Annotated in this window: 103 protein-coding genes, 8 tRNA genes and 4 pseudogenes (1 of these 115 only partly in view); 24 read left to right on the top strand and 91 right to left on the bottom strand. The window is 44.3% G+C overall.

Features of this window, described 5'->3' with window-relative positions; translation table 11 throughout:
* The 5 genes from MRBLPE1_RS15195 to MRBLPE1_RS15175 all read right to left on the bottom strand — a co-directional run.
* Positions 1-213: the start of an ABC transporter substrate-binding protein gene (locus tag MRBLPE1_RS15195; protein ID WP_364146572.1), read on the bottom strand. Its footprint begins 1107 nt before the window's first position; only the first 213 of its 1320 coding nucleotides appear in the window; its start codon is at positions 211-213; its stop codon lies off the left edge, out of view.
* A 454-nt stretch (positions 214-667) separates the two neighbouring features.
* Entirely contained in the window at positions 668-1690 is a 1023-nt protein-coding gene (locus MRBLPE1_RS15190; protein ID WP_364146570.1) for a LacI family DNA-binding transcriptional regulator, read from the bottom strand.
* A 60-nt stretch (positions 1691-1750) separates the two neighbouring features.
* On the bottom strand, positions 1751-2059 hold the full coding sequence (locus MRBLPE1_RS15185) for an SMEK domain-containing protein (protein ID WP_364146569.1): 309 nt from the start codon (positions 2057-2059) through the stop codon (positions 1751-1753).
* Between the two features lie 572 nt (positions 2060-2631).
* A complete protein-coding gene (locus MRBLPE1_RS15180) occupies positions 2632-3141 on the bottom strand; it encodes a tyrosine-type recombinase/integrase (protein WP_364146568.1) in 510 nt (169 codons plus the stop codon).
* Positions 3142-3725: 584 nt separating this feature from the next.
* The gene (locus MRBLPE1_RS15175) at positions 3726-4073 is read right to left on the bottom strand and encodes a helix-turn-helix domain-containing protein (protein ID WP_364146566.1); all 348 of its coding nucleotides are present in this window, start codon (positions 4071-4073) and stop codon (positions 3726-3728) included.
* Between the two features lie 136 nt (positions 4074-4209).
* Here MRBLPE1_RS15175 and MRBLPE1_RS15170 point away from each other — a divergent pair, with 136 nt between their 5' ends.
* On the top strand, positions 4210-4548 hold the full coding sequence (locus MRBLPE1_RS15170) for a hypothetical protein (RefSeq protein WP_364146565.1): 339 nt from the start codon (positions 4210-4212) through the stop codon (positions 4546-4548).
* 133 nt (positions 4549-4681) lie between these two features.
* On the opposite strand, the gene MRBLPE1_RS15165 is transcribed toward MRBLPE1_RS15170, so the two are convergent.
* A complete protein-coding gene (locus tag MRBLPE1_RS15165; RefSeq protein ID WP_364146563.1) occupies positions 4682-4867 on the bottom strand; it encodes a helix-turn-helix domain-containing protein in 186 nt (61 codons plus the stop codon).
* Positions 4868-4942: 75 nt separating this feature from the next.
* The gene (locus MRBLPE1_RS15160) at positions 4943-5728 is read right to left on the bottom strand and encodes a hypothetical protein (protein ID WP_364146561.1); all 786 of its coding nucleotides are present in this window, start codon (positions 5726-5728) and stop codon (positions 4943-4945) included.
* 661 nt (positions 5729-6389) lie between these two features.
* Here MRBLPE1_RS15160 and MRBLPE1_RS15155 point away from each other — a divergent pair.
* The 3 genes from MRBLPE1_RS15155 (at position 6390) to MRBLPE1_RS15145 (ending at position 9627) form a co-directional block, all read left to right on the top strand.
* Positions 6390-7472: a tyrosine-type recombinase/integrase gene (locus MRBLPE1_RS15155; protein ID WP_364146559.1), complete on the top strand. Its 1083-nt coding sequence runs from the start codon at positions 6390-6392 to the stop codon at positions 7470-7472.
* 134 nt (positions 7473-7606) lie between these two features.
* Positions 7607-8707 (top strand): tyrosine-type recombinase/integrase, encoded by a 1101-nt coding sequence (locus MRBLPE1_RS15150; RefSeq protein WP_364146557.1) that lies wholly within the window; start codon positions 7607-7609, stop codon positions 8705-8707.
* Positions 8708-8709: 2 nt separating this feature from the next.
* The gene (locus tag MRBLPE1_RS15145) at positions 8710-9627 is read left to right on the top strand and encodes a tyrosine-type recombinase/integrase (protein WP_364146555.1); all 918 of its coding nucleotides are present in this window, start codon (positions 8710-8712) and stop codon (positions 9625-9627) included.
* A gap of 922 nt (positions 9628-10549) precedes the next feature.
* Here the strand turns inward: MRBLPE1_RS15145 and MRBLPE1_RS15140 are convergent.
* Together MRBLPE1_RS15140 and MRBLPE1_RS33160 are read right to left on the bottom strand one after the other, a co-directional pair.
* A complete protein-coding gene (locus MRBLPE1_RS15140; protein ID WP_364146553.1) occupies positions 10550-10849 on the bottom strand; it encodes a hypothetical protein in 300 nt (99 codons plus the stop codon).
* Positions 10850-10957: 108 nt separating this feature from the next.
* Positions 10958-11095, bottom strand: a pseudogene (locus MRBLPE1_RS33160) (alpha-glucosidase/alpha-galactosidase); the annotation flags it as partial.
* A 4-nt stretch (positions 11096-11099) separates the two neighbouring features.
* On the opposite strand from MRBLPE1_RS33160, the pseudogene MRBLPE1_RS15135 reads away from it, so the two are divergent.
* Positions 11100-11318 (top strand): annotated as a pseudogene (locus MRBLPE1_RS15135) (alpha-glucosidase/alpha-galactosidase); the annotation flags it as partial.
* Positions 11319-11542: 224 nt separating this feature from the next.
* On the opposite strand, the gene MRBLPE1_RS15130 reads toward MRBLPE1_RS15135, so the two are convergent.
* From MRBLPE1_RS15130 to MRBLPE1_RS15060, 15 genes are all read right to left on the bottom strand, one after another.
* A complete protein-coding gene (locus MRBLPE1_RS15130) occupies positions 11543-11710 on the bottom strand; it encodes a hypothetical protein (protein ID WP_364146551.1) in 168 nt (55 codons plus the stop codon).
* Between the two features lie 652 nt (positions 11711-12362).
* A complete protein-coding gene (locus MRBLPE1_RS15125) occupies positions 12363-13400 on the bottom strand; it encodes a hypothetical protein (RefSeq protein WP_364146549.1) in 1038 nt (345 codons plus the stop codon).
* A 21-nt stretch (positions 13401-13421) separates the two neighbouring features.
* The gene (locus MRBLPE1_RS15120; protein WP_364146547.1) at positions 13422-14540 is read right to left on the bottom strand and encodes a zinc-dependent alcohol dehydrogenase; all 1119 of its coding nucleotides are present in this window, start codon (positions 14538-14540) and stop codon (positions 13422-13424) included.
* A gap of 29 nt (positions 14541-14569) precedes the next feature.
* Complete coding sequence (locus MRBLPE1_RS15115; RefSeq protein WP_364146545.1) at positions 14570-15514, bottom strand: hypothetical protein; 945 nt, start codon at positions 15512-15514, stop codon at positions 14570-14572.
* 13 nt (positions 15515-15527) lie between these two features.
* Complete coding sequence (locus tag MRBLPE1_RS15110; protein WP_364146543.1) at positions 15528-16865, bottom strand: long-chain fatty acid--CoA ligase; 1338 nt, start codon at positions 16863-16865, stop codon at positions 15528-15530.
* 14 nt (positions 16866-16879) lie between these two features.
* Positions 16880-17146, bottom strand: a complete 267-nt coding sequence (locus MRBLPE1_RS15105; protein WP_364146542.1) for an acyl carrier protein — start codon at positions 17144-17146, stop codon at positions 16880-16882.
* Complete coding sequence (locus MRBLPE1_RS15100) at positions 17143-18216, bottom strand: hypothetical protein (protein ID WP_364146540.1); 1074 nt, start codon at positions 18214-18216, stop codon at positions 17143-17145. Before MRBLPE1_RS15100 ends, MRBLPE1_RS15105 begins: the two co-directional genes overlap by 4 nt.
* Before the next feature lie 21 nt (positions 18217-18237).
* Positions 18238-20022 (bottom strand): ABC transporter ATP-binding protein, encoded by a 1785-nt coding sequence (locus MRBLPE1_RS15095; RefSeq protein ID WP_364146538.1) that lies wholly within the window; start codon positions 20020-20022, stop codon positions 18238-18240.
* Positions 20009-21370, bottom strand: a complete 1362-nt coding sequence (locus tag MRBLPE1_RS15090; RefSeq protein WP_364146536.1) for a glycosyltransferase family 4 protein — start codon at positions 21368-21370, stop codon at positions 20009-20011. Before MRBLPE1_RS15090 ends, MRBLPE1_RS15095 begins: the two co-directional genes overlap by 14 nt.
* Entirely contained in the window at positions 21351-22298 is a 948-nt protein-coding gene (locus MRBLPE1_RS15085; RefSeq protein WP_364146534.1) for a DUF6005 family protein, read from the bottom strand. The genes MRBLPE1_RS15090 and MRBLPE1_RS15085 overlap by 20 nt, the downstream gene beginning before the upstream one ends.
* The gene (locus MRBLPE1_RS15080; RefSeq protein WP_364146533.1) at positions 22288-22554 is read right to left on the bottom strand and encodes an acyl carrier protein; all 267 of its coding nucleotides are present in this window, start codon (positions 22552-22554) and stop codon (positions 22288-22290) included. Before MRBLPE1_RS15080 ends, MRBLPE1_RS15085 begins: the two co-directional genes overlap by 11 nt.
* A 20-nt stretch (positions 22555-22574) precedes the next feature.
* Positions 22575-23696: a DegT/DnrJ/EryC1/StrS family aminotransferase gene (locus MRBLPE1_RS15075; protein WP_364146531.1), complete on the bottom strand. Its 1122-nt coding sequence runs from the start codon at positions 23694-23696 to the stop codon at positions 22575-22577.
* Positions 23665-24696: a Gfo/Idh/MocA family protein gene (locus tag MRBLPE1_RS15070; RefSeq protein WP_364146529.1), complete on the bottom strand. Its 1032-nt coding sequence runs from the start codon at positions 24694-24696 to the stop codon at positions 23665-23667. The genes MRBLPE1_RS15075 and MRBLPE1_RS15070 overlap by 32 nt, the downstream gene beginning before the upstream one ends.
* 1 nt (position 24697) lies before the next feature.
* Positions 24698-24958: a phosphopantetheine-binding protein gene (locus tag MRBLPE1_RS15065; protein WP_364146527.1), complete on the bottom strand. Its 261-nt coding sequence runs from the start codon at positions 24956-24958 to the stop codon at positions 24698-24700.
* A complete protein-coding gene (locus MRBLPE1_RS15060; protein WP_364146526.1) occupies positions 24955-26208 on the bottom strand; it encodes an AMP-binding enzyme in 1254 nt (417 codons plus the stop codon). The genes MRBLPE1_RS15065 and MRBLPE1_RS15060 overlap by 4 nt, the downstream gene beginning before the upstream one ends.
* A 706-nt stretch (positions 26209-26914) precedes the next feature.
* Between MRBLPE1_RS15060 and MRBLPE1_RS15055 the strand changes: the two genes are divergently transcribed.
* A protein-coding gene (locus tag MRBLPE1_RS15055; protein ID WP_364146524.1) for an IS3 family transposase occupies positions 26915-28275 on the top strand; the annotation gives its coding sequence in 2 pieces (ribosomal slippage) (positions 26915-27371 and positions 27371-28275; 1362 coding nt in all).
* Positions 28276-28735: 460 nt separating this feature from the next.
* Here MRBLPE1_RS15055 and MRBLPE1_RS15050 read toward each other — a convergent pair.
* Positions 28736-30019, bottom strand: coding sequence for an IS110 family transposase (locus tag MRBLPE1_RS15050; RefSeq protein ID WP_364146522.1), 1284 nt, complete (start codon positions 30017-30019; stop codon positions 28736-28738).
* A 108-nt stretch (positions 30020-30127) separates the two neighbouring features.
* Positions 30128-30600, bottom strand: a pseudogene (locus MRBLPE1_RS33235) (IS110 family transposase); the annotation flags it as partial.
* Positions 30601-30705: 105 nt separating this feature from the next.
* Here MRBLPE1_RS33235 and MRBLPE1_RS15040 point away from each other — a divergent pair.
* Positions 30706-30906, top strand: a complete 201-nt coding sequence (locus MRBLPE1_RS15040; protein ID WP_364146520.1) for a hypothetical protein — start codon at positions 30706-30708, stop codon at positions 30904-30906.
* On the opposite strand, the gene MRBLPE1_RS15035 is transcribed toward MRBLPE1_RS15040, so the two are convergent.
* The 12 genes from MRBLPE1_RS15035 to MRBLPE1_RS14980 form a co-directional block, all read right to left on the bottom strand.
* Positions 30893-31084: a hypothetical protein gene (locus MRBLPE1_RS15035; protein ID WP_364146519.1), complete on the bottom strand. Its 192-nt coding sequence runs from the start codon at positions 31082-31084 to the stop codon at positions 30893-30895. The genes MRBLPE1_RS15040 and MRBLPE1_RS15035 overlap by 14 nt on opposite strands.
* 115 nt (positions 31085-31199) lie before the next feature.
* Positions 31200-31430, bottom strand: a complete 231-nt coding sequence (locus MRBLPE1_RS15030) for a hypothetical protein (RefSeq protein WP_364146517.1) — start codon at positions 31428-31430, stop codon at positions 31200-31202.
* Between the two features lie 186 nt (positions 31431-31616).
* Positions 31617-31701, bottom strand: a tRNA-Leu gene (locus tag MRBLPE1_RS15025).
* 49 nt (positions 31702-31750) lie between these two features.
* Positions 31751-31826 (bottom strand) — tRNA-Lys (locus MRBLPE1_RS15020).
* Between the two features lie 51 nt (positions 31827-31877).
* A tRNA-Glu gene (locus MRBLPE1_RS15015) sits at positions 31878-31952 on the bottom strand.
* Positions 31953-32060: 108 nt separating this feature from the next.
* Positions 32061-32378, bottom strand: a complete 318-nt coding sequence (locus tag MRBLPE1_RS15010) for a hypothetical protein (protein WP_364146515.1) — start codon at positions 32376-32378, stop codon at positions 32061-32063.
* Between the two features lie 181 nt (positions 32379-32559).
* Positions 32560-32644: transfer RNA gene (locus MRBLPE1_RS15005), tRNA-Leu, on the bottom strand.
* Positions 32645-32695: 51 nt separating this feature from the next.
* Positions 32696-32771: transfer RNA gene (locus MRBLPE1_RS15000), tRNA-Lys, on the bottom strand.
* A 49-nt stretch (positions 32772-32820) separates the two neighbouring features.
* Positions 32821-32895: transfer RNA gene (locus tag MRBLPE1_RS14995), tRNA-Glu, on the bottom strand.
* Between the two features lie 106 nt (positions 32896-33001).
* Positions 33002-33092: transfer RNA gene (locus tag MRBLPE1_RS14990), tRNA-Ser, on the bottom strand.
* A 5-nt stretch (positions 33093-33097) separates the two neighbouring features.
* A tRNA-Asn gene (locus MRBLPE1_RS14985) sits at positions 33098-33173 on the bottom strand.
* A gap of 27 nt (positions 33174-33200) precedes the next feature.
* Positions 33201-33680 carry a SprT family protein gene (locus MRBLPE1_RS14980; RefSeq protein ID WP_364146514.1) on the bottom strand — a complete coding sequence of 160 codons (480 nt, stop codon included), beginning with the start codon at positions 33678-33680 and terminating at the stop codon, positions 33201-33203.
* A gap of 130 nt (positions 33681-33810) precedes the next feature.
* Here MRBLPE1_RS14980 and MRBLPE1_RS14975 point away from each other — a divergent pair, with 130 nt between their 5' ends.
* Positions 33811-34173 carry a hydrolase/acyltransferase gene (locus tag MRBLPE1_RS14975; protein ID WP_364146512.1) on the top strand — a complete coding sequence of 121 codons (363 nt, stop codon included), beginning with the start codon at positions 33811-33813 and terminating at the stop codon, positions 34171-34173.
* 79 nt (positions 34174-34252) lie between these two features.
* Complete coding sequence (cmpA, locus tag MRBLPE1_RS14970; RefSeq protein WP_308994264.1) at positions 34253-34396, top strand: cortex morphogenetic protein CmpA; 144 nt, start codon at positions 34253-34255, stop codon at positions 34394-34396.
* 184 nt (positions 34397-34580) lie between these two features.
* On the opposite strand, the gene MRBLPE1_RS14965 is transcribed toward cmpA, so the two are convergent.
* The 6 genes from MRBLPE1_RS14965 to MRBLPE1_RS14940 form a co-directional block, all read right to left on the bottom strand.
* On the bottom strand, positions 34581-35255 hold the full coding sequence (locus MRBLPE1_RS14965) for a nitroreductase family protein (protein WP_364146510.1): 675 nt from the start codon (positions 35253-35255) through the stop codon (positions 34581-34583).
* A 172-nt stretch (positions 35256-35427) separates the two neighbouring features.
* Positions 35428-35877, bottom strand: coding sequence for an RrF2 family transcriptional regulator (locus MRBLPE1_RS14960; RefSeq protein WP_364146508.1), 450 nt, complete (start codon positions 35875-35877; stop codon positions 35428-35430).
* 100 nt (positions 35878-35977) lie between these two features.
* Positions 35978-38236 (bottom strand): Tex family protein, encoded by a 2259-nt coding sequence (locus MRBLPE1_RS14955; protein ID WP_364146507.1) that lies wholly within the window; start codon positions 38234-38236, stop codon positions 35978-35980.
* A 23-nt stretch (positions 38237-38259) separates the two neighbouring features.
* Positions 38260-38919 (bottom strand): MBL fold metallo-hydrolase, encoded by a 660-nt coding sequence (locus MRBLPE1_RS14950; RefSeq protein WP_414698887.1) that lies wholly within the window; start codon positions 38917-38919, stop codon positions 38260-38262.
* A gap of 13 nt (positions 38920-38932) precedes the next feature.
* On the bottom strand, positions 38933-39499 hold the full coding sequence (locus MRBLPE1_RS14945; protein ID WP_364146503.1) for a thioredoxin family protein: 567 nt from the start codon (positions 39497-39499) through the stop codon (positions 38933-38935).
* Between the two features lie 66 nt (positions 39500-39565).
* Positions 39566-40174: a DedA family protein gene (locus MRBLPE1_RS14940; RefSeq protein ID WP_364147323.1), complete on the bottom strand. Its 609-nt coding sequence runs from the start codon at positions 40172-40174 to the stop codon at positions 39566-39568.
* 168 nt (positions 40175-40342) lie between these two features.
* On the opposite strand from MRBLPE1_RS14940, the gene MRBLPE1_RS14935 reads away from it, so the two are divergent.
* Together MRBLPE1_RS14935 and MRBLPE1_RS14930 are read left to right on the top strand one after the other, a co-directional pair.
* Complete coding sequence (locus MRBLPE1_RS14935) at positions 40343-40792, top strand: cupredoxin domain-containing protein (protein ID WP_364146501.1); 450 nt, start codon at positions 40343-40345, stop codon at positions 40790-40792.
* An 80-nt stretch (positions 40793-40872) separates the two neighbouring features.
* On the top strand, positions 40873-41184 hold the full coding sequence (locus tag MRBLPE1_RS14930) for a dehydrogenase (RefSeq protein ID WP_364146499.1): 312 nt from the start codon (positions 40873-40875) through the stop codon (positions 41182-41184).
* Between the two features lie 59 nt (positions 41185-41243).
* On the opposite strand, the gene MRBLPE1_RS14925 is transcribed toward MRBLPE1_RS14930, so the two are convergent.
* From MRBLPE1_RS14925 to MRBLPE1_RS14830, 20 genes are all read right to left on the bottom strand, one after another.
* The gene (locus MRBLPE1_RS14925) at positions 41244-43562 is read right to left on the bottom strand and encodes a YcdB/YcdC domain-containing protein (RefSeq protein WP_364146498.1); all 2319 of its coding nucleotides are present in this window, start codon (positions 43560-43562) and stop codon (positions 41244-41246) included.
* A 162-nt stretch (positions 43563-43724) separates the two neighbouring features.
* Positions 43725-43910, bottom strand: coding sequence for an H-type small acid-soluble spore protein (locus tag MRBLPE1_RS14920; protein ID WP_364146497.1), 186 nt, complete (start codon positions 43908-43910; stop codon positions 43725-43727).
* Positions 43911-43949: 39 nt separating this feature from the next.
* Positions 43950-44132: a hypothetical protein gene (locus MRBLPE1_RS14915; protein ID WP_364146495.1), complete on the bottom strand. Its 183-nt coding sequence runs from the start codon at positions 44130-44132 to the stop codon at positions 43950-43952.
* 118 nt (positions 44133-44250) lie between these two features.
* Positions 44251-45675 carry a cardiolipin synthase gene (gene cls, locus MRBLPE1_RS14910; RefSeq protein WP_364146494.1) on the bottom strand — a complete coding sequence of 475 codons (1425 nt, stop codon included), beginning with the start codon at positions 45673-45675 and terminating at the stop codon, positions 44251-44253.
* A 152-nt stretch (positions 45676-45827) separates the two neighbouring features.
* Complete coding sequence (locus tag MRBLPE1_RS14905) at positions 45828-46799, bottom strand: glycosyltransferase family 2 protein (protein WP_364146492.1); 972 nt, start codon at positions 46797-46799, stop codon at positions 45828-45830.
* Positions 46789-48195, bottom strand: a complete 1407-nt coding sequence (locus MRBLPE1_RS14900; RefSeq protein WP_364146491.1) for an undecaprenyl-phosphate glucose phosphotransferase — start codon at positions 48193-48195, stop codon at positions 46789-46791. Before MRBLPE1_RS14900 ends, MRBLPE1_RS14905 begins: the two co-directional genes overlap by 11 nt.
* A 97-nt stretch (positions 48196-48292) precedes the next feature.
* Positions 48293-49237, bottom strand: coding sequence for a glycosyltransferase family 2 protein (locus MRBLPE1_RS14895; RefSeq protein ID WP_364146490.1), 945 nt, complete (start codon positions 49235-49237; stop codon positions 48293-48295).
* Positions 49238-49245: 8 nt separating this feature from the next.
* Positions 49246-50094, bottom strand: coding sequence for a dTDP-4-dehydrorhamnose reductase (rfbD, locus tag MRBLPE1_RS14890; protein ID WP_414698875.1), 849 nt, complete (start codon positions 50092-50094; stop codon positions 49246-49248).
* A gap of 1 nt (position 50095) precedes the next feature.
* On the bottom strand, positions 50096-51118 hold the full coding sequence (gene rfbB, locus MRBLPE1_RS14885; RefSeq protein WP_364146488.1) for a dTDP-glucose 4,6-dehydratase: 1023 nt from the start codon (positions 51116-51118) through the stop codon (positions 50096-50098).
* Positions 51119-51127: 9 nt separating this feature from the next.
* Entirely contained in the window at positions 51128-51685 is a 558-nt protein-coding gene (rfbC, locus tag MRBLPE1_RS14880; RefSeq protein WP_364146487.1) for a dTDP-4-dehydrorhamnose 3,5-epimerase, read from the bottom strand.
* 15 nt (positions 51686-51700) lie between these two features.
* Entirely contained in the window at positions 51701-52444 is a 744-nt protein-coding gene (locus MRBLPE1_RS14875; RefSeq protein WP_364146485.1) for a sugar phosphate nucleotidyltransferase, read from the bottom strand.
* A gap of 12 nt (positions 52445-52456) precedes the next feature.
* The gene (locus MRBLPE1_RS14870; protein WP_364146483.1) at positions 52457-52975 is read right to left on the bottom strand and encodes a hypothetical protein; all 519 of its coding nucleotides are present in this window, start codon (positions 52973-52975) and stop codon (positions 52457-52459) included.
* Positions 52965-54167, bottom strand: coding sequence for an ArnT family glycosyltransferase (locus MRBLPE1_RS14865; RefSeq protein ID WP_364146481.1), 1203 nt, complete (start codon positions 54165-54167; stop codon positions 52965-52967). Before MRBLPE1_RS14865 ends, MRBLPE1_RS14870 begins: the two co-directional genes overlap by 11 nt.
* A gap of 30 nt (positions 54168-54197) precedes the next feature.
* Positions 54198-55652, bottom strand: a complete 1455-nt coding sequence (locus MRBLPE1_RS14860) for an alginate O-acetyltransferase AlgX-related protein (protein ID WP_364146479.1) — start codon at positions 55650-55652, stop codon at positions 54198-54200.
* 16 nt (positions 55653-55668) lie between these two features.
* The gene (locus MRBLPE1_RS14855; RefSeq protein ID WP_364146477.1) at positions 55669-57054 is read right to left on the bottom strand and encodes an MBOAT family O-acyltransferase; all 1386 of its coding nucleotides are present in this window, start codon (positions 57052-57054) and stop codon (positions 55669-55671) included.
* Between the two features lie 49 nt (positions 57055-57103).
* The gene (locus tag MRBLPE1_RS14850; RefSeq protein WP_364146475.1) at positions 57104-58192 is read right to left on the bottom strand and encodes an acyltransferase family protein; all 1089 of its coding nucleotides are present in this window, start codon (positions 58190-58192) and stop codon (positions 57104-57106) included.
* 54 nt (positions 58193-58246) lie between these two features.
* Positions 58247-59326 carry a glycosyltransferase gene (locus MRBLPE1_RS14845; protein ID WP_364146474.1) on the bottom strand — a complete coding sequence of 360 codons (1080 nt, stop codon included), beginning with the start codon at positions 59324-59326 and terminating at the stop codon, positions 58247-58249.
* Positions 59327-62926, bottom strand: a complete 3600-nt coding sequence (locus MRBLPE1_RS14840; protein WP_364146473.1) for a methyltransferase domain-containing protein — start codon at positions 62924-62926, stop codon at positions 59327-59329.
* 4 nt (positions 62927-62930) lie between these two features.
* Complete coding sequence (locus MRBLPE1_RS14835; protein ID WP_364146471.1) at positions 62931-64244, bottom strand: ABC transporter ATP-binding protein; 1314 nt, start codon at positions 64242-64244, stop codon at positions 62931-62933.
* Entirely contained in the window at positions 64234-65022 is a 789-nt protein-coding gene (locus tag MRBLPE1_RS14830; RefSeq protein ID WP_364146469.1) for an ABC transporter permease, read from the bottom strand. The genes MRBLPE1_RS14835 and MRBLPE1_RS14830 overlap by 11 nt, the downstream gene beginning before the upstream one ends.
* A 339-nt stretch (positions 65023-65361) precedes the next feature.
* Here MRBLPE1_RS14830 and MRBLPE1_RS14825 point away from each other — a divergent pair, with 339 nt between their 5' ends.
* From MRBLPE1_RS14825 to MRBLPE1_RS14815, 3 genes are all read left to right on the top strand, one after another.
* The gene (locus MRBLPE1_RS14825; protein ID WP_364146467.1) at positions 65362-67623 is read left to right on the top strand and encodes an O-antigen ligase family protein; all 2262 of its coding nucleotides are present in this window, start codon (positions 65362-65364) and stop codon (positions 67621-67623) included.
* 177 nt (positions 67624-67800) lie between these two features.
* A complete protein-coding gene (locus tag MRBLPE1_RS14820; protein ID WP_364146466.1) occupies positions 67801-68814 on the top strand; it encodes a peptidoglycan DD-metalloendopeptidase family protein in 1014 nt (337 codons plus the stop codon).
* A 5-nt stretch (positions 68815-68819) separates the two neighbouring features.
* Positions 68820-69269: a bactofilin family protein gene (locus tag MRBLPE1_RS14815; RefSeq protein ID WP_364146464.1), complete on the top strand. Its 450-nt coding sequence runs from the start codon at positions 68820-68822 to the stop codon at positions 69267-69269.
* A gap of 78 nt (positions 69270-69347) precedes the next feature.
* On the opposite strand, the gene MRBLPE1_RS14810 is transcribed toward MRBLPE1_RS14815, so the two are convergent.
* The 5 genes from MRBLPE1_RS14810 to MRBLPE1_RS14790 all read right to left on the bottom strand — a co-directional run bounded on the left by MRBLPE1_RS14810 (position 69348) and on the right by MRBLPE1_RS14790 (position 73854).
* Positions 69348-70142, bottom strand: a complete 795-nt coding sequence (locus MRBLPE1_RS14810; RefSeq protein WP_364146462.1) for an ABC transporter permease — start codon at positions 70140-70142, stop codon at positions 69348-69350.
* Positions 70135-71055 (bottom strand): ABC transporter ATP-binding protein, encoded by a 921-nt coding sequence (locus tag MRBLPE1_RS14805; RefSeq protein WP_364146460.1) that lies wholly within the window; start codon positions 71053-71055, stop codon positions 70135-70137. Before MRBLPE1_RS14805 ends, MRBLPE1_RS14810 begins: the two co-directional genes overlap by 8 nt.
* Before the next feature lie 454 nt (positions 71056-71509).
* Positions 71510-71971: a hypothetical protein gene (locus tag MRBLPE1_RS14800; protein ID WP_364146459.1), complete on the bottom strand. Its 462-nt coding sequence runs from the start codon at positions 71969-71971 to the stop codon at positions 71510-71512.
* Between the two features lie 11 nt (positions 71972-71982).
* Positions 71983-73365, bottom strand: a complete 1383-nt coding sequence (locus MRBLPE1_RS14795) for a sugar phosphate nucleotidyltransferase (RefSeq protein WP_364146457.1) — start codon at positions 73363-73365, stop codon at positions 71983-71985.
* Between the two features lie 48 nt (positions 73366-73413).
* Positions 73414-73854, bottom strand: coding sequence for a PilZ domain-containing protein (locus tag MRBLPE1_RS14790; protein ID WP_364146455.1), 441 nt, complete (start codon positions 73852-73854; stop codon positions 73414-73416).
* 129 nt (positions 73855-73983) lie between these two features.
* On the opposite strand from MRBLPE1_RS14790, the gene MRBLPE1_RS14785 reads away from it, so the two are divergent.
* Positions 73984-74349 carry a helix-turn-helix domain-containing protein gene (locus tag MRBLPE1_RS14785; protein ID WP_364146453.1) on the top strand — a complete coding sequence of 122 codons (366 nt, stop codon included), beginning with the start codon at positions 73984-73986 and terminating at the stop codon, positions 74347-74349.
* Here MRBLPE1_RS14785 and MRBLPE1_RS14780 read toward each other — a convergent pair.
* Both MRBLPE1_RS14780 and gltB read right to left on the bottom strand, forming a co-directional pair.
* Positions 74315-74482, bottom strand: coding sequence for a hypothetical protein (locus MRBLPE1_RS14780; RefSeq protein ID WP_364146451.1), 168 nt, complete (start codon positions 74480-74482; stop codon positions 74315-74317). The two genes, MRBLPE1_RS14785 and MRBLPE1_RS14780, sit on opposite strands and share 35 nt — an antisense overlap.
* A gap of 211 nt (positions 74483-74693) precedes the next feature.
* A complete protein-coding gene (gltB, locus tag MRBLPE1_RS14775; protein ID WP_364146450.1) occupies positions 74694-79298 on the bottom strand; it encodes a glutamate synthase large subunit in 4605 nt (1534 codons plus the stop codon).
* Between the two features lie 422 nt (positions 79299-79720).
* Here gltB and MRBLPE1_RS14770 point away from each other — a divergent pair, with 422 nt between their 5' ends.
* Entirely contained in the window at positions 79721-81055 is a 1335-nt protein-coding gene (locus tag MRBLPE1_RS14770) for a stalk domain-containing protein (protein WP_364146448.1), read from the top strand.
* 9 nt (positions 81056-81064) lie between these two features.
* On the opposite strand, the gene kapB is transcribed toward MRBLPE1_RS14770, so the two are convergent.
* The gene (kapB, locus tag MRBLPE1_RS14765) at positions 81065-81460 is read right to left on the bottom strand and encodes a sporulation phosphorelay system protein KapB (RefSeq protein ID WP_364146446.1); all 396 of its coding nucleotides are present in this window, start codon (positions 81458-81460) and stop codon (positions 81065-81067) included.
* A 203-nt stretch (positions 81461-81663) separates the two neighbouring features.
* Here kapB and MRBLPE1_RS14760 point away from each other — a divergent pair, with 203 nt between their 5' ends.
* From MRBLPE1_RS14760 to MRBLPE1_RS14745, 4 genes are all read left to right on the top strand, one after another.
* Positions 81664-82779: an MGDG synthase family glycosyltransferase gene (locus MRBLPE1_RS14760; protein WP_364146444.1), complete on the top strand. Its 1116-nt coding sequence runs from the start codon at positions 81664-81666 to the stop codon at positions 82777-82779.
* Positions 82780-82866: 87 nt separating this feature from the next.
* Positions 82867-84282: an NAD-dependent malic enzyme gene (locus tag MRBLPE1_RS14755; protein WP_414698874.1), complete on the top strand. Its 1416-nt coding sequence runs from the start codon at positions 82867-82869 to the stop codon at positions 84280-84282.
* A gap of 290 nt (positions 84283-84572) precedes the next feature.
* On the top strand, positions 84573-84779 hold the full coding sequence (locus tag MRBLPE1_RS14750; RefSeq protein WP_364146442.1) for a hypothetical protein: 207 nt from the start codon (positions 84573-84575) through the stop codon (positions 84777-84779).
* The gene (locus MRBLPE1_RS14745) at positions 84779-85423 is read left to right on the top strand and encodes a YqaA family protein (RefSeq protein ID WP_364146441.1); all 645 of its coding nucleotides are present in this window, start codon (positions 84779-84781) and stop codon (positions 85421-85423) included. Before MRBLPE1_RS14750 ends, MRBLPE1_RS14745 begins: the two co-directional genes overlap by 1 nt.
* Positions 85424-85492: 69 nt before the next feature.
* Here MRBLPE1_RS14745 and MRBLPE1_RS14740 read toward each other — a convergent pair whose 3' ends face one another.
* From MRBLPE1_RS14740 to MRBLPE1_RS14730, 3 genes are all read right to left on the bottom strand, one after another.
* Positions 85493-86518, bottom strand: a complete 1026-nt coding sequence (locus MRBLPE1_RS14740; protein ID WP_364146439.1) for an SH3 domain-containing protein — start codon at positions 86516-86518, stop codon at positions 85493-85495.
* A 338-nt stretch (positions 86519-86856) separates the two neighbouring features.
* Complete coding sequence (locus MRBLPE1_RS14735; protein ID WP_364147315.1) at positions 86857-87783, bottom strand: cation diffusion facilitator family transporter; 927 nt, start codon at positions 87781-87783, stop codon at positions 86857-86859.
* A 338-nt stretch (positions 87784-88121) separates the two neighbouring features.
* On the bottom strand, positions 88122-89120 hold the full coding sequence (locus MRBLPE1_RS14730; RefSeq protein ID WP_364146438.1) for an ABC transporter substrate-binding protein: 999 nt from the start codon (positions 89118-89120) through the stop codon (positions 88122-88124).
* Positions 89121-89360: 240 nt separating this feature from the next.
* On the opposite strand from MRBLPE1_RS14730, the gene MRBLPE1_RS14725 reads away from it, so the two are divergent.
* The 3 genes from MRBLPE1_RS14725 to MRBLPE1_RS14715 are packed head-to-tail and all read left to right on the top strand — an operon-like array spanning position 89361 to position 92290.
* Positions 89361-90368, top strand: a complete 1008-nt coding sequence (locus MRBLPE1_RS14725) for a FecCD family ABC transporter permease (protein WP_364146436.1) — start codon at positions 89361-89363, stop codon at positions 90366-90368.
* A 1-nt stretch (position 90369) separates the two neighbouring features.
* Positions 90370-91416, top strand: a complete 1047-nt coding sequence (locus tag MRBLPE1_RS14720; protein ID WP_364146434.1) for a FecCD family ABC transporter permease — start codon at positions 90370-90372, stop codon at positions 91414-91416.
* Positions 91417-91471: 55 nt separating this feature from the next.
* Entirely contained in the window at positions 91472-92290 is an 819-nt protein-coding gene (locus MRBLPE1_RS14715; RefSeq protein ID WP_364146433.1) for an ABC transporter ATP-binding protein, read from the top strand.
* Positions 92291-92385: 95 nt separating this feature from the next.
* On the opposite strand, the gene MRBLPE1_RS14710 is transcribed toward MRBLPE1_RS14715, so the two are convergent.
* The 8 genes from MRBLPE1_RS14710 to MRBLPE1_RS14675 form a co-directional block, all read right to left on the bottom strand.
* The gene (locus MRBLPE1_RS14710) at positions 92386-94047 is read right to left on the bottom strand and encodes a glycoside hydrolase family 13 protein (protein ID WP_364146431.1); all 1662 of its coding nucleotides are present in this window, start codon (positions 94045-94047) and stop codon (positions 92386-92388) included.
* A 109-nt stretch (positions 94048-94156) separates the two neighbouring features.
* Positions 94157-95248: a carbohydrate ABC transporter permease gene (locus tag MRBLPE1_RS14705; RefSeq protein WP_364146429.1), complete on the bottom strand. Its 1092-nt coding sequence runs from the start codon at positions 95246-95248 to the stop codon at positions 94157-94159.
* Position 95249: 1 nt separating this feature from the next.
* Complete coding sequence (locus MRBLPE1_RS14700; RefSeq protein WP_364146427.1) at positions 95250-96332, bottom strand: carbohydrate ABC transporter permease; 1083 nt, start codon at positions 96330-96332, stop codon at positions 95250-95252.
* A 365-nt stretch (positions 96333-96697) separates the two neighbouring features.
* The gene (locus MRBLPE1_RS14695) at positions 96698-98107 is read right to left on the bottom strand and encodes an ABC transporter substrate-binding protein (protein ID WP_414698873.1); all 1410 of its coding nucleotides are present in this window, start codon (positions 98105-98107) and stop codon (positions 96698-96700) included.
* Positions 98108-98400: 293 nt separating this feature from the next.
* Entirely contained in the window at positions 98401-99405 is a 1005-nt protein-coding gene (locus MRBLPE1_RS14690) for a LacI family DNA-binding transcriptional regulator (RefSeq protein WP_364146426.1), read from the bottom strand.
* Positions 99406-99675: 270 nt separating this feature from the next.
* Entirely contained in the window at positions 99676-101295 is a 1620-nt protein-coding gene (locus tag MRBLPE1_RS14685; RefSeq protein WP_308994216.1) for an ABC-F family ATP-binding cassette domain-containing protein, read from the bottom strand.
* Positions 101296-101530: 235 nt separating this feature from the next.
* The gene (locus tag MRBLPE1_RS14680; protein WP_364146424.1) at positions 101531-102598 is read right to left on the bottom strand and encodes a Gfo/Idh/MocA family protein; all 1068 of its coding nucleotides are present in this window, start codon (positions 102596-102598) and stop codon (positions 101531-101533) included.
* A gap of 215 nt (positions 102599-102813) precedes the next feature.
* On the bottom strand, positions 102814-103917 hold the full coding sequence (locus MRBLPE1_RS14675; protein ID WP_364146422.1) for an MBL fold metallo-hydrolase: 1104 nt from the start codon (positions 103915-103917) through the stop codon (positions 102814-102816).
* Positions 103918-104184: 267 nt separating this feature from the next.
* Between MRBLPE1_RS14675 and MRBLPE1_RS14670 the strand changes: the two genes are divergently transcribed.
* Positions 104185-105339 carry a virulence factor gene (locus MRBLPE1_RS14670; protein ID WP_364146420.1) on the top strand — a complete coding sequence of 385 codons (1155 nt, stop codon included), beginning with the start codon at positions 104185-104187 and terminating at the stop codon, positions 105337-105339.
* Between the two features lie 176 nt (positions 105340-105515).
* Here MRBLPE1_RS14670 and MRBLPE1_RS14665 read toward each other — a convergent pair.
* From MRBLPE1_RS14665 to MRBLPE1_RS14630, 8 genes and pseudogenes are all read right to left on the bottom strand, one after another.
* A pseudogene (locus MRBLPE1_RS14665) lies at positions 105516-106535 on the bottom strand (transposase); the annotation flags it as partial.
* Positions 106536-106900: 365 nt separating this feature from the next.
* A complete protein-coding gene (locus tag MRBLPE1_RS14660; RefSeq protein ID WP_364146418.1) occupies positions 106901-108040 on the bottom strand; it encodes a GerAB/ArcD/ProY family transporter in 1140 nt (379 codons plus the stop codon).
* Positions 108041-108073: 33 nt separating this feature from the next.
* On the bottom strand, positions 108074-108316 hold the full coding sequence (locus MRBLPE1_RS14655) for a hypothetical protein (protein ID WP_364146416.1): 243 nt from the start codon (positions 108314-108316) through the stop codon (positions 108074-108076).
* Between the two features lie 4 nt (positions 108317-108320).
* Positions 108321-109496 (bottom strand): Ger(x)C family spore germination protein, encoded by a 1176-nt coding sequence (locus MRBLPE1_RS14650; RefSeq protein ID WP_364146414.1) that lies wholly within the window; start codon positions 109494-109496, stop codon positions 108321-108323.
* A 37-nt stretch (positions 109497-109533) separates the two neighbouring features.
* Complete coding sequence (locus MRBLPE1_RS14645) at positions 109534-111084, bottom strand: spore germination protein (protein WP_364146412.1); 1551 nt, start codon at positions 111082-111084, stop codon at positions 109534-109536.
* Positions 111085-111291: 207 nt separating this feature from the next.
* Positions 111292-112476 carry a transglutaminase domain-containing protein gene (locus MRBLPE1_RS14640; protein ID WP_364146410.1) on the bottom strand — a complete coding sequence of 395 codons (1185 nt, stop codon included), beginning with the start codon at positions 112474-112476 and terminating at the stop codon, positions 111292-111294.
* 571 nt (positions 112477-113047) lie between these two features.
* Positions 113048-113926, bottom strand: coding sequence for a LysR family transcriptional regulator (locus tag MRBLPE1_RS14635; protein ID WP_364146408.1), 879 nt, complete (start codon positions 113924-113926; stop codon positions 113048-113050).
* A gap of 682 nt (positions 113927-114608) precedes the next feature.
* On the bottom strand, positions 114609-114737 hold the full coding sequence (locus MRBLPE1_RS14630) for a hypothetical protein (RefSeq protein WP_364146406.1): 129 nt from the start codon (positions 114735-114737) through the stop codon (positions 114609-114611).
* Positions 114738-115343 lie beyond the last annotated feature (606 nt).

The raw sequence follows: 115343 nt of genomic DNA, 5'->3' as shown, positions 1-115343 counted from the left end.
GTTAAACTGTTCAACCAATTTTAGTGCCGTTTCTTGGTAAGTAGCGGGGCCCCAAACCATATCCCAGAAATTGATATTTACAACTTCGGAATTCTCATCCCCTGCTTTTACAGGTGTAACTTCATCTTTGGGAGCATTTCCATTCGAAGCGCAAGCGACAAGCGATACACTTAGCGAAGCAAGCAAAATGACGGTCAAAATTTTTTTTACCATTCGATTCACCCCTTAGTAATTTTGAAGCGCAGACGAAAACGAAACTTGCCCAAACTAATCTACTTGCTATTCCGAATTACCGTGTATATTTTCCCTACTCACCCCCTTTAATACTGACTCAGTAAAGAAATGAATGTAAACGTTTAGATTAAGTTACGCCTAAAATTCCTTGATAGGAACAAGATCATCTACCTTCTGCGAACGCTTACAAAAACTCTACTCAATAAGTAAATTTTTACTCAGGCAACCGTCTCCTGCATATTTCGGCAAAACTCGACGAAAGATCAGTCAACAAGAAGCACAACCTTGTTAAGACTCCACAATATCCTATCCATAATATAAACGTTTACATTTATCATTTTAAAAATAAACCTTATCAGAACACTTCATATGGTACAGAAAATGTAAACGTTTATATTTCATGTTTAAAGAGTAGCGCGTTATGATTACCCTGTCAAGTTTTTTTTTGTGAGCCACAGCTTTCACGAACAATTAACTTCATTGGAAGGGTGATTTTCTTTTGTGTGAAGCTTTTATCCGGATTATCAATTTGCTCCAACAATAATTCTAAAGCTGCATCAACAATTTCTTCAAGAGGCTGTTTTACAGTAGTTAAGGCTGGACGATACAAACGAGCCATACTGATATCATCAAAGCCAACTACTGCCTTGTCCTTTGGTACATCAATTCCATGTTCCTCGAATGCTTTGATGGTACCGATGGCTATTAAATCATTCGAGCAAAAAATAGCAGAAAAGTCGTTTTCTTCTGAAATCAGCTGTCTTGCGCATTCATAGCCATATTCACTGAAGTAATGAACAAAATTATTTCTGCCGCTAACAATAATCTTTTCATCGACAGCAATATTGTTAAGCATTAGTGCGTTTCTATAGCCCAGTTCTCGTTCCAGTCCGGTTGATGCCGACCCGATATAAGCAATTTTTGTATGCCCCAATTGGATCAAATGTTCTACTGCGTCCATTGAACTTCTTAAATTATCCCCACAGACAGTTGGGATATTGGGAATAAGCGGATAAAGTGATATAAGAGGTATTCCTTGGTCCTTAAACACCCCAAGATAATTTTCTGCATCACTTTTATAAATCGCACCAATGATTAAACCATCCACTCTACGCTCAAGAAAAGTGTTCAGAGCTAAGAATTCGCTCCCCTGCTCACTGTTGCTTGTGCCTATAATCAAAGTATAACCCTTTTCCAAAAGCACACTTTGGACTATTTCTGCCATTGTACCCCAGTACTCGTTAGAGAGCTGGGGAACGATCATTCCAATTGTTTTGGTTTTCTTATGGATCATTGTTCTAGCTGCCTGGTCAGGCATAAAGTTCAATTTTTCAATGGCTCTTAGGATCTTCTCCCTCGTTTCTTTCTTTACCTTATCTTTATCATTGATTACACGTGATACCGTAGCAATAGATACATTGGCTTCCTTGGCTACATCTTTGATTGTATAAGTCATCTTTGCACCACCCTAAAGTCGAAACGTTTACATTAATATTTCCACAAAGAATGATCTATGTCAACAAGATTTTTTCTTTGAATAGATTTTCTTTTTTAATGAGCCTTCAATCTTCTGCTTTGTACACGTGGAAGAAACCTGTGCAATAATTTTTCCATTGATATCTACTAAATCTATACCTTCGACATTTTGCTTAAGCACATTTAGATTCACTAAGTTAAAATTAAAAAGCAGATTAAGTAAATCAGCAAAAAAGGTTTCGGAATAAATATTTAAATCCAAAATATTAAGTCGTCCTCTTTTTTCAATTCGAAATGCCAAGACTTGCAATTTTTCTTCTATGTAATTGAAATATTCACTTCGATTCATAAAGTATGCCTCTTCTCATCTAAAAATAAGAATATTCATCAATCGGGGATTTAGGCACTTCTAAATCCGAAACAATCCTAAAATTCTAGGATTCTACAGACAATTTGAAATTTCGACAACACATGGTAATATCCTTTTCTCTTGTCATATCGAGATCGTTCTTTTTCTTTGACCCTATCAGTAGCTAGTAAGATCATTATAGCTTTATTATCGAAGTTTTGGGGTGATATACGTATATAAAATTCCTCAAATCCCTATGTATGTACAAACACGTACAAATTAGTCCCACACAACCGTCAGAGAACTCATTCCTCCAACGATTATGTACCGCTATTCCTGGTCGGAGAAGAGATGTAAGTACTAGGTTAATTGGTGTCACGGAGGCTTTCTACGTGTCTACTTTTTCAGGGCAAGGTCAGACTTTCGTTGAACAGAATGTACTGACATTCATTTGGGATACCTCCATTTATTGAACGCAAAAAAACCGCAGACTCTGCCCTTTAAAGGCAATGTCTGCGGACACTTAAGAATCATCCGCCTTTAAACATCCAATTGACTCATGTTTAACATTTCTATCTTTGATCCGTTCTTATACATAAATAGTAATTTGTACCTAGTACAGGTTGGCTAAACGGCTTCAAAAGGGGGATCTCTTTGGACATTCGCTCAAACATAAGCTCTTTCTTAAATAAACCTCTTAGAATGAGATGAGGAAGACCCACACTTACCGATAAACGATTTATGGCATTCCTCAACCATGAAGCACTCAGTTGAGAACCGGATCGAGTTTGCAAGACAAAACCCACTTCATCATTGGCAATGTTTTTGAGGTTTATTAATTCCTGTCTTACCTCAATCGGAAGCGCTATACACTTAGTAGAGCGTGGAGAGCGAACCCAAATAGTCGCATTTTCAAAGTTCACATCACACCATCGTATTGCAATGATTTCGGACGAACGCATCCCAATCAGTCTCAATAATATTGCTAAGAATAATTTTTCGTCAGTTTTTTTGGCCTGTAACAGCGCAACTCTTATTTCTCTAGATGTAATGAACTCTTTTTTTTCATTAAGTCTATTCATAATAGAGACACCTCCAAATATTATATAATACAAGTTTTCCACTTGACTAAAGAAATATACAGAATCTATAGAAATTGCAATCAAGACTTACTTTAAGTCTCATGACTTATTTATTGTTATTAAGCACTCGTCAAGTTGGTTGCTGCTCCTCCTGCAACCACTTTTCAAGAGTTTCTTACTGAAACAATATCCTACTCCTGATTCTGATAAGTGGTATTTTCGACTCGCGTACAAATACATAAACTGAATTCGTTGACACTCTTAGCAGATGGGATACTTCTTTAACTAAAAAACAATCCTCACTTTAATTCCCCCATCATTAATAAATTCAATATGGAGATTCATCTGATAATCCTTTTATCAGAAGAGTCTCCTTTTATTCAGTTCAAAATAACCCATTCACATTAATTGTTTACAATTTGCTCCTTTCTTTTCGCCTAGGAAAACCTTTTCATTTAATAGTTCATTTTTGATACTTCAGCATTTCCTGCAAATAGACTTATACAGAAGTATTATTTCTGAATGTCGCGATGACAAAACTAAAATAAAAAAACTCTGCCAGTTTAATGCTGCTGCAGAGTTTCTTATTTTTGTTCTAAAATTTCTGTGATAAATAGATGAACCTTCTTTAATTCACTTGTTTTCAACTTATTAATTAATATTTGAACATTTCGGAGCAACTCATCGCTATTCTTTATGGAATAACGTTTATAATCACGCTCAGTCATTACTAGCTCATGCACTGGCACTTCGAGTGCATCAGCAATGATTTGAAGATTAGTAAGGGTGATATTCTTTTCAGCTCTCTCAACCCCACCAATATATGAAAAATGAAAACCAGCCCTTTCCCCTAGTTCCTCTTGCGAAAAATTCCTGAGTTTTCTGTTTTGCCTCACTCTCTGTCCGACCACTTCCAACAACCATTTCTCCATCAGCAACACCTCTAGGTTAGTGTAACCAATGCCATAAGGTTGTTACATGGACAAATGAATATCATATTAAGGGTATTTGATACTTATAAGTATTATTATGAAGAAAATGATGCATACTGTATTTGAGGTGATACTTATGCAACTTAAGGAAAATTTTCAATTGTGTTTTGCTACAGTTACTGGTCAAGGATTACTTTTTAAAAATAAAATTTTCACAAATAAAACAATGGTGAAATATGGATGGTTTGAAAAGGCTGGTAAGAACGGCAGCTGGGAAATCCCTGTGCTATATTGCCCTATCGATAGCGTTCATATCTATCTCTTTGACATCGAAACCTGCGAAGTAGCTACTGCCATCACACCAATTGTGACATATCCGGCACCGTTAATACACGCATATCACGATGCCATAAGTAACTTAAAAATACATTTAAAGCACAATAAATCTACAAACAAAAGACATCCTACATATTAGGATGTCTTTTGTTTGTAGTAAATAATTTTCATTTGATGGGATATATGGGGTATCAAATCAAATCAACGATCACTATCTCTAAATTGTAAAACATTTGCGTCCTAATCACCTCTATACTTTCTGTATTTTGATATTAATACTTATCAGGAAATACCGCGCTACTTTCCCTCAGCCATTTATCAATTGTTTCGCTGTGAAATAGGATTCTTTTTCTTAATTTAATATGTGGTATTTGATGTTCTCTAACCATTGCATAAATGGAATCTTTTGATATGCCCAATAATTGAGATAATTCTTTCACCGTGTAAACTACGCGCATTTCACACCCTCTTCCTTAAGCAGAAAAGCCTTCTAACATTATTGTTAGAAGGCTTTCCGCTTTTATTATAATAAATTACTTTCCTCCGAACATGGAGGATAAATCGAACAATCTTACTTTTCCTATAACTTGTGAGTCTGTAAACTTAGTAGTGGTTTCTTTATCTATTCCACCTACAAATACCATAAAGTGTTCATTGTGGTATACTGAGGGGTATTCAAAATAGCCCCAATATCCAGGTTGTTTACTCAATTCTAATGCAACTGCATCAAAAGACCATTTTTGATGTTTTAAAATGTCCACAATTGTAAAGTTCAATTTGCGCTCAATTCTAAGATGAATATCATTAACACCGAATTGTCGAATCACACAGCCCTTTACACACCAATGACTTTCCATCGCTTGTAATGCCTCGTTGAGTGACCCCTTGACGATATAATCAATTCCCAAATCATCAAACATATCAAACAAATTAAGATTATACTCATATGAGGCCGCAGGGCTTTTTGCAGTGGAAAACGTAATTCGATTAATTAATGCATACCGTGCCAGTATTTCTAATCCAACCTTATGCGTACCATTCGCAATTAAAGCTGATGCTGTTGAATCACCACATGGAATTAGAGTCATTAGATCAGCTTGTGTTATGTTCTGTGATGCACTTATAGCCTTACGCCTATTCTTAGGAGAAAGTCTCCCTAAGTATTGTATAAAAAGCATGTGATTTTTAATGCGAAGTTCTCGAGCTTCTGTCCAGGGTGGATTCCCAGTACGATTCTTAATATATTCTTCTTCTGTTAGCTTACCATTAGCAAAATCTATTGCAAAACTAAGTAAACCAGGCTCATTAAACAAACTCACTGTACATCACCAAAATTAGAGTACAGTTTATTAATTTTAATGTCCCTAAACCTCCATACTTGGAGGTTTTTTATTTTTCATGTGGTACATCCACCGAAATTTCTCTAACCTGTTGCCGGCAATCCTCCATCAATGGAGCCTTGATATAATACTTCAATGAAGCGAGCAGACTTACATTTGTAACAGTAAGATCAATGCATCTGAACATGGCCCCACCTCCTTCTGATGGTGAAACTTAAATTGGTGCCAACAAACAATGAACAATTTGTGAAAGTAAAGGTGAAACAAATTGCATGCAAGGCCGCTTTCACTCAATAATTTTCACATAAAAGTATATTTCAATTCAAGGAGGTCAATAAATGTTGATGAAGCAATCACCGAACATATTTCCGACTAACCTAAACAAAATTACCAAAGGAGAGCTCCTTGAAATGATCTCAAACCTTTATGATCTTACTGATGTCGATCAAATTGAAGTCGAATCTCTTTATGATGATCAACCATCAATTAACGAATGGATTTATCAAAATCAAGTCTGCAGATCTTTTAAGTCCATTACTATCCAAAATTACTTCTTAGAAAAGGTCACTAAGGTAATACCTACAGTGTATTTTCTCAGCTATAAAGCTGCAATGAATGTACTTCAAGTGATCTCCAAGATTTGCAAAAAAAATTGCATAATCTTACAGATGAAATCTTAAATAACAAAGACCTCCTCATACAAGCTGCCAACTCCGGTCTTTTATTCAGTAGATCTCTCAAAATATTACGTATACTCTATTTATCATTTTTCCCAACTGACAAAATCACTTGGGATCTCAATCTCAAAAAAAATCAAAACACACCTGAGTTCGAGCATGTCACAATAGATAACTACCTAGCGCAAAATAAGCACTTAAAAAAAAGTTCAATTCGAATGCATCGTTCGGCTTATTATAAGTTTCTCACGTGGACAATTGCCACTTACGAGGAATTTAAAAATGAAGATATCAGTTCAATTCTGTTAAGCAGTATTACTGAAGAACACATTAACGGATATTACAAACACTTAAGCCGTCTGGTAAAGAATGATGTACTTAAAGAAAGCTCCGTCAACTATATTCAATGTTATATAAATTCACTATTCCAACGACTGTACCAGCAAGAGCACCTTCTCGAAGATATAACGTTGGGCATCAAGAAAATTTATTATGAACGATACAACAATAGAGATATTCCAACTAATCAGGAAATATCAGCCTTTTTGAAAATCGTTGACACCTATTCACCACAAAAAAAAATTCATGGATTGGCATTTGAAATGATGCTCTACTTGGGTCTTAGAAAAACGGAGACATCCAAAATTCGCTGGCGCGACATAAATTTTAGTACAGGAACAATTTTAGTCACTGGAAAGAATGATAAGGAGGCGAGACTAATAGTTCCTGAAAAAATTATAAATCGGCTTAAAGAATTAAAGGAAAAATCCACAGGGGGTTATTTATTCGGTGATAGTAGAGAAGCATTTGCAGACTCACTCTATGTGTATTACAAAATTTTCTCCTTAATGGCAGGATGGCAGTATCCAGGTGGTTTACATCTGCTTCGTCATGTATTCATCACAAGACTCTCTGAAAAAGATTGTCCTATACAGCTTTTGAAAGAGCTTGGAAGACATGAGAAAACAGAGACAACTTCAAAATACATCCATCGGAGCAATAAACATCTAGAGGAGTCAATTAATAAACTCAACTATTTAATGTGAGTTTATTCAAAAAGCTAAAAGCAATTCACAATTTAAGACTCTCTAAGCCGCCTGGCGAGAGCCGAGTTTTTTTATATTCTATAATCCTACTGTACTTGATTGCAAGTATTAATTCAATAGAAGGAGATATTAAAATGGCCATATCCAAAGAGAGCTCCGCTAAAAGTAAATTAAGAAATAACGTTAAGCAATTGCTGGAGCACAATACTCTAACTGATCTTCAAATCATTTTATCTGAGATGAAAATCACATTACCGCCAGAGAAAACCACAGAACCAAAGAGAGTCACAATGGAGCAAGTAAGTGATTTCTACTTCACTTGTGTCGATTTTCTTGCGTACTCCCCAGATACTCAGAAAGGCTACCGGTCAGAATTTAATTTATTTATAAACTTCGTCAAGAAGCAGTTGAAAATCGAACCCACGCTTCTTGATTTAACCGATCCGATAATAATAAAAGAATATCTATTGAAATATCCCAATAAATACACGAATGACAGAAAGCGTGGTTTTCTCCGTTCATTTTTGCGAATTACACTTTGGAAGTTTTACAAAAATACAATTGAAGATTTTAAGCGAATATTAGAAATAAAGACAGAAGAAGGCATTGAACTTCCAAGAGCATTGGAGAGGCATCAAATCATGGAATTACTTGAAATCGCTGCAAATCAAAAAGCAGGATTCCGTAACTTTACGATTTTGACGATTTTCCTTTCTAGTGGAATCCGGTTAAATGAATTGGTTAACTTGCGGATTAAAGATATTGAATCGGACGGTCATACGTTCAAAGTCTTAGCAAAAGGTTCTGGAGGGCAACGTCTAACAAGATATATCAATGCATTAGGATATAGCCTGCTTAATGATTACATCGATTTTTGCTATCAGCGACAAAAACGTAAGCTTACTGATGAACAATACGGAGAACTGTATGTGTTTTCATCTACAAGTGGAGAAACTAATTTAAATCGAAGGACCATCCAAGATTTTTTTTATGAAATTGTAATGGCTTCGGAGTCTATTCCTTCGGGCGAGAATACGCCGAAATGTACAATCCATACACTTCGTCATTGTTTTGCTGTGTATGGACTTGAATCTGGAATGGATATTTATACCATTTCTAAGTTCTTGGGCCACAAAGATATAAAAACAACCGCTGTTTATCTTAAACTTGTCCACCGTCAGCTTGAGATAGCAATTGAAAAGCATCCCTTTGCTAATGGGATTAAGGAGAAATGATAATGTTCATACTTATGAACTCTGCGTATATTGAGGCTTGGGAAAAGTATTCCGATATCGCTAAGCGTACAAAAGATAATTACCGATCGGTATACAAAAAACTTGATAATTATTTATGCCATTGCAACTACACTGGAGATTTGAATTTTGATCGGTTCTTCCACATCAAAGAGGATGACAGTTGGGAACCAATTGACAAAAATTTCATTGATGATTTTCTCGATCATTTAGCAGCTGAAGGTGCAACAAAGGCAACTATGAGTCACAGTATCTCGGCTCTGACTCACTTGTTCAATTTTCTAAGAAATATGAAGATGATCAACAAAAATCCAATTACGTATTATAGTAATCCTTATAGTAATAACATCATCCTTGACCGCGCTCTCTCACCTGATGAAGTTGACCGCCTTCTGAGAACTTCATTAAAGATCGACCAATTTCTACGAAAGTCGTATTTATTGATTCTGCTGCTTGTCAACACTGGCCTTCGAAACCAAGAACTGCGGGAGTTAACCATCGCTCAAATTGATTTCGAACGCAAACTGATTTATGTGGACAGAGGTCAAAAAACTTCCAAAAACACAGTTCATCTCACAAACCACTTGATTGACGAATTAAAGAGATACATGCAGCATCCATTTAACGAGAAACGCTTTAGGGAGAGCAACACACATCTCTTTGTAAGAAAAAACGGTCAGAAGTTAAAAAAAGCTGAACATGTAAATGACTGGTTAAATGAAATAGCCATTGCATCGGAAGTGCGACATATTACTGCTCACTGCCTTCGGCACACGATGGCACAATCACTTCAAGCGGCTGGTGTAGATCTGCGATATATTCAACTTCAGTTAAGACATAAATCTATTGAAACAACTGTTCGATACTTAGGAACCTTTAACATGGCGTCCTTAATAGATTAAGACACCAAGCAATAGGCTCGAACCTGTTCCAGGCAAATGTAGTACATTCTCTGGTCAAAGTTGCTGCTGTCTTCGAATTCAGGCTGGCAAACCTCGTTACGAGCAAACAGATCACGCTGTGGCCGAAATGCGTAGGTTACTCCTTCACCTATTTCAATATGTCATATCTGAAGCGATCGAGAGAGTGCCTGCATAGTTACTTTTTGTGTGCTTCTACGCAGAGTCGAACAAAAGCACGCTTTGAAACTGTTCCGTCAGACTTCCATGCTGGGAGCTGACGTCTGAGTACCTCTCTCACATCACCTCCAACTCCTTACTGTAGCAGAAATTAAAGCCATAATGCACCTTATACTGTAGGAACTTCGCCACATACAAGTTTTAGTTTATTCGGGTGCGACACCACTAGCAACTTTCGAAAACAAAACTCGTATGGACTCCACGGATCCAATGAATTAAGAGTGCGAGCCGCCATGCACTATAAAAACTGCAGCCACCATCCGAAAGCTATGTGTTTCCAGAGTTGCTGTGCGAGAAGCATGTCCTACAAATAATTTACATAGACGCTTCTCACTGCTGGCGTAAAAACATCAGTTTTAACAAAGTCCCTTTGCCCCTTGAAGTCAACATAGTATACGGTTGCTCTCTCACTATAATGTTCAAAAGCGATTTCATAATGATGAGCTTCATGTCCAAAACCCCTCGTTTTTGCATCTGTATCTAAATGCTTCAGTTGGGCACCTATTTGTCAGTAAATAAGTATTTAAAAAACAATCCCCACTTCACATCTTTATGAAACGAGAATGATGTTATCAGATATAGATTTTCAGCGAAACCTTCAATATAGCATTTTTAAATCAATTTACTTTTCTTGAAATCCTTTTATTAAAAAAGTTAAAAACACATATATGCTTGTGTTGGTCATTCACTTCCTATTAAATGATTTAACAAACTCCCTAACACTAACCTGCCCGCGTAAATGTCCAACATATATATGGTCTGGGTCATTTGGGTCAAATTTCCGTGTTACTGCTTTGTAGACCTCATCAATTTCGCATGCAAATTCTCTAGGTTGAAGTCGAAACCCCCATAACCGCCTTGCATTTTTATAGAAGCGGACGAGAACCTTTTTAGCCATCTCACTCTCATACCCCATAGTATTTAATTCTTGAAGTACTTTACGTATATAAGGCTTTTCAAACATGTGAACGAAATTCTCTTTCATGTTTCCTCATCCTTTTATTAGGTTATAATCATGCTATAAACCAACCTATATAGACTTCACTATCTTCAACTTATACTTCCATCATTATACCCATCATCGAATTTACAGATGGTTTCCTGCATTATGCTCGGACGTTTCGGTAATATAGTCGCCATACTTGAGCATGAGCTCGAAGCGAATCATATTTTGATGCTACTCCTTCTGTTTCTCTGCGGCACGGCGTTTAATTCCCGGATACAGATCGACGCTCTTCATTAAGAAAAGCTGTCCAGAACTTATCGAGCAGTTCAACATTCCGTTGGATGAATATCTTTGCAGCTGCGTTGCCCATATCAAAGGCAGGAAGTCGATGCGTGAATCACATGTCAATGACAGGAAGTTGAAGCACTGCCGCAGCTATGAATACGCTTCGTATATCTTCGAAGCCATTGAGACGAACAATCCATTCATGATCGGTGCGAACGTCATGAAAAACTGCCGTAGGCAGCTTGAGTAGAAGTTCCTTGCCTTTGGAAGTATGATGCTAAGGTCGTTGCTTTCCCCATTCACTTTCAATGGTCCAACCAAATGGTGCTCCGAAACAGCTTTAGTCTGCGTTTTATATTCTACGTTCTGGAATATCGTTAGTAGATGTGGTCTCATGTCCTCTCTATGTGTTTATTAAGCTATAGTGCCCGATAGTTGAACGGTAAGTCACTTCTTTTTTCTTAAAAGGTTATAAATAATTACGCCAGCCATAATCAGAAAACCAACAATAAAATAACTATCATTATATTGAAAGTCTTCGCTTAAAGAATAAATAGTCATCCTCCTTGTAGTTCCGCTAACCTGCCCGTTAGCAGGACGAGGCTGCCATTTCATGCCGGCAGCCTCGTCCTATGTTTGTTAAGCTATAGTTACCGTTAGTTGAATATCGCTTCTTCTTCATAAGATCAAGTTGGGTGCCATGATCCAGTGCACTGAAAGATTCTCTTTACACAGATATTCCAAAATCATTTAGAAAACAGAGCCTATAAACCGTGAATCTCTCTTTTCGTTGTTCCAAAATTCGTTAGAATTCGATCCCCACCCTGCCCGAAATGACGGATTTTTTCCTATTAATTAGAAAATTACCAACCATAAAACACACCTATCGAAAAAAAATGTAAGCCTAACAATGAAACTAGAAAAAAAGTGGACACTTCTTTAATAAACTTTTCATGACAAAGAGTTAAGGCCGTTAGGGAAGCCACGAGCGGTTAGGTAGTACAAGATTATCTTCCTTGCTAACCACTCGAAATGCCTGGGGTAGACCTAGGAGCCGTCATGTCCGAAGCTCCTTTCGACCATTTCCATCTCTTTATCAAATATCGCTATATTTTATGACTTAAGATGAATTTAATAAATCTATTACAGATTTTTGTTTTTATATTATGAGGATATAGCAGGTGCAACCTTAATTATGCAATATTTAAATTAACAAAAAAAAGGAGTAGTAGCCTTTGGCAAACTTCCCCTTGCTTATTCTACTACATCATCGGCTGCGTTTAATCATATCCAACACTTCAGTTAATAATTCGGTTTCCAGCTCTAATGTTTTTTTCAGATTGACCTTTATTTTGTCTAATAGATTGATACCCTTTGTGATCTGATATTTCATCAACAGAGCTCTTGAAATCCGGACAAGACTTTCGACTTCAGTGTATCTCACAGTCACACCCTGCTCCGGATTCAATAAGTCCGCAGCCTCCATCGCTTCAATCCTCATTTTCATGAGCTTTTTATGTTCCCAAAGAAGATGAAGAGGCCTTACATCATAATGAGTTTTTCGGTTAATTAGACAATCCACATAGGCTGTGACGCACTCATATATTCGGATACCATATACGCTCGTGTCTTGCCCTTGCCGGGATTCATCATTAGCCGAACGTCGTCCGGCAAGGTAATTTTCTATCGTGTTGCATATCTTTGTGATGTCCATGACCGGCTTAATTGGTTCATCGGGAATTCGGATGAGAAAACAGAAAAACCAAGGCGCATTCTGAAAGGCTTCCAACAATTCATGAAACGAGATTTCGGCGTCGATTGTGAATTGTTCCTGAATGAAGGTGGCGATATTGAATGTTTTTTTGTTCAAATCGTATCCATGAACAAGAATTTGATGTCCCATGGTGAACTTTTTATAAAATGAGGTGCCGGGGATAAAAAATTCATCTACTGTAAATTCCACATACTTATTCATGTTTAGCTGATCAATCAGGAAATCAACCATGCCATCCTTGTAGTGCTGCACCAGTTCCTTTCCAGCGAAAAAGTCAATCCACAGAAGCCCGTCGAAAGCATCGATCTGTAGCAGGTTGTCCGGATTATGAGAATCATGGTAGAAATCCAATTGTCTATGTCTATTCGTGGACAGATCCGTATGACATTTTAACTGGATAAAGTAATTCAGCAGCCAAGTGTCAAATCCTTCGATCACGGAAGCTATGGACAGCTTGTGCGCATGGTGCAAATAACCAATGATCGGTGGATTCCGCAATGCCAGTTTTTTCGATTCGTCGGTTGAATTCATGCTTCCCCCTCCTTTGATGGTTCAGTATGAGCTTACGTTCACTATAACCTTGCAATTCTCTTGTTCGATTCGTTCGGAGTGCATCAGCATGTCGCTGGCCTCCTTCAAGCCGTGAACGCTTTGCGTAACGACATCCAGTAAATTAATCCGATTTGATTGGTGAAGACGCATTACTTTTTCAAACGCGCCCCCTAAATGCCCTCTCGAACCTTTAATCGTAATCTCGTTCGTGATCATATGATCCACATCCTGGATATTAAAGGGATACCCTTTTCTGCCCAATAAAATAACACGTCCATTCGCATTGATACGGCGGATGACTCTAGTCACGTTCTGTAAAATGGCTGAAGCTTCAAACACGACATCAATCCCATCGATTGATCGATAAAAAAACGACTCAACATCATGCACATGATCCGCCCAAGGTCTTGCAAAATTTCTGCGAAATTCGTTCGGTTCGATCATATGAATTTCCGAGGATCCAAAAACCTGCCTGCACAGCATCGCAACGAAGAGTCCAATAGGACCGGCTCCGAATATCGCAACCTTCTCACCTGGTACTAGTTGAGCATTCTCGCAGCCTACATAGGCCACAGCAGCTGGTTCTATGTTCGCGGCGGCCATCAAATCTGACTCCGATCGAATAAACAAGGTCAAATCATGGGCAAGTGAGCCGGGAACATCAACAATGGTGCCCAAAATTCCGTCTTGTTCTAGACCGAGAAGCTTTGCGTTCAGGCATTGGTTAAATTTCCCCCGCCTGCAGGCAGTGCATCGATGACAGATGATAATTGATTCAAGCGCCACGTAGCTCCCCAAGGCAAGATGGGACATATTATTGCCAACCGCGATGACTTTCCCAACCCCCTCATGTCCGATTACCCTTCCTTCCTCCGGTATGGAAAGCGGAGCGGAACATGAAATATAGCCCGTCTCTGGATGATTGGTAGTCAGGTGAACATCCGTACCGCAGATACCTACATAGGCGATCTGTACGCGAATATCGTCGGGACCCAGCATTCCCAGTTCTCTTTCCTTCAGTGAGACTCGAACATTTTTGTAAATTTGATTCGGTGTGGGATTATCAATCCCCTTTATAGGCTCTTCATCTGCATGGATTACGACAACGTTAGCTTGCATGGAAAGTCCTCCTCTCGACACCTTTAATTTTATCCGGCGGTCTGTCCCAAGGCATACAGCAGCTCGATAAAGCTTTTCTCGGCAAGGAATACATGCTCAAGTTTTGAATCAATGGTATGCGCGTGCTTCGCTCCCGACTGTTGCTGATGCTTGTATTTGAGCAGAAAGAAATTGATCGAGGTCCATTCTCCAATGATTCTATGAAAACTTTCGTTAAGGAGGGGGTAGTTGCATTCAGGCAGCACATTCAATTCCACATAACAATTCCACACCATCTGCCTGGCTTTAATAATTGTCGCGATGGTCAGATTGTTCTGTTCAAGCCATTGATTTCGTTTTCTTTCATCCCACATGGCCAGTGAACGCACGTCAAGACGCATCGCTTTCACCGATTCAGCGTTTATTCCCATCCGGTTGATGTTAATCATAGTCGCCCTGCTGAAAATCTCGCAGACCGGTATAACCTTGGGATTTTGGGGGAATTCAAGCTCCAGGAATCGAAAGCCTGTTTCTTCCGTGCTGGCCCGCAAAAGATCGGCCGACTTTATTTTTCCGCTGTAATTTGCAATCGGATCCAGCACATGGAACGCATCCAAGTGATGATCGTAGTCGACCACGACAAGTTGGTGCTTGAATCCTTCCGATTCGAACGTTATTTGGTAATCGGGAAAAAAATCCAACTTCGAGCTGAGCGTGGATACGATGGAGATTTTTAGGTTACCGACTGCTTCTATCAAGCGAGCAATTCCACCATTCACTTCCAGTGTCTGTATACCGTAGACTGCATCCAGATCGTATCGAGTGATATTCTTACCAGCCAAAATCAGGCTGGATTCATAGAGCAGACTCCAGCATTCAAGCATGAAATAACGGTAATCAAGGCCCCTGTAGTTTAAGGATGTAAGAATGCAGGATTCCGCACACATCATCGCGGAAAGGTTAACAAGGATGGGCTGCTGTGTATCTGAAATCATCCGCTCCAACCTCTCATTTCCTGATTTTCTTGAAACGTTTCGAATGCAGTTCATTATCCTGGATGATGACATAAACAGGAATTTTGAACCTCTCGATTTTCCCCTTACAGAATTCGGTAATCCTTTTTTTTATTTCAGATTCACTCATGCTTTGGCTGGTATTCACTACGGCAGAAACCACGCTTCCGAGAAGCGCATTCGGCATACCTTTGACGAGCACATCCTCGATCTCCGGCATTTGCAGTAGCAGATTCTCTACCTCTGCCGGATAGACTTTCTGACCTCCAACATTGATCATTTCTGATTTCCGCCCCAGGAAGCGAATGTATTCCCCATCGGTCATCACTTGATCCTGGGTATTGAACCATCCCTCGTCATCGAATGGCGAAGGCGCATTCAGATAGCCCTTCATTGCCGTTTGGGACCGGATGAACAAAATATTATTTTCTATTTTTGTTTCGATCCCTTCTCCACCGATCTTGAGCCATAGTGAATCGGAGGCTTGGGACTTGGAACTCATGATCCCTAACTCGGATAACCCATACGTCTGCTTGAACTGGACCTCAGGAAGTTTCTGGCACAAATGAATAAGCGTCTTCTCATGCATCATTTCAGTCCCATACGTGATGACTTTTAGTGACGAGAGATCGCCGTTGAGGCCGGCATCCTGCAAGAGAAGCAGATTCAGGAAGCTTGGCGTTGTTGGAATCAGCTCGACACGATGCTTCTCGATCGCGGACACAATGTCATGGACCGTACGTCCGCGGGGACAAATGACCGTTCCACCGTTCGCAAGGGTGTGAAACAGCGTATTGATTCCACCAATGTGATCAAATAGAAGAAAAGCCAGCGTCCGGAGTGTGTTACGTTTCTTTTTGTACTTCTCCAGCAGCTTGTTGAAATTGTGGACAATCCCTTTCGGAAATCCTGTGCTTCCAGAGCTGAACAACACTAGCCCGGGTTCTTGCCGGTTTGACAGGTCCACTAGAATCGGATGACTAACCTCCCTGGCATGCCTCTGAACGTGATAACGATCACCGTCGCATGTGAAAGAAACTTGCACTTCTGCAATATCCAGAAGCTTAGGAATATCCGAATCCACCATTGAAGAAAGGGGAACGGTAATATTTCCGTTAGCGATAAGTGCCAGAATGGCCGCGCAGACGAGGGGAGAATAGTCCCCTTGCAGAGCAACGATCTCACCCGGTTGGATCTCAATGTCCTTCAGAATAGCGACCCACTGCCGAAAATGATCGAGAAGGGTTTTATACGTAATGCTTTGATCGTCCAGAATCAAGGCATCTTTTACGGAATGAGCCTCCATCTCTTGCAATAACCAACTTATACTCACAACTTCCCTCCCGTTTATTGATAAATTTTTTGGGCGAGTTTCCCGGAGACATGCCTCTTTAAGGCAGAGAATTGATTCATAACCGGCTCGCGGAATTCTTCAACCCTGATTTCAATCTTTAGCTCGCTTTCAATGTCTACGAATATATTAACGATTGACATTGAATCTAGCCCAAACTCGTTGATCAGGTCGGAATCGTCATGAATTTCGAGATGATACACTTCGATTAAGGAATGGCGAATGATAATTTCCTTGAGAATATTGTCCAGATCCACACTCATTCCGCGCTCTCCTTTAACGATTCTCCAATAGCAGCCATCCTGCGGAGAATTTGAAGCTCCTCGTTTCGAATGTGATCGGCTGTTTGTGTTATCGCGTCAATCTGGCCTGGGAATCCGTCTGTTATGGTCTTGTATTTGATTAGTTTAAAATGCAGGGATTTCCAGCCTTTCACGATTTGATCCATACTGGCTTCTCCGGACCGCACTACCTCTTCCGACAATATCTGTGATTGGCAGAATTGTTTCCAAACCTGTTGGCGAATTTGGATAATTGCGGTTATCGTTAACAGATTCCGATCAATCCAGCCTTTTCTGGACTTGCTTGTCCAGGAAAGCGACTGCCGAGCATCCTCCGCGAATCGGACCAGCGCCTCGGCACCGCCCTGACGATTGCTGAACCACTCCATCCATTCCGCTTCTTTGCTTGCTGCGGATGCTTGGTTCGTCTCCGAGAGGCCAGGCTTGGCGTTAATCGTTTGTTCATAATACTTCAAGTTGCGCTCCGCGCAATTCGATACGATTTCATTGATTGTAGAGCGCTGAAAGGCTTGTGCCAATTTAGTCAACTTGAAGTACAGCAGTTCAGTTCCATTACCCCGACTCCCTGCCGAGACCAGATCCTGCATGGAGACACTGCCAATATAATCGAGCATGGGATCCACGACCTTATCCCCTTCGGTCTCTCCCTGCTCTCTGCCGCATATCAGAATACTGTGTTGAAAACCGGAATCCTCCAGTCCTAACATGGAAGAGGGGAAGTAAGACAGCTGGGACGCTTTGCATAGGAATATTACGCTATTTCCTTTAGCCAGCTCGACTTCAAGAGTTTCTTTGTTCCCTCTGACAAGTGTCATGTCGATATCAAAAAAGCGGCCTACCTTCAACTGTCGCGCATCTTTGCTTGAAATCAAAGTTTTAAATTTGTAGTGAAGATTCCAATAATCCAGGAGCATGACGGAAGGATCCTCACCGGACATTTTGATATAAGTCATGAGACAGGAGGTAAAGCATTCCATAGGTGCAAGCTTCACGATATTTTCCTTTTGAAGAAGTTCCAGGGACAGTCTCATGCGTCACATCCTTCCTAATCATCATTTTTGAAGCGCCGCCATGGCCTGATCGGAATTCTTGCCTGCCACAAGCAGCGCATAATGCTCGCAGCGCAACATCAGTTCATGATGTGTTCCCGAATCGATGATTTTCCCGTTGTCGAATACGAGAATGTTATCGGCAGACTTGATGGTTTCAATTCTGTGTGTGGAGATCAGCGTAGTCTTGCCTTCCATTACCGTGCGAAGTGTAGCCAGCACATCATCCTCCGTCGCTCTGTCCAATGCTGAGGTTGGCTCATCCAGAATTAGGACTTCCGGTTTCTTCACAATTAATCTGGCGATAGCCAGCCGCTGCCTCTGTCCGCCGGATAATTGAAAGCCTTGGTTATCGATCCTGGTATGCAATCCATCCGGGAGGCTATCAACAAACGATTGCAATCCGGCTCCGCATGCCGCTTGGTATACCTGTTCCTCGTTAGCCGCCAAATCACCCAACGCAATATTCTCATACAGTGTCCCTGCAAATATAAATGACTCTTGGAACATCATACCGATATGGCGGGATAGTTCCTCTCGGGGCCAATTCTTCAGGGACCGGTCGGCCAAAACCAATTCCCCGCTAGTCACGGGCATAAAGCCCAAAAGTGTTTTAAAGAACGTCGTTTTCCCCGAACCGCTTCTGCCGACAAATGCATGGACTTGACCACGCCTGATCGTAAGATCAATGCCTTTCAGAATTTTGATCCCATCATAGGAGACATGAAGGTTACGGCTGTCTATCTCGATGCGGTCTCCGATCGCCGGAACAGTTAACCATTCCGTTATGGTCCGTTCCTGTGCAGGCGTTATAAGATGTGCCGCCTCCACCGGGGTATCTAGAAATTCCTCGATTCGTTCAACAGCAACTTCCGCGTGCTTGATATCCCCAAAAAAGTTGTTCACAATCTGCATCGGCCGCAAGGCATTGTTGAAGTACTGCACCATCGCCACCAGCATCCCGATCGTCATAGCACCGTTCAAAATCTGTTTGCTGCCGAAGCCGTATAACAGCACAATGATTAAACTGATTGCAAGCGTGCCAGCTTGCCCTGTCGTGGTTCTATAGAGCGTTTCCTTCATGCTGATAGAGATGAGTCCTTTGTAAAGCCGATCGTTCTTCTCTGTTTCCCATCCCTCTAAACCATAGGCGCGGATTTCTCTTGATCCTTGCACGTTCTCATAGAGATGGGCTCCGATCGTTTCGTTGTGAGTTCGAATTCTACGTGAAACGTATGTCAGCTTTTTTTGAAAAATCCTGGGAAGGAATAATAGGATGGGAATACTAAGAACCGCAAGAAAACCCATGTTTAAATTCATGTAAAAAATCATGCCAACTGCACAGCCTACGCTTACAAATTGTATGACCATCTCTACTAGAATGCGGTGGAGAAAGGAAGATGTTACGGTTGTATCTCCTCCCAACAATGGCATGTATTTGCCAGGCCCATGTTTTTCGATCTCGGTCTGGGGTATTTTTCGAAAGTGGGACAAGATCCGATTTCGCAAATCCAGGGTCGTCCGAATATCGAGATATCGAAAAATACTATCCCTCGCGATTTCGAGCACGACACTTGCACTAGCGCAGGCTACCGACAGTAGCAGTAAAGGAACTAACTTGTCGGATTCGCCCTTAACTAACACCCCGTCGATGATTAGAGAAAACAGGAGGGGTTGCAGCATGTTAAGGCCCATGCTCAAAACCGTACAAAAGTAAGCAAAAATAGTAAGCTTCCATCGAAGCTGAATCAGGGCGGATACTCTCTTGAATAATTTATAGCTCTGCATATTGGCCCCTGCCTGCGAAATGATGGATAACAGGCTTAGCCAACGGCATCCAAGCTTCTAAAGATTGTCCGCATTCATCTCCCGCGATCGTAAGAAGCTTCTTGTGAGCAAGGTTGGCATGGACTAGGTTATCCAACTGATAATATTCTTTTAATTCTGAAATTTCAGAATTCAGCATGGCGACAAGATCATCGAAAACCGGAAGCTGATAGGCAAGCGATTGGTTCGTTGCATCGACAATTTGCGGAAACAGGGTTCGATAATCAAATTTTCGGACCGATTCGAAAGCGCGATCTGAGAAAGCTTGCAGCTTCTTTCTGTCATCCAAAAGGCGAAGACATTGCTCGATTATTTGCTCTCGATCGATTTGGGGCACGTCACCGTCCCAACTGCAATCGATAAACAATCCGTCCTGACCATCATTCACAATTTCCTGAAATCCGTCCCACCGGGTACAAATAATCGCCATTCCCCATGCTTGTGCTTCAATGAGGATATAACCGAAGGTTTCACCCGGATCTGTGGAAAGATTGATCAAAATGTCGCAATCCCGGAATAGTTGATTCTTAGCTTCCCCGCTTACAGGCCCCGTGAATTCAACGCTGTCGTGCAATCCCCACTTGTCAAGCTGTCCATTCAGCAATTCCTGATAGCTATTGATCTGCTCTTCGGAACTGCCGGTGTATTCGCCTGCGATCTTCAAACGGACATTTGGCCGTTGTTCTTTCAACATAGCAAACACTTCAAGCAGCAGGTGAATATTTTTGACGTCCTCAAGTCTTCCAATCGACAGCAAGTTAATGCCAGCCGATCTAGAAATGACTCGTTCGTACCGTTCAGGCAATTCAATTGACAAGGGAATGTGTTTGGCTATCTCGTATCGATTGGAGATCTGTTTCAAGGCCTCCTTACTGGAATGGGTACTGACAAGCAACACATCCCGTTTCGTGATTAACGGGGCGATGGCTACCCATTGCTTCAACCAAAATTCCGACCCGACAGAATGTGCGAGAAACAACAGTCCAAGATCCAAGCTGGCATCATTCCTTGCCATCAATAGATACGGAATGACAGTTGGCATATTGACATACAAAGTCTTTATACGATGTTTTTCGCACAGTTTCCCCAGCGCAATCGAGGTTTCATGTAAGGAATCCGGAAATCGGCTAAACCATTGTTTCATTGTTCCGCCGAACAGTTTGTAGATCTCAATCGGTTGAATTTTGACTAATTCCGCATACTCACCAAGATATTGAACCCATTGACCGTCGACCACACGCTCGTTAATCCGTTTAGGCGTTCCGTCGATATAACCAAACCGAGGAAGCTCATTCAATGAAGCATTCATTCTTAGCCCTCCATTCTTCAAAAGCATCGAGAAGCTTCTTCTTTATGGTTAATTCATGCTGCTTGATCGATGTCAGTTTGCTTTTTAATGCCGCAATATCACCATTTTTCCCTAATAGGCCAATCCGGAACACGGCAACCAGAAACTGATCCCACATCATGACCAGCTTGTCCACTGCCCGTAATTCATCCATGTTTTGGCCTTGCTCAAGGGAGAAAAAAGTAAATAACTGGCTGTAGCCGCGAAGCCTCTTCGATATAATAGCCAGATTCTCAAGCTTGTAGTGCAGATGCTTCCAAGCAGATTCCGCTTGGGTATTCTCAAGCCGGTCAATAAAGCGGTGTACCTCCGAAACCATTTTGCTGCGATTGGGATTAAAGCTTCGTATAAATTGGGCTGATACACTCTCAACCGATGGCTGTGATAATACATTTGCATCAATTGTAATCCCCATCAACAGGTTTGCGCATCCGAACGACTTTTCCAGATGTTCCTCGGCTACTTCCCCTTCCCAGCCAAAATAGGGATCGATAAGATACCATCCATCCTCCGTCCGGCGTTGAACGATGACCAAATGCGGCAAATGCTTCTTCTGATACTGAAGCGAATTCGGCAAGTTGTACAAATCAACCATGATGATGAGATATTCCGATTCTCCTATGATTTGTTGTTTAAACAACAGCCAATTATCTTCTCTTGATTGATCATAGTCAATCCAGTTCTCAAGATGGCTGCCATACATCGTCGTGAAATAGGCTGCCAATTGATTGATTCGGATGCCGGTTCCGTAATACAGAATGCCTTCGTCCGTTATCCCGAAAGGGGAGTCCCACACACCGATATAGACTGGTCTGCTGTCCAGGTAAGGGTCAGCGTCAACAATATAGGACAAGCAGTCAAAAAAGCAATGAATTTGACTAGCTTTCATGTAAGCATCCTCTTTTGTGCTGGATTTTCCTTACGATTTTATCGATCGTTTCCAGATTGTCCAGCATCAATTCTTCATCGTCGAAAGTAAGGTCAAACTCATTTTCAATAGTGACGATAAGCGTGATTGTCTTCAAAGAATCCATGCCTAACAAGCGTAAATCCAAATCCATACCAACAGCGTCTTTTATTTCCAGCAGCTCGCCAATTTTAGCCTTTACAAAGTCGGATACGGAAGGATCATGGTCATGCAGCATCGACGTAAGCACCTCGCATTCTAAATTTGTCTCGCGCCCATGTAATTGCGGATCGTATGGATGACCGCCGATACAGACTCTTCGTTCATGGCGATATGAATAGGCAAGGATAGTATTTCTTTAGCATACTGCTCAGCCGTTGGGAACGACCCAACTTCATAGCCCAAGTAGGAGAATGCAGGCGTCAAATGAACAGGAACGGGATATTGAACTGCCGTCAGAATTCCTTTCTTTTGTAGTTCTTTGCGCAGTTCATCTCTGAATTCCTCCGTAACTCTTATGACGTATAGATGATACACATGACTCTCATCCCCGCGATTGGATGGAATATGAATTGATCCAAATTGCGACAGCTCAGAATCGTACATTCGCGCTATTTCTCGCCGGTATGCGGACCACTCATCTAGATAAGCCAGCTTCAGCTCGAGAGCGATTGCTTGAATCGGATCCAGCCGGCTGTTGAAGCCCGGGATATCATGCTGATAACGAATTTCTCCCCCATGGTTGCGAAGCTTGCGCAGGATCGTGGCATATTCATCGGATCGCACCGTGATCCCTCCTGCATCGCCGAGCGCACCAAGGTTTTTCTCCGGATAGAAGCTGAAGCATCCCATTATCCCCACACTTCCGGCCCGTCTACCTCTTAAAATAGCACCTGCTGCTTGGGCGCTGTCTTCAATGACGTGAATCCCTTTCTCGCCTGCCCAAGCAGCCAAATGCTCAAGATCAACCATTTGACCATACAGATGAACAGCAATGATGGCTTTCGTGTTGGGGTTCACGCTTTGTTTGACCTGCTCCTCATTCAGAAGAAAGGTTGTCGGATCGCAATCCACCAATACAGGAGTGGCTCCGGTATGGTGAATAGCTTCAACAGTGGCGATGAATGTATTGGCTGCCGTAATGACTTCATCCCCGGGTCCGATGCCTAATGCCTTAAGAGCCAGGAAAATTGCATCTGTACCATTTGCTACGCCTACCGTATGTGCTACACCGGTATATTTGGCAAACAGGTCTTCAAACCGATTAACAGCCGGGCTGCCGACGAATACGCCCCGTTTAGCCAAGTCTTGAACGGCCTGCAGCCATTTCTCTTTAATAATTTCAAATTCAACTTGAGGAGCTGAAAAGTGTATTCCCATGAACGGTCTCCTTTTGTTTTGACGATATGCGGATCGCATCTAGTATTTTCATGGTATCAATCACTTCTTCGGGTTTAATCTCGTTCTCTTCACCTCTTAGCAGGCATGAAGCAAAGGAAGAATAAATTCGTTCTGCGCCGTCTTTCAAGCCATCAATAGAGATCGGTAAATGCTCGGCCGGCTTCCCCTTCTGCAGTAAAACGGCTTCCTTCGCCGAATTGATCTGCAACGTGGCCCTGTCTCCACCGACCACCCACATCGGCAAAGAAGCATTTGAGCCAAAATTAACCTCCAACAACATGGTGATGCCATTCTGGAGACTTAGGTTGGCTTGAACGCAATCTTCGACTTCCGACTGGTTCCAGCGAAGCGTTGTCATTCTTCCGTCTACTTGCTGTACTTTTCCCAGATTCAGTTGAAGAAGCTGATCCACGAGATGAACGCCCCAGTCGAGCAGTGCACCACCACCGTATCTTGCTTCTTTTCGCCAATCGGGATAAAACGATTTAACACCGAAAGATGCGCCAGAACCAAACATATGGTGGCGTCTTTCGACAAACAGGATCTCTCCGAGCATGTCAGTAGCTAGGTAGTTTTTTAAGAACAGAAAATCCGGATCATAACGGCGATTCTGGAAGACCGATAAGATCAATCCTCTTTCTTTCGCAAGACTTGCTAAATGCTCCGCCTCGCTTAACGATTCGGTAACCGGCTTTTCGACCAGCACATGCTTGCCTTTTCGCAGGGCGTTTGAAGCAATCTGGTAATGACTGTTGGGTGGGGTCGCAATCAGCAACGCATCCAAGTCGCTATCAATCATAGCATCCAGATCGCTATATACCTGAAACCCTCGATTCATCGCTAATTCCCTTCTTTGAGGCGTAATATCATACACACCGACAACTTCGATTTCTGCCGTTTTTTTCAATAAGGGAAGGTGGATTAATTCTACAATCCTGCCAAAGCCGACAATTCCCAATTTGATTTTATTCGTTATCATCCTAAGCCGCCTGCAATTGCTCGATGAATGTCGCGAGCTTGCCAACCGTCTCGTATACCGTAGGATCGATCTCTTCTTCCGGAACGGAAACATTGAAGACCTCTTCAATGTACACAACTAGCTGCAGCGACATGATGGAATCAATATTTAAATCCTCATACAAACGATCAGATTCATTGAGGTCTTCAGCAAGCTCAATTTCCAGGTTGTTAACTATGACAGATTTAAGCTGATTAATAATTTCTTCTCGATTCAAACTCATTTGGAACCCTCCAAGTCTTGTAATAGTTTTCGGCTTACTTTACCTGATGGCATTTTTGGGATTTCGTTCACGAAATGAAATACACTTGGAACTTTATAGGTCGGCAAATGTTTTAAACACCATGTCTTTAGCTGCTGTTCGTTTACCGTAGACGATGGGACGATCTGCGCTTTGATTGCTTCCCCCCAAATCTTATGGCTGATTCGATGAACGACAACCTCTCTCACTTCTGGCATACGGCCAATCACACTTTCAACCTCAGAGGGAATTACCTTCAATCCGGATACGTTAATGAGATCATCGCATCTGCCCAATACGTGCAAGCTCCCTGATTGGGACAGGTGGCCAATATCCTTCGTCAGGACATCTTTGACCCCATTGCTGACTACGATTTCTTCATATGCGCTATCGCTAGTATGGACGGCATTGAAAGACAACGTAAGATGGCCTAACGGCTTGCCTACGTCTTGCGAGGAAGACGGATTTTCTCCAAGTGAGATACAACCTGTTTCTGAACTGCCGTATTGATGCCATATTCCCTTCGTCGTGCTGATTAGTTTGTCGAATAAAGCTTCCGACATAGGTGCTCCGGAACTAAGCAGCTTATGATATCTGATTTCACCTTTGCTGAGTGTATCGTATAAGTGAAATAAATAGGGTACTCCATAGACTAGGGAAGACGGGTGGGAATGAATCATGCCCATTGCAAACTTCGGGTTTTTATTACGAATAATCTTCGGGATTGTATTTCTTGCGATCGCGGACAAAACACCCGCAATTAATCCAAAGGAGTGGGAAACCGGAACCAGGATTAAAGGACATTCCTCTGACGAACTACCTAATGCCCAATTATAGTTTTCCACTTCAATATCAATATCTTCCCAAGACCGAAACACCAGTTTGGGCTCCCCGGTAGTGCCAGAACTAAACTGCAGCAACCCAGGCAAATGATTTTCATGCGTACCGGCAAGAGGAATGACTTGGTTACCGTTATCCATAATAAGATAATCGGAACCTACCCGATTTGCATTCTCAAGTGCCGTTTGAATCGGCGTATCTGGGGGAAGAAGCAGTAATGCTTCTCCCAATTCGCGCGCAAATAATACAAGACCTATGATATCAAACGGATTTTTCAGACAAGCAGTATACAAATTCCGTCCTTTTCTATTCTTACTTGCATTCAATTTCCAAGATCCGACTTTGTTTGATATTTCGATGGTGCTGAATAGGGTACCATCAACATAAATCAAAACTTCATCCCCTCCTGATCTTACAAATCTCGGACTATTCCGACACCTCTCGTTAGTTGGCCTTCTAATTTATAACAACTTTAGTATAGGAGAAAGAAGTGCGATACGTCATTGTAGTATATTGTTATAAATTACTGTAAATTATTGATCTGATTACAATGTCGATGATTAACTACACGAAGGGTGCAAAGACGAGCATTAGATCTTGGATTGCGGTGCGGATCCGCTGCCGAGACACTTTTTTCATCTTGATCGGCGCATCGGATTCCGTAAAGGCAATTTGTCTAATGATGCGGAGCAAACTGTAAGTGAATAATCCAACATGCAAGATAAGATCATTAGTCGCAAATTTGCAAGATGTGCAACGTTACGCCGCTAGAATAATTGGTAGGGCATTTAATATTTGGGGGAACAAAAAAGTTTACTAAAGGTGAAATATAATGTTGATTATCCGATTAAAGTTGTCCTTGATCCTGCTAAATTAATAATAAGAAAAGTCTGATTCCGAAAATATGATGGCGAGAATAGAATCTGTCTAGTGAAAATAAAGTCTTAGACTGGAGTGCTTGATTTAACGGGGATTATGAGATTTGAATTCGCCAGCCTTATAAAATAAGTATTAGACTGAATAAAAAAGAAACAGCGGCGGACCAGGTGAACTGCACCCCAATTGTTAGACACGACTAACATTGGAGGCGCAGTTTTTTTGCCTTATTTAAGTTTAGATGTGAAATTGAAGGCCATTCATAGGTATCAGAATGGTGCAGAAGGAGTGAAAAGCATTGCAAAATCATTAGGGATAAATCATGAAGCTTTACGTATGTGGATTAGGCAATACGAATATAACGGTGTAAAAGCTTTTGAAAAGAGCTATACAGCTTACTCAATGACATATAAACTAGACGTACTCAACTACATGAACGAGAATGGGACGTCTCCAAATGAAGCAGCTGTCATTTTCAATATTTCCTCTCCTGGAATCATTAGAAAATGGCGTAGTCAATTCAATGAACATGGAATGGACGCCCTGAAATCAAAGAAAAAGGGGCGTCTACGAATGACAGATAAGAATAAAAACATTACGAAAAGACAAGAACCTGCCGTGGGATCAGTCGAAGCGTTACAAGCTGAAGTAGAGCGTTTGCGTATGGAAAACGCCTATCTAAAAAAGTTGAATGCCTTAGTTCAAAACAAGGAAAAATCACCAAACAAGACAAAGCGCAATTAGTCTATGAATTAAGGCTTGAATTCCCGGTGGTTGCATTGCTAAAGCTGGCTGGAGTCAAACGTAGCACCTTTTATTATTTGGTGAAGCAGTTTGGCAAGCCAGACCCAGACGAAGATCTGAAAGTCCTTATTCAATCCATTTACGAAGAACATCAGGGACATTATGGCTATCGTCGTATCGGTGATGAACTATTTAATCGGGAACACCGAGTTAATCATAAAAAAGTGCAGCGTATCATGAAAGAATTAGGCTTGAAATCAGTGGTGCGTAGGAAGAGATACCGTTCCCACAAAGGAACAGTTGGTAAAATTGCACCTAACGTACTCGATCGTAATTTTCAAGCGGAAAAACCAAATGAGAAATGGGTTACCGATATAACGGAATTTAAGTTATGTGGAGAAAAGCTGTATTTATCACCTGTTTTGGACTTGTTTAACGGTGAAATTATCACTTACACAATAGGGTCTCGCCCTACCTATTCCCTAGTCTCCGAGATGCTGAATAAGGCCTTTAAACGCTTATCCAGAGAGGATGAACTCCTCCTGCATTCGGATCAAGGCTGGCACTATCAGATGAAACAGTATCAGCACGCTTTAAAGAAACAAGGAATTACCCAAAGCATGTCGCGCAAAGGAAAGTGTTACGATAACGCGGTAATGGAAAACTTCTTTGGCATTATGAAGTCGGAGTTTCTTTATCTTAATGAGTTTGAAAGTGTAGATCACTTTAAGCAAGAACTAGAACGATACATTGATTACTACAATCACAAACGCATCAAGTCAAAATTAGTGGGCATGAGCCCCGTACAGTACCGAGCTCATGCCCAACAGGTTGCATAAAAATATTTGTCTAACTTTAAGGGGTCACTTCATCGTCTGGCCGGATGCCGTCATGTCTGTATTCAACTATCGTACCCGTCCCTCGGTTTTAAGGGTTTATCTCACATATACTCACTCATTCGCAGGATTTCGTCGCCATAGAATACAGCTGTTGTTCAGAAAGCAAGCTCATTAGACACCGTTGCTCTGGTCTTGGGCATGCAGAAACAGAAGAAGCGTGTGGGACATTTCTCCAAGTACAATTCTTCTGCACGCATACTCCACAATTTCCTTGGGGTTTACCATCCCATAGCTCTACGGGTCTATGCCCTTACATTCCTTCGTTACACCTAACCAAGGCGTGGAGACCGATAGCGTTTAGCTGACGGGTCTGAGCCCTTATCGGGTACGAACTCGGTCCTCCGTGCTTTCTTTGTGAAATCCTGCGAATGAGTCAATATACGTGATCGTTTAATCTGTCTTAAGCAGCTTGAATATATGTCGGGGCAGTTTTTTCAGGAGAGAAAGTCTCTCCACGCTGAGCAATGCCGATGATGATTCGTGCCAATTTCCCAATCAGTTTAAATACCGATTGGTGCTTCTTCATTTGCTTGACTTGAACATTGTTCTTATGCAGCTGTCGGAAAACAGGGTTATTTCCAACGAGTTGGAGCGTAGCCAGATACAGATATTTTCGCAGCGTAGCATCACCTCTTTTAGAAAGCACAATCTGTCCCTTGCGCTTCCCCGAGGTGCTTTCGGCTAGGTTTAAGCCTGCCTTACGCAATAATTGACGTCCATGGCCATACTGTCTAAGGTCGCCAGCACCTGATAGAATTGCTGCAATACAGATCGTGCCTAGGCCGATAGATCGAAGCTGATTGGCCATAGGAATTTCGCTGAGTAACACATGTATATCCTTTTCTATTCTTTCTAGTATCTCAACAATCCGTTCGAACTCTTGAAATAGCCGCCCCAAATCCTGCTTTGCTTCATCGAGGGCAGACGTTTCGCCTATACTACTCTTAGCGTGAGCGATGAGCTGCGCAGCTTTCTGTATGCCAGTGGAGCCACCGGCTCGCTTCATATGCTCTCTCCATCCTGTAATCACCTCTGATACGGACAGAGACGCTAGATCCTGCGGAGAAGGGAACTCTTTAAGCGTAGCCAAGGACCGTTTGCAGGTCCAGTCTTTAAATACCGAGAAATACTCAGGGAAGCGAATGTCTAACCAGCGGATGATCCGGTTCTGCAGCCGTACACTATTCGTCACCCAAAATTCCCGGACACTCATCATTGTTTTCAACCTTTGAAAAACGATAGCCTGTTGCGAGTATTCATAGTAAAAGCCTCGGCTGACCACATCAGCGATGACAAGTGCATCCTTCGGATCACTCTTGGAGGGAGAATTGTCGCGGTTCTCCTTGTTTCGTTTGGTAGTCGCCGGATTCACCATGACAACACTCTTGCCCTTGTTGGCAAGCCAATTGGCCAGGTTATACCCGTAGTGTCCGGTCGGTTCCATGCCGACTATGAGTCCCTTTAAGCGATGTTTCTGTTGTAATCCATCGATCCATCGTTCTAATTTTTCGAATCCTTCAATTGTATTTGAGAATGATAGATGTCGCTTACTAAGTATGATGCCGCGAAAATTAGTTGCTTGTGCTACATGAGTTTCCTTCGCGATATCTATACCCACAACAAGGTGAGATGTGGAAATTCGTTCAATGCGTTGATTTTGTCTGTCATTTTGCTTAAACTTCATAGTAAGAGCGCCTCCTTGATGTGTTGTAGACAAACCCATCATACCGAGGCGCTCCTTTTTTGACAAAGGCCAAATCTTAGGCCTTACAGGAATGTTTAGTTTAGCAGACACTGCGTGTTTCGCCTGGGCAATGAGCTGTGAAGCCTTCAACATGCCATTAGAGCGTTCAGCGCGCTGCATAAAGACTCGCCAAGCCTTGATTACATCCAACACGGACAGGGGATTGTTTTAAGCGTTTCTAATTATCGATTACAAGTCCAATCACAAAATACAGATAGATATTCAGGAAACCGGATATGAGCCTACGTACGATGCGGTTCTGTTATCGAACACTGTTCACGACCTAGAATTCTCGATCACTCATTATGGTCCGTAAGCGTTGAAACACAAGCGATTGTCACGTGTACTCATAGTAAAGGTCCCGAATCTTTGGGATCGTTCTTTGATGGACTGTTATCTCGATTTTCTTTATCATGCTTCGTCGTAGCAGGGTGAACCATGACCACGTGTAATCCCTTTTCTGATAGGCAATTAGCCAGGTTAAACCAGTAATGACCAGTTGGCTCCATGCCGATGATGAGCAAGTTCATTTCTTAAGCTCTACAGGAATGTTTAGCTTAATGAAACTAAATAAAACGAATTCATAACTGATTTCAATGATATACCGAGGAATTAATAAACGGGTTATGATGCCAATCAGCAAGGCTCTAGGAACGGATGATACATGGGATCAGAATACGCTGACAGTTGGAGTAAAGAGCAACGGTTTCACGCCTGTGGATGTTTGGAAAGAAAATGAAGTGCCGGTAAAAGCATTCCATTATAATAAACCGCTTGCAAATTCACTGTTCGCTGAGCGGCTTTTCTTTGGACTTATTCGCTTTTAAATCGCTTGGGTAAGATTGGATTAATCTTTACTATCTCTTCCTTAGGAATCACCCAAACCTCTGAACTGTTCGAAATTTTCACGTGATTACCCTCAGCATCATTAAGGTAATCCTCATGAGTTGTCATTGTATCTAGCTCCAATACAACGACAAGCTCTAAATAATCATCAAACCGCATTGAATCACTCTCCTAAATTTAAAAAGCAATTCGACAAGATTAAGGATTATCCTTCATTAAAGTCACCTTTGTGTAAATCATTCAGCATATGAGTCAGAACGATTTTCTTTGGAAATCACATTAGAATCATGCCGCTGTTTATCCCCTCGGACTCATCAAAGCAACTGATCTTCAAGCGCAGATCCTCACGCTCAAGATGAATGTTTAGCTTTTGTCGACCAAAACTGGCGCCTTCAATGTCCCAGATGATTGTAATAAAGCCCTGTGTGTCCGCGCTTCTTTTGGTCTGCTGCATGTTGCGTGTCGGATTCAACGTGCTTGAGCATAATTGTATTGTTGCCTTCATGCAAAATCATGTCCTCGTTAACTAACGACTTCGGAAACTCCATCGATTTAGAGTAACCATTCCTCATGCAATTTCCGTCAACAATTCGTCAACAACATCCCTTAAGACCTCAAACACGTAATTCGAGGAAAAAATGAAAACATCAAAAAAACCCTTTCGCCGCAAGGGTTTTGTAATTGTTTTATATGGTGCGGTAGACAGGATTTGAACCTGCACGTCCATTGGACACTACCCCCTCAAGATAGCGTGTCTGCCGTTCCACCACTACCGCACATTTGAAGGATCTTGATGCTCCCACTCGAATTGACATGCTGAGCAAATGGTGAGCCATGAAGGACTCGAACCTTCGACACCCTGATTAAAAGTCAGGTGCTCTACCAACTGAGCTAATGGCTCTCGGTGTGACTGCTAGCGAGCTCATTAGAGCTGGTACACTTTGAGAATAAATGGTGACCCGTAGGGGACTCGAACCCCTGTTACCTCCGTGAAAGGGAGGTGTCTTAACCACTTGACCAACGGGCCGTTCTAACATAAACGCGATGTTGTCTAACACAACAAAAATGATTATATCAGCTTATCCGCCAAAGTACAAGCATTTTTTTTACAAGCTTTTGTGCCGGAAAAAATCGATTAAGCTTCAATCGTCTCGGCTTTAAAAACGTTATCCAACTTGTCCTCAGGCGTGAGTCTTTTCTTCAAAGGAACCTTTACGTCTCTTCCCAGTTCTTTAAAGAACGTTTCTACATCGCATTCGATTTTGTCTACGTATACCGACAATGTACCTTTTTCGATAATGGCTTCATTTCCTTCGGCAGGTACCGTTACTTCGATCGAATATTTCTTCATCAATGTGTTGCTGTACCGTGCAAAAATCTCAAGCAATTCCTCGTTATTGAATTTCCCAATCGCCGCTTGTCCCTTGTTCGTAAAGTTTAAGTTTATTTTCATGTTTACAGCTCCTCATCTCTAATGATGCATCTGTTTGGACGGTTCGAGTAACTTATAACGAAAAAACCACTCTCTAGTCAGATTTTATGATCTGAATATAAAGTGGCATCATCTATCAGAAAAGTGCACTAAAAATGACACCTTCTAAGTTCACCTATATACATCGGCAAGAAGTAAGTTATGGTGCGGTAGACAGGATTTGAACCTGCACGTCCATGGGACACTACCCCCTCAAGATAGCGTGTCTGCCGTTCCACCACTACCGCACATTTATAAGTTGACATCCTTCACTCCCATTGCTTAGTCCTGCTAAGAAATGGTGAGCCATGAAGGACTCGAACCTTCGACACCCTGATTAAAAGTCAGGTGCTCTACCAACTGAGCTAATGGCTCTCGCTGTCAAAACAATCGAGCTCCGTGGAGCTATTACACTTTGAGAAAATGGTGACCCGTAGGGGACTCGAACCCCTGTTACCTCCGTGAAAGGGAGGTGTCTTAACCACTTGACCAACGGGCCTTATTAATCACTTCAATAAAGATTTCCCACCATTTGCAACCTCATTGGCAAATAAAAAAGACCGGATGAACGGTCTTGCCGTTGCAAACTCTTGTGAAAAAAATTGTGGCGGAGAGAGAGGGATTCGAACCCTCGCACCACTTACGCAGTCTAACCCCTTAGCAGAGGGTCCCCTTGAGCCACTTGGGTATCTCTCCAAATCTGGCTCCCCGAACAGGACTCGAACCTGTGACAACTCGATTAACAGTCGAGTGCTCTACCAACTGAGCTATCAGGGAAAAGTAAAAGTGACAAGTAATAATATATCACGTAGCTGTTTTATTGTCAATCAAATTCATCAGTAATTTTCCGCGGCATTTCCCGCACGCATATTTGGCCGGGTCAACTTTGCGCTTCCGCAAATATTCCATCCCGCATTTGGTGCAAATGAGCTTATATCGAAAGGGCTGCTGCTTGCGTTGCGCGCGTTCAGGAAGCGACTGGCAATAGCGCGAACCGCCGACATGGGCAAGCAGTTGTTTGAAATCGGCGTCCCGATGCTGATATCCCCGCTTCATAATGTGCAGATGGTAATGACAAAGCTCATGCTTAATAATTTTCTCGGTTTCCTCGCGTCCAAAGGCCGCAAGCTGGTGCGGACTGATCTCAATATTGTGCGAGCGTGTAAAGTAACGTCCTCCCGTTGCCTTAAGGCGTGAGTTAAACGTTGCAACATGTAAAAACGGACGGCCGAAAAAGGTCATTGAAAGCTGCTCGACCCATTGCTGCAAAGCCTCATTATTCATTGATTATTCTCCCCCAACTACTTGAATTTTAAAGCCACGATAGGCTACACTGTCAAGTAGGAATTATTAAATACGCAGAAAATCCGCAAAAGAAACACGGCAGCATACCGAGGGGAGACCAATATTAATTATGGCAACAATGCGCTATGTCCTATTGAAACAAAATGACGGCATTCTTTTTGTCGAAATGCCCGAATCGCACGCTTATCAGCTGAGCGCGCTCAATCTTCGACTTCACAAAGAAATCGATAAATTGACGGCTGAACATGTACCGAGCCTGCCTTACGCGGTTGCGGAGTGCAATGACGTCGAGCTGCATGATTCGTCCATCCGCATCGTATCCGGACTCGATTACATTAACAGCCTTGAGAAGGATTTTGCGGGCGTGCAGGAGAAATCCTATCCGCTGATTTCCCTTTTGACGGAAATACGCGCTTTGCAGGCTCAGCTCGAGCAGTGGTATGAGGAGTACGAAGAAGAACAGAGCAATTAGTTTGGACCTGCACGGACACATGCCCTTCCCCATATTGTAATATTACAACAAGTTAGGCCCCGGGAGGAGGACGATACGTATGCCGCAGTGGCTGTGCAACCAACTGATGCGCGCTTTTCAGAAAAAAGACCGCCGACAAATCAAGCTGCTTAATGACTGCTGGTATTTCTACCGTAATAAACAAAGTCCGAAGGAAGAAAGCAACGATACCGTATTTCAATAATTGCACTCTTCGGATCACATAATCGCGATCGGCAGTCGGACTTCTGGGATGACCCGTTCCGCGGTGAAATATAAGCAGGGTTATAAAAAGAGCGCTCATAACTACTTATATTGAATACAATAAAACCGGCCTCCCGTCAAAGGAAGGCCGGTTTATTTATGTTTTCTTATGCTTTGCCTTTAAATTAAAATTTATTGAAAGAAGCAATATCATCAAGCGACAAACGCGTTGTTGGATGGCCTTCTGTGGCTGCTTTGCCAATCGGAAGCATCAAAGTCGGCAAAAAGCGGTCCGAGATATTAAACAATTCTTTTACTTGATCGCGGTTATAGCCGCCCATTGGCACGGTATCGTAACCTTTTGCACGGGCAGTCAGCATAATTTGCATCGCCACAAGGCCCGTATCGAACACAACGATTTCTTTCAGACGCTCGGCAGGAAGACCTGAATACATCTTAGTGGAGTTGGCGATGAAGTTATCCGCAACTTCCTGGGTCATATATCCGACTTCAACTGAAGCGCCATAGATTTTGTCGGACAAGCTGTACATTTCCAAATCGCCAAGCACGATTACAATTGCGGATGCTTCGGCCACTTGTTGTTGATTAAATGCGATGGGCTGCAATTTCTGCTTCAGCTCAGGGTCCGTCACGATAAGGAAACGCCATGGCTGCATGTTTGAAGAAGAAGGAGCTTTTGTAGCAATTTCCAAAATCTCAAGGATTTCAGCTTCTGAAATCACAGCACTGCTGTCATATTTCCGTACCGAACGGCGGCTGTTTAGCACTTCGAAAAAACCTGCGGCGGACTGCTCGTTTGTTTGAAAAGCTACTTGCGAATCGATTTGCGTTGATGACATTATGATTCCCTCCAAAAGATTATTTTTATCTGTGCAAAATTCAACTCAGTTAAAACTAAAGTTTTACTGTGCGTAGATCCGCACAGTTAATGTCTGAATAACTGTATCATTTATATACACAGTATAGTTCGTGCATTTGTTTTTGTCAATCGACTAAGTTTAATCAAATGACTCACGAATTGGAACAGGATATCGTTCTTTCCGCAAGCTGTGCAATCGTATACTGCTTCAGCGTTTCAATCGTATTTTGCTCAATTTCATTCGCAATATCCACAAAGGCCGATTCCATGCTTAGCTCCGAATCTTGAATGCCTATCGTTTCCAGCATCCCGCTGCAAAGAGGTTCCCCAACCTTTAGGGCGATATAAACCTCGGCAAGCGTAATCGTCTCGGGCGGCCGTTTAAGCCTATAACCTCCGTCACGGCCTTCCCTCGTTTCGATAATCTGCCCACCGGATAGTTTGGCAAGCACTCTCCGAAGCTGCGTGGCTTCTGTATTCAAACAATCAGCAATGGCTGCGCTTGGATAGATGTCTGACTTTCGCGATAAAACCACGAGCGCCTGCAGGGCGAGCCCGAACCATTTTGGATGAGCGGAACCGATGGTTTTGTCTGCTTTCACAGCCATCTCACTCCTTTTGTAGGGTAGTTTTCGATGCCCATGCTCTATTATGAGTATAAAGGGTCTGCCTGATAACAGGCAAACCCTTTGGTTGATTGTATTAATTAGGCTTGCGCATCGTCAAGCTTACGCGTCCCTTTTTTTGATCTACGCTAAGTACCCAGACCGTAACCGTATCGCCTACGGAAACAACATCCATCGGACGTTTGACGAATTTATCGCTCAATTGCGAGATATGAACGAGTCCGTCATTTTTGATGCCGATATCAACAAATGCACCAAAGTCGATTACGTTGCGTACCGTTCCATGAAGCTCCATTCCCGGGGACAAATCCTCGATGTTCAACACATCCGTATGGAAAATCGGAGGTGGCAGCTCTTCCCTCGGATCACGTCCCGGTCTAAGCAAGCTGTCCATAATGTCCCGAAGCGTAGGCACGCCAACGCCGAGCGTTGGGGCTACGCGTTCGGCGTCAAGCTCCGCCAGCTTCGCCTTAAGCTCGTCAGAGCCTAGCTGCTTCAGCGAAAGACCAAGCTCGATGAACAGCTTGTCTACCACCTCGTAGGACTCCGGATGAATAGGCGTGCTGTCGAGCGGATTGACCGGCTCGGCAATTCTCAAAAATCCGATGCATTGCTCATAGGACTTCGCGCCAAGCCTAGGCACCTTCTGCAGCTGGGCCCGCTTGATAAACCGGCCATTCTCGTCACGGTATTTTACAATGTTTTTCGCGATCGTTGCATTTATACCCGCCACATAGGAGAGCAGCGAAGCCGATGCCGTATTAACATCCACGCCGACATGGTTAACCGCGGATTCCACGACCCCGCCCAGCGTTTCATCCAGTCGCTTCTGACTGACGTCATGCTGATATTGCCCGACCCCAATCGCCTTCGGCTCGATTTTCACGAGCTCAGCAAGCGGGTCCTGCAGCCTGCGGGCAATGGACACCGCGCTGCGTTCCGCCACGTCAAGGGACGGAAACTCCTCTTGAGCAAGCTTAGAGGCCGAATAGACGCTTGCGCCGGCTTCATTGACTATAATGTACTTCAGTTCCGGTCCGCCCGCTCCTGCCGCTTTGCGCTTTCCTATTAAGTCAGCGATAAACTGCTCTGTCTCACGCGAAGCGGTGCCGTTGCCGATAACGATCAATTCCACTTTATACTTGTCGATTAAACCGTTAATCAGCTTCTCGGCTTCAGCTACCTTGTTGTTCGGAGGCGTGGGATAAGAAACCGCGACCTCCAGCAGTTTTCCGATATCATCAATGACGGCAAGCTTGCAGCCCGTGCGGAAAGCAGGGTCCACGCCAAGCACGATATTTCCCCTTACAGGCGGCTGCAGGAGCAGATTGCGCAAATTTTCGGAGAAAATCGAAATCGCATGCTCCTCTGCTTTCTCCGTAAGCTCTCCGCGCACCTCACGCTCTATTGACGGGGAAATCAGACGCTTGTACGAATCCTCGATCACGGCTGTCAGCACATCGCGTACAGGCTGAGCTGTACCGTTTCGGAGTACCTTCCGCTGGATATGCTCATGAATTCTCTCCGAAGGCACGTCGAAGGTGACGCGCAGCACATCCTCGCGCTCAGCTCGGTTAATCGCCAGCACGCGATGTGGGGGAAGCTTCCGGACCGGCTCTTGGTAGCTGTAGTACATTTCATAAACCGATTCTTCCGCCGCGTTTTTTGCTTCTGTTTTCATAAGCGCATGATCGAAAGTGAACTTTCGTACCCAAGCGCGAATAGAAGCATCGTCCGCCAAGTTCTCGGCGATGATATCCATTGCGCCGTTTAAGGCATCTTGGGCAGTGGGCACGCTTTTCTCATCGTTCACATAGCGGGCTGCTTCGGCAAGCGGATCTCCGCTGCGAGGCTGCGACCACAACCACACGGATAAAGGCTCCAGGCCCCTCTCCTTTGCTACGCTGGCTCTTGTTTTGCGTTTTTGCCGATAAGGACGGTAAAGATCCTCGATTTCCTGCAGCTTTACCGACTTGTTGATATCCGCGCGCAGCGTATCGGTAAGCTTGCCCTGCTCATCAATAAGACGGATAACCTCACGCTTTCGCTCTTCCAGGTTTCGCATGTATTGCAGCTTTTCTTCAATCGATCTCAAATCATTTTCATCGAGCTCACCGGTCATTTCCTTACGGTACCGGGCGATAAACGGGATCGTATTGCCTTCGTCAAGCAAGCTTACTGCCGATTTCACCTTTGTTACAGGGATCGATAGCTGCGCGGCTATGCCGGCTATAATCCGCTGGCTTTCGACCGCCTTCTGTTCCGCCGTCAGCTTCGATTTCCCTGCGCTCTCTTCTGAATCATCTATGAAATGCTGAACCTTTGTATCCGCCAAACGTCATGCCCCTTTCTTATGCATCATGCTCCCGTATAGGGATTATTCGCCATTTCAAAGCCAATCGTCGTACGTCCGCCATGGCCGGGATACACAATGACATCCGGGCTTAGCTTGTACAGCTTCAAACGGATGGAGTCATACAAATCCCTTTCTCGTCCGCCAGGCAGGTCCGTCCGGCCAACCGACATTTTGAACAATACATCGCCTGAGAAAAGATGGTTGCCGCACAATAAGCTGACGCTGCCGGGCGAATGTCCCGGCGTATGCATGACACGGAAGGATAAACCTAGCAGCTTCAGCGTTTGGCCTTCTGCCAGCGCGTATTCAGCAGGATCCGTTGAGAGCGGAGGCGTCACATCCTGCCATCTCATTGAACCGTTTTTGCGAGGATCGGTTAGCCAATCCGCCTCTAGATCATGTATGTAGACCGGGCAGCCAGCGGCTTTGCGCAGCTCATCAACGCCGCCCATGTGGTCAAAATGGGCATGTGTCAGCAAAATAGCCTCCACCTTAACGCCCTCCAGCCGCTCCAGCAGCTTCTTTGGATTCATGCCCGGATCGATAACGATAGCCCGCTCCAAAGGCTTAACGCCTTCGTTAGCTGCCGGTTCAGTCACCGAAATGAGATAAGCATTGGTTTGTATAGGGCCTAGTGTAAATGTCTCGATTCGCATATTTATACTCATAGCCTTCTTAAAACGACTCCAACAAAGTGCGGAGCTCTTTCACGATTACGGATTGGTAGGCAGTTCCCTCGCCATAGCGGCGCCCGATTTCTTGCCTTGTTACGGCAAGCTTCTCTTGATAATCCGCTGCCTCGCGGTCAGGGTTTTCCTGTTTGAAAGCAATCATCGCTTCCTGCACATGAATAGGACGCGGACCCCATTGCCCAAGAACAGCTCCGCCTGTATCCGCAAAAATAACGACAGGGACGGAACGGCCGCCCATGGTCAAGAACTGATCCATCGTATCCAGATGCTCTTCCATAATAAGCACCTCTGTCGGAACTCCGCTATTTTCAAGCGCTTTAAAAACGACAGGGATGTTGCGGACGACATCGCCGCACCAATCAGCCATCAAGATCAACACGCGAAGATCGTCGCGGTTGTTCAATGACTCGAAATACTCCTTGTCGCTCTCATCGGTCCATGCGAATTTTTCGGACCAATCCAGAAATTGCTCTTTGTTTTTGGTCATGCCGTCAATAAATTGCTGCGGGCTAATGCCTTTGCCGAGCTTGTCTGCTACGCTTTTGCTCATCGAAATCCCTCTTTCATCTTTTTATTTAAAGGCTGCTCAAAATAATAAGGATGCTTTCTTCGATCATTATACCGATTTGCGGCGCGAGCGTACAAATTTAAAGAGGACGTATACGATCATTAGCGCAATCGCGATTAAAATGGCAGGCTGAACATAAGGAGCCGCTTTTTCGTCGATTTTATCCCAATTCTCGCCAAGCGTGCTTCCTAAATACACGAACAAAATGGACCACGGCAGGGATGCCAGCGCCGTAAGAAGCGTAAATAAAGCAAAGTTCATGCGCGCCATGCCGGCAGGGATAGAAATAACCTGTCTCATGACGGGAACGAAGCGTGCCGTGAACACGATTCCCGCTCCGTACTTGATAAACCATTTTTCTGAAATATCGACATGTTTCTGTTTGATTTTGATATACTTCCCGTATTTCTCCACGATCGGTCTTCCGCCATAACGGCCAATCCAATATAAAATCCAGTTTTGTCCGATCGCTCCAAGCGTACCGAACAGAACGGCTCCCCAGAAGCTTATTTTACCTTGCGATACGAGGTAACCTCCAAAGCCCAATACGATTTCACTCGGAATAACCTCAATTAATAGTCCGATTAAAATACCGAAATACCCTAAGCTCTCCACCCATTGCAGCACGCCATCCAATAACTCATGAATAAAATCCATTCCCGTTCTCAATCCGCCTTCCTTAATAAAATATGGCTTTCTCTTGCAAACTCCTGCGCTGAAGCTATTCTAACATACGATAAGGACAGCCTTCCACTTTTGTCATGTGCTGACAAGCCCCGGCATAGACTAGCCTTAAATGATACGAATGGATGAGGTGAGCGTTTCATGGCCAAGGTTTTTATTGTGAGCAAAAGGCAGATTCAGTTGTTTATCGTTGTGGCCGTCTTAATCATTTTGACCGGTGTTTACTTAAGCTGGGACCGATCGCGGGAGGTTAATGCGCAGGCAGCAGAGCCGCGGATCTTCCAGCTTGTGACCGGAGAATACAGCACGAAAACCGACGACGGCAAGGAACTGGAGGTTTACCGCTGGGATCCCGGCACGATTGTCGTAAACAAAGGAGAGCCCGTCGAGCTTCACATTACCGGAGTGAACGGAAACAGCCATCCCTTCGTCGTTGAAGAGCTTGGCATCCGCGGCGAAGTGACCAAAGGAAAAACAACCATTGTCCGGTTCACCGCAGACAAAGCCGGGACTTATCCCATTGTATGCTTGACCCATACCGATATGCGTCACGGCGGTCCAATGGTCGGGTACATCATCGTCAACGATTAAGCGAACCAGCATCCCTTGAAATTGTGACCTACTCCTGCCTATCCGCATACATATGGGATAGAGAGAGGAGTCGGTTTAAAATGAAAGCAAACACTCCAAAGCATACTGCCGGCTATCCGACCGCCCGCAAAATTCGCAGAGCCTGCAGCAATGAATTATACCGCACCATCAAGCGGATGAAGATTTGGGTATCGAAGGACAAAATAGATCAGGCTGAGGCCGTTTATTTCAAAAAAGTGATTCTCAACCTGAAATGGATCGTCGAAAACGAGAGCAACCGCAAGGTGCAATCCGATTGGTGGGACGAAAACGTCAGCGCCGAAATTGCGGAGCTATGGGAAGTTGACCGGGACCAGCTGTGCGCTTCATTCCGGGAAGCATATGGAGGCTAAGCTGCTCGTAAAAAACCTGGCTGCCGGATGGGAAGCCAGGTTTTTTTGTGTTCGCGAGGCTAGATAAATTCGACATCTAGTTTGTCCTGCATATTAGCCAAACGAATCAGAATGATGCTGGCCTGTGCTTTTGTGACTGGGGCTTTGGGATTAAATTTACCGCCTGTTGGCGTAAGCAAACCCAATTTTATAGCGAGGGCAACCGCCCCTTTATTTTGAATCGAGGCCGCATCCTTGAGGGATGAAACGCTTTGATCCTTGACCATAAAGGATGAAAGCTTATCATATTCGAGCATTTGCATAAGCAGAAGCGCGAGCTGATCCCTCGTTAATATTTTTTCAACATCAATCTCCGTAATCGTTGATTCATCGGCCCAGCCTATCTCGTGAAATATCTCCAATGCCGAAAGGTACGGCGAATCCTCGTCTCCAAATTCCGATTCGTATGGATACTCATCGCCATACTCGTAATTAAGCCCTATACTGTCTATAACCATTGTCATCCATTCGCCGATGGTCAGTTCCGCATCGGGATGAAGAAGACCGCTTTCGTCCGCCTCCAGTATCCCAAATTCAACCATAACGTTCAGCTGTTTGCTCGCCCAATGCTTGTCAATATCGATCGGCGTTTTCTTGGTAATCTTGTCATCGGCTGCTTCCTCCGGAAAAGTCCGTTCCAGCTTCCCTGTTGTAGCATCGACGATATAATCTTCCAAAGAATTTTTTATTAACGGGTAATAAACGAGCGTTGCTTCGTTTGCCCGGCTTTCATCTTCTTCGTTGTTAATCGCGTTTAAATGGACATACATCAAATCTATGCCAAGCGCTCCGTTATAAGCCGACAATGCCTTCTCGTACGGAACGTTCAGCTTTATTCCGGCCAGCTTTTTCTCCAGTTCCTGAGAGTCAGCCATTGAACCGCTATAGTTCCATATGTCACCATTTCCATTAAATACCACTGAAATGTAGTTATCGAGCACGGGAGTATCTTTATAAAAATAGATAAATCTATAAGAATAGTAGGTCTGCCCATTTGATGTGAAAGTAGATTCTTTATTTTCGATTCGTAAGTACTTAGATGCGTCAGGATAATTCGCAAGCACCAGATCAATCGCTTTTTGCCTTGCTGCCTTCTCTGTGAGCAAAACCTCTTCAGGCTGGCTTGTTTCTGATTCATTGTAGGAAGGCATACCCCTGACTAGCTCAATAAGCTCGCCTGTATCGGCGTCAACGGCCGCACTAATACTATGCGGATATGAAGATTCGTCCACAAAAGTGGTCCAATTAAATTCCCATACCGCTCTCTCGGTACCTTTCCAGGCTTCATTCAGCTTACTTTGACCTCGTATCGTTTTTTCGGGAATGGAGAAATAACCGGTGACGACCGCGAGGGCTTCCTGCTCGTCCAAAGTCTCACCTGAATGCTGGTTAATCGTCGTGGCAGGAAGCAACGAAAAACCCTGATTAGAAGAATCTTTCGAAAAACTCCAATAGTCGACCGATTCACCTGTCTTCGCATCTATAAGCGGAAGTTCGTTAACCAATCTATACGCTAATCGGTAACGGTTTAATGCGATGTTATCAAAATCGTAGTCCTCGTCATATATGGGCATATAATAGAGCTCGAGTTCCGCTTCTTCTTTAAAATGCATGAAAGCCTGCTCTTCCGTTACCTTCTTATCTGGAGCAGGATAGTTAACCAGGCCTAGTTCGGCTTCATACGAAATGACTTCCCCGTTTCCGTTTACCGTAACCGCAACATATTCGCTATCGGTTAAATAACCGTTAACCTTAACTTCATACTCAAAGGAATAAAGAACAGGATAAAACAAGGAAGACTCAAAGCCATCGCCTTCGATTGAATACTCAATCAGCGCATTTTCTTTAATAGTCGGCACAGCTTTCATAATAAACTGCTTAGCGAGCTTACTTGCTTGTCCTTCCGTTACCTTTGTGGGGTAGCTGGCCTTCGCAAGGGCAGCGGCGGAATTATAATAACTCTCAATGTTTCCGTTACGCCCATTTACAGCCACACTAATTTCGGATTTTTTCGCTTGCGATTCAAACTGCCAAGTCATTCCCCATAAAGGATCTCCCGGCACTAAAATATCATTCTCAAGCATTGCATATGATAATTTTCCTTTTTTCAACTCCGGGAATTTTTCTAAAGCTATGCTGATCGCCTGCTCTTCTGAAAGTTCCGCCATATCCGCTGCCGCATGTTCTGCTTCTACCGGAGCCGCATTCTGTTCCGATGCCGCCGCATTTGCTGCCTGCCCCGGCATCAAGCCGTTCAGCAGCGCCAGCGAAAGCACTAACCCCATCACTCCTTTAAACCATCTGAACTCCCTAAAAACCAGTTCTCCCCCAAAACCCATGAAACCCATCGCCCTCTCTGAAATCCAGTACTTTCTTCCTACAAGCGCAACGATTGCCGCCATTCTTCATTTTAGGTTAAAATTTCATATTTTTCCATATAAAAAAGCCGAATAGACCATGCAGTGTGCATGGTCCATTCGGCTTTTCTACCTATTCCTGCCCTACTTATCGATTTCCTTCAAACGGTCTACGGACACGGTTTTCGTATTGACAGGGTTGTTGTTAACCATAACCGTCGCCATTCCATTCGCTTCATCAATATTTTCAATCCATACGGAATCCTCGTCCAGCATGACCGCAAAGGTCTGCTCCGATTCATAAATCTGCCTTGCGCGGGCTGTATCCAATAATAAGCACCTCCTTTGCATTTGTGAAACAGTGATTAGTTATTTTGATTCCTGTTCCATCGTGTCGGTCGTTGATTCGTCAATAAGGCCATTTTGGAGCGTGACATTGCCGCCGCCCAATCCTTCGTTTACCATTCTGTCGATATCCATAAAATAATCATCTCGGCCCTCATGCTTAGGTTCCGCCGCCGCTTGTTTCGGATCATTATTTGCTTCGTTCATCTTCATTTCCCTCCCCGGATTTTTGCAACTGCTTAACCAATCACTCGAAAGCCTTGACGGCTCCTTGTTTAAGCCATCTCAAAAAATATGCCCGAAAACGCGGATTAACATGCATCCGTTAGAGCAGCGGGGATAACATACGGAGCAAAGCCTCGGCCATCTTTTGACGATACGGCCGACGGATGAATTCCCTCGGGTCCAGCTCTCTGCTGTGCTTTAAATCCTCTATGAAATCGGCCTCCAGCCGTTTAATCGTTCCTTTGTCAAAAAGCACCGCATTCAGCTCAAAATTGCTGATCAAGCTTCGCATATCCACGTTTGCCGTCCCGACCGTTGCTAGCATTTGGTCAACGATCATCACTTTAGCGTGGATAAACCCTTTTTGATAACGATATACCTTCACGCCCGCATCCAGCATTTCCTGAATATATGACAAGGTTGCCAAGAGCACCAGCTTGGAATCGCCAATTCCAGGGATGATTAACCTCACATCGACGCCGCCGAGCGCAGCCGTCCTTAGCCCCATCATTAAGCTGGGATCAGGAATAAAATACGGCGTGGCAATATAAATTCTGGAGGATGCCGCATTGATCGCCGCAAACATCACCTCAACGATTTGATGATTATGCTGGCCCGGCTTGCTTGAAACAATCAGAACATGCTCATTCCCCTTGGCTGTATGCTTAGGCATATAGACCTGGCCAGACAGCTCCTCACTCGCCGCAAATGCCCAATCATTCATGAAAATTTCCTGTAAGTAGTATACGGAATCGCCCATGAGCTGCAGATGCGTATCCCGCCAAAATCCTAGCTTCTGGTTCTTTCCTAAATATTCGTCTCCAATATTAATGCCCCCGACGAAACCAACCTTACCGTCAACGACAACGATCTTGCGATGGTTGCGGTAATTTAGTTTTCTGTCGAATAAAGCAATCCGCGGCGGCAAAAAACAGCTTGTCTGCACGCCTGCGCGGCGCAGATCTTCAACATAGGCATCACTTAAATGCATGCTGCCTATTCCGTCGTAAACGACACGCACCTCAATGCCTTCCCTCGCTTTCCGCGTGAGCACCTCCAAAAATCGTTTGCCGACGTCATCATCCCTAATCGTATAATAGTCCATATGTATATGATGCTCAGCAAGCTCGAGCTGGCCAAGTATCGCTTCAAAGGTCTCATCGCCGTTCGTCAAGATCCGTGTTTCATTGTTGCGGGTGATCGGAAAGGGAACAAGGCCGGTAAGCATCGTATACAGCTTTTCTTGACTTATAAACTGTTCGCTTCCGAGCTGCTCCGCCGATATAGACTTCTCCGAAATTTCATTCGCGTAACGTACTGTCTCTTCCTTGAATCGTTCTATCCGTTTTCTTTTTACGTAATCTTTGCCGAGTATGAGATAAGCGATAAAACCGATGAACGGGCATGCAAAAGCGATTAAAAGCCATGCAGTCAGCTGTGCCGGACGCCGATGCTCCATAATAAAAACAGCGGCTATTTGCACAATATAAACGACAAGCGCCGAAGTGAGCAAAATGGACCACATCGTTCATTACACCTCGTTTCCTCCTAGCCAGACGTCCTGACAAGTGTCTCTAGTTTGAACGGGCGCATTGAAACGTATACTTCGTTAAATAAAAAAAGCCCCACTGAATTCATAAGAATCAGAAGGGCTTATAAGATGTGTTATGCGGATGCTTATTGCTTCATTGCAACTCCCGGGGATTGCTGCTCAATATGAGTCAGGATTAACCGATGCATACTTAGCCTTCTCGTAATAAATGCGGGAAGCAGTCGGTAATGCATGCCCAGCTTGTAACCAAGCAGCTTCGCGGCAGATTCCGCAGCAAGCTTCGGTATAAGCTTCCATTGACGGGTGAAGTGCAGTTCTTTCAGCTGCAGCTTAACAAGATTCGAACCTGCCTTGCCGACTGCGCTGTAAGGCGTAATCCAGGTATTGCAGCGCATGGAGATTCCGTTATCGAAATACCGTTTAAATTGCTCCGCAACGGAATAGTCATGGGAATGAAAAACAGCTGCCTCGGCGCAATAAGCTACCTGGTAGCCGCTCAAAATACATTTTGCTGACATAAATAAATCCTCGTTAAAAATAACCGGCTCCTGAAAACAGCCCATCGCTTCAAAAACCTCGCGCCGTATGGCCGAACAAACATTGGAGCAAAAAAACGTTTTTAGTCCAAGTCGATCCAGATCCTCATATGACTTTAATTGGGACTCAGCCGGATAGTTGTGCTGCCTAGCGAGACGCTCCAATTCATTCGCGTCTGCTCTCGGAAGCTGTCTGGCATACGCATAAACGGCCTTATCCTCAGTAAGGAGAGGCCTCGTCAGCTCCTCAATAAGCTTACCGTCATACGGCAGCGCATCTTGCGTCATAAACATCAAAATATCGCCCTTGGCTTGCTGCGCAGCCCTGTTGCGGGTACCGCCGTGATCAAACTCGCTTCGCGGAACATGGAGCACTCGTACGCCAGCCATACGCGCCAGCTCAGCCGTTCCGTCATCCGAGCAGGAATCTATAACGATTATTTCGTAAGGCTGGAGAGACTGCTGCTGCAGCCTCTTAATTAATTCATTTAGATCGGGTCCTGCATTTAATGTAGGAATAATAACGGAAACTCGGCAAGCTGCGTGGCTGTTAATAAGCATTTTTGTTAATCAGGCCCTTCAGAACCGTTTTGAAAATAATTTTGATATCAAAGAAAAACGTCCAGTTCTCGATATAGAAAATATCAAAAAGAATACGGTCTTTGATTGACGTATCGCCTCTTAGTCCGTTCGTTTGCGCCCAGCCGGTTATCCCAGGCCTGATCTGATGCTTGATCATGTACTTCGGAATTTCTTCTTTGAATTGATGCACGAAGTAGGGACGCTCTGGACGCGGTCCTACAACGCTCATATGTCCAAGCAGCACATTGAAAAACTGCGGAAGCTCATCTAGGCTCGTACGACGAAGGAAGCTGCCGAATTTGGTACGGCGCGGATCATTCTGAACCGTCCACTGCGTATCCGATACCGTATCCGTCGATACATGCATGGAGCGGAATTTAAACATATAAAAGCTCTTTCGGTCCAGTCCCATACGCTCCTGCTTGAATAAAATCGGACCGGGAGAAGTCAGCTTAAGACCTATAACGGCAAACAACATAATCGGCGAGGTAACGATGATCGCCGCTATTGAAAAAGCGATATCGAACCAACGTTTCAGTATGCGGTTGCTTAGTTCATCCAGCGGAATATCCCTCACGTTAATAAGCGGGATACCTGCAAAGTTATCAAAGAAAGGCCGCGCTGGCAGCAGATCAAAGAAATCCGGAATGATAAGCGTCTTTACGCCGGTTCGCTCGCACACTTCAATGATCTCGGCATATTTCGCGTGCGCATCGAGCGGCAGCGCAATGATGACTTCATCAATCGGTGCTTTCTCGAGCTTCATTCTTAAATCATTGATCATGCCGATAATCGGCTTCATATGCTGATGCTCCGGCGCATGCTCTGTTTGATAGTCGTCCAAAAAGCCGACTACCTCATAGCCGAGATCAGGATGCTGCTGCAAATTGCTATAAAAGCTGCGGCCAACGGAGCCGGCCCCGACAATAAGGACAAACCTTTTATTAAAGCCTTTGCGGCGGAAGGATGCGAGGATCGATTTCACCCCGTAACGGTACGCCGAAATCGCTATAAAATTCATGACGAAAAAGATCGCGAGAAATTCCCGGGAAATATGTACTTCTCGAGTGAAGAAAAACAAGCTAAGCAAGCCTAGAAAGCTTATCGTTTGAATTTGTAAGATTCGTAAAACTTCATAGGAGTAGTTTTTACGACGTTTAGGTGAGTAAAACTGAAAATAAAAGCCGACAAGCACAGCAGAGAAGGAATAGATCGTACCCCACAGCAGATAAGTAGAAAACGAAACGGAGTTGAAGCTGGGCAGCAGACCGCTATAAAATTTAAGCCAATACGCGGCCATAAATACGACCAATGTGCAAAATAAATCCGCCAACATATATAATTGTGTCAAAAATCGCTGGTTTTGCCTCAGCATTCGCCGATTCCACTCGCTTTCTCTTAAATTTCGACTCTATCTGCATTGTACCAAATATAGATCAAGAGGAGAACCCCATATTTTTCCATTTATAAATCTATTGAAGTGACCTGCTTCTATTTTTTTGTTTAATTTTTTTCTGAATCCATTGCCGTTTCCGCAGCATGCAAGGTAGAAAGCGCATAATAGCAGGCCAACATCGAAGTAATCCTGGTTCTCTTATAACGATATAACAAAGCTTCACAGCTTCAGATAAAAAAATAAGCGGTCCTATTACTAGGGTATGCCAACCAACTGGTTCGTTTTTTAACAGAGTAAAAAAACGATTTTGATAGGAATGCTGTCTCACGAACAGCGGAACGCTGCTGCGGCCGCCTTTCTTCCAGCCCCTATGATGCACTGCTTTTGCTGAAGGCAAATAATATGACGTCCAGCCAAGGGTCTGCGATCGCCAAGCTACATCAACATCTTCCTTATAAGCAAAAAATTGCTCATCAAAAAATTCGCCTTCGAATTCAATATCTCTAATCATTGCTGACCGGTATACTGCTGCGGCACCTGACACGCCAAATACAGCGGTTGGCATATTCCAATTTGCTGCCGGTTCCCCGGCACCAAGATCATATGCGTTTCTAGTTCGTTTCATCCCTAATCCCGCACTATCCATAACATCTTGATTAGATGCAAAAACAAGCTGGCCAGTTGCACTACCAACAGCTTTATCTTGTTCCATATAACTAATAATTTCAAATAAATAATTTGGATCAAGTGTTACATCCGGGTTTAATACGAGTACATAATCCGAACGGGTTTGACGAATAGCCTGGTTCTGGCCTCCGGCAAACCCGTTGTTCACTTCATTTGCTATGAATTGCACCTGCTCCGAGTAGGTCTTAACTCGCTCAGCCGTACCGTCTGTGGAAGCATTGTCAATTACGACAATGCTTTCAAGCGGAAAAGTTTGCTTCAAAACAGCCTGTAAGCAGCTCTCAATGTCGTCCGCGCTATTATAGGTTACGATACAAACACTTGCTGTTGGCATTTCCTTTATCACTCACTGTCTTTGAGATAGTGTTTTAATGCTTCTCGCCATGGCCGCAGCACGTTAAACCCATTACTTCGCATAGCAGAATGATCCATAACCGAATATGCTGGTCTAGGTGCTGGCCTAGGAAACTCAGCCGTGGTACAGGGCTCTAGTATAATCTTCGAACCACTTTCCTCGAATATTGCTTGGGCAAAATCATACCATGAACAGGTTCCACTGTTTGAAGCATGATAGATTCCGTAATAATCTGTGTGTACGAGCTCAAGTAAAAATTCCGCCAAATCATAGGTGTAGGTTGGCGACCCGATCTGATCTGCGACCACCTTAAGTTGGTCACGTTCCTCTGCCAATTTCAACATCGTCTTTACAAAATTGTTGCCGTATTTACCAAAAACCCATGATGTCCGTACGATGTAATATCGATCATACAGCGTCTGTACCAGCTGTTCGCCTGCAAATTTTGATTTCCCGTAGACAGTTAATGGATTAGTTTTGTCATATTCATTGTAAGGTGTTGTACCCGTACCATCAAAAACATAATCCGTACTAATATAACAAAGCTTCGCGCCTACCTCGCGCGCAGCAACGGCAACGTTGCGTGTGCCCGCCGCATTCACACGAAAAGCCTCGTCCGGTTCGGACTCGGCTTTATCGACTGCTGTATATGCTGCACAATGAATAACGACATCAGGCTGATGAAGCGCAAATAAATTACGGCATGCGGGTAGACTCGTAATATCTAATTCATGTCGGCCAAATCCAATGATTTCGGCTGTTCCTGTCGTCCACTCCGACAGTTCGCGTCCGAGCTGTCCATTCGCGCCTGTAATCACGATCTTCAATTTTGACATGTTATTCGTCAGCCTCCAGGCGATCCTTGTATTGAATATCATAATATTGCTGATATGCGCCAGAAGCTACCTGTTCCATCCATTCGGTGTTGCTAAGATACCAACGAATCGTTTCCTTGATTCCGTCTTCATAATTAAACTTCGGCTGCCAGCCTAGCTCATTGCGGATTTTGTCTGCATCGATTGCATAACGACGGTCATGTCCAAGGCGGTCCTTCACATAGGAAATAAGCGTCTCAGGCTTACCGAGCTCTTCCAGTATCGTACGGACAACCTGAAGATTGTTCCGTTCATTCCTTCCGCCTACGTTATACACTTCACCGTTGCGGCCTTTGTGAAGAACCAGGTCAATAGCGCTGCAGTGATCCTCTACATACAGCCAGTCACGCACATTTAAGCCATCACCGTAAACGGGAAGCGGTTTGTCTTGAAGCGCATTCTGAATCATTAATGGAATAAGCTTCTCCGGGAATTGATAAGGACCATAATTGTTGGAGCAGCGCGTAATATTGACATTCAGTCCAAACGTCTCATGATAGGCACGGACAAGCAAATCCGCACCTGCCTTGCTAGCCGAGTAAGGACTATTCGGAGCAATTGGCGTATCCTCGGTAAAAAGCCCGGTCTCGCCTAACGTACCGTACACCTCGTCGGTAGAAACCTGAACAAATTTGGTGACATCATATTGTTTTGTAAGGTCAAGAAGCGTTTGCGTACCCAGAATGTTTGTCTGCACGAAAATCTCTGGGTGTAAAATGCTACGATCAACATGCGATTCCGCCGCAAAGTTAATGACTGCATCGATGCCTTGTTGGAATAACGGCTCTATGTCGCTCCGCTTCGCTATGTCAGCTTTTACGAATGTGTAACTAGGATGCAGTTCAATCGTGCGCAGATTTTCAAGATTGCCTGCGTAAGTTAACGCATCTACATTGATAATCTCGTAGCTTGGATAGTTTTTAATCATATATAATACAAAATTGCTGCCGATAAAGCCGGCACCGCCGGTAATCAGTAATTTCACGAGTCCAACTCACCCTTCATATATAAAGTTGATTTCCGCGTCAGCCAGTACAGGATGCTTGGCATCCTTATCAGAAAGTATCGGATTTGTTGTCGACCAGTCAATCGCAAGCACGGGATCGTTCCAAGCAATCCCGCGGTCGTGTTCAGGAGAATAAAGCGCATCAACTTTATACTGGACTTCGCAATTCGGAACTAGTGTACAGAAGCCATGCGCAAAACCCTGAGGAACAAGTAACTGTCGTTTGTTAGACGCACTTAAAATGAAGCCTTGCCACTGTCCAAAAGTTGGCGACCCCGTGCGGATATCAACTACAACATCATAAATAGCACCTGAAGTTACTCGAACCAGCTTCGTTTGTGCTTTTGGTGATAATTGATAATGCATGCCCCGAAGTACTCCCGCCTCTACGGACAAGGAATGATTGTCTTGAATAAACGCATGTGTAATCCCAATTTCATGAGCGACTTGTTCATTATAACTTTCCATAAAAAAGCCACGATGATCGCCAAACACAGCAGGTTCAAGCAGTTTTACGTCCGGAAGCTTAGAAAGTAATATTTTCATATGTCACCTGTTCTATTATAATTTTAGTTTACCGAATTCCTCACCGAACGTAATGTCCTTCGAGAGTTCATTCGCCTTAGTCAATGAAGCATGAGTCCCCGCATCCGTCCACCAACCCTGTAGAATATCAAAGCTGAGTTCATTTGCTTTAATATATGCATTGTTCACATCCGTAATTTCGAGTTCGCCTCGACCCGATGGCTTGAGTGTCCTTACAATTTCAAAAACCCTGCTATCGTACATATATATACCTGTTACAGCGAAATTGCTCCTTGGTTGCTTAGGTTTCTCTTCAATAGAAACAATTTTTTCTCCATTCAATTCGGGCACACCGTAACGCTGAGGATCGTGAACCTCTTGAATAAGTATTTTAGCGCCAGAATTCTGCTTTTTAAAGTTGCTTACAAACGGAGCTATGCTATCTTCGAAAACATTATCACCCAAAATGACGACCATTTGATCGCCATTAACGAAGTTCTGAGCTAATCCTAGTGCTTGTGCAATACCTCCGGCCTCATCTTGAACTTTATATGTAAACGATACGCCGAACTCTGTACCGCTTCCAAGTAAATTGACAACATCGCCCATATGTTCTTTGCCGGTTACAATGAGAATGTCAATGATGTCAGATTCTTTAAGCTTCGCAATGGAGTGAAAGATCATTGGATACTTCCCGACTGGAAGTAAGTGTTTATTGGTAACTTTAGTCAGAGGAAAGAGTCGGGATCCTGTTCCTCCTGCAAGAATTATACCTTTCATTAAACTACTCCTTTATTTCGCATCTTTCTTAATGCTTATTTTTTTTATCATTACTTTTTGATTTAATTCCTCGGACGGATCTACACGTACACTAAGAACATCTGCGTCAATAAGATAAATATACTTACCTGTTGAGCTATTCAAAACAACGCTATTTTCCTCTGTGAAGTTTGAAGTCTCTTCCGTACTCCAAAATAATTGGAGCTTGTCTCGATTGGTTTCTAATTCAACACTAGTCATGACTGGACCTGCATGAAGCTCTAATTCCTTTGATACCATTGCAGGATCTTTTGACGTTGTAATATACTCTATTTCATTGTTGTGTTTTTCTTTAAAAGTAAGTCCACTCGTCTTCCAAAACTGTAAATTATCGATAAATAAATCTGAACTAATACTTTTCTGCTCAGTTTCAACTGTCCATTTTGTTTTCTGTTCATCTATTTTACTATTAAAAATATAACAGCTATACACAACCAATAGCACAGTACAAACAATTACGGCCCTATATACAACTAATACTTTATTGACCATTTCCAAATTTCCTTTCGTATTTTTTATAAAGGATTTGCAGTGCAAATGCGAAAAGGATGATTAAGAATGGCAATATCGGAAACAGATATCTAGGTAAAGGTAAATAGACTAAATGAACAAAAGTGTAGTAAATAGGTATGATAACCAAAACATGAATAGGTTTGATTGTTTTTATAACGGAAAAGACTGCTCCAATTAAACCACCTATCACGATCAAAATATGCATAGGAATTCGAATGTTTTGCATGAATAATGCAATAGTTCCATTTTCAACCCAAGGTTTTAACCACATTAAATTTATTTTCCCAAAAATAAACCAATTAACATAAACTTCAGTATTTAGCACTAAACCTTCTTCAAATTTCTCTACCGCCATTTCTTTCCACATCTCACTTCTAGTCAATTCATCTGGATTTAAAGCATATACTTTATCAAATGTTTCTAAGACGCCTATTAAATAAGGATGTACACCATATAATAAAGGGTTATTTCCTGAAGTAGCAAAAAGAACTGGAGCATCAAACAATATATAGTTCCTAATCCACCAAGGTGACATTACAACAATAAAAGGAAGCATAAAATAAACAATGCTCTTTACAACTATTTTCTTATTCGTACTAATAATTAGATAATAAGCAAAAAGTAACACAATGAGGTATGCAGGCGTTGCTCTAATTAATACACAAAAACCTAAAATTGCTCCGCTAGCAATAATATGAAATCTATTATTATTATTGAAACCTAGTAAAAACACATAAATAAATAATAGAAAAGTAAACATGAACAATACTTCTGTAAGCAAAAGGCCGTTAGCATATATGAAGCTAGGATAAATAGAGCAAAGCAGCGCAACAAACAAACTAAATAGCTTTTCCAAATACATTCTAGAAATGAGATAGCTGAGGAAGACTGCGCCAACGCTTAATATTGATTGAAAAACTAAATAATTAAAATAGTTCTCTCCGAATATATAATACACAAGTGAGAGAATTATTGGAAAACCAGGCGGTACAAACGCATTTGAGGTTGTAGAGTTATAACCATAGACACCCGTTTCCAACCACTGCTTCACCATACTATCATAGAACATTGCATCACCTTCAAGGTGAGAAAAGTCATACGCATTGATATAATATATTCTTAAAGCTAACGCAAAAACTAAAATAGCAACGATTGCAATATACTTTTTCATAGTACCTCCACCCTAGCTAGCTCAAGCATACTAGTCATACAAAAAACTTATACTTTCTACTGAATACTCTAAACCAACTTCCATTCCTAAATCTATCCTTATGCTATCAATCGCGCTTGGATAATCAATCTTAACAATATATTCTTTATTATTAGGATTCATTTCAAACAATTGGCTCTTTAATTCATCGTGTACTTGATCAGTGGCGGTTGTCCAAAAAATTTGTCCAATTGAAGTCTTGGGTGCCTCTTTGAATTTTATGGAAATATAATTGACTCTTTGTTCATTAGGCAGTTTCCAATATAGTCGAGGATCTATTCCTTCTGTAGATATCATAAACCCATTATCACCACCAGCAGTTTTAACATCAAAAGAAGAAGTCAAATTTTCTAAATTTAAAATAGCTGCTTTAAATTCGGCATTATTCTCCTCATAATCAAATTCATCAATTTTGTAGTCCCAATCCATTATAATAGGTAGTTCTCTTTCCACGACTTCGTAAATAACGATTTTCTTCCCTTTTAAATTGTTCACCAATGTTTCGTTTAAACGATTCTCAACATAATACAAATAATTTAAATCCTCTAAATAATTTGTAAGATGAGGTTTTATCACCGTTCCGAAACTATCGTGATACCATAACGTCGCCGGCAATTTTTTTTCAGTTTCCCCATAATCGATAACCGGAACTTTATATTTGGTTTTATAGGAGCTTGGGTTGTTAATACCTAACATGATATTTAAATCCCATCCTCCGCCCATTGTCTCATTAAAAGACATGATTTTTGGATTGAATGTCATACCAAATTCCGGTCCTACTTTCTTAAGAATTTCTTGCGTTGTAATAAAACCAGCTGTTTCATTCCAGTGTGTATCTCTTTTATAATAAAGATCGAATTTTTCTTTCTGTTTTTCCAATACTGGAACCAAATCTAAATGATTAACACCATCGTTAGTAAGACGTTTCATTAATTTATCATAATTATTTATACCTTGAGGATTTTGACTTTTATACGGCATATACTCAGGATATATTGAATTCTTATTAGGTCCTATAACAAATAAAAAATAAACCCCTTTTTTTTCTAACATCTTTTGCAATGTAATTAATTGATTCGAAAAATTTTCAATCTTCTCATCAGATGCAGTAGTCATTCTGTGATAATCAGTTAATGTTGGACTATAAAACAAATAATCGTTTTTTCCTATTACTACTTTTTCGTTTGAAGAAGAATGTAGTACAGCAATATCAATAAAGCTATTCATTCGAACAAGAACATCTCTAAATCCAAAGCTATCATTAATATAAGCCTCCAGATCTTTTGTGTACTGTCCAGTAAATATTTTTTGAAAGGAAAATGAAGGGAATCCCGTCTTATTTCTGTTCTCGTTCAAATCTGTTAATGGTATCACACCGGTAAACATTTGGACGGATGGAAAAACCATTAACAATAGAAATGCGATTACAAATCCTTTTTTCAACATTTGGTACTTCCCGCCCTTAAAATCTGAAATAGATAAATGGATTATAATTTGAGTTTGATAGTAGCAAGATGCAATAAAACCAGATCACTAATAAAATTACTCCTCTTATAATATCTTTCTTTAACCATTCACCCTTAATAGTAACAAAACTTAAAATGAGAGCTAAAATTGTAAATATTATATTTTTAGGGGAAAGACTAATTATATATTGGAATGGATTCGTTATATTAGTAAAATCAAACATTCTTGTTAGATATAATAATGCATTAGATAATGTTTCAACCCTAAAGAATACCCAGCCCACGAGGACAATAAAATAAGTTGTCAGAACCCTCAAAGTTGAATGGCTTTTTGACAAAAATGTTGTGTTTTTTTCAATAACAAGAAATAAACCATGAAACAAACCCCATATTATAAAATTCCAGCTTGCTCCATGCCAAAATCCAGTCAAAAAGAAGACTATCCATAAATTACGATTTGTTTTAAATGCCCCTTCACGATTTCCACCTAAAGGGATATAAACATAATCTCTAAAAAAACGAGACAATGAAATATGCCATCTTCTCCAAAACTCCGTTATGCTTTTTGAGATATATGGCATATTAAAGTTCTCTGGAATATCAAAACCCATCATTTTACCTAGACCGATTGCCATATCCGAATAGCCTGAAAAATCGAAATATATTTGCAGCGAATAACAAATAATACCTATCCAAGCAATTGGCATACTTAAATCTTGGTTGGACAGTTGAAAAACTTCATCAGCTATGCGACCAGCAGCATTTGCCAATATAACTTTTTTCCCCAAACCGATTGAGAATCTCCACATACCATCGAAAAATTTATCAATTGAATGCTTTCTTTCTTTAAATTGCGATGCAATCTCATTAAATCTAATAATAGGGCCCGCAATTAATTGTGGAAATAATGCGATATATAAAGAAAAATCTATGTATGAGCGCATAGCCTTTTCTTTTCCTCTGTAAACGTCGACGATATAACTTATCTTATGGAATGTAAAAAATGATATCCCTACTGGAAGCGCCACATTTATCCAATGGAATCCAGTCATCCCTAAAACAACCAGAACATCATTAAATTGATCCACAAAAAAATTAGCGTATTTAAAATATGCTAATAAAGACAAATTAATAATAATAGAAAGCGAAACAAATATTTTCTTGTGTTTTACCTTCTTAGACCTATCGATCAAAAGACCGAATACATAATCCATGAATGTCGATACTATCAACATATATAAAAACTCTGATGAACCCCATGCATAGAAAATATAACTAGCTAAAAGGATAAATAAATTTTTGGTTTTAAATGGAAGCACATAATAAATTAACAAGAAACATGGTAAAAAAAACATCAAAAAAACTACTGAACTAAATACCATTGTGTGCACCCTGAATCTATAGTTTTGTTAGTCAAACATTTTGAATTCGTTATACTTTTTTCACGAATCTTTCCCGCCAATTCATTATCGGTTTTTCCCAATACAAAAACATTAAGAGAGCCAAAATATACACCAATAGAAGTGTAAACAAAACGATTAAAATCATAAGTGTATAAGATGAAACTGATGTTGTCATATTATTAAACAATCGAAAAATATCATAATGAATTAAATAAACCGAATAACTAGTTATAGCAAGGAACGTTATCGCCTTTTGGATGTACTTATTTTTAATTTGATTGACAATGTTACTTTTATCTAATAACCAAATAAAAAACATGAAGGTCAAGGAAATAAAATCAAAAAAAACAGTCCTACTTATTATCGAATTATTTATGGCTTCTCTGCCGCTATCTAAAGCAAAAATATAATAAATATTAATTATCACGATAGACAAGAAGAAAAGGAGGAACAAATAAAAACTATTTATTCTAGCATAAAAAGTTTTAAAATAATATTTAATGCCCGCCAGCAGCACCCCAAACATTAGACTGTCCATACGTAAAAATATTTGCTTCCTAATTCCTGCATCCCATAATGGATCGTAATTGTATGTGTAAAAAAACTTTACACCTATGCTTCCAAATATGACAAAAGCACATAAGCTAAAAAAAAGAATTCGTCTATATTTTTCATCTCGTTTTGATAATAAGTATATAAAAACAGCTATGAAAAGATAAAACCATTCTTCTATTGATAGACTCCATGAAACAGCAAAAAAACTCATTTGAGAATAATTAAAATTTTGTATAAATAAAAAATGTTGAAAGTAATATGGGGTACCTACTAAAGCTCCGATTATTACCAATAGGGACAGTACTAAGAAATAACTAGGTAGAGTCCGAAACCAGCGTCTAATTAAAAATACTCTTAAAGATCCATCACCCTCATAGACATCTCTGATTAATATTCCGCCAATAAGGAATCCACTTAATACAAAGAATAATTCTACTCCTAATAGTCCGTTTATTGAAAATGTTTGCACATCCCAAAATTTTTCAAAAAACACTCGAATATGACTAATGAGTACTAAGATAATAGCAAGACATCTTGCAATATCGAGTCCGATGCTTCTCACGTCTATACCTCATATCTATCATATTTAAAGCTCTGAATCACTTTATATTAAAAATTATCTAAGTAGATTCTTTAATTTCCTGACTACTTTTCTAACCGTTATTTTTCTTGTGTGCTTTTGCACTACAACAACGCCACCTAATATCTCGTTCGACTGCTTAAAAGGTTGCGGATACATATATGGCATTTCAGGAATATCTCTAAATTTAATCCTTACTTCTCGGGCTATCTTCTCGCCACTTTCATAATATTCATAGCTCCAAGGAGCTTTTCCGAGTTCGTTTTGACCCATCTTTTTCATTTCTTTTACATAATTGTCTCTTAAGGTATATACAGCATTCTTAAGGTCTGGTACATATTTGTTGATCATACCTTCGTTTGCTCCTGAATCGAAACCAGAAAAGTGAAAGAAGCGCAATGGTAGATTATTAATAATATAATTACCTTGTTGATCTAATATCATCTTTCTTTTCGACAAATTCCACGGCGCCGCGTTGTAACCTGGATGCTTTAAGATGTGAACATTAAAGAAGGCTGGAGCTAAATCCACCCATTTCTGATCAGTAAAAATACCTCTTGGGATATCGTCATAACAGAACATAGCTAATCGGGATGCCCACCATTCTGCAAACTTCCTGCCTTCCTCAGTTGCCCGGCTAATCGCTAAAAAACCTAAGTTAAATACGCCATGCTTTAAAGCACTTAATTCGTTATCCATAACCGCATCCATGATATCTTCTGGGTGGCATAAATGAGGGGTTAGTACTACGCCATGTTTATCCAATGCTTCATCAAGCTCAGTTAGAGGGCTTAACACTTCAATATCAGGGTCCAAATATACAAACTTACTCTCTTGCTTATAATGATCTAACAAATAAACAAATAGCTGTCCTTTAACCGAAGTTGCTGCCTCAACAATAGAATGCTTAAATATAAATCTGTCAAAATCCTCATATCCTAAATCCTTAGCAAGCAATATTTCATCAAAATATTCAAATGATTGGGCAGCTGGATGTACCTCTCTTTCTAAAAGACAAACAATAAACTTCACTTCTGGTAAGACTAATTTAATAGATTTAGCAAGCACCATAGCTTTAGGCAAATAATTAGCACATATAGACGTTGTTACAATCATTTATATCATCCCTTCTTCATAAGTAGAAACTAATTTGTATTTCGGTCTTTTCTTTTTTACCCACTCTGTAATTTGATGCTTGTCCATAATAAATGCCATAATTGCAGAATCTGAATTTATGACTGCTCCTGATTCTACCCCTAATTTCTCAATAGTATGAGCTATATTTCCACTTCGACTCGTTGTAATTATATAAGCTCCGGCCGCCAATGCTTCTTGCAACGTGAACGAATAACTTTCAGGAACGATAGATAACAATAACACAACATCTATTTCTTGCTGCTCTAATACTTTGACTGCAGCCATAGGACCAGAATCCACAAACGAATAGCTGAAACTTTTGACAAAGTCAGAATATGTTTCAGACGAACCTATATGATAAAAATCATATTGTTCGTTTAATATTGTATTTGTATATAGTTTCTCCCACATTCGCCAACCTTTATTATCCATTTTATAACCCAGATAAGCGACTCTTAGCTTTCTATCTTCCGAATATGACGAGCGATTACCTGTTTCAATTAACCTTAAATGAGGTTTAATAACAATTTTATCAGTTAAATCTGGGTAGATCATTTCAATGGTCTCTTTTACAAAAATAGAAGGTACAATAACATCTTTGGTATCCTTTAGTATTGAATTTATAAGCACTCTCCACTTGTCAACATCGCGCCCATGGATACAATCTGAGCACACAACATGCACCGATTCAGATTTCATCTTATTTATACATGGCTGCGAACCCATCTCATTTTCCTGTATCATATGGTAACTGGAACAACTGATAAAGAAATCATGGGCAAAATAAGTAATAGATTTTTTATGTTTAACAAATAACTCGTGAATTTGATAATAATCCGAATACTGCCAGAACAATAAATGATGGATATGGATACCCTTTATTTTGCTAGATATCTTCTCTAAGAACTTGAGGCAGTCGGATAAACTAAAATAACCCTTTAGTGTTTGCCCAATGTATATCCCAAATCGATTCATTGAATGTGAATCTCCAAAAAAATGATGGTATGCTGGGAAAATAACGATTGTGCCTTCGCCAATATTTGTTCTAGCTTTTGTCTGTTCTAAAATACTTTTTTCAGTACCGCCCATTGAAATCAAATAGTCCGTATGTGAAATTACCAGCGTGTACTGAGTTTTTTTAGTATCGATTAATAACTCGTCCCAATTACTTCTTTTCTGTTTTAATATGCGATACTGCTGAAGGACAAGTTTAACTTTTCTTTTAATTTTTTTTTTGCATTTTCGAAGCAAGCTACCAATAACTCGAATTCCTTTTGTTATTTTCCAAGAACGTGAGTTTATCATTAATTCATTTTCTTGCTGTAACTGTAAAGAAAGACGTTGATTTGACGTCAGTTGTTCATTTAAGAGAATTAGTTCTTTATGAAGAAGCTCCTTCTGTTCGAGCAACGATACATTTTGTTTTGAAAGCTCCGTATTATTTTCTTGCTCCAGCATTGTCCAATGATATAACTCATTATCTATTTGTTTTGCTTGCATATAAATTTTTAAGTATATCTTATCGGCATCAATTTGAAGTTCATTTAAAGACAATATCCAATGTCCAGAATCACTATTGGCGATAAACATTAATTTACCGTCAATTAATTTGGTAACTATTCCATTTCGTTTCAATACTTTCCATAATAAATCTGACGAGTCCGTTGAGTAGAGTAAAACATTCTTTTCACTATAAATAGACAAACTTATAAACTTGCCCCAACCATTATATATTTGAGGTTCTAACCGAATCAGTTCAACCTCTTTAACTGAAAACATCTTTGTATCGTAGTATACTGTTTTATCCAAATTTAAGGGGATAAGCAGCGTTCGTTCCTCATCAAATTGGAAGTCTTGTTTGCTCCAATATAGCTTTAATTGCTGCGAACGTTCGTTTCTTTTAATATCCCAAGGTAACCTTGAATCGATTATTTCGTCTGGAGCAAAAGCCTCTGGAAAGGGTTGATTGATCCATTTCACGGCATACTCTAAGTACCTTTCTTTATCGCTTGGATAAATATCCTCATTAAGAGTACCTTCCTGCTCTAAAAATATAATGATTTCCTCTTGGGATACGGGTAACTTAGCCATATACAGCATATCAATTATAAATTGACTAGTAGAACGTTTTTTAAGAAGCAAAGTCATTTCATGATTTTCTAATTGAGTAACCGTATTGATAAGCCCTCTAAAAATCAAATATTTTATTGATAGATCTTCGTTCATTTCCCATTCATCATCAATATAAACAAGCTCATTATTATCTGTTCTAATAAGGTTAGTTGGCGTACAATCTAAAAACCTTCCAGGAACAGTCCCATTCCTGCTTTGGGATTCCAAATAATTAATCCATGGCGAAATATAAGAATAAAAAGCATTTTCTATATCAATTGATTTAAACACTTCAGGCAAACTATAATTAAATACTTCTCCCTTGATATAAGAAGATTCGACTAAATGATGTGTCACTCTGCTGAGCTTCGAAGAATCTTGTTCGAATAGTGTTTGCTTACTAACAACAATCGAGCTATCCTCTTTGAGTGTAAAATGGGTAGCAGCCGCGAATTCTTTTTTCCTTTGTGTTGAATAGGTACTTGCCAACCAAGAATCTGGATATAATGCGTTAACAGAATGATCAACACGGGCGATCACGAGAAACGAATTTGACATATCTGCAGCTAGCTCATTTCTAGCAATCACATTCCAAGCCCGACCTTCATGAAATAGCCGATTTTCTTGACCAGAGTAATCTTGTGCGCGATATTGACCAATAATTTGGTCAATATGGAAATCTGGTATTTTAAATGCTTTCTCACTAACGACTATGTTTGGCAGCTTATAATCTGGATATGGATATAAAAAATCTATTTCGCTAAAACCTGCTTGCTCTAATTTAGATGACAGTTCTTTTTTTCCATACGTAATAACACCAGTCGCTGCATAAAAATCATTAAGTCCATCAAACAGCTTTCCTGTATGATCTTCAGCTGCCCCATTAAAATACTTAAGTCCCAGCCTATTCTCTATAGCGACCAGCAGCACTCCATTGGGCTTTAGAAACTGTTTTGCTCTCTGTAGCAGCAGTCGGACAGGATCGTTTCCTTCCACGAAGGAAGGTGCATATTCTAAAACACCAATTAATGTGACAACATCAAATTTTTCAGTTTCTTCAAAAAGAACGAAATTGTCACAGTAGATGCTCACATTGGTAAGATCAGCGCATCGAGCAGCTGCAATTGACGCACGCCGTTTACTCCCTTCTACCGCTACGACCTTTCCCGCATTTTCAGCCATATATCGAGTCATCGCGCCGCAGCCACAGCCAATTTCTAAGACGCTCATGCTTGAATTAATGTTAAGAGGTCGAAGTAAATTGTGCCTGGTAGGGGTTAAGTGATATCTCGATGGCCAGTCCTTAATATTCTTCATCAGTTCTTCCGAATAGCTAGATTTATCATTTGAATCTCGTATTAATGTGAATAAATAATCTTCCGATTCATCTCCATCAGAATAATTAAAGGCTTCGGCATCTTCCCTGTGCCAAACCTGTAGTTCAGTATCAAATACATATGAAGACACCAAATCACCTCAATTCCGTTACATTCATATTTAAATCTACAATCCCAAAACCTAATGTATTATGGCTTAACTTAACATGTATCATATCGTATCTTCTATCTAAAGGAATCGGTTCTTCTCCTGGAATATCTTCTGCTACGCCTAATGAAATAAAATAATCGGCTTGAACAAGGTTTGGTAGAAATTCAAATTTAACAATAGACCAATCATCTTGATTTTTAATAATAAAAGGTTGTCCTTGGTCTCTTGAATTACTTCCATAAACAATAACGCCATCTGTTGTTTTAATAGTCAATCCGTAAACCGGTCTTAGAATCGTTTTGTTGAATTTAACTTTTAAACTGATTGACATGGGAAACGCAGTATTGTATTCCATTTGATTATATCTTCCGTCTGATTCGATTTGATAATCAACTATTTCTGCATCTCGGTTCCCCCATCTATACTCTTGAGGGTTATATGTAAGGTTCTTGATGCAATTATCATCATTGGGTCTAATTGTAATAAAAGTATCTTCTTCATTTTCCCGTTCATGGGCATTTTTTTTACTTACACTCGTTGTATTTACCGGTACCATTTCTGTTTTTCCAAATAATTGGTCATGATACTCATTAACGACGTCTTTTGGCGCACCTTCAAATATCATTTTTCCTTTATTTAATAAGTAAGCATAATCACAATGTCGGACTAACAATTCTGTAGTGTGCGAAACAAATAAAATAGTTTTACCTGCTTCTTGAAATTCTTTAAACTTACGAAAACACTTATTTTGAAATCTTGCGTCTCCTACAGCAAGCGCTTCGTCTACAATAAGAATGTCAGGATCCGTATGTACAGCAGCCGCGAATGCAAGTCTTAAAAACATACCACTGCTGTACGTTTTGACAGGTTGCTCAATAAAATCTCCTATATCTGCAAAATCGATAATGGAGTCCATTCTTTGATTAATGTCATCTCTAGATAATCCCATCAAAGTTCCGTTTAATACAACATTCTCACGACCTGAAAACTCCGGGTTAAATCCTGAGCCTAGCTCAAGCAAAGCAGCTATTTTACCTCCTACATGAACATTACCGTATGTTGGCTTCAATGTTCCTGCAATAATTTGCAATAAGGTACTTTTACCGGAACCATTTTGTCCAATAAGTCCAATCGTTTTACCTTTAGGGATATTCATATTTACGGAATCAAGTGCATTGATCTGACGACCTCTATTAGAACCGTTCAAAATCAGATCATATAGTCTATCAATTGGTTTATTGTAAACCGTGTATGTTTTAGTAACGTTTTTTATCTCTATAGCATAATCAGATAACATCTGCGAAAGCTCCTTTACACTTGCGGAATATCCAGTAACCAACAACAAAAACTACAAATGAAATGATAAAAATTTTACCCCACTCCAACCAATTCGGCATATTTCCCCAAAGCACTACTTCACGAAACTCAGTAATCATTCCTGTCAAGGGATTCGCGGCGTACAAAGATTGAAACTTAACGGGAACAATTTCTATAGGATAAAAAACAGGCGATAAAAACATTAGTATTTGAGCTACTATGTTCATCATATAATTCAAATCCCTTACAAACACTCCTAAAGAAGAGAAAATCCAGCCTATTCCAATAGAAAAAAGAGCAAGCGGAATTAATATAATTGGAATCAATAGAACAGTCCAATGAATGGTAGAAGTATATAATAATTGTGCGATAATCAATATACCAAAACTTATACATGCATGAATTAATGCAGACATGAAGATGACAATAGGGAAGATTTCAAGAGGGAAAACAACCTTCGTGACATAATTGGGATTTGAAACTATAATACTAGTCGATTTGATGAGAACCTCTGTAAAAATATTTATAATAATCATCCCAGCAAACAGCGTAATGCCAAAACTCATATGGGAGGTATCCTCTATATTCCATTTTGATTGAAAAATAACACTAAAAACAAAAGTATATATCGTTAATATTAACAATGGGGTCACAAAAGACCATAAAATCCCCAAATAAGATCCTTTATATCTAGCTAAAACATCTCTTTTAGTCATTTCTAGAATCAATTGATTGTATTTCATTAATCTTCTAATCATGAAGCTACTACCCCTATTATGCTCAATTTTATTTATGTACTTTAACTGCAGATTTTCATCCAAATTATTATAACATAATACAGTTGAATAAATGCGAAATATAAGATGACTTGTCGAAGAAAGTTGCTGGAATAACACGAAGTTGTTCATCTTAAGCATATAGAATATAAAACGTTTTTTGGTCATAACTCTGTAATTTATTTACTCTATTTCGATATTAATCCTCTTCGTACAATTAACAAGTACTATATTATAGCAATCTCCCCCCCCTTTTGCTAAAATACAAACAGGAGCTTTCGGTTCCGGTTCTACATAATGATGAATGAGGAGTACAAACGCATGGGTGCACAAAAAAAAACAAAAAGCAATATGCCGGCTGAAACAGCTGATTTATCGCTACTAAAGTGGATTGGGACGATCGGTCTTGCCCTATTCTTGGTTATTTTCCCTTATAAGCAAGGATTGTTTAACGGCTATGAATTGGGCTTTGACGGGGCGATTTACGGATCTATCATTTTCGGATTTGTACTGCTGCTCGTTACGGCCCTATATATTTATCGCAAGGGACAGAATAGCGGTTATCGAGGGATTTTGTCGATTGCGGTCATGGTGCTTCCTTTCCTTTATTGGCTTTCCTCGTTCCAAGCGGTATCGAGTTATTATGCCCAGTTTATGACTCTCGTATTTTCTCTGCTGGTGGCTCTTTTTATTTCCAGCCTCTACTTCGCAGAAGCTAAGCTTTCCCGAAAAACGATCGAGTACGGACTTATGCTTTCATCCTATTTAATCGTATTGTTTGGTTTACTCAACCTATTTGGGCAAATGTATTATAGGGATGCGCTATGGCTCGCGCATGACGGTTATCGACTCGCTTCCGTCTTCCAATATTCCAATACTTATGCAGGCTTCTTAATCGCCTTGTTTTTTGCCAGTCTCTATTACGCAGCGCACTGCATACGTCCTTCCGCGCGTATTGTACATGCTGCCATGCTTGTGCCGATTTGGATTTCATTCATGTTCACTTATTCCCGCGGAGCCATTGTCATTATTCCGGTTATGGTATTGATTTTTCTTCCATTTATGCGCTTCACGAAACAAATCGCCTATCTTGTTTTTATGGTTCTATCCGTAACGGTTTCCATGGCCATCTTGGGCAAGCTTACAGCTAATGCCGATGCCATTGCAGCGATTGTGCAGCCTACGGAAACGAAGGCGCAAAGCCCTGTTTCCTTATTCAGCTCATTGCCATTGCAAAGCTGGGGTCTCCTGATTTTAGGAATCGCAATCTCTACCGGACTCATCATGCTTTACCATGCCAAAGCCAGTTCATTTATAGAAAAAAAATCGGCAAAGCTTTCTACTTACAAATGGTCCTTTGCCGTTGTACCGGTTACCGCTGTCATACTAGCCGCGGTGGTTGTCGGCAGCCTACTCGGCAGCAGTGCCATTCGAGGGCTTCTCCCGGATAAAATAGCCGCGCGCTTTGAAAATATTAACCTTCAGCAGCACAGCGTGCTCGAACGCTTAACCTTTTACAAGGACGGTCTTCGCGTTGCGGAGGATTATCCGTTATTAGGCGGTGGCGGCGGCGCTTGGCAGGCGATGTACGAGCAATATCAGAACAATCCATATTGGAGCAGGCAAGCCCACAGCTTTTATGTTCAAACGCTGGTAGAGAGCGGTTGGATCGGCTTAATCGCCCTTATTGCTTTTCTCGTGTTCGTTTACGGCTTATACATTCGATCATTCATACGTTACCCAGAACTGCGAGGCAGTCATTTCGTCTTTTTCATGTTTTCATTGACGCTTCTTGTGCACAGCGTGATCGATTTTGATATGAGTTATATATTTATCAGCGCGATCGTCTTCATCTCACTCGGCTGCATGCTCGCACCATTTAGCAGTAAATTTGCTCTGGAGCGCATGCCCGCGGCGACCGGCCGACCGTGGTCAAAAATCGCATATCCGTCGATTCTTGCGCTATTGTCTCTCTGTCTGCTTGTCGTTGCCATACTGGAAAACAATGCTTTGCAAAAGTATAACAAGGTTTACAATTTGGCTGCTCAGCAGCAATCTTCGCTTGATCAGCTTTTACCGATGATCGATGATGCCATTAAAGCGGCGCCTAACCAATCAACCTTTACATTAACGAAAGCGAATTGGTTGGAGCAGGCCTTTACGCAAACAAACACTGCTTCTTATCTAGATGAAGCTTTAAGCGCATTGAATAAAGCAAGAGAAACGGATCCCTATAACCGCAACCTGCTTTTATCGCAATATCGCGTGCTGCAATCGAAAGGTCTTTTTGAAGAATCACTCGCTGTTATCGATGAAGGTGTCACCAAATTCCCATGGGATATAAATCTTTATGAAGCTGCGATAACCTCTTACGCCAAAGCGAATCAGACAGCAGCTGCGGAAAAAAACGACACGAAAGCTAATGAATACGCGGAACATATTCACGAACTTTCCACTGAAATAAAGAGAAGAATCGATCAGCTGGCTGCTCTCCCTCCGGAACAACAACAGGGGCGCTCCTTTGCATTCACGCCAGCGATTGAGAGTGCCATAGCCCAGCTAGAACTGGCAAAAGCGAACTGACTCTGCTGCCTTTCCTATGGTTTCTATCGACTGCCCGCTCGCACATTCCGTGCGCTGTAGGCGGTCTTTCTTTTTTTACTCGCAATATTTAAGGCATGTTTTATTGCATTTCAGAATAAATAGCAATAGAACATCATGATCATTTTATAGGTAACCACAAAAGGAAGGAGTGTACTATTGAAACGAGCACGAAAGCCTAAATGGTCCTTTGTCGTGCTGCGCGGCGCTGACAAAACAGTTAAACAGTTTCATGTATCTAAACGATTTGTTTTTGCTGCACCTACGGCAATCGTACTTGCTCTTTCGGGCAGCATTACTGGACTTCAATTAAAGTCTTATTATGAGCTGAATCAATTGGAAGCAGCATTGTCGGAGCAGGAGCTTTTGTTCTCAGAAACCTTATCAGGCAAAGACAAAGCCATTCACACGTTACAGCAAGATTTGATTGGTCTGTCCCAGCAAACAAATGAGATGAAAAAGAAAATGGAAGCTTTGCAGCAGCTCGAGCTCCGTTTAAAACAGTTTATTTATAAGTATGGAGACCGATTGGATTCCTCTAGCGAGCGAGTACCGATTTCCGATATGATTCCGCCCGCACAGACAACGTCCCTCCTTCCCGATGCATCCATTCAAAGCCTTAATTACATAAAAGAATCCGTACCGTTTTCTTTACTCGCCCAGAAAACCGATGTGACGTTAACCACGCTGGATTCAATTGCGGATACGATGGAGAAGTCCATGGCTTTGACGCTTGAGCTGGCCCATACCACTCGCGCTTCGGTGGATGCTTATCCTTCTATATGGCCTACGCGCTCTAAGCTGCTGTCTTCGGGATTTGGCTACCGTAGAGACCCATTAACCGGGCGTGCTGCCTTCCATGCCGGCATAGACATCACGGGAAAGTTAGGTGATCCGGTGTTCAGCGCCGCGGATGGCACAGTGTCGGAAACAGGCTACAACAGCTCTCTAGGATCGTATATCGTAGTCGATCATCTAGAAGGACTGCAGAGCGCTTATATGCACTTGAAAAAAATTGAAGCGAAGAAAGGCGATTCCGTCGTTCGCGGAGAAAAAATAGGCTTATTAGGTTCAAGCGGCAGGAGTACAGGTCCCCATTTGCATTTTCAGATCATGCACAAACATGAACCTGTTAACCCGATACCCTATCTAAGCTTAATTAAGGAGGATTAACTCTCATGTTTAAAGATCACAAACGGATAGCTGCTACCGATACTTTAATCGGACAAGGCACATTAAGCGAGGGCAATATGATTTGCGAAGCCGGCCTGCGAATCGAAGGGGAACACCGCGGTGACATCGAATGCAAAACGGATGTTATTATTGGAGAATGCGGACTTGCTCGCTCCAATATTACGGCTCGTGATATCACCATCGCCGGAAAAGTATTTGGCGATATTATCACGAAAGGGCGGCTTACCATTACCTCCTCCGGCATGCTGACAGGATCCATTACGGCTGCTCATTCGCTCATCATTCAAGACGGAGGCAGACTAATTGGGAGCTGTCAAATGGAGTTGGCCACAGACAGCAATAACCGTTCGCTTTTAGAAAAAGAGGCCTCGCAAATGAAAAGTAAAGAATTAACGGGCAAGGAATCCAAAGAAAAATCACGCCAAGCAGGTTAACCAAAAAAGCCGTCCTTCGCTTTGCTGCTTCATCGGGAAGCAGCTCGGGCAAGGACGGCTTTTTTCAATTACGATACCTTAAGAGGCAACGTCACGCTTGTTAAAGATATACCAGGTCAAAGCGATAAAGATTACATAATAAACTCCGAGCACGCCAATGGAATAACCCATCGTCATCCCTTGCCTCATCGGGTTACCGTCTAGGTACTGGGTCAGGTTTAAGTGAATAAACAAAAGATAGTCGATCCATTTATACTCCAGCATGGCAATTAATCCGACAAAGCTGTTAACGCCAAGCAGGAGAAACAAAGCCATACCGATTGCAAGACCGCTGCTTCGGAATATGGTGGAAAGCATGAAAGCGAGCGTTACCGTCACAACCAACGAAATTAGCGTCAAGCCATAATACTTCAGCATGTAAACAAGAGCGCTGGAACCGTCCTCTCCTACGAAAGTAGGCTTGATGTCCGGCGATGCATTAATGCCAAAACAAATCCAATTTACCAGCAAGGTGCTTCCGAAAAGCAGGACCGCGAGCAATAGCGCAAAAATCATAACAGATATGTATTTGGACAATAGTATTTTGGAGCGTGACCATGGACGGATCAAAAGCAGTTTGATCGTTCCGCTTGTAAACTCTTCAGCGACTCCGCCCGCGGCAATAACCACCGTAAAAATTGTAACCAGCAAAAACAATATGGATGATTCCATAAAGGCGACATCCCACATCGATGTATCCCGGCCGCCGAAAATTACCCATAAAATCGATATGGTAAGCACTAATACGATCAATATCCCCGTCATTACCCATGTGCGGGGGCGACGGTAAATTTTCATATTCTCATTTTGAACAAGCGGCAAAAAATTACCCAATTCGTTCCCCTCCAGTTACTTCTAAGAATTGGTCTTCGAGTGTTTTCACCTGCGCGCGGATACCGTAAACTTTAACTCCTGCCGCTACAAGAGAAGCATTAATAGCAGCCGTGTTTTCCTTGTCAGCCTCAACGGCAATCGCGTCAGTTCCTTCGGTCTCGCCTGAAATACCCGCCGCAAGGAGTACATCCAGAGCGCTGCGCTGGTTATCCACTTCTATAACGACGCGATTATTTGCTTTCGCGGCATGCTCGCCCCGAATGTTTCTGACATCAATTAGCTTTCCATTCTGAATAATAGCAACGCGGTCGCACATGAGCTCCATCTCAGACAACAAATGGCTCGATACGAACACGGCTATGCCCTCTTCTTTGGAAAGCATTCGCAAATAGTCGCGGAGCTCGCGGATTCCCGCCGGGTCCAAGCCGTTTGTCGGTTCATCCAAAATGAGCAGCTGCGGTTTATGTAAGATAGCCTGCGCAACGCCTAGCCGCTGACGCATACCGAGAGAGTAGGTCTTCACCTTATCGCGGATTCGCCCTTCAAGGCCAACCAGCTTTACGACTTCATTCACTCGATGCTCGGTAATGCCCGGAATCATTCGTGCGTAATGGATTAAATTATCATAACCGCTCAAATATTTGTACATCTCAGGATTCTCTACAATTGCCCCGACATGGCGAATGGCTTTCTCGTAGTTTTTCGTAATACTGTGCCCGCCTATAGTAATTTCACCATCCGTAAGCGACATTAAGCCTACCATCATACGAATCGTCGTTGTTTTGCCTGAACCGTTGGGGCCAAGGAAACCAAATACTTCTCCTAGCGGTAAATCGAGCGTCAATCGGTCAATGATCGTTCTTTTGCCGATTTTTTTTGTTACATTTCGCAATTTAACAATGGTCTGCTCCATATCCGTGCTCCTCCTTCAAAAATCCAAATCTTATTCATTATAAACGATTAAGGAAACAATTGGAAGTTGGTAAAAAAAAACACCTTTGCTCTACAGTTGGACTGTAGGGCAAAGGCTCGTATTATCTTCCGTTCGATAGGGCTGTATAACATGTTCGGCAACTTTCGCATCTGCGCGAAGGAACATTTTATAGTCATAGTTACTGGTCTTACCCGCCGTTCCTACTATAGCATCCAGCTTATCCTGCTCCACGCTGCATGTTAAGCAATAACCCATTGGATGTACCACTCGGAAAAAACCTGTTCGGAACAAAATATCCGCTTCAGGATTAGAAAGCATCTCCCCGCAACTAACACAATAAAAACGGTCCTTTGAACATATCATCCGATAGATCGCTCCCTCTCTCTTTCGTAATGATTGTATCAACTTCTATCTTTAAAAAATTCAAGCAGCATTAAATAGCAGAAGTTTGATCATAACGTCGATTTGCAATCCATCTCGAAATTTTGGGCCAATACGGAATTTGAAGCACTGCGGCTTCGATTAGGCGCGATCGCCAGTGATTTGTATACAAGACTCTGCCGTCCCTGTGCACAGCCTTCAGTTTGCCTATAATATGGGAAAATGGAATCGGCAGCTCCGGCCTATCGCAAGTATCTCCTCGGAATGTGTAAACCGCTGGCTGCTGTTCGTCGTCCAAATCAATTATCCGATAAAGCAACAATTGTCCTTCTTTGCTTTCAAACAAGCACACATCGCCGATCTGCAGATCCTCTTCACGCACGCGTACGAAGGTTGATACATTGCCGTCCCGCAAAAATGGATACATGGCGTTTCCGTAGCATGTTACATCGATAGAGCCTCTGCCGGCAATGACCTTCGCTAATATGACAGCCAGCTCATTCCGATTCACCATATTCTAGTCTCCTATACCATATTTATTTGACTAGTAATTTCATCCCAGGTGATACCGAGTCTAATAACATCGTCATCCTTAATTTGCTCACCCGTCTGTACCTCGATCAGATCCATATTAATCGTTGCCCGCAGACCATGCCTCGCACGCTCCGGGATCGTAATCGTGTCTCCCGGAGCGATGTGACGATACATTTCATCCAAAATAAGAATGCCTTCGCCAGATAGAACCGTCCAGGCCTCCCTTCTTTTAAAATGCATTTGGTAGCTTGTATTTTGCCCAGCTGCGATAAATATCCGTTTGGTGACGCTATGTAATCCTGAGGCTAGCACTGCCGTATCGATAACTCTGGAATGGCCCCATCGTCGTTCTTCATATTTTGGTCGTTCATTCATTGCTTGAAGCTTCGCATTTAATACGGTATCCGCATCCTTGCTCGTTACAAGAATCCCGTCTGGGCTGGCGGCTACAATCACGTTATTCAAACCAACGATCGAAATTGGGATATCCAGTTCGTTTATAAGCCGTGACTGCTCGCTGTCGTCCGATACTTCACCGATCCCCAGCTTTTCAAAAGCGATTTCTTCCGATAAGGTTTTCCATGTCCCGAGGTCCTTCCAGCCTCCGTCGTAGCGAATAACGGAACGCGAGCTTGTTTTTTGCGTAACTTCGTCTTCGAAGCTTGCTCTTGGCATTTTATAATACTGTTTGTATAATTCTTCGTAATGGATGGGCAAATTGCGATTCATGAGCATGTTGATCATAAAATCAAGCTGAAAGGCGTAAATGCCGCTGTTCCATAATGCACCGGCTTTTATCAGTGACTCCGCTTCAGCCTCGTTAGGCTTTTCTTTAAATGTTTTCACTGCTTGCTCATACATGCCCTCATCCTCGCTATGACGGCATGCTTCCGGCATGATGTACCCATATTGCTCCGACGGATAACCAGGCCTTGTCCCCAGCATGAGCAGCTCGGAATGGCTCTCTCTAACCAGCTTTGGAAGTCCTCTGATACATGAAAAGAACTCATTATCAACATATGCGTCTACGGGCATTACAATGACCGTTTCACTTAATGATACGCCTGCGATGGAATACAAATAAGCCGAAGCAAGCGCCACTGCCGGATAAGTGTCTCTCTGCTCAGGCTCAATAATAACCGGTGATTTCGCTCCTAGTTGTCTCTGCAGCATTTCTACCTGCTGACGACAGGTCGATATTCGCGCATGCTCCTGCAAATCAGCCTCATCAAGCTGTCGCCAAAGTCGTTGAAGCATCGATTCCATACCGCCATGCGGACCCTCCAGAACAGATAAATATTGTTTTGCGCGATTAGCGTTTGATAAGGGCCATAACCTTTTTCCCGATCCGCCTGATAATAATATGATTTTCAAAGAATGTCCCCCTTCGAGCAAGTCCTTGCAAGTCTATATTGGTACTCCCTAACCGCTGTAATGCAATCTCTTCGTATTCAATAATCTGCTGTATAAAGAATGGATTTTTTGCTGCTGCGGCTGTCTCTCCAAAATCTCTTGATTCATCACGCCGATGATTAACGAACGAAGCGTATTGGAGCATTCGAATAACACGCCATGAACAAATTGATTATCCTGCTTCGAATTCCAAACGATACGTCCTCTTACGATAATATGCACATTGGAGATCGTCATTCGAAACTCAACGGAATAGTTATGCTGGATGGGCAAATGCAAGCCTGATAAAAAGCATAAGCCATTTGGGCTTAGATTAAGAAGAAGTACCGTAGTCGTTGACGGCGTTAATTGCTGACCGTCTTTGCTGACCAGTCTTAGTTCTGCCTTTACGCCTTCTGTGAAGCGAAGCCTGATGTGGGCGCGCGATACATCGTTTGAATTCGTCGCCATACTCCATTCCTCCATCATACCTAATTGCATATTTGATCCTTTATGCTCATGAATTTTTAATATCACATGCAAATATTCCGGTTCCGTATTAAAATAGAAGTACCCGTTCTTTAATACAGGAGGAATTCGATGAGTATCGGTAATCGGCTAGCAGCATTGCGGGAGGAGCGAAAATGGACCCAATTGCAAACCTCAACCGCGCTTGGTATCTCGCGCGCAGCTTTATCTCATTACGAGAAGAATCGTAGAGAGCCCGATTCCGAAACGTTATCGAAGTTTGCTGATCTATTTCAGGTTACAATCGATTATTTGATCGGAAGGACTTTCATCCCCCAGCAAACATTAGCGAATGATGTACGCCAGTTCGTTGATCAGCTCGAGCTTTCTGATGAAGAGCTGTTAGCTAAATACCATCTAACGATCGATGGCAGGGCACTCACTGCTGAAGAAACGAAATGGTTTATTTCTCTGATCCGTGCTGAACGACTGCATTAGCTTGCTTTACATAAGAGCGCCATTTTGCCTCTGGAATCCCGATTTGCTTAAGTACGTCATCTATTTTGAGCACAATGACGCTAGAATGCTGGTCGGGCTTACCATTGGTCATCCCTGCCTCATCCTTTAACATATGATAGCTCCTAATAAAATAATAATAGTGATAGCTATATTAACATCATTATACTCGAGTCACCGAAGGGAATATGTCGGTTAATGGGTGCGGCTTTTTTCTAATTTAGTGGCATTTTGTCGAAAAACAAAAGGGACTGTCGCCTGAAGTAGCTCATGCTACTCCAGGGACAGTCCCTTGTTCATATCTATTGTTCGTTACTTTAGAATCATTATTTGCCGCCTGCTCTTGCAAGCTCTCTTTTGTTCGCTTCGAAGGCTGCAAGCAATGCTGCTTCGCCTACTAAACCGGTATCCTCGACCTTACGGATCTGTTCAAGCATACGTTTGTAGTCCTTCGGAATAACTTTAACGAATTTCGAAAGCGATACATCCCAATCGTTTAATAGACGGGAACCGATCGCACTCTCCGTATAGTGAACATGCGATTCGATCAATCCGCGCAGCTCAGCCACATCCAGTGAATCCTCGAGACGCTCCAGCAATACCATTTCCAAATTACAGTGGTTGTAGAAATCGCCCTTATCATCATAGATATAAGCTACGCCGCCTGACATACCGGCAGCAAAGTTACGTCCCGTATTTCCAAGAATAACGACGCGTCCGCCTGTCATATATTCGCAGCCGTGATCGCCCACGCCTTCGACAACGACATTAGCTCCGCTGTTCCGAACCGCAAAGCGCTCACCGGCAGCACCACGGATATAAGCTTGACCGCTAGTCGCGCCATATAACGCTGTATTACCGATAATAACATTTTCTTCGGCTACAAATGTTGCCTTCGGAGACGGCGCTACGATGATTTTACCGCCGGATAGACCTTTACCGACATAGTCATTCGAATCGCCTTCAATCGATAATGTAATACCTTTCGGTACGAATGCGCCAAAGCTTTGACCAGCCGTGCCTACAAAATGATAAGAAATCGTGTCTTCCGGCAAACCAGCCGCACCGTAACGGCGAGTAACTTCGCTGCCCAGAATCGTACCGACAACGCGGTTCGTATTCAGGATAGGGAAAGTACCGCGTACGCGCTCGCCATTCTCAAGCGCTGGCTGCGCAAGAGGAACCAGCTTCTGCATATCAAGCGAAAGCTCAAGGCCATGGTTTTGCTCTTGAATATTATAGCGTACTGCATCCTGAGGAAGATCCGCTTCGTAGAGCAAGCCAGTAAGGTCGATGCCTTTTGCTTTGTAATGCTCACGCAGCTGCTTCGTTTCAAGAATATCAACGCGTCCAACCATCTCTTGAATCGTACGGAACCCAAGCTCTGCCATAATCTCGCGAAGCTCTTCGGCAATGAAGCGCAGGTAGTTAACGACATGGCTTGGATCACCCATAAATTTCTTGCGAAGATCAGGGTTTTGTGTCGCAACGCCTACCGGACATGTATCAAGCTGGCAAACGCGCATCATGATACAGCCAAGCACGATTAGCGGAGCAGTCGAGAAGCCGTATTCCTCAGCGCCTAGCAGCACGGCAATCGCAACGTCGCGGCCATTCATCATTTTGCCGTCCGTTTCAAGAACTACGCGGTCACGCAATTTGTTAAGCATAAGCGTTTGGTGAGTCTCGGCAAGACCAAGCTCCCATGGCAGACCCGCATGGCGGATGGAACCCATTGGAGATGCGCCCGTACCTCCGTCATAACCGCTGACCATGATAACATCTGCGCGGCCTTTTGCCACACCCGTTGCAATCGTGCCTACGCCAACGCCGGATACAAGCTTGACGTTGATGCGTGCGCGCGGGTTAGCATTTTTCAAATCATGAACAAGCTCAGCCAAATCCTCGATGGAGTAGATATCGTGATGCGGCGGCGGCGAGATGAGACCTACGCCTGGCGTTGAGCCGCGAACCTCGGCTACCCAAGGATATACTTTAAGACCAGGTAGCTGGCCGCCTTCACCAGGCTTAGCGCCTTGGGCCATTTTAATTTGAATCTCGTCTGCATTGACCAAGTAGTTGCTCGTTACGCCGAAACGTCCGGATGCAACCTGTTTAATCGCGCTGCGGCGGGAATCGCCGTTCGCATCGGGAATGAAACGGGCAGGGTCTTCTCCGCCTTCGCCTGTGTTCGATTTGCCGCCTAGACGGTTCATCGCAATAGCCAGGCTCTCATGCGCTTCTTTACTGATCGATCCAAACGACATCGCGCCGGTCTTGAAGCGTTTCACGATGGATTCAAGCGATTCAACTTCTTCGATCGGAATCGCTTGACGTCCTTCCTTGAATTGAAGCAAGGAACGAAGCGTTAGATGCTTCTTGTCTTCACCCTGTACGAGCGCCGAGAACTTTTTGTAGAGCTTGTAGTCATTTGCACGGGAAGCCATTTGCAGCGTATGAATCGTCTGCGGCGTGAACAAATGGTCTTCGCCGTCTTTGCGCCATTGGTAATCGCCGCCGGAGTCAAGCTCCTTCTCGCCGCCCTCTTGCTCAGCAAATGCACGGTTATGGTGCTTCAACGTTTCTTCGGCAATCACGTCAAGGCCGATACCGCCGATGCGGGAAGGCGTCCATGTGAAGTACTCATTGATGACATCCTCTTTCAAGCCGAGCGCTTCGAAAATTTGCGCGCCGCGGTAAGATTGAATCGTCGAGATCCCCATTTTGGACAATATTTTAATAACGCCTTTGGTGGCTGCTTTAATAAAGTTCTTCACTGCTTTGTCATGCGATACGCCGCGAAGCATGCCCTGACGGATCATATCGTCAAGCGTTTCGAAAGCAAGGTAAGGGTTAACTGCGTTTACGCCGTAACCAAGCAGCAAAGCAAAGTGATGCACTTCGCGCGGCTCACCCGATTCGAGTAGAATAGCTACCTTCGTACGCGTGCCTTGGCGGATAAGGTGATGATGCAATGCCGAAACCGCCAGCAACGCTGGGATTGCAGCGTTATCCTTATCGACGCCGCGGTCAGATAGAATAAGCAGATTATGGCCTTTAGCAATGACACGGTCGGCCGCCTCGCACATTTGTGTAAGAGCAGCGCGTAAGCCCGCTTCGCCTTCATTCGCAGGGAAGAAGATCGGAAGCGTAATGGAACGGAAGCCTGGGCGGCGCACATGGCGCAGCTTCGCGAATTGCTCGTTCGATAAAATCGGCGTAGCCAATTTTATATGACGGCAGCTCTCAGGTTCAGGGTTCAATAGATTGCGCTCAGGACCGATAGTCGTGCCAGTAGCCGTAATGATTTCCTCGCGGATTGCATCGATCGGAGGATTGGTAACTTGGGCGAACAGTTGCTTAAAGTAATTGTACAAACGCTGCGGGCGTTCGGACAATACCGCAAGCGGAGCGTCATAGCCCATCGAAGCGATCGGCTCTGCGCCGCTGCCAGCCATTGGCTCGAGCACTTTGCGAACATCCTCGAACGTATAGCCGAAGGCTTGCTGTCTCATTTGAACGGTAGCATGGTTTGGTTCTGGCAGCTCAGGCGCTTCAGGCAGATCCTCCAAATCAACGAGATGTTCATCGAGCCACTCGCGGTAAGGATGCTCCTTCTCGATTTCCGCTTTGACTTCCTCATCGGAAATGATGCGGCCCTTCTCTGTATCAACTAGCAGCATGCGTCCTGGACGCAGGCGGTCTTTGTACAAGATATCCTCAGGCGGAATTTCAACGGTTCCAGCTTCTGAACCGAGAATAATGTGGTCATCCTTCGTCACGTAGTAACGAGCCGGACGCAGTCCGTTGCGATCAAGCACCGCGCCGATTTTCACGCCGTCCGTAAAGCCGAGCGCAGCCGGTCCGTCCCAAGGCTCCATCAAGGTGCTGTGGTATTCATAGAAAGCTTTGCGCTCGTCGCTCATGCTCTCATGATTGGACCATGGCTCCGGTACCATCATCATTGCCGCGTGCGCCATCGAACGGCCGGACAAGAACAGGAATTCCAGCGTGTTGTCAAACATCGCCGTATCAGAGCCGTCAGGGTTAATAACGGGTTTGATTTTCTCGATGTCATCGCCGAACAATTCCGTTGCGAACAACGTTTGACGTGCATGCATCCAGTTTACGTTACCGCGAAGCGTGTTGATTTCGCCGTTGTGGATCATGTAGTGGAATGGATGCGCGCGCTCCCAGCTTGGGAATGTATTCGTACTAAAACGGGAGTGAACAAGCGCCATTGCCGACACGACCGACTCATCGTTCAGCTCCGTGTAGAATGAGCGGACCTGCTCAGTCGTAAGCATCCCTTTGTATACAATCTTTCTCGAGGATAAGCTCGAGAAATAAAACATATTGCCGCCCTCTTTGCCGGCATAACGAATCGCAAGCTCGGAACGCTTACGAATCACATATAGTTTACGTTCAAATGCCATGTTGTCCTTCAGGCTATCGTTCATGCCGATAAAAAGCTGACGGACATAAGGCTTAACTGCTAATGCGGATTCACCCAGCTTCTTGTCATCCGTTGGAACCGTGCGCCAACCGATTACCGATTGGTTCTCTTCTTTGACAATCGATTCCACTTCACGCTCGATAGCTGCGCGGGCAGCCTCGTCCTGCGGCATGAAAATCATACCTACGGCATAGTGTCCTTCGACAGGCAGCTCAATTTCTTGTTTTTTCAATTCAGCTGCAAAGAATGCATGCGGAATTTGAAGCAAAATACCTGCTCCATCTCCCGTGTTCGGTTCGCTGCCTTGACCGCCGCGATGCTCCATGTTCTCGAGCAGCATCAGCGCTTGGCGGATGACCTTGTGTGATTTGATTCCCTTGATGTTGGCCACAAAGCCCATGCCGCAAGCATCTTTCTCGAACTGCGGATCATAGAGCCCCTGCTTCGGCGGCAATCCCAAAATATGTTCTTTCATTGTGTGCAACCTTTCTATGAGAAGATTTTTGGGTAAGCGTGAACGTGTTGAAAATAAGCACCGATGAATACGCATTACGCTTCATTTTTGGCTTGTTTTATCATAGAATGGTAGTCAGCGAGGCGCATCGGCCTGCTACTTGCCATTCGTAAGCTAAACGTCTGCAGCTCTGCCAAGAGCGCATCCGTCTAATATTGACCATATACCGGGCCTATACCGCGACATTGCGATTATTATATTATTTTAACATTAGGCCTAAGCGGAATCAATTTAATATTTTCATAATTATTTGCACTATTTTACTACAGCCGCAAACGTTGAACACAGTCCTTTTGCCGATCTGTCTCCAATTCATCGCGAAATATAAGCATAGCATAGTTCGCCACTTATATTTCCTTATATTTTATCAGAAGGAAGTGTCCATGTTGTATAGCAAGTTCAGGAAAGTTTTTTTCCGCGTTCTGGCACCCGTCATCATCTCGAGCGTGATGGTCACTGCCCTTACTCCTATTCTTCCCGCAAACCTTTCCGCAAGCGTGCAAGCCGCCTCCAATTCAGACAACGCTTCTGCTGCCAACACCTATCACATCCTTGCGGTCGGAGATTCAGTAACAGCCGGCTACGAGCACGGGTTTACCGAGTCTTCGATCCCTTACGGCTTTGTGGAGCATGTCTACGAGCAGGCTCTCTTCCATGGACTCCGTTCGGAATATACCAACTTCGGGGTGCTGGGACTCCGGACCTCGGGCTTAAAGCGCTGGATGGATGCGGTCGTTAATGGGACTGCCGTAAAAAGCAAGGATATCCAAAGCAATCTTCGGGATCCTCGCGCAGATCGAATATTCGCCGATTCAAAGCGGCTTCGCTCCGCAATTAGCCGTTCCGACCTCATCGTCATGACGATCGGCGGCAACGATATGTACGCGGTGCTGGAGAAGGTCGAGGAAGGCGCAGACCAAGCTGAAGCGACAGCCGTGCTGAACAAGGCTTTGGACGTTTACGAAACAGAGCTGGAGGCAGCCCTCCGCTTGATGATAAGCTTGCAACCAAAGGCAAAGATTATTGTAGCCGATCAGTATTTGCCTATTCCGAAGCCTGTCAGGATCGGCGCATTGGTTTTTCCATTATATCCCGAAGCAGACCGTTTGTTTCTCCAAGACAGCGTTAAGAAGCTGCGGGAACGGCTTAACAATGTCGCGGGCCGGCTGACAAAAGAAGGCAAGCAGGTGAAAATCGCAAATGCGGCGGCTGCGTTTATCGATAATGAGCTGTCTTACACATCGATAGCCGATGGCGACATCCATCCTAGCAAGGCCGGTTATGCGGCAATGGGGAGAGCTTTTGCAAAGACGATTTGGGGAGATTATCGCGTGGTCAAGCCAAAAAAAGACGGCGAACCCGTTTCGGTCGTCCTGAATGGCAAAGAAATGAATAGCCTATATAAATCGCTTCTTGTTCAAAATCGAACCTTCGTACCGCTCCGCAGCATCGCGGAAGCCATGGGCGCCGCCATCGCATGGAAGGCCGCTTCGCAGACCGCTACGGTTAAGCTTGAGAACGGTACCGTTGACATTACCGTAGGCGCAGGCATGATTCGCGTTAACGGAGATCCTAAACCGCTGGATGCACCGCCTGCCTTCGTGCATCCAGCCGGCAAGGCGAGCACCTTGTACGTTCCGCTTGCGGCTTTGTCCGAAGGCTTGCAGTTTCAGGTCGTCTTTCGCGAAACCTTAAAAACGGTCTTCATTAATAAATAGTAAATAAGGCTATTTGTATTCCTTCAGAAGCTGCTGCATTTGCTCAAGTCCTTTTGCCGTCCAGCGGTGCAAGCGGTCAAGTGCAGCAATTTCTGCTTCTGCAGCAGCTCGCAGCGATTCGCCGTATTCGGGAACCGTTCCTGTATATGGTTTGATATCGCGTACCAAAACCGTTGTTTTCTCGGTATAGCTAAGCGCACGTCTTTCGTGAAACATCGGCACGTCCGGATTGTAAGGATGATGAAGATCGCCTTGCTCCGGATGTTTTAATACAGCCAATACCTTGACTAGGCCACGGGGGCCGTTGATTTCGATAAGCTCTCCCACATAATGGCCGGAACGCACCTCGGCTTTTACGTAATCCCCAATTTTCAAATGCTGGACGTTCTGATTTATCGGTTCCATTTTATCTCATCCTCGCTTATTATTTTATAATCACTTGTAAAATATATGTAAATATAGTTGGCGCAAGGAATACATAACCTAATTATACGAGCTGCTCCCTTCAAGGATAAATTATCCAACGCTCTATTCGCAACCCTGACGGATAAAACTTGTGTTACTCGCACTTGCATCGTAATATGGAATTAGAAAAGTAGGTGGAATGAATGCGTAAGAAAAGAGTGCTTCTGCTCTCTGAAGGCTTTGGCTCCGGTCATACTCAAGCTGCCTATGCGCTCGCTGTCGGACTTAAGCAGTTAAGTCCGGGGATTCAGACCCGCGTCATCGAGCTTGGAAAATTTCTTAATCCAGTGCTTGGTCCATGGATAATATCCGCATATCGCAAAACAGTAAGCAAACAGCCTAAGATGGTCGGTCTTATGTACCGCAGCAACTATAAAAAATCATTTAACCGCCTTACTCAGCTTGCGCTTCATCGCATGTTTTATACCCAAACGTCACAGGTCATCTCCCAGCTGAAGCCGGATTTGATCATCTGCACGCATCCGGGACCCAATGCGGTTGTTGCAAGACTTAAGCGTTTAGGCCTGGACATGCCGCTGTACACGCTTATAACCGATTACGATGCGCATGGTTCCTGGGTAAACAAGGAGGTAAACCGATATTTGGTCTCCTCTTCCCTCGTGAAAGACCGGCTTATCGATAAAGGGATTGACGATGAACGAATCGAAGTAACCGGCATTCCCGTTCATCCGAATTTTTGGCATACATACGATAAAGAGGAAATCCGAGAGCAATATCATTTGAAAAACATACCGACCGTACTTATCATGGGCGGCGGCTGGGGAATCATGTACGAGGACAATGCCCTCGAATACATGACGAAATGGCGGGAAAGCACGCAGCTCATTTACTGCGTCGGATCGAATGAAAAGATGAAAGAAAAGATGCTTGCCGATCCGCTGTTCCAGCATCCCAACATCCACATTTTAGGCTTCACCCGAGAAGTCAACAAGCTGATGGATGTATCCGATCTGCTCATAACGAAGCCCGGCGGCATGACCTGCACGGAGGGAATGAGCAAAGGAATTCCTATGCTCTTTTATGAACCAATACCTGGACAAGAGGAAGAAAACTGCGAATATTTCATTAGCAACGGTTTTGGCGAAATGCTCGACTCGAACGATACCGTCGATCGATGGTTCTCGCTCATCCACGAGCCCTACGCCTCTGGTCAATTCAGGGACGGTCTGCTATCTAAACGAAATCAACAATATGACCCCATGAATTGTCCGAACGCCGTCCTGCGACTAATGCAGTGACGGCTTTCTTTTTTTAACGTGATTGAAGCAAGCATAAATTGTGTACCCTTATCCAAATAGTATAACTGATGAAGGGAGCTGTTTATATTGAGTTCACACATGACAGACGGTAAAACAATCATAATGAGGATCGAAATCGATACGAATATCGCGCAATTCGGACGTGCGGCTACAGCTATTGAGCAGGCCAAGGGCGACATCGTCGCGATTGACGTCATACATACAGACAAAAACAAAAGCTTGCGCGACTTAACGGTCAAAATAGCAGAGCACGGCGCAGCCGAACGGCTTACGACGGCAATGAAATCATTGGTCGGCATTCGGTTGGTTCATATTTCCGACCGCACCTTTCTGCTTCATTTGGGCGGTAAAATTACGATTCAGCCCAAAACCCCTATCCAGAACCGTGACGATTTGTCCCGGGTTTATACGCCAGATGTCGCCAGGGTTTGCCAAGCGATTTTTGATGAACCCTCCAAAGCATACACGCTCACCATAAAAAGAAATATGGTTGCGGTCGTATCCGACGGGAGCGCCGTACTAGGCCTTGGAAATATCGGTCCTTATGCGGCAATGCCTGTCATGGAAGGGAAAGCGATGCTGTTTAAGCAATTTGCCGATGTCGATGCGTTCCCGATATGCCTCGACACGCAGGATACGGAAGAAATCATCGCAACCATAAAAAACCTGGCTCCCGCCTTTGGCGGCATCAATCTCGAAGACATTTCCGCGCCGCGCTGCTTCGAAATTGAACAAAGGCTTCGCAAAGAGCTTGATATTCCCGTTTTTCACGATGACCAGCATGGCACGGCTGTTGTATTATATGCGGGTTTGCTGAACGCGCTGAAGCTGACGGGCCGCAGCTTGAGCGAGGCTCGCATTGTAGTCTGCGGAATCGGAGCGGCAGGAACCGCCTGCACAAAAATGCTGCTGGCAGGCGGTGCCCAGCATATTATCGGCGTAGACCGCGAAGGCATATTGACGGCCGACAACGAGTACGGCAATCCCATGTGGCAGTGGTACGCGGAGAATACGAACGCCCAGCGTCAAAGCGGCGGATTAGCAGAAGCATTGGTTGGAGCGGATGTATTTATAGGCGTGTCTGCCGGCGGAATATTGACGCGAGGCCATATTGAAACGATGGCCAAGGATCCCATCGTATTCGCTATGGCAAACCCAGAGCCCGAAATTAGACCGGAGCTGGCTGAGGATATCGTTGCGGTATTCGCAACCGGCCGCTCGGATTACCCGAATCAAATCAACAATGTGTTATGCTTTCCAGGCATTTTCCGAGGCGCTCTCGACAGCCGGGCTGCTACCATAAATGAAGAGATGAAGCTAGCTGCAGCCGAAGCCATTGCCTCCGTTATTAGCGAGGAAGAGCTGAGCCCCATGTACATCGTACCCAGCGTGTTCAACACGCGTGTTGTGGAAGAGGTGCGGCGCCGTGTCATTCAAGCCGCGCAGCAAAGCGGCGTTTCCCGCCGTCAAACCAGGGAATAGCCTTTTCGGCAGTGAATTATCGCAGGACAGTGAGCATGCGCAGCCCGCTTTTCTGCGCCCGATCATACCTTATGCACGCCGCTTAAATACGGGTCTATCCTGTGTTTAAGCGGCTTTTTTCATATTTTCAATATAAAATTCCACTTCGGAAGCCATGGTAAGAAACCGCTTGAAACCTCCGGGCCGGCGTATACGTATTCGTTCTTATGCGCTGGATTTGGGAAGCATAGGCTTGGCTGGACCTTTTCCTGCTTCAGTCCGGGTGCAGCGAATAAGGAAAGCCTGCCCGCATGAAATCAGTAGTGGAAATTTTCGTAAAAACACATGACAACTATCATCTTCTTAACCGTATTAAATATGCTATAATTAAAATATCAAGCGCTAAAGCGCTTTTTCAACAAACTGCAGCATATATTGGAAAATACGGGAATTTCCATAAGGTATTTCATTTAGCAGGCTTTATGTGCAGGTTAGTTGACGGAAAGGGAGCCTGGTAATGTTTCAAGATGTAGTCAAATTTTTAGAAGATTTCGGGCCTCTGGGATTGTTTATTCATGCTTTTTTAGATGCAGTTATTTTTCCCATTCCCGCGTTTTTCCTTCAAGTTTCATTAAGCTTACTCAATCCAACAACAGCAATATGGCTGGCTACCGTAGGCTATATCGGCTGTCTCTTAGGTACACCCGTCGGGTATTATCTGGGTAAGATCATGGGTAAATCCGTCCTTTATAAGTTTCTAAAAAAAGAATGGATCGACGCCGCCACGGAAAAGTTTCAGAAAAATGGCGAAACGGCTATCCTCATCGGCTCGTTCACACCTATACCATTTAAAGTATTTACGATACTGTCCGGCTGCTTAAACTTCCCGTTATGGAGACTAATCGGTTACGCGGCAATTGGCCGGGGGCTGAAATTCTATATCGTCGGTTTGCTGTTCTACTTCTACGGCCGTGCTGCTGAAAGCATGGTAAAAGACGTTTCTTTATATATTTTCATAGGAGCCGTTCCCATTGTCGTTTTGTATCTTATTATCCGTAAAAGACGCAGTCAGAAAAAGGCGTTGGCGGAACAACAATCGGAGCCTGTATTATCTGAACCCCTGAAACAAACCGAGAGCACGACCGTACAAATTGATTCTTAAATCGAATAAAACCCATAACATTAGTAAAAAGCTGGTCAGGGATTCTCCCTGACCGGCTTTTTTTTGTGATTATAGCGCGCTTCCGCCAAAAATGATACGATATTCCCATGAGGTGCCGGCAATATTGGTGATTGTAACGCCTCCGCCTTCATTCGAGAAGGTGTGCAATACTTTCCCATCGCCCAAATAGATACCGTCATGCGTTATCGTGGCCGACGACTTGTCTATTCCCGCATAAGCGGAAGACTTCGAACCTTTGTATGACATGAAGAACACCAAATCGCCGCGTTCGAACTCTTTCCAGTCCGTCTTGATCGACCCCTTATCCTTGACATACTGCCCCTGCTGTCGCGAGTCAGCGGGCAGCCTTACGCCGAGGCCGTCAAGGAACGATTGCCTAACGAAGTCGGAGCAATCAAAGGTTGCCGTCGTGTTGCGGTCGGAGCCGTATTCATAAGGCGTACCCAAATACTTCATGCCCGCCGCAATCATTTTCTCGATGGCCTCATTCTTCGTTTCCTCCGGTATGGTTACCTGGCTGCCTCCGCCGCTTCCCGTGCTCCCTGTTCCGCCGCCTTGAATCGTACCAGTGACGCTAAGATAAGAGGCTTGCGTACTAACGTAGCCGAGGACGCCCTTGCTATCCTGTACCTCATACCAATAGCTGTTTGTTTTGGCAAGAACGGTGACCCTCTCGCCTTTTGCTAAATAACGAATCCGCTCTCCCGATGTGGATGCCGTCTTCCGAAAAGAAACGGATGCTTTGACAACGGCATTGCCAATTTGCGCTGGTGCGGGGCTTTTCAGCTCTATATACTGGGAAGATGTTGATATGTAGCCCGTTTTACCGGAGGAATCTTTCACTTTATACCAATACGAATTCACTTTCTCAATAACCGACACTTGCTCGCCTTTCTTTAAGCTGCGAATGATAGATGCAGAAGTTGACGGAGATGTGCGCATATTGACGCTGGATTGCACCTCGCCTACTTGCGATGCTTGAGCTGCCAGTGCTGCCGGAACAGAAATCGAGCCAAACAATAATGCTGCCGTTAAGGTTGCTGTTGCCAGTCTGTGTTTCATGGTGTATTGCATTCAATACGCCTCCCTTGGTGTGTAAACGGTGTAGATATAACGGTTCTGCTCCCATTGTAAATTCGTTTGAGAGAGACAAGTATCGTCCATTCCGCCTATTTACCGATATAATGAAATGAGTTGGAAGACATATAAACCCGCTGTAAAATAATACAAAAAAGGCATTTCCATTAAGGAGATGCCTTTACGCCTATTTTCTATGCGATTCAACCCTATACTTCTTGGGCTATTGAAGAGCTCTCCCACACAGTTAGGCCTTTAGATTCAAACCTCGGTACAGGCCTTTGTATCCACGAAATTCTCAAAAGAAAACGTTTGGTAATAATTACCGGTTCTAATCAGTGTTTTTCCGTTAGCGATAGTTCAATATTCTCAGCTAATTCATGAGGCTCAACATGAACGTGAACACTCATTATATTGTGCTTTCTACCCATACGATGCTCAATCTCGTCGCTGATTCGGTGACTTTCAATAAGCGTCAGCTCGGGATCGACCTGGACAATCACATCCACAAGCACATGGCTTCCGTGGACTCTGGCCTTAATATCCTTTATGGACTTCACGCCCTTGGTCTTGGCAATTGTCGTACGCAGAGAGGAAAGCTCGTTTTCATCAAAACCATCGGTAAGCGCATGCGTGGAGCTGTAAAAGATCTCCCATGCCGTCTTGCATATAATGGCGCCTACAGCGATCGCAGCAACGGGATCCAGCCAAGGAAGGCCGAACTGCGCGCCAATGATACCGATTGCCGCACCGATACTGACTAATGCATCTGATAAATTATCTTTGGCGGCAGCCAGCAAGGCTTGATTGTTAATGCGCAGCGCCAGCCTGCGATTATAAACATAAACGCCGCCCATACATGCAGCCGCGAACAATGCGATCCATGCCGAGGTTAAATTCGGAACATGGTGATCCGTAGCAAACAAAGATTTCACGGCGCTGATGAGCACTTGAATGCCAACCGTCGCCATAATAAAGGAAGCAATAAGCGCCGCTATCGTCTCCGCGCGGAAATGTCCGTAAGGGTGATCCTTGTCCGGCGGTTTTTGCGAGATGCGGAGGCCAATCAAAACGGCAGCCGATGCCACTATATCCGTTAAATTGTTAAAGCCGTCTGCCACGAGAGCCCCCGACACAAACCAGTAGCCAGCAACGAGCTTAAGGGCAGATAAAGCCAAGTAGGCGCCGATACTCACCCAGGCCCCCTTCTCGCCCTGTTTAATCTCTTCATACTGATTCAGCTTCAATACCCTCCCAAACATAAAAGCGTAATTATTCTCAAGCACCCCTGTAACCTATCGGTATCATACCCGAATGAACCCATGTGGGTCTAGAGAAACAGTGTTTACCAGGTACGTACTTTTATGCATCGACGCAACAATCCGCAGCGGCTTTTTTCTTCGGCTTACCAAATAAAAGGCTCCGGACGATGGTCCGAATCGCTTATTCGCTTAAGGCTCTGCTAAGAAAAATATTTCCTACAAGGGTTTGATCGGCGCCGCTTCCCGAAAATCGAAGGAGTCCTGCACCTCACGGGTCACCGCTCTGCTCACAAAAAAACAGCCGGATGATCTCATCCGGCTGTTCGTCCTACGTGCATTTAATTGATTTCATAAATTTTATAAAGCTCATCAAGCATTAAATTAGCCGCGATTACGCCGCCCGCCGTGTTCCAAATCGCATCGCTTACTCGGATCGCTTTATTGTTTTTCACGACCTCAAGGCTTTGCCATAGCGGATCTTTCAGCATTTCTTCTTCCATTTGCGTGCCTTTGCCGTCACCGGTTTCATAAGTGAAATAGAAGAGCATATCTGCATCGACTTCAGGAAGGCGTTCCTTCGTGATTTCTTCGACAAAGGTATCTTTGTATTTTTGGTTATCCGGACGCGTAATGCCAAGCTTCGAGAATGCGACGCCCGTAAACGTATCTTCTAAGTAAATGCGTGTTTTGCCTGCCATAAAACGAACGACGGAAACCTTTTGGTTCAGCTTATCGCCTGCTTTCCCCTTAAAATCGGCAGTGCGGCTGTCATAGTCGGCAATGACATTGTCCCCTTCTGTCTTTTTGCCGATAGCATCAGCATACAATTTGAAGTTCGACTGCCATTCGCCGCGCAGCGTTTCCGAAAAAACGGTAGGCGCGATTGCATTAAGCTGATCGTATACTTTTTCCTGGCGCAATTTATTACCGATAATAAGATCCGGCTTAAGGCTCGCGATCAGCTCCATATTCGGCTGGCTTTCGTCCCCGACTACCGTTACGCCTTCCATATCTGCTTTAATGTGCTCGTACCAAGGCTCGCCTGTCCAAGATTTCACGGCGCCAACCGGTTTCACGCCAAGGGCAAGAAGCGCTTCCGTTCCTTCATTCGTCAATACGACAATGCGCTCCGGCGTTCCTTCGATTTTGGCTTCGCCCATTGCATGCGTGACAACTCTTGCTTCCGCCGTGTTCGACGCCCCCGGTTCATTGGTGGCAGCGGCATTTTCATTGCTATTGTTTGACCCGGATTGGCCGCAGCCCGATACGACTACCGTTAGCGCAAGCAAGATCGTGGTTGCTGTCCAAGTTAATTTCTTCGTTAATAAATGAAACATTTTATTTTCTCCCCTTCATGATGAAAATCATTCTCAATGTTATCCCAAACGAAACTATACCAGCGACGCAAGCCAATGTCAATAATTATTGATAATGATTTTCAGCTTCATTGACACTATCCATGCGATCCCCTAAAATGTTGTAGTAGTCCTAATATTATTCGACAACCGCATAGCTTAAGCACATCTTATAAAATATGGGTTTTCTCATCATACTTGATACTGGGGAAAGAGGACATTATGGATACATTATTACATACACGTGCTCAAAGAACGGCAGGGCTTATCGTGGGACTGCTTCTATTTGCCGCGGGTATCGTCTGCAGCATTGCTTTCGGAGTAACCAATATCAGCTGGCGTACCATCTTGGATTCTTACCGATCGTTCGATGGCTCGCAGGAGCATCTTATTATTCAGACCGCTAGAATGCCGCGTGCGCTTATCGCTGCCACCGCGGGAGCAAGCCTTGCCGTTGCCGGGTCACTGATGCAAGGCATCACACGGAATCAGTTGGCATCGCCCAGCCTATTCGGCATAAATGCCGGAGCAGCTTTTTTCATTGTTATCGGCTCGGCTTTTTTCGGAGCGAGCGGTTTAACGACCTTTGCGACGCTTGCTTTCATTGGCGCGGCTTTTACCGCGGCTCTTGTCTATACCCTGGGTTCCATCGGAAATGACGGCTTGACCCCGCTTAAGGTTACGCTTGCAGGAGCAGCATTAACGGCGTTCTTCTCCTCCCTTTCACTAGGTGTTCTTCTTACGAGCGGACAAACGTTCGATCAGGTGCTGTATTGGTTTGTCGGTTCAGTCGCAGGCCGGGACTTGCACATATTCACGGCTGCCGCTCCCTATATCGGAATAGCCTTGATCGGCGCACTCGTCCTAGCAAGACATATGAATGTGCTTACTCTCGGAGAAGACGTGGCCGTAGGGCTTGGCCAAAAAACCGTCTATATTAAACTAGCCGCTGGCATCGTTATCGTTTTACTCGCAGGAGGTTCGGTCTCTATAGCCGGACCGATCGCTTTCGTAGGCATCATCGTGCCTCATCTGATGCGCTACTTGGTTGGCATCGACTTTCGCTGGGTTATCCCTTATTGCGCAGTGTATGGCAGCGTTCTGCTGCTGGCGGCCGACATCGGCTCGCGCTATATTTCATTTCCGAAGGAAGTTCCTGTTGGAATTATGACGGCTATCATCGGCGTTCCTTTCTTCGTCTTTATCGCCAGAAGAGGAGGCCGTTCCTAAGATGAATAATTGGATTACGATCAGAGGACGCAAGCATTCCTTTCAACTAGAGCGCCGTACCGTCATGATGATTATTTTATTATTTCTGGCTAATGTTGCTGCGGTCATCGTTTGCGTAGGGCTCGGAAGCAAAACGATAAGCCCTGTCACGGTCATACGCGCGTTTCTGGGGAACGCGGATTCTTCCGATTCGATGATTATCTTCTCGCTTCGGATGCCTCGCGTTTTGATTGCCGTAATGGTAGGTTCGGCACTCGCCGTATCCGGCGCTTTGCTTCAAGGGATCGTACGCAATCCGCTGACCTCCCCGGACATCATTGGCATATCGGGAGGCGCCTCTCTAGGCACGGTCATATTTATCTTGTACTTCTCGCATGCCAGCATTCGCTTCATGCCGCTAAGCGCAATTCTAGGCGCGTTTGCCGCTGCGTTCCTTATATACTTATTCGCCTACCGCCGAGGAATCACGCCGCTTCGGCTCGTTCTCATCGGCATTGGCATGGCTACCGCGTTAACAGCGGTTACTTATATGCTCATCCTTACGGCATCCTTTACGCCGACTGCCGTCGCCGTCAAAGCCTTCACGTTTATGACAGGCAGCATATACGGCGTTTCCTGGGAAAGAGATGTAGCAACCCTGCTGCCTTGGATTATCGTGCTTTTACCGATTTCGCTTATCTATGCCCGACATCTTAATGTACAGGAGCTTGGTGACGAGGTTGCTGCGAGCGTAGGCAGCTCTGTCCAGGTTAAACGGACCATTTTACTCATCATCAGCGTAGCGCTTGCCGGAGCAGCGGTTGCGATCGGCGGCGCGATCAATTTTATCGGCCTCATGGCTCCCCATATCGCCCGTAAGCTTGTCGGGCCATCCTATGGAGGCGTGATCCCGGTTTCCGCTCTGATTGGTTCCCTCGTATTATTGTTATCGGATCTTGTCGCAAGGGTGGCATTCATTCCGCTCGATATTCCCGCCGGCGTGTTTACCGCGGCAATTGGGGCCCCCTTCTTCATCTATTTGTTGTACCGTCACCGCAATGGTGCGTAACGGCCGCTAGGGCATTCACTTTAATATAAATTCAAAATACAAAGGAGTGCTTCTCGTGTCCTCCATTCAAGCGAAAAACCTGACTTTGTCGTATGGGCAAAAGGAAATTTTCAATAATCTTGATTTGCTTGTTCCTCCGGGAAAAATTACGGTGTTCATTGGCAGCAACGGCTGCGGTAAATCGACGCTGCTCCGTTCCCTTGCGCGCCTCTTAAAGCCGCAGGAAGGCTCTATTTTGCTTGATGGCACCGAAATTGCCAAGCTCTCAAGCAAAGAAATCGCCAGACGGCTTGCCATCCTGCCTCAGGGTCCACTCGCTCCTGAAGGATTAACCGTCCATCAGCTGGTGAAGCAAGGGCGTTATCCCTACCAAAGCTGGCTTCAGCAATGGTCGCACGAGGATGAGAAGATGGTGAAGAAGGCGCTTGCCGTAACGCACATGGACGAACTGTCCTCACGTTCGGTGGATTCGCTCTCCGGCGGCCAGCGCCAACGCGCTTGGATAGCGATGACTCTGGCGCAAAATACGCCTACCATTTTGCTTGACGAGCCTACAACTTATCTCGACATGGCACATCAGATCGAAATTCTTGATTTACTGTTCGACTTAAATCAGCAAGAGAAACGGACCATCGTAATGGTGCTGCATGATATTAATCTCGCATGCCGGTATGCCGATCATATCGTTGCCGTAAAAGACGGCCGCATCCATGCGCAAGGCAAACCGGAAACAATCATGAACGAACAGCTTATCCGTGACGTATTCGATATGGAATGCCAGATTACGGCTGACCCGATCTTCGGTACGCCGCTCTGCATCCCTTACGGCAAGGGCAGAAAGCTTCCGATCACCCAAGAACTTGTTTATAAGTGAGTTCTTACACAACGCTCCCCATAATAAAGAGCCTGTCTCCAAGCGGAGCAGGCTCTTTTTCTCGTCTTCCATCCTAATGCCGCTAGCTATCTTCACTAGCAATTGACCTTATAAATCCGTCCCTCATGCGGCCTTAGCTCCATACTTCGCTTCTCATCGTTCCAGCTCTCTGTTGTCTGCTCATAGTTGCCCAGCACCAGCTCCAGGGTTATCAAGTCACTGCCGAAATACGTCTCTGAAAAAGTAAATAGGTTGGACTCATTGCTGTGGTTCAACAGCACGATCCATTCCGTGCCTTCATATTCGCGCACATAAACGTACAGATGAGGATCTTCTTCGCTGATGTCGGTGAAATCTCCGTAGACCATGACCGGATTGGTTTTTCGCAGTGCTATGAGCTTTCTGTAAAACGCCAATACGGAATTCGGATCACTCTCCGCTTGTTCTACATTGATTTCCGTATAATTCGGATTGACTTTAATCCAAGGCTTCTCACTGCCAAAGCCTGCGTTTGGTGTGCCGTCCCACTGCATCGGCGTCCTGGAATTATCCCGGCTAAGCGGCTGCAAATCACGGAATACCGCTGCCGGATCCCCTCCTTTGCCGACCTCTTCTACATACTTATTCAGCATAGCGATATCCTGGTAATCGCCTATCGTCTCATATCTTACGCCTGTCATTCCGATCTCTTCTCCCTGATAAATGTAGGGAATTCCAGGGAGCGTATGGATCATCATGCCGAGCATCTTCGCTGATTCCACCCGGTACTCTTGGTCATTGCCATAGCGCGATACCTGCCTCGTATGATCATGGTTGTTCAGAAACTGCGAGCCAAAGCCGCGGCCTGCCAACGCTTCTGCCCAGGATTGTTGAATACGCTTAAAACGCAGCATGTCCCACTCCGGCATTTCATCTGCAACCTCGAAATGAAACAGCGTATTCAGCTCCTGACGCTCCTCATCCACGAACAAGGGGCCTGTCTCTGGCGTTACGAAAGCAATTTCACCGACGGTCATCAGATCATAGTGCCTAAATACCTCTTGATTCATTTCCTGCAAGTAATCATGAAGGCCGGGATTATGAGTTAAATAACGAATATCGCGAGGGTCCTCCACATCCGTCAGCAGCTCCGGTTTTGCCAGCAGCGCCAAGGCATCGAGACGAAGACCGTCCACTCCTTTGTCGAGCCAAAAACGCAGCATTTTGTACAACTCGGCTCTCATCTCTTGATTCGCCCAATTCAGATCAGGCTGCTCGGTAGCAAAGGAATGCATGTAATACTGCCCCGTTGTTTCATCCAGCTCCCAGCTTGACGGATTGAAATAGGAACGCCAATTCGTTGGCGGTTCACCGTCCTTGCCATCCTTCCAAATATACCAATCCCTTTTTGGATTGCTGATCGAGGAGCGCGATTCGATAAACCACGGATGGCGGTCCGAGGTATGGTTCACGACGACATCCATCATGAGCTTCATCCCTCGCGCATGCGTCTGTTCCACCAATAATTCGAAGTCCTCCATCGTGCCGGCTTTATTCATTACCGCATAATAATCGGAAACGTCATAGCCGTTGTCCTTATCCGGCGATTCATTAAACGGATTTATCCATACCATCGTTACGCCGAGCGATTGAATATAATCCAACTTCTCAATCACGCCTTTAAGATCGCCGATGCCATCCCCGTTCGTATCCCTGAAGCTCCGCCAATATACCTGATATACGACCGATTCCTTCCACCAAGCAGGCTTTACCTCCATGTCACTCTCTCCTCTTCTCTTCATTCATCCACTTTTATATAGGAATGGCGCATGCCCGGACACCCGTCCAAACGATGCGCCACTCTTTTCCTGCCGGAATAATCTTCTTTTAACCTTTGATCGATCCGCCGAGCATGCCCCGAACAAAATATCTTTGCAATCCGAAAAATACGGCTAAAGGCATCAGCATCGAAACGAAAGCGGCAGCTGTCAGCAGATGCCAGTCATTTCCTCTCGAACCGACCATATTCGCAATGTTCATGGACAAAACTTGTACCTCCGGCTGGCTGCCGAGGAAAATAAGCGATATCAAGTAATCATTCCATACCCATAAAAACTGAAAAATACTAATCGAAGCGAGCGCTGGAACAGACAACGGCAAAATCAGCTTGCTAAAGATCGTAAAGTTCGTTGCGCCGTCCATAAAGGCCGATTCGAACAAATCCTTCGGCAGCTGGCTGATTGACGTGTACATAAAATAAGTAATCAGCGGCAAACCGAATGCGGTATGCGCGAGCCATATGCCGAAGTACGTCCCGTTAAGCCCCAGCGACGTATAGTCACGCAAAATCGGAATAAGCGCCACCTGAAGCGGAACAACCAGCAGTGCAATGACGATAACAAACAGCGTCTTCCTGCCCGGGAAGCGAAGCCAAGCAAAAGCATAGGCGGCAAAGGAAGCAATAAAGATCGGGATAACCGTCGCAGGGACGGTAACCGCAATCGTATTCCAGAAGGAACGCGACATGCCGCTGCCCTTCTCTGTCTTCGTCGTCCCATCCGGCATCGTAATGGAGTAGGTTTTCCCTCCAAGCACCGTCTCATAGTTCTGAGTCGTAAAACGGGAAATGACCGTCCACTGCTTATCCTGGACATTCAGGAGCCGAGCCCGCCGGTTTTCCCAAATTAGCCGTTCACCGTCGACCTCTACCCCTTCCCGCAGCTGATCATCCGTGAAGGTTACTCCGTTTACCTTAATCGGCTCGCGAAGATCGGTATCCTTGGGCAGCTGGAGCTGCTCCGAGGTTTGCCAATCGCGATGAGGCAATATATTCCACCAGCCTGTTGACAGTATGTCAGCGGCAGGCCGGAAAGAGGATACGAGAAGACCGAGCGTCGGGATCGTCCAGATGAGACAGATGATGGCGAGCACGGTATTCACGAGCCATTTGGACTTGCGAATTTTTTTGTTCTTGCTCATCTTAGAAGCCCCCCTCTCTGCGGAACTGGCGCAGGTTGATAATGATGACCGGTATGACCGCTATTAACAATACGATCGCCAAGGTCGAGCCGTAGCCTGCATTTTGGTACATAAAGAGTTGACGGTAGAACTGCGTAGCTACAACATCCGTCTCATACTGTCCGCCAGTCATGATCATAACGACATCGAATATTTTTAGCGTAAATACAATGATTGTGGTTGTTACCGACAGCAAGGTGCCTGCAATATAAGGAATCATGATCTTGAAGAAAATCCGGACCTCGCCTGCGCCGTCCATGCGGGCAGCCTCCAGCATATCCTCCGGAATGCTCTTGATCGCTGCAGAGAAAATCACCATCGCAAAGCCTGTTTGCATCCAAATCAGAATGGCAATCAGAAACAGGTTATTCCAAGGCTGAATCATACTGAGCCAAGCTTGGGGCTCGCCTCCGAATTTCACGACGATTGCGTTAAGTAAACCGATTTGTTCATTTCCTGGCTGGTAGTAATAAATAAACTTCCAAATGACGCCTGCGGCAACGAACGAGATGGCCATCGGCATAAAGATGAGTCCCTTAGCCAGCTTCTCGAAGCTGCTTCGGTCAGCCAAAATCGCAATGAGCAGACCTAAACCTACGCACGCTAATGTGCCAAAAAATACCCACAGCAGGTTATTGCGAAGCGCCATAAGGAGCAGCCGATCCGTAAATACGGCCATGTAGTTAGCGAAGCCTACAAAATTAACCGAGCCTGCATCGAAAAAGCTTAAATATAGAGTCCGCAGCGTTGGAAAAACCAAGAGCCAGCCTAGCAGCAGCACCGCTGGTCCAACAAATACAAAAGGCAATATTCTTCGCTTCCATTGATCCGGATATTGTTCGACTACCCAGTTAAAAGAGTAGTAAATAGAATAGATGCCCAGTGCTCCCCAAAGGACAGCCAATACCGCATTCAGTACGGGCGGCAGACTGGAATCGCGAAAGAACAAAAATATGCACCAGTGAACGGCAATATTCAAAGCTGGCACCAGCACGGATAACAACAGTAGACGCAGAGCATTGCCTTTCCTAGCCTGTAATTCCATATGAATCCTCCTTAAAGGTTTGTGAAGCAAACCTTACTTCGTAAGCATGTGCTTAGGTTTGTGAAGCAAACCTTACTTCGTAAGCATGTGCTTAGGTTTGTGAAGCAAACCTTACTTCGTAAGCATGTGCTTAGGTTTGTAAAGCAAACCTTACTTCGTAAGCATGTGCTTAGGTTTGTGAAGCAAACCTTACTTCGTAAGCATGTGCTTAGGTTTGTGAAGCAAACCTTACTTCGTAAGCATGTGCTTAGGTTTGTGAAGCAAACCTTACTTCGTAAGCATGTGCTTACCACGCCAGATTTCAGATGATCGCGGGGCTGTCACCTTCCGGCTGACAGCCCCGCGAGATCCTTTTTAGCTATTATTTATTTTTTCCAGCCCGCTTGAATTTCTTTCAAAGCCGTATCCAGATCAACCGTTCCGCTGACCCAGTCGGTCATGCCTTTCCAGAATGTACCTGCGCCGACAGCGCCCGGCATTAAGTCGGATCCGTCAAAACGAATCGTATCTGCCGTTTTCACGAATTCTGCCATTCTGCGCTCTTGGTCGTTCGGATACCAGGTAGGATCCGCATCGTTCATTGGCGCCGTTACGCCGCCCGTTTGAATCCATGATTTCAGCGATTCGCCTGTCGTGAAGAACTCCATTACGGCACGAACCTCTGGACGGTCATTGAACATGGCATAAATATCGCCCGAGATCAGCGCTGGTTGGCCATATTGCTCGTCAATCGCCGGCAATGGGAACCAATCATAATCGTCAGCTGTCAAACCTTCCGGGAAGAAGCTTGTGATAAAGCCCGCTTGACGGTGCAGCCAAGCTTTTGGCGGATTATCGAACAGCGGTTTAACGGAATCTCCGAAAGATGTTGTTGCGATGGATTTGCGTCCGCCGTATACATAATCTTCGTTGAACCAAATTTCAGCCATTTTTTCCGCAGCATTTTTAACTACAGGATCCGTGAAAGGAAGCTCGCCGGACAACCATTTGTCATAGTTTTCAGGTGTAGTCGTACGGAGCATGATATCTTCCATCCAGTCGGTAGCCGCCCAGCCTGTAGCTGTTCCGCTCTCAATGCCGATGCTCCAAGCCGGATCGCCGTCTTTCGCAATCTGATCCGTCAAAGCCATAAGCTCAGTCCACGTTTTAGGCACGGTATAGCCTGCATCCGCAAATGCTTTTTTGTTGTACCATACTAGGCTTTTCACGCTGCTGCGCGCCCATACTCCTGCCATAACGTCGCCGCTTGCACCCTGCATGGTTGCCATGTCGAGCCAGCTTTGGTTGTACTGCTTCTTCAAATAATCATCGCTAAGGAATGATTTCACATCAATAACCTTACCGGAGTTTACGAATCCTTTCAGCAAGCCCGGCTGCGGGAAGTCCGCAATATCAGGCGCGTTGCCGCCGTTTACGCGAACAGAGATCGTTGCTTCGAATTCTTTTGATCCTTCATAAGCAATATCAATACCTGTTTTCTCTTCGAATGCTTTGATGCTTTCGGTAAATTTCACTTCATCCGCATCCGTAAACGGACCGAACATCGTTACTTTTTTACCTTTGAAATCACCGTTCATCGCCTGGGACAGCGCACTGTCGCCAGCTGCTCCGGCATTTCCGCCCTCTGCGGTCTCTTCCGGTTTATCTGTCGGCGTATTTGCTCCGTTATTTGCATTATTATTTCCTCCGCATGCCGTAATCGTCATCGCGATGACCAGCATTAATAAAAACGAAGGCAATGCTTTCTTTGTTTTTTTCGAATTCACAGACCTCATCCTTTCATATTTAAGTAATACAGTAATTACCTTACACTTTCATGGCCCGATCGAAACATCTGAAGAAATTTAGATCTCGAGTAGTAACATCACCTCCTTTAAAATGCCAATATTAGGTCTTTTTATGCCTACACGCCTATTGAATAATTGCCCTAGAATAAGAAAGCGTTTTTATTAAGGTTTTGAAAAGCTTTTCAGAGACGCGTGAAACAGCTCCCTCTTTTAAGAAAGATTACCTTTTCGCTGGATAATCCAACGATTCATCTTCTCAAAAAACCGTTCCTTGTTTCTGTTTAGTTCGTCTTGGTTGATTCCCGCACGATCAATTGATGAGGAAGCTTTTCTCTGAGTTCGGCTACTTTGCCAGTCGTTATGAGCTCATGCAGCTTCTGAACCGAGCGATACCCGATGTCATAGGTCGGCTGGTCAATCGTCGTCAGCTTAGGAATGAACATTTGAGCCATGCGAATATTATCGAAGCCGATAACAGATATGTCGTCAGGCACCGATTTTCCATGATCCCGTAAATAGGAGATGACTCCCATTGCGAATTCATCAGATGCCGCAAAAATGGCCGTATATTCCCGGTTGCGCGAAAGCAGCCGCTCTGCCGCATTATACGCATGTTCAAACCGATGCACAGCAAACTCGATATCCGCCTCATCACTCATGATCCCGAACTCTTGCAGTGCTTTGTTGTAGCCAGCGCAGCGCGGCATTCCGGATATGGAATCGCCCAACGGAAAACTTATCATGCCGATTTGGCGATGACCCGATTCCAATAAATACTTAACGGCTTCATAAGCCGCCTGTTCATCATCGATGTCAACCGAAGGAATATCATATTCGGGAGCATTTGTTGAGGCAAGCACGAAGGGCAGACGATAACGCTGCATCTCCTCGTAATATTCTTCATGTAAAGAATCGCTCGCAAAGATGATGCCGTCTACTTGCTTTTCAAAGAAATTTTGGACATATGCGATTGTACGCTTCTTATCTCTATCCGTATTACAAATCATCAGACTATGATTGAGCATTACAGCAGCATCCTGCATTCCCCTTATTAAGCCGGCATAATAAGGGTTCTCAATATCGGGGATCATCACGCCAAGCGTATCGGATTTTTTGTAAATCAACCCTCTTGCAAATCCATTCGGCTGGTATTGAAGCGCTTCGATAGCTTCCAATACCTTCATCCGCTTTTCCTCCACAACCGTATCCGGAGCATTCATAACCCGGGAAACCGTGCTGATGGATACATTCGCGTATTTTGCGACATCGCGTATGGTTGATTTCATAGGTGCACGCCTTTCTTGCTGAATAAGAATATATAGAGCTACACTTCGTTTGCTCCATTTGAACGTTATTATTTTGTAAGGGCTTTCTGAAAAGCTTTTCTGAAAACCTTTTCAACGATAGTATAATCTCTATCCGCGCACTTTGCAACCATAAATTACAAAAACTCGTCCCCTTCGTTTTCCTGTACGGGACTTTTTTGGTTAACTACAAAAAAAGAGCGTTCAGCCGCAAGGTTTCCCTTACGCTGGACACTCTTATAATTGGGCGGCCTATACCGCGTACATACGCTCGCGAAGCGCTTTTACTTCAGCACTTTCAAGGTACTCATCGTAGGTCATCATCCGGTCAATCACGCCGTTAGGCGTAATCTCAACGATTCGGTTAGCGATCGTTTGAACGAACTGATGGTCATGCGAGGTGAACAGAACGGTACAATCCGTATCTGTCAGACCGTTATTAAGCGCCGTAATGGATTCAAGATCCAAGTGATTCGTTGGTTCGTCGAGAATAAATACGTTCGCGCCTTCAAGCATCATCTTGGAGAGCATGCAGCGAACCTTCTCGCCCCCGGACAATACGCTGGCTTTCTTCATCGCGTCATCGCCAGAGAATAGCATACGGCCAAGGAAGCCGCGGATGAAAGTCTCGTCCGGATCCTTCGAGTATTGACGGAGCCATTCCACGAGATTCAAATCAACGCCATCAAAATATGGCGAGTTGTCTTTCGGGAAATAAGCCTGAGACGTTGTTACGCCCCATGAGTAACTGCCTGCATCCGCCTCAACTTCGCCAACAAGCAGTTGGAAAAGCAAAGTTTTGGGCAAGCTGTTCGGGCCAACAAAAGCGACCTTATCGCCTTTGTTAAGCGCGATCGTCAGATTGTCGATCACTTTCTCGCCATCGATGGACTTGGTCAAGCCGTCAACAAGCAGCAGCTGCTTGCCAGCTTCGCGCTCCCCTTTGAAGAGGATAAACGGATACTTACGATTCGATGGACGAATATCGTCAAGCGAAATTTTTTCAAGCAGCTTTTGTCTTGACGTTGCTTGCTTCGCTTTCGATTTATTCGCGCTAAAACGTTGAATAAACGCTTGAAGCTCTTTGATTTTGTCTTCCTTCTTCTTGTTCTCACCGCGCATCAGCTGCAAAGCGAGCTGGCTGGATTCGTACCAGAAGTCGTAGTTGCCGACATACATTTGGATTTTACCGAAGTCGATATCCGCGATATGCGTACATACGGTATTCAGGAAATGCCTGTCATGGCTGACAACGATAACCGTGCCCTGATAATCAGCAAGGAAATCTTCCAGCCAGCGGATGGACTCGATGTCCAAGTGGTTGGTAGGCTCATCGAGCAATAGAATGTTCGGCGCGCCGAACAATGCTTGCGCAAGCAAAACACGAACCTTCTCATTGCCGCTTAGCTCTGCCATTTTCTTGTCATGCAGATCAGGCGTAATGCCAAGGCCGTTAAGCATCTCCGCCGCTTCCGACTCTGCTTCCCAGCCGTTCATGTCAGCGAAATCCGCTTCAAGCTCGCCGGCACGCATGCCGTCCTCATCGGTGAAGTCCGCTTTCGCGTACAAAGCGTCCTTCTCCTTCATTACTTCGTAAAGGCGCTTATGACCCATCATAACCGTCTCAAGAACAACGGACTCGTCGTATTCATAATGGTTCTGCTTTAGAACGGCTAACCGTTCGCCCGGCGTTATATGCACTTCTCCGTGCGATTGTTCTACTTCACCGGATAATATTTTTAGAAAGGTCGATTTGCCTGCGCCGTTAGCGCCGATCAAGCCGTAACAGTTGCCTGGCGTGAACTTAATGCTTACATCTTCAAAAAGCGCCCGCTTCCCGTAACGGAGCGTTATGCCACTTGTGCTAATCATTCGTTTAATCCCGTCCTTCACTACAAAATCACTTTATCTCGAACTATTATACCACAGTATCCGCGGAAACCGAACCCTCTTTTGGCTTGCTCCCGCTTAAACAGCAGGCTGCGCTGCATTAAAGCAGTGTTTTGGGCGCAATGGGAAAGCACAAAAAACCTTCCCTAAGCAAGCAACAGACGTCGTCGCTTTAGGGAAGGCTTATCTTATGGCACATGATCGCGAAGCGGCTGCCTTAATCCCAGTTCAGCTTCACTTCGTTGCCTGTGCGGGATGATTCATAGATCGCATCAAGAATGCGGTTATTCGTATAACCCGAAAGCGCCGATGTTATCGGCTGTTTGCCCTCACGGATGCACTCGACAAAATGCCGGCTCATAAGAATCCGATCCTCTTCCCCGTCAAGCGGCTCAATATCGCTTTCGGCTACGCCGGTATCGGCATGGGTAACGTACTTGCCGTAATTGCCCACGATCGCAACGCCGCCCTGGGTCCCCATCAAATGGATGAAAGGCTCCTCCGACAAAAATGCCGCATGCGCCGCCCAGCTTACTTCCAGCGATAATGTCGCCCCGTTATCAAGCTTGATCAAAGCTGAAGCCAGATCCTCTACGTCGTAGTATCCGTCCCAATTCGGTGTTCCCCAGCTCCCGATTCCCTGGCGGTTGGGTCCAAATTCCGCATAGGTAGTACCGTAAACCGACACTGGCTTCGGGGTGCCCATGAGGTATAGGGACAAGTCAAGCATATGAACGCCGATATCGATCAGCGGTCCGCCGCCCGATTGATCCTTCCGAGTAAACCAAGAGCCCCAGCCAGGTATGCCTTTCTTGCGGAACCAGCCCGCCTTCGCATTATAAACCTGTCCTACGTCGCCGTTGTCGATTCGCTGCTTAAGCGCCCGGCTTAGTCCCGTCCAGCGCATTTGATGAGACATCATCAAAACTTTGCCGGATTTCTCCACTTCTTCTACGATCTCGCGCGCAGCATCGGAATTAATAGCCATTGGCTTCTCCAAAAGGACATGCTTGCCCTGCTTAAGCGCTTCTATCGCAAGTGCCGCATGATAGTTGTTCGGCACGCCGATAACGACTGCATCGATTGCCGGATCCTCCAGCAGTGCTTGCGGGCTTGTGTGAACCGTCTGGATGCCGTGCTCCGCTGCACGCTGCTCGGCAAGCGGAAGGTATACGTCCGTAACCGCCACGACGTCGATGCCTTCCACCTTATTGAACGTCTGCATATGAATGCTGCCGATCGCGCCTGCGCCGATCACGCCGAGACGTATGTTAGCTTGACTCATTTATTGCTCCTCCTCATAGGTTTGCAACAGCAAACCTTGCTTCGTAAGATTTCACTTAGGTTTGCGCATGCAAACCTCGCTTCGTAAGATTTCGCTTAGGTTTACGCATGCAAACCTCGCTTCGTTATCAATTTCCGATATAGGCTCTTGATCAGTATACCTTGTTCGTCCACCGTCGTCATTGCGCGAATTTGGCGTGCATTTGTTCGCGTTTGTTATTTTCCCGACAAACGCCAAGTCTCTCCGAGCGGCAGCGTTAGAATCTGCTCATCCGGAATGCGGCGTTTTCTGCGCTCTGCCTCCAGTCGGTCAAGCGCCTCGCGAGGCGTATCATCCGCCAGTTTAAAAGCGCCGTAATGCATAGGAACGAACCATTTGGCCCCTATATCCTCGAAAGCCTGAAGCGCTTGCTCCGGCGTGATATGCTGCGGCGCCATGAACCATTCCGGTTCATACGCCCCGATCGGCAGAAGCGCGACGTCTATAGGATATCGTCGTCCGATCTCCTTAAAGCCTTGAAAATAGCCGCTGTCTCCAGCAAAATAAATCGTTGGAAAATCGGATATGATTGGCCGTTCTGCTTGGCCCCGCTCGTTAAAAAACGGATGCAGACGTTCTGTTGCCGGTTCGGCTGTGCTTGCGATCTGCGCTTGAGCCTCCGAGCCGTCCGCCGTTTTTGGCTCCGCAGCCAATCCGCTAACGCGGCCAACAAGCTTCCCGCTGCGCGAGGTTGGACGTTCAATGATAAAGCCGCCCCAATGCGAGCTGTTCGTATCCCATGGATTACGCCTAGTCGAATGCTGAGAAGGCACAAAGGTGAATTTGACCCCGTTTAACATAACGGATTCCCACCAATGCAGCTCATGGATACGGATGAAGCCCTTTTTCTTAAGCTTTGCGCCAAGGCCCGCCGGCACCAGCAAATGCCTGGAACCGATCAGCCTGCGCAGCGAATTTATATTCAGATGGTCATAATGCGAATGGGAAATAAGGACGACATCGATCGGCGGAACATCCTCAATCGGAATTCCCGGCGGAGAAAGTCTTTTTTGGAAGGCCATTTGGGTAGACCAAACCGGGTCCGTAATAATATTCAAACCGCCAAATTGTATGAAAAAGGTCGAGTGTCCCACCCAAGTGATGGACGGCCACTTTCGGTTATTTTCCAAATATGCGATATCAGGCTCGACATTCGGAACGGTAAATGAATAATCCTTCATTTTTAGCCTGCGAATGCGTTCTTGACGCCATCTCTTGAATTGCTTAAGCGATGTGTGCTGCTCGATAGGGTCTATGTTTGCAAATCGTTTTAACCTCAACCGTTAATCCCTCCCCGCAAAATTCCGTTGTTTTTATAAGATACCAAGCTGACAGCTTACATTGCAAATATGTTATTTATACGTAAAAATCCCAGGCCGCCAAATGAACAAGGACAACCATGCGTTCCTCCGTTAGCATCCAACCCTAAAATCAGGTACACTTGATTATATAAGTTTTACACATAAGACTACGCTTTCGACGCAGCAAATGTTACTTATAAGCCGGAAATTTTCATTTACCCCATTATCAATTCAGGAGGTTTCCTTATGAAACTAATTTCTATAGAACCCACGCCGAGTCCGAACTCCATGAAGCTGAACGTCGATGAGATGCTGCCGCGCGGACGCAGGCTTACTTATAAAGCCAGCGAAGCAAGCGAAGCGCCTGAGCTGCTCCGGCAGCTGCTCCAAATCAAAGGGGTGCGCAGCTTGTTCCGCACCGCCGACTTTATTGCCCTTGACCGCAAACCCGGAGCCGATTGGGCCGCTATTTTGGCTGAAGCCGGACAATTGCTGCAGAAGGATAACGCTGACGGAGAGCAGGCTGGCGGCAAAGGACCTTCAACCAGCTATGGCGAAGCGCAGGTACTGGTTCAAATGTATCGCGGGATTCCGATGCAGGTACGCGTACGTATGGGAGATACCGAGGCTCGATCGGCGCTCCCCGCGCAGTTCGGAGAGGCCGTTAACCGAGCCGCCGGCTCCGGCATGATCCGTGAGCGCAAGCTCGAGGAATTCGGCGTCCGTTACGGCGAGCCTGAGGAGATCGCCGCCGAAATCGTACGCGAGCTCGAGGCTTCTTATCCGAGCGAACGGTTAGAAACGCTCGTTCAAGCAGCTGTCGAGCAAGGCCAGTCCGGCTTGGAAGAGGGAGCTGCGCCGGCGGTTGTAAGGCCGGCCCCGCTAACCCTCGAAGAAGCAGAGGCGCAATTCGCATCAACCGATTGGCAGGTACGTTATGCCGCGCTGGAGAGGTACGTATCCTCCGTTGAAGGATTGCCTTTGCTGGCCAAAGCCATTCAGGATGAGAACACTTCGATCCGAAGGCTGGCAGTCATCTATTTAGGCGATCTGCGCTTGCCTGAAGCCCTGCCATATTTATTCCAAGCGCTGCGCGACTCTTCTACGTCCGTGAGAAGGACTGCCGGCGATACGCTATCGGATCTTGGCGATCCCGCTGCTATCGGACCGATGATTGAATCCCTGCGCGACAAGAACAAGCTGGTCCGCTGGCGCGCTGCCCGCTTCCTGTACGAGGCTGGCGACGAGACTGCCGTCGAGGCGCTGCGGGAAGCAGCGAAGGACAGCGAGTTCGAAATTCAGCTTCAAGCCCAAATGGCGCTTGAGAGGATTGAGCGCGGCGAGGAAGCCGCCGGCTCCGTTTGGCAGCAAATGACGGCTGCGAGAAACAGCGAGCAATAGAACGAGCAATAGAATGTTAACCATATATAAAAAAGGTGGTGCAAAGTCGGAGGCCACTGAAGAACTTACGTCTTTCCTTAGGAAGCCCTAGATAAGACAAAAAAGACATCCATTCCCGTGTTTTGGGGAGTAGGATGTCTTTTTTGTGTTTGAATTTGGGCTATTCACCTTGCTTATCAATCCATCAGTTTCAATATTCGCTTAAGATTTACAGCGAATATGGTCATAGCTCCTTGCATCTCCATGCCAATCAGACCCGAGGATGTGGCAACATCATACCCGTGTCCATGTTTGAGTTCGCTGTTCTTTGCTTCAATTTTGTAGCGCTCCTTGGATTTTTCCTTGAAATATTCCGTCTCTTGGAACACCATTTGCTCCGAGTGTACATCGGATTTAATACTGACGGAATAGCTCTTGCTTTTGGCGCCTTCTTTGTAGCAGCCCTCCTTGAGTGGACAACGTTTACATTGTTCCACATCAAAGTAATAGGTGTCTACTTGGTTTGTACCGGCGTCTTTCTTGCCTTGCCGAGCCTTACGGATGGCCATGTGACCAGTTGGGCATACGTACATGCCAGCATCTTTGTTGAACAAAAATTCGTCCTCTTTCTTGCGACCGCCTTGCGTAATCTGCGGATTTAGTTTCGATACAAGTTCAATCTCGTTGTTCTTCGTGTATGAAATGTTATCCTTCTCGGAGTAAGCGGTATCGCCAATAACACCGTCATTCTTCTCGCCTGTTGTAATGACAGCCGCTGTAATAATGCGTTCCTCGGTCATCGCCAGATGTGTTTTGTATCCAAAGAAAGCAGAGTCTGCACTCTTATGTCCCACACGCGCATCCGGATCCACTGCCAGGCGAAGTTGCTCGACATCATCTGTTATGGTCTCTTTCAACAGATTAAGAGGCTATAGAATTTTCGGCACTTGTGCGATCCCGGATTTGTTTTTGATGAAGGCTACGAGCTTCTGGCAATATTCGATTTCGTCTTCGAGTACATTGGTTGCGTTCTTTGTTGGCATTTTGGCTTTGGCCGATTCATCCATCGTGTAAATAGCCTTTCGCAACTTCCGTGCACGGTCTTGCAGAATTTCCTGGGGCGATTTCTGGTTATAACGCGCTTTCGTATGCGTAGCGTCAACGATGATGGAGTTGCTCTTTAGGATATTCTGCTCGATGGCAAGGGCTACCGTCTTACATACAGTGCCGCATAAGGACTCAGAACCAAGGTTTGTTGTTGCCGAATCATCCGCTCTCACCCGCTTTTCATGATGCCTTAATTATACGCCAAAAAAAGGTACAGTCTCTTCAACTTTCTTGAAGGACCGTACCTTTTTCTAGAGGATGGACTTTTTCAGTGGCCTCCAAAGTTGCACCCCCTTTTTTTTGTATTAAGCATGCTTATCAGAAGCGTAAACTAATATAAAAAAAATAGTTTATTAATACAGGCCAGTATTCATGGCGCTGTAACGGATTAGTACACCAAGCTTGGGACCCCGTATTAGGTTTTAATAGTTGGATATTTTCATGAAAGCAGTACAGGATGACAAATAACTTTACATCAACCCTCGGATGGGGCTTTCGGGCCGTTGCTTCCCGATTTTTTGCTGCTGTTTTTGATACACGCGATCAGCGTCAGAAGGAGCAGCGGGACAAATCCGGCTACGACGTTCCATAACGGCCATATGTTCGACACGATCTCGTACCATTGAATCTCGCTGTCGTACATAACGACCGACAGGAACAGGTTTATAAGCGCAAGAGGGAAAATAAGGAGCCGGTCGTCCTGCAGGCCAAACAGCCGGGTTAAAGTTAAATTTAAGACGAACAGCGCGACCGTCGCTTTCATGTAAGAGCCGGCGATTAATGTCATGCCAATAATGGATTCGATTCGTTGGATTATGTCCTGAAAGTCAATCAGACGCGCAACCATATACAGTGAATATTTGACGTCGCCGGCGACCGGCCCGGCAACAAAAATGACGCAAATTACGGATGAAATTAAGAGGAGGGTGTTGAGAAGCAAAGCGATAAACATCCATCGGTTTACACTGTTTTTGTTGTCCGGATTTTTCTTTACGAACGCCAACAGCATGGCAAACAGGAAAGCTTCCGCGTACGGGAATCCAAACGAAAAGTATGCCCCGTGCAAAACCGGCTTGATGCCCTCCGGCATGATCGGCATGATATAGTCAGGATGATAATTGGGTATCGAAAGCAGCATCACGATAAACACAAAAAACAGCATAATCAGAATAAGGTTTGTGAACATGCGCACCATCACTTCGATGCCGGCACGCACCGTAAACGCAATGAGCGTGAAGGTGAAGGCGTTGAATACAATGATGGGCGTTTTTTTCATCATCGTTGTGGACAGAAATAAACCTGCGTCAAGCACGATTCCGGAAGCCATCTGACACATATACAGGATAAAAGGGACGGATAGCAGCGCTGTCAACCAAGGCCCAAGCATCTTCTTGGCGTAATCGATATAAGTATCGCCAGGATATTTTTCGTGCAAATAAAGAATGCAGGCCAATATTAAGAAACCGAAAGAGCACGAAATGAGAAGAGACAGCCAAGCTCCGTTTTTTGCGACGCCGATTAACGGACCGGGGATGTTGATGATAGCAGATCCGGTCATGAAGCTGAAAAACAAGGTGGACATTTGCACGGGACTGACCGTTTCTTTTACATTCACTTCAAAATCCCCCAATGCGATAATTAATTCATGTCAGGACTTGGATTCAAAATAGTTTATGATCATTCTGGCAGGTGCGGAAAAAATAAAACCGACCGCGTCATGAAGTTCCGGCCAATCTTTTCCCACCGCAAAATCAAGCCCCAGATAGACGACTGCAGCCATGGAGAGCGCGTAAACGGCACGCCCTCGCTTGTTGTTTTTTTTATAATTAGGGGCGTCAAAGACGAGTACGGCTGCGAAGATAATGAACACAATAACGAGTCGGATCAGCATCCATTTACCTCTCCTTATACTTGGAGTACGGTTTTCCAACGTTCAAGCCAGTATGAAGCACTTGGATCTCAACATGGCTCTCGAAATGTGCAAGGGCGAAACGCTTGTCCCAGTTATCTTCCCATTTTTTCCACAATGTAGGATTCTTTGCGAATATCTTGTTGCCGATACCGATCGCATCCAGTCGTTTGGTTTGCAGCTCAGCTATCAAATCCCGAAACTCCTGCTCGACCGTTTTCTTAATTCTCTCTTCGTACGCAGCCTCGTCCTCTTTCTTCACGATAGTAGAACAATGCATCTCGCTAACCGTTCCTATAATTCTCGTGTTGAGCTTAACGGTCAGCGAATCTCCCTGAATAATAGGCACAACCTTCGTTTTTGCTGAAACGACTTCGAGGGCCTCTTTAACATTTTCGTTTCCGTTATCGCAAGGAAACTCTATGCTGCCTTCAGCGTATTGATTAGTCAGCATCAATAATCGTTGAATTTTAGTTGGAGACAGGGTGCTGACATGCTTCCCGCGTTTTAAAATGGAAATGCCCGAGGCAGAAAGCTCTTTGGAGTTTTTGGATAATTGAACATATGGCAGCAGGGCAATTCCGACCGCGCTGTTCAACTGAATGCTTAGATCCAGAAAATTCGTATGAATAGACTTTGCCGAATAACGGGTTGCCGTAATTTCCATGGATCGCAGTTGCTCTCCAAGCGTAGACTCGATTAACGGTTGAACTTTTAAATAGTTAGCGGCTTCTCCCTTTGTAGCGAGTACCAGAGTCGTTCCCCGCGGCTCATGATCCCTGGCAAAAAAATCCATTATATCCCCGATATCCCGCTGCTTGATCACCTGTTCATTGATTAGAATGACCCGCATATGATCCCATTTGGCTTTACGTCCGAAATGAATCGAAATATCCCGGATCGCTTCAAAAACCGTATAAGCTTCGGTTTGAATCGTGAACGATCTCGAGCCGGCTTGTTTACCCTCCTCGCTGCCTCCGCTTCCCCCCCCGGTTGGTTTGTAGAATAGCGTGGTCAATTTCAATTTGCCGTTGTCCGTTTTATCAAAGGCGACGGCCTGGACATAAGCGAACTCCAACAGCTCGGCCTTATCCCAGCACCCGGTTACAAGAAACAGACACAGGAGCATAATGGTCATCGATTTGATTGTTCTCATCATCATGATCATGATTCTCCTCTTCAGCCTCAAATCGTTACGATTACTGGCGCTTGTGCATGTGCTTATTCCGCGGTGACCGGAGCAGAGTCTTCAATGGAGCGCGTATCCATACATCGCGAAGCTGGCGTATGCGCAGCGGAGCGAACGTTGCCAAATACGGCTGACCAAGCGAACGGAGAGCCGTCAAGTGTAGGTGAATAAACAGCAGCCCCATCATTAATCCAAAGCCTCCCAAGGTCCCGGATAGGATCATTAACGGAAAGCGCAGCACCCTCAGCGCTACACCCAAAGAATACTGCGGCATGGAAAAGGAAGCGATCCCCGTCAAAGCTACGATAATAATCATAATGGGCGAAGCGATTTTCGCTTGAATGGCGGCTTGTCCAATAACGAGAGCGCCAACGATGCTCACGGCTGTGCCAACAGGGCGTGGGAGACGTATACCGGCTTCACGCAGAAGCTCGAAGAAAAACTCCATTAACAAGGCTTCCACTAGGGCAGGAAACGGGATGCCTTCACGGGTTTCAAGAACGGCCATCAACAGAACGGTAGGGATCAGCTCCGAATGAAAGGTGCTCATTGCGATATAAATACTTGGCAGCATCAGCGCCATGAAAAAGGCAATAACCCGAAGCTGCCTAAGCAAGGTTGCCTCTACCGTCCGATAGTAGTAATCCTCGCTCGTCGCGAAAAATTCGGCGAAAAGACCGGGACAGATCATAATGGACGGCGAGCCTGAAACCAAAACGATAATTTTGCCGTCTAATACGGCTGCGATGGCCGTATCCGGCCTTTCCGTATAGCGATGCTGCGGGAAAGGGGAATAGGTGCTGTCTTCAATCATTTCCTCAATAAAGGAGGTATCCAGTATTTCAACTTCTTTTATTGCGCCAAGCCTTTTTTTGAACTCTTCCAGCGTTTCCGGGTTTACGGCGCCCTCCAAATAACCGAATGCGGCTGTAGTCCGGCATTTTCCGCCCGCAGAAAACAACTCGATTTTAAAAAGGTGGTTTCTCAATCTTGTCCGCAGCAAACCGATGTTTTTCGTTAAATCCTCGGTGGTGCTGTCATGTGGACCCCGCACGACAGGCTCCGTAATCGGTTCGCTGACCGTTCTCGATTCAACGGAAAAAGCGTTAAAGCTGAGTGCTTTATTCCAGCCGTCAAAAAAGATAACCACATGTCCGCACATCATTTGCTGTACGGCATCGGGCAGTTTTTCCACGACCGAAACCCGGTTGGATGTAACGCCTCGGTTTTCAAAAAAACGGATGACGTCTTCCGGAGAGATCGAATGAAATGCCCCTGTTTCTTGGGAGGCAAGATCCAGGAAAACGGATTTTAAGAAAAGAACTTCCTTCTCTTCGACAAGCGAGTTGCAATGAACCGAAAGCGCTTGATATTGAAACGCGTCACCGTACCGGGAGGGCTGCATAACGATGTCGTGACAATGCGATAAAAGCTTGTTCAATTCCTCTCGGGTATTGGACAAGCTTTGCGAAATCGGTTGTAGGATGCCGCTTGCGGGTTTATCGGTTACAGGGGTATTTTCGGATTGCTTATATTCCCCAGGCCTGTCGTTAGACGCCATAGCTGTGTCCTTTCTAGAGGTAATTCTAGGAAGTATTATGCCAATACCCGGTAAAACTATTCATTACAATGCGCGGATGCTCCCATTGAAGGAGCTTTATTCGGGGAAGCCACAGGGGGGGGGGGAGCAAAGGCGAAAACCCACGGATCTATGTAAATTATTCTAATAAAGAAAGAGGCGCATTTCTGCGCCTCTACCGATCTAATACTATTTCGCATATTCCAGCTGCAACCGGACCAGCAGCGAATCGTCTCCCGCATAGGGCTCGTAGCTCGCCCGGTAACCTACGGCCACATTTACGCGCTTGAAGGCTGCCTTTAAGGCTGCCGGAAATTGATCGCCTTCCTCATAGCGGAACGCCAAGCTGGCCGTCTTTGATTCAAGCGCCGTCTGAATAACCTGGTTGAGCTGCTCCGCGCTTGACACGGTGTACTCCGGATCGAGCCAGTGCAATCCCAGGGCAAGCTTTAGCTTGCTGAAGCGGTTGCGCTCCGTCTCCGTGCCCTGCTGCTCAAGCTCGCGTATCGTATCCGCATAAGAAACCGCTGCCGCCGGATACGTCTTGGTCCATTGATGATCCGCACGAAGTTCTTCGTCCGTCCGTAAATAATAGTTGTATCTTATCGAACTCCCGCCCGATTCAGATTCATTCTTTTGCACTTCCTCGCCCGCTGTCTTCGCGCTGACCGGATCATCCCAAGTGAAATCCACATGGTACCATATGCCGTCCAGCTGTACCATATTCCAAGCATGCTCCCCCGTATTCACCGTGCCCTCCGCAATTAGTACCGTTAAGCCCGCTTCCTTCAGCATCTTATAGCCGAGAAGCGAATAGCCCTGGCAAACGGCCTCGCCCAAGGTAACCGCGTTATATGCCGTATAATGGGTCAGCGACTGATCATACTCCACATGGCTTACAATCCAGTCATGGATCGCTTTTATTTTCTCATGGTCGTTCATTCCCGGTTCGATAATCGCTTTCAGCGCCTTGGCTACCTCCCGGTCTACCGCCGCAGTCTGCTCTATCGTCTCACGGTATCTGGCTTCTAGAGCGATGGTCGACTTATTTCCCCAGCTGCGAATCGTGTAGATGTAGGATTCAAGGATGTAGGCGGTGTAGTCGTCATGCCCGAGCGCTAAACGAATGATTTCCGTCATCTTGCTCGAAAGCTCCTGCTTGTCCCCTGTGTACGTTACCGAGAAACGCTCGGACCGCGCTTGTAACTGCTTCGCGATCTCAAGCTCCAGCCGCTCCAGCTTATTGGTCTCATCCATTGCGGTCACCTCTTCCGACTCTGTCGCTGCAGGAAAAAAATCCAGCTTTAAGTCCAGGAAGTACGCCGCAGCTATGATGACAACTACCACTAACAATTTGGATCCTACTCTATGCATTCGAACCTCCTGAACAATTTGTGAAGGAAAGTGCATTATAGCAATAGCTTTCCTTCACAAGCCTAAGTGACAGCCCATTAAAATCATCGTTTTTCGTTTGTTGAAAATAAGCGTTCATTAATCAAACTGTTTTACCACGTACTTATTACACTTATTTTGAAAATAAAGTTGTTTAATTAATCATGAATTACAATCTTAACTTCACCTTTTCCGCCTATATCTAAGAATAACACTATAATCTAAAAGAATAAAATACATTACTGCACCTCGATTGAGTACCAGAAGTAGACGTTGCTTGAATTTTTGATTTCTACACTTGTCCTCAAAGTAAAATCTGCTTACTTGAAACTACACAGCGTTTTCCAATGTATATTCTTAGTTGTACACAACTATACCTCTTTTAAAAGCACTGAAGCGTCTCCGCAAGATTGAATCAGATGTCACTTGGGATCAGAATACGCATGTGAACTACAATTATGATATCATTTCCAGTTGGAACATAATGTATTTCTGCATTTCTTTGATCTTCTCTCGTACATAAAACTGTTCGTATCTTTATTAATTTCAATCATTATTGCAGCGCCGCTTGGACATAAGAATTTATCTCTTGAATGAATATGCGTGCAGTGGAACTCATAGTAACGGAATTAAGATATACAAGAGATATATCCCAACAAGGAACTTGGCCTTCTAATTTTACAATACGCAAAGAATCGTCCCTTAGACTTTCGAGCAAAGATATTGGTATAAGAGCTGCTCTATGTCCATGGCGAACCCAATGAATCATAATTGAAGTGGAGGACGTCTCTATCATCGACTTCAAGGCAAATCCACAAGAGAAACAATTCATTTCAATTAATGACTTATATTGTCCTGGAAACATGATGGAATTCATTTGCTTCAAGGATCGAAAAGGAATCGAAGATTTATCGGCGAAAGGATGTTCTGAGTGAATCAATAGCGCCATTTCTTGTCTATACAAATGAGTCGAAATGACCGAAGCATCAGAAATCGGATTTGCAGTGATTCCAATGTCTACCCTTTGCTCCAAAACTTTATTCTCGGCATCCTCTGCATTGATAATTTTTAATAAAATATTCGGGTACTTTTCGCAAAATCTCATGAAATAAGGAGCAAGATATTCAAGTTCAGCAGGACAACATCCAATAGAAATTGTTTCTCTAGATATATTGTTTCGGCCATATATTTCATTTCGCGCCTCTTCAAGAAGATTCATAATAGCGTTGCCCTTATTCAAGAGAATTTTTCCCGCTTCCGTTACTTCAACTCCCCTACTTACCCGATCGAACAATTGAATATCATACTCATCTTCCAAAACCCGAATTTGCTGACTTAGTGTAGGCTGAGTCACACCTAATTCTTCTTTAGCTTTGGTGAAACTTCCCGATTTGCATATTTGTATAAAATATTCAAGCTGGCGCAATTCCATAATGTATCCCCCCTTAGTTATCCGATCCGACCCCACGGATCATTCGTAATAGCTGCAAAGATATTTCAAACAAAAAAGCGGTGCCTCATTGAGAGTGATATGCACCCCTTAGAATTGACATTAGAAAAAACTGAGCGCTAGCCGCCTCGATGGGCATTGCCTTTCTGGTGCATTCATTCTTCCCTATCGCCTTCTTCACGGCGATGACGTTGATCTTGTTACCCTTCAATAATGGCGGGAAAGCACCGACGCACTTAAGCATTAGCTGGTTTCTTCGGTTTCTTTAACAGAGTGATTGCCCGGACACCTATATTTGCCTGGCTGGCCGGTCCCGTTCAAGTAATCTCAGCTTAGCCGATTCTGTTACTCGTTAGCATAGGGTACTTTTCTTTGTGCTTCCCGTACTGGGTATTCCCCCCGCTGGTGGTAATGAGCGTGATCGAGGTGATCGCTGGTCTTTATAAACATTATATGAGGGGACCTGTCATGTAATATATCCGCTAGATTTCAGGTGAAGGTTGCTAGATTTTAGGGTTGGTGCGTTGGGAACACTATGTATGTAGTCTGAACATATGAAAAGCCCGCTTCTCGATAGGAAGCAGGCTCTTCTATTACTAGGGTTTTTATAAAATCGGATTACTTCTGAAAATCGCTCGCGCAAACGCTGCTTCGAACAATGCTGTTACTTCCAAACGACGAAGCGATACACCCCGGAACCCAACTTCAGCAGAAGCCCGCCATCCTGCTCCTCCACGGAGAGAACGCCAGCGGCTTGAGCTTGATGGATGCTTGTATTTACTCGTGCGGCCATGAGCGCCGCGCCAGGCAGCCACGCTTCCGCCGTCGTATTCGGAGGCAGTTCGGAATTCGTAAGCCACTTGGCCCTCGTCGCTAAAACTGATCGCCCCTACTTGTAGAAACCATTTTAAGCCGGTTGAGACGTTAGATCTCGCATAACAAGCGATGTTTCGGAACTATAAGGAGGGCTTAGAGGTTCCGGCAATTTATCAAAAGAGAGGGTGTTTTAAGAACGTTTCAATATGTAATCGACGAACAACAAATAACCCCGTTTATAACAATACGGGGCTAGCAGCATATAGTCATTGTATTCATCCAGCCACTCGTTTACTTGGACTGGTGTCACTTTTCATCTACTTTCCTTTCCTTTCCTTGACTTAATTTATCAATTATTGATTAAATCCTAGTACTTTGAATGATGAAAAAATTCACGAAGTAATATCTTACTTCGTGAATTTTCTCTTGCTAATCGATTAATGTCCCTCACTACCACCGAACATTTCTTGCGAGTAAATAATACCTAGACCGTATGCGCCGCCGTGTTCTTTAGCAATATCTGTTGTCGCTTTGTACGTTTCGGAACGTGCCCAGTCGCGTTGCAGTTCCAGTAGGTACTGTT

This window comes from Paenibacillus sp. LPE1-1-1.1 (assembly GCF_040676435.1).
Classification (GTDB): domain Bacteria; phylum Bacillota; class Bacilli; order Paenibacillales; family Paenibacillaceae; genus Pristimantibacillus.
This window is presented reverse-complemented; position numbering and strand designations above follow the sequence as displayed.

What these genes read in the sequence shown, in the direction of transcription:
- MRBLPE1_RS15190 (WP_364146570.1), bottom strand. Translation starts at nt 1,690, where the DNA reads ATGACTTATACAATCAAAGATGTAGCCAAGGAAGCCAATGTATCTATT.
- MRBLPE1_RS15185 (WP_364146569.1), bottom strand. Translation starts at nt 2,059, where the DNA reads ATGAATCGAAGTGAATATTTCAATTACATAGAAGAAAAATTGCAAGTC.
- MRBLPE1_RS15180 (WP_364146568.1), bottom strand. Translation starts at nt 3,141, where the DNA reads ATGAATAGACTTAATGAAAAAAAAGAGTTCATTACATCTAGAGAAATA.
- MRBLPE1_RS15175 (WP_364146566.1), bottom strand. Translation starts at nt 4,073, where the DNA reads ATGGAGAAATGGTTGTTGGAAGTGGTCGGACAGAGAGTGAGGCAAAAC.
- MRBLPE1_RS15170 (WP_364146565.1), top strand. Translation starts at nt 4,210, where the DNA reads ATGCAACTTAAGGAAAATTTTCAATTGTGTTTTGCTACAGTTACTGGT.
- MRBLPE1_RS15165 (WP_364146563.1), bottom strand. Translation starts at nt 4,867, where the DNA reads ATGCGCGTAGTTTACACGGTGAAAGAATTATCTCAATTATTGGGCATA.
- MRBLPE1_RS15150 (WP_364146557.1), top strand. Translation starts at nt 7,607, where the DNA reads ATGGCCATATCCAAAGAGAGCTCCGCTAAAAGTAAATTAAGAAATAAC.
- MRBLPE1_RS15145 (WP_364146555.1), top strand. Translation starts at nt 8,710, where the DNA reads ATGTTCATACTTATGAACTCTGCGTATATTGAGGCTTGGGAAAAGTAT.
- MRBLPE1_RS15140 (WP_364146553.1), bottom strand. Translation starts at nt 10,849, where the DNA reads ATGAAAGAGAATTTCGTTCACATGTTTGAAAAGCCTTATATACGTAAA.
- MRBLPE1_RS15130 (WP_364146551.1), bottom strand. Translation starts at nt 11,710, where the DNA reads ATGAAATGGCAGCCTCGTCCTGCTAACGGGCAGGTTAGCGGAACTACA.
- MRBLPE1_RS15125 (WP_364146549.1), bottom strand. Translation starts at nt 13,400, where the DNA reads ATGAATTCAACCGACGAATCGAAAAAACTGGCATTGCGGAATCCACCG.
- MRBLPE1_RS15120 (WP_364146547.1), bottom strand. Translation starts at nt 14,540, where the DNA reads ATGCAAGCTAACGTTGTCGTAATCCATGCAGATGAAGAGCCTATAAAG.
- MRBLPE1_RS15115 (WP_364146545.1), bottom strand. Translation starts at nt 15,514, where the DNA reads ATGATTTCAGATACACAGCAGCCCATCCTTGTTAACCTTTCCGCGATG.
- MRBLPE1_RS15105 (WP_364146542.1), bottom strand. Translation starts at nt 17,146, where the DNA reads ATGAGTGTGGATCTGGACAATATTCTCAAGGAAATTATCATTCGCCAT.
- MRBLPE1_RS15100 (WP_364146540.1), bottom strand. Translation starts at nt 18,216, where the DNA reads ATGAGACTGTCCCTGGAACTTCTTCAAAAGGAAAATATCGTGAAGCTT.
- MRBLPE1_RS15095 (WP_364146538.1), bottom strand. Translation starts at nt 20,022, where the DNA reads ATGCAGAGCTATAAATTATTCAAGAGAGTATCCGCCCTGATTCAGCTT.
- MRBLPE1_RS15090 (WP_364146536.1), bottom strand. Translation starts at nt 21,370, where the DNA reads ATGAATGCTTCATTGAATGAGCTTCCTCGGTTTGGTTATATCGACGGA.
- MRBLPE1_RS15085 (WP_364146534.1), bottom strand. Translation starts at nt 22,298, where the DNA reads ATGAAAGCTAGTCAAATTCATTGCTTTTTTGACTGCTTGTCCTATATT.
- MRBLPE1_RS15080 (WP_364146533.1), bottom strand. Translation starts at nt 22,554, where the DNA reads ATGCTGCATGACCATGATCCTTCCGTATCCGACTTTGTAAAGGCTAAA.
- MRBLPE1_RS15075 (WP_364146531.1), bottom strand. Translation starts at nt 23,696, where the DNA reads ATGGGAATACACTTTTCAGCTCCTCAAGTTGAATTTGAAATTATTAAA.
- MRBLPE1_RS15070 (WP_364146529.1), bottom strand. Translation starts at nt 24,696, where the DNA reads ATGATAACGAATAAAATCAAATTGGGAATTGTCGGCTTTGGCAGGATT.
- MRBLPE1_RS15065 (WP_364146527.1), bottom strand. Translation starts at nt 24,958, where the DNA reads ATGAGTTTGAATCGAGAAGAAATTATTAATCAGCTTAAATCTGTCATA.
- MRBLPE1_RS15050 (WP_364146522.1), bottom strand. Translation starts at nt 30,019, where the DNA reads ATGAAGTTTAAGCAAAATGACAGACAAAATCAACGCATTGAACGAATT.
- MRBLPE1_RS15040 (WP_364146520.1), top strand. Translation starts at nt 30,706, where the DNA reads ATGATGCCAATCAGCAAGGCTCTAGGAACGGATGATACATGGGATCAG.
- MRBLPE1_RS15035 (WP_364146519.1), bottom strand. Translation starts at nt 31,084, where the DNA reads ATGCGGTTTGATGATTATTTAGAGCTTGTCGTTGTATTGGAGCTAGAT.
- MRBLPE1_RS15030 (WP_364146517.1), bottom strand. Translation starts at nt 31,430, where the DNA reads ATGAAGGCAACAATACAATTATGCTCAAGCACGTTGAATCCGACACGC.
- MRBLPE1_RS15010 (WP_364146515.1), bottom strand. Translation starts at nt 32,378, where the DNA reads ATGAAAATAAACTTAAACTTTACGAACAAGGGACAAGCGGCGATTGGG.
- MRBLPE1_RS14980 (WP_364146514.1), bottom strand. Translation starts at nt 33,680, where the DNA reads ATGAATAATGAGGCTTTGCAGCAATGGGTCGAGCAGCTTTCAATGACC.
- MRBLPE1_RS14975 (WP_364146512.1), top strand. Translation starts at nt 33,811, where the DNA reads ATGGCAACAATGCGCTATGTCCTATTGAAACAAAATGACGGCATTCTT.
- cmpA (WP_308994264.1), top strand. Translation starts at nt 34,253, where the DNA reads ATGCCGCAGTGGCTGTGCAACCAACTGATGCGCGCTTTTCAGAAAAAA.
- MRBLPE1_RS14965 (WP_364146510.1), bottom strand. Translation starts at nt 35,255, where the DNA reads ATGTCATCAACGCAAATCGATTCGCAAGTAGCTTTTCAAACAAACGAG.
- MRBLPE1_RS14945 (WP_364146503.1), bottom strand. Translation starts at nt 39,499, where the DNA reads ATGAGCAAAAGCGTAGCAGACAAGCTCGGCAAAGGCATTAGCCCGCAG.
- MRBLPE1_RS14940 (WP_364147323.1), bottom strand. Translation starts at nt 40,174, where the DNA reads ATGGATTTTATTCATGAGTTATTGGATGGCGTGCTGCAATGGGTGGAG.
- MRBLPE1_RS14935 (WP_364146501.1), top strand. Translation starts at nt 40,343, where the DNA reads ATGGCCAAGGTTTTTATTGTGAGCAAAAGGCAGATTCAGTTGTTTATC.
- MRBLPE1_RS14930 (WP_364146499.1), top strand. Translation starts at nt 40,873, where the DNA reads ATGAAAGCAAACACTCCAAAGCATACTGCCGGCTATCCGACCGCCCGC.
- MRBLPE1_RS14925 (WP_364146498.1), bottom strand. Translation starts at nt 43,562, where the DNA reads ATGGGTTTTGGGGGAGAACTGGTTTTTAGGGAGTTCAGATGGTTTAAA.
- MRBLPE1_RS14915 (WP_364146495.1), bottom strand. Translation starts at nt 44,132, where the DNA reads ATGAACGAAGCAAATAATGATCCGAAACAAGCGGCGGCGGAACCTAAG.
- cls (WP_364146494.1), bottom strand. Translation starts at nt 45,675, where the DNA reads ATGTGGTCCATTTTGCTCACTTCGGCGCTTGTCGTTTATATTGTGCAA.
- MRBLPE1_RS14905 (WP_364146492.1), bottom strand. Translation starts at nt 46,799, where the DNA reads ATGCTTATTAACAGCCACGCAGCTTGCCGAGTTTCCGTTATTATTCCT.
- MRBLPE1_RS14900 (WP_364146491.1), bottom strand. Translation starts at nt 48,195, where the DNA reads ATGCTGAGGCAAAACCAGCGATTTTTGACACAATTATATATGTTGGCG.
- MRBLPE1_RS14895 (WP_364146490.1), bottom strand. Translation starts at nt 49,237, where the DNA reads ATGCCAACAGCAAGTGTTTGTATCGTAACCTATAATAGCGCGGACGAC.
- rfbD (WP_414698875.1), bottom strand. Translation starts at nt 50,094, where the DNA reads ATGTCAAAATTGAAGATCGTGATTACAGGCGCGAATGGACAGCTCGGA.
- rfbC (WP_364146487.1), bottom strand. Translation starts at nt 51,685, where the DNA reads ATGAAAATATTACTTTCTAAGCTTCCGGACGTAAAACTGCTTGAACCT.
- MRBLPE1_RS14875 (WP_364146485.1), bottom strand. Translation starts at nt 52,444, where the DNA reads ATGAAAGGTATAATTCTTGCAGGAGGAACAGGATCCCGACTCTTTCCT.
- MRBLPE1_RS14870 (WP_364146483.1), bottom strand. Translation starts at nt 52,975, where the DNA reads ATGGTCAATAAAGTATTAGTTGTATATAGGGCCGTAATTGTTTGTACT.
- MRBLPE1_RS14865 (WP_364146481.1), bottom strand. Translation starts at nt 54,167, where the DNA reads ATGAAAAAGTATATTGCAATCGTTGCTATTTTAGTTTTTGCGTTAGCT.
- MRBLPE1_RS14860 (WP_364146479.1), bottom strand. Translation starts at nt 55,652, where the DNA reads ATGTTGAAAAAAGGATTTGTAATCGCATTTCTATTGTTAATGGTTTTT.
- MRBLPE1_RS14855 (WP_364146477.1), bottom strand. Translation starts at nt 57,054, where the DNA reads ATGGTATTTAGTTCAGTAGTTTTTTTGATGTTTTTTTTACCATGTTTC.
- MRBLPE1_RS14845 (WP_364146474.1), bottom strand. Translation starts at nt 59,326, where the DNA reads ATGATTGTAACAACGTCTATATGTGCTAATTATTTGCCTAAAGCTATG.
- MRBLPE1_RS14835 (WP_364146471.1), bottom strand. Translation starts at nt 64,244, where the DNA reads ATGTTATCTGATTATGCTATAGAGATAAAAAACGTTACTAAAACATAC.
- MRBLPE1_RS14830 (WP_364146469.1), bottom strand. Translation starts at nt 65,022, where the DNA reads ATGATTAGAAGATTAATGAAATACAATCAATTGATTCTAGAAATGACT.
- MRBLPE1_RS14825 (WP_364146467.1), top strand. Translation starts at nt 65,362, where the DNA reads ATGGGTGCACAAAAAAAAACAAAAAGCAATATGCCGGCTGAAACAGCT.
- MRBLPE1_RS14815 (WP_364146464.1), top strand. Translation starts at nt 68,820, where the DNA reads ATGTTTAAAGATCACAAACGGATAGCTGCTACCGATACTTTAATCGGA.
- MRBLPE1_RS14805 (WP_364146460.1), bottom strand. Translation starts at nt 71,055, where the DNA reads ATGGAGCAGACCATTGTTAAATTGCGAAATGTAACAAAAAAAATCGGC.
- MRBLPE1_RS14800 (WP_364146459.1), bottom strand. Translation starts at nt 71,971, where the DNA reads ATGGTGAATCGGAATGAGCTGGCTGTCATATTAGCGAAGGTCATTGCC.
- MRBLPE1_RS14790 (WP_364146455.1), bottom strand. Translation starts at nt 73,854, where the DNA reads ATGGCGACGAATTCAAACGATGTATCGCGCGCCCACATCAGGCTTCGC.
- MRBLPE1_RS14785 (WP_364146453.1), top strand. Translation starts at nt 73,984, where the DNA reads ATGAGTATCGGTAATCGGCTAGCAGCATTGCGGGAGGAGCGAAAATGG.
- MRBLPE1_RS14780 (WP_364146451.1), bottom strand. Translation starts at nt 74,482, where the DNA reads ATGTTAAAGGATGAGGCAGGGATGACCAATGGTAAGCCCGACCAGCAT.
- gltB (WP_364146450.1), bottom strand. Translation starts at nt 79,298, where the DNA reads ATGAAAGAACATATTTTGGGATTGCCGCCGAAGCAGGGGCTCTATGAT.
- MRBLPE1_RS14770 (WP_364146448.1), top strand. Translation starts at nt 79,721, where the DNA reads ATGTTGTATAGCAAGTTCAGGAAAGTTTTTTTCCGCGTTCTGGCACCC.
- kapB (WP_364146446.1), bottom strand. Translation starts at nt 81,460, where the DNA reads ATGGAACCGATAAATCAGAACGTCCAGCATTTGAAAATTGGGGATTAC.
- MRBLPE1_RS14760 (WP_364146444.1), top strand. Translation starts at nt 81,664, where the DNA reads ATGCGTAAGAAAAGAGTGCTTCTGCTCTCTGAAGGCTTTGGCTCCGGT.
- MRBLPE1_RS14750 (WP_364146442.1), top strand. Translation starts at nt 84,573, where the DNA reads ATGAAATCAGTAGTGGAAATTTTCGTAAAAACACATGACAACTATCAT.
- MRBLPE1_RS14745 (WP_364146441.1), top strand. Translation starts at nt 84,779, where the DNA reads ATGTTTCAAGATGTAGTCAAATTTTTAGAAGATTTCGGGCCTCTGGGA.
- MRBLPE1_RS14740 (WP_364146439.1), bottom strand. Translation starts at nt 86,518, where the DNA reads ATGCAATACACCATGAAACACAGACTGGCAACAGCAACCTTAACGGCA.
- MRBLPE1_RS14735 (WP_364147315.1), bottom strand. Translation starts at nt 87,783, where the DNA reads ATGTTTGGGAGGGTATTGAAGCTGAATCAGTATGAAGAGATTAAACAG.
- MRBLPE1_RS14730 (WP_364146438.1), bottom strand. Translation starts at nt 89,120, where the DNA reads ATGTTTCATTTATTAACGAAGAAATTAACTTGGACAGCAACCACGATC.
- MRBLPE1_RS14725 (WP_364146436.1), top strand. Translation starts at nt 89,361, where the DNA reads ATGGATACATTATTACATACACGTGCTCAAAGAACGGCAGGGCTTATC.
- MRBLPE1_RS14720 (WP_364146434.1), top strand. Translation starts at nt 90,370, where the DNA reads ATGAATAATTGGATTACGATCAGAGGACGCAAGCATTCCTTTCAACTA.
- MRBLPE1_RS14710 (WP_364146431.1), bottom strand. Translation starts at nt 94,047, where the DNA reads ATGGAGGTAAAGCCTGCTTGGTGGAAGGAATCGGTCGTATATCAGGTA.
- MRBLPE1_RS14705 (WP_364146429.1), bottom strand. Translation starts at nt 95,248, where the DNA reads ATGAGCAAGAACAAAAAAATTCGCAAGTCCAAATGGCTCGTGAATACC.
- MRBLPE1_RS14700 (WP_364146427.1), bottom strand. Translation starts at nt 96,332, where the DNA reads ATGGAATTACAGGCTAGGAAAGGCAATGCTCTGCGTCTACTGTTGTTA.
- MRBLPE1_RS14695 (WP_414698873.1), bottom strand. Translation starts at nt 98,107, where the DNA reads ATGAGGTCTGTGAATTCGAAAAAAACAAAGAAAGCATTGCCTTCGTTT.
- MRBLPE1_RS14690 (WP_364146426.1), bottom strand. Translation starts at nt 99,405, where the DNA reads ATGAAATCAACCATACGCGATGTCGCAAAATACGCGAATGTATCCATC.
- MRBLPE1_RS14685 (WP_308994216.1), bottom strand. Translation starts at nt 101,295, where the DNA reads ATGATTAGCACAAGTGGCATAACGCTCCGTTACGGGAAGCGGGCGCTT.
- MRBLPE1_RS14680 (WP_364146424.1), bottom strand. Translation starts at nt 102,598, where the DNA reads ATGAGTCAAGCTAACATACGTCTCGGCGTGATCGGCGCAGGCGCGATC.
- MRBLPE1_RS14670 (WP_364146420.1), top strand. Translation starts at nt 104,185, where the DNA reads ATGAAACTAATTTCTATAGAACCCACGCCGAGTCCGAACTCCATGAAG.
- MRBLPE1_RS14655 (WP_364146416.1), bottom strand. Translation starts at nt 108,316, where the DNA reads ATGCTGATCCGACTCGTTATTGTGTTCATTATCTTCGCAGCCGTACTC.
- MRBLPE1_RS14650 (WP_364146414.1), bottom strand. Translation starts at nt 109,496, where the DNA reads ATGATGATGAGAACAATCAAATCGATGACCATTATGCTCCTGTGTCTG.
- MRBLPE1_RS14645 (WP_364146412.1), bottom strand. Translation starts at nt 111,084, where the DNA reads ATGGCGTCTAACGACAGGCCTGGGGAATATAAGCAATCCGAAAATACC.
- MRBLPE1_RS14640 (WP_364146410.1), bottom strand. Translation starts at nt 112,476, where the DNA reads ATGCATAGAGTAGGATCCAAATTGTTAGTGGTAGTTGTCATCATAGCT.
- MRBLPE1_RS14635 (WP_364146408.1), bottom strand. Translation starts at nt 113,926, where the DNA reads ATGGAATTGCGCCAGCTTGAATATTTTATACAAATATGCAAATCGGGA.
- MRBLPE1_RS14630 (WP_364146406.1), bottom strand. Translation starts at nt 114,737, where the DNA reads ATGGCCGCACGAGTAAATACAAGCATCCATCAAGCTCAAGCCGCTGGC.